General features: G+C 31.6%; 103 protein-coding genes (1 of these 103 running past the window's edge). 33 read left to right on the top strand and 70 right to left on the bottom strand.

Annotation, left to right across the window (positions count from 1 at the left end; genetic code table 11):
- The 4 genes from ACOSP6_RS14020 to ACOSP6_RS14005 all read left to right on the top strand — a co-directional run.
- Positions 1 to 36: the 3' end of a FecR family protein gene (locus ACOSP6_RS14020; protein ID WP_422094528.1), read on the top strand. The gene continues 873 nt to the left of window position 1, outside the view; only the last 36 of its 909 coding nucleotides appear in the window; the start codon falls outside the window, past its left edge; the stop codon is at positions 34 to 36.
- A gap of 46 nt (positions 37 to 82) precedes the next feature.
- The gene (locus ACOSP6_RS14015; RefSeq protein ID WP_422094529.1) at positions 83 to 2,542 is read left to right on the top strand and encodes a carboxypeptidase-like regulatory domain-containing protein; all 2,460 of its coding nucleotides are present in this window, start codon (positions 83 to 85) and stop codon (positions 2,540 to 2,542) included.
- 17 nt (positions 2,543 to 2,559) lie between these two features.
- Positions 2,560 to 3,324, top strand: a complete 765-nt coding sequence (locus ACOSP6_RS14010) for a membrane metalloprotease (protein WP_422094530.1) — start codon at positions 2,560 to 2,562, stop codon at positions 3,322 to 3,324.
- A 98-nt stretch (positions 3,325 to 3,422) separates the two neighbouring features.
- Positions 3,423 to 3,869: a hypothetical protein gene (locus tag ACOSP6_RS14005; RefSeq protein ID WP_422094531.1), complete on the top strand. Its 447-nt coding sequence runs from the start codon at positions 3,423 to 3,425 to the stop codon at positions 3,867 to 3,869.
- A gap of 90 nt (positions 3,870 to 3,959) precedes the next feature.
- Here ACOSP6_RS14005 and ACOSP6_RS14000 read toward each other — a convergent pair whose 3' ends face one another.
- From ACOSP6_RS14000 to ACOSP6_RS13815, 38 genes are all read right to left on the bottom strand, one after another.
- Complete coding sequence (locus tag ACOSP6_RS14000; RefSeq protein WP_422094532.1) at positions 3,960 to 5,312, bottom strand: ATP-binding protein; 1,353 nt, start codon at positions 5,310 to 5,312, stop codon at positions 3,960 to 3,962.
- 7 nt (positions 5,313 to 5,319) lie between these two features.
- Positions 5,320 to 6,138, bottom strand: coding sequence for a peptidoglycan-binding protein (locus ACOSP6_RS13995; RefSeq protein WP_422094533.1), 819 nt, complete (start codon positions 6,136 to 6,138; stop codon positions 5,320 to 5,322).
- 107 nt (positions 6,139 to 6,245) lie between these two features.
- Positions 6,246 to 6,944, bottom strand: a complete 699-nt coding sequence (locus tag ACOSP6_RS13990; protein WP_422094534.1) for a hypothetical protein — start codon at positions 6,942 to 6,944, stop codon at positions 6,246 to 6,248.
- Entirely contained in the window at positions 6,937 to 11,253 is a 4,317-nt protein-coding gene (locus tag ACOSP6_RS13985; RefSeq protein WP_422094535.1) for an eCIS core domain-containing protein, read from the bottom strand. Before ACOSP6_RS13985 ends, ACOSP6_RS13990 begins: the two co-directional genes overlap by 8 nt.
- A 51-nt stretch (positions 11,254 to 11,304) precedes the next feature.
- On the bottom strand, positions 11,305 to 11,925 hold the full coding sequence (locus ACOSP6_RS13980) for a hypothetical protein (RefSeq protein WP_422094536.1): 621 nt from the start codon (positions 11,923 to 11,925) through the stop codon (positions 11,305 to 11,307).
- A 12-nt stretch (positions 11,926 to 11,937) separates the two neighbouring features.
- A complete protein-coding gene (locus tag ACOSP6_RS13975) occupies positions 11,938 to 15,948 on the bottom strand; it encodes a hypothetical protein (protein ID WP_422094537.1) in 4,011 nt (1,336 codons plus the stop codon).
- Positions 15,949 to 16,029: 81 nt separating this feature from the next.
- The gene (locus ACOSP6_RS13970) at positions 16,030 to 16,599 is read right to left on the bottom strand and encodes a hypothetical protein (protein ID WP_422094538.1); all 570 of its coding nucleotides are present in this window, start codon (positions 16,597 to 16,599) and stop codon (positions 16,030 to 16,032) included.
- Positions 16,600 to 16,635: 36 nt separating this feature from the next.
- Positions 16,636 to 17,766, bottom strand: coding sequence for an eCIS core domain-containing protein (locus ACOSP6_RS13965; RefSeq protein WP_422094539.1), 1,131 nt, complete (start codon positions 17,764 to 17,766; stop codon positions 16,636 to 16,638).
- Between the two features lie 3 nt (positions 17,767 to 17,769).
- Positions 17,770 to 18,228, bottom strand: a complete 459-nt coding sequence (locus ACOSP6_RS13960) for a hypothetical protein (protein ID WP_422094540.1) — start codon at positions 18,226 to 18,228, stop codon at positions 17,770 to 17,772.
- Between the two features lie 43 nt (positions 18,229 to 18,271).
- Entirely contained in the window at positions 18,272 to 20,347 is a 2,076-nt protein-coding gene (locus ACOSP6_RS13955; protein ID WP_422094541.1) for a contractile injection system tape measure protein, read from the bottom strand.
- Between the two features lie 19 nt (positions 20,348 to 20,366).
- Positions 20,367 to 25,508 (bottom strand): hypothetical protein, encoded by a 5,142-nt coding sequence (locus tag ACOSP6_RS13950; protein ID WP_422094542.1) that lies wholly within the window; start codon positions 25,506 to 25,508, stop codon positions 20,367 to 20,369.
- A gap of 50 nt (positions 25,509 to 25,558) precedes the next feature.
- Positions 25,559 to 28,282, bottom strand: a complete 2,724-nt coding sequence (locus tag ACOSP6_RS13945) for a hypothetical protein (RefSeq protein ID WP_422094543.1) — start codon at positions 28,280 to 28,282, stop codon at positions 25,559 to 25,561.
- Complete coding sequence (locus ACOSP6_RS13940) at positions 28,270 to 31,461, bottom strand: baseplate J/gp47 family protein (protein ID WP_422094544.1); 3,192 nt, start codon at positions 31,459 to 31,461, stop codon at positions 28,270 to 28,272. The genes ACOSP6_RS13945 and ACOSP6_RS13940 overlap by 13 nt, the downstream gene beginning before the upstream one ends.
- Positions 31,462 to 31,469: 8 nt before the next feature.
- Positions 31,470 to 31,883: a GPW/gp25 family protein gene (locus ACOSP6_RS13935; protein WP_422094545.1), complete on the bottom strand. Its 414-nt coding sequence runs from the start codon at positions 31,881 to 31,883 to the stop codon at positions 31,470 to 31,472.
- Between the two features lie 4 nt (positions 31,884 to 31,887).
- Positions 31,888 to 32,178 carry a PAAR domain-containing protein gene (locus ACOSP6_RS13930; RefSeq protein ID WP_132795304.1) on the bottom strand — a complete coding sequence of 97 codons (291 nt, stop codon included), beginning with the start codon at positions 32,176 to 32,178 and terminating at the stop codon, positions 31,888 to 31,890.
- A gap of 68 nt (positions 32,179 to 32,246) precedes the next feature.
- Entirely contained in the window at positions 32,247 to 33,992 is a 1,746-nt protein-coding gene (gene vgrG, locus ACOSP6_RS13925) for a type VI secretion system tip protein VgrG (protein ID WP_422094546.1), read from the bottom strand.
- On the bottom strand, positions 33,993 to 34,679 hold the full coding sequence (locus ACOSP6_RS13920) for a CIS tube protein (protein WP_422094547.1): 687 nt from the start codon (positions 34,677 to 34,679) through the stop codon (positions 33,993 to 33,995).
- A complete protein-coding gene (locus ACOSP6_RS13915; protein WP_422094548.1) occupies positions 34,679 to 34,840 on the bottom strand; it encodes a DUF5908 family protein in 162 nt (53 codons plus the stop codon). Before ACOSP6_RS13915 ends, ACOSP6_RS13920 begins: the two co-directional genes overlap by 1 nt.
- Before the next feature lies 1 nt (position 34,841).
- Entirely contained in the window at positions 34,842 to 35,282 is a 441-nt protein-coding gene (locus ACOSP6_RS13910; protein WP_422094549.1) for a phage tail protein, read from the bottom strand.
- Positions 35,282 to 35,725, bottom strand: coding sequence for a phage tail protein (locus ACOSP6_RS13905; protein ID WP_422094550.1), 444 nt, complete (start codon positions 35,723 to 35,725; stop codon positions 35,282 to 35,284). The genes ACOSP6_RS13910 and ACOSP6_RS13905 overlap by 1 nt, the downstream gene beginning before the upstream one ends.
- A 44-nt stretch (positions 35,726 to 35,769) precedes the next feature.
- Positions 35,770 to 37,728, bottom strand: coding sequence for a phage tail sheath family protein (locus ACOSP6_RS13900; RefSeq protein WP_422095731.1), 1,959 nt, complete (start codon positions 37,726 to 37,728; stop codon positions 35,770 to 35,772).
- Positions 37,729 to 37,746: 18 nt separating this feature from the next.
- Positions 37,747 to 38,808: a hypothetical protein gene (locus tag ACOSP6_RS13895; RefSeq protein WP_422094552.1), complete on the bottom strand. Its 1,062-nt coding sequence runs from the start codon at positions 38,806 to 38,808 to the stop codon at positions 37,747 to 37,749.
- A 4-nt stretch (positions 38,809 to 38,812) separates the two neighbouring features.
- Positions 38,813 to 39,457: a DUF4255 domain-containing protein gene (locus tag ACOSP6_RS13890; protein ID WP_422094553.1), complete on the bottom strand. Its 645-nt coding sequence runs from the start codon at positions 39,455 to 39,457 to the stop codon at positions 38,813 to 38,815.
- 203 nt (positions 39,458 to 39,660) lie between these two features.
- Positions 39,661 to 39,927 carry a hypothetical protein gene (locus ACOSP6_RS13885; RefSeq protein WP_422094554.1) on the bottom strand — a complete coding sequence of 89 codons (267 nt, stop codon included), beginning with the start codon at positions 39,925 to 39,927 and terminating at the stop codon, positions 39,661 to 39,663.
- A 109-nt stretch (positions 39,928 to 40,036) separates the two neighbouring features.
- On the bottom strand, positions 40,037 to 40,399 hold the full coding sequence (locus tag ACOSP6_RS13880; RefSeq protein WP_422094555.1) for a hypothetical protein: 363 nt from the start codon (positions 40,397 to 40,399) through the stop codon (positions 40,037 to 40,039).
- A gap of 39 nt (positions 40,400 to 40,438) precedes the next feature.
- A complete protein-coding gene (locus tag ACOSP6_RS13875; RefSeq protein ID WP_422094556.1) occupies positions 40,439 to 40,765 on the bottom strand; it encodes an NHLP leader peptide family RiPP precursor in 327 nt (108 codons plus the stop codon).
- Positions 40,766 to 40,805: 40 nt separating this feature from the next.
- A complete protein-coding gene (locus tag ACOSP6_RS13870; protein WP_422094557.1) occupies positions 40,806 to 41,153 on the bottom strand; it encodes an NHLP leader peptide family RiPP precursor in 348 nt (115 codons plus the stop codon).
- A 54-nt stretch (positions 41,154 to 41,207) separates the two neighbouring features.
- On the bottom strand, positions 41,208 to 41,537 hold the full coding sequence (locus ACOSP6_RS13865; RefSeq protein WP_422094558.1) for an NHLP leader peptide family RiPP precursor: 330 nt from the start codon (positions 41,535 to 41,537) through the stop codon (positions 41,208 to 41,210).
- A 59-nt stretch (positions 41,538 to 41,596) separates the two neighbouring features.
- Positions 41,597 to 43,612, bottom strand: coding sequence for an adenylate/guanylate cyclase domain-containing protein (locus ACOSP6_RS13860; RefSeq protein WP_422094559.1), 2,016 nt, complete (start codon positions 43,610 to 43,612; stop codon positions 41,597 to 41,599).
- 18 nt (positions 43,613 to 43,630) lie between these two features.
- Complete coding sequence (locus ACOSP6_RS13855) at positions 43,631 to 43,972, bottom strand: NHLP leader peptide family RiPP precursor (protein WP_422094560.1); 342 nt, start codon at positions 43,970 to 43,972, stop codon at positions 43,631 to 43,633.
- Between the two features lie 107 nt (positions 43,973 to 44,079).
- Complete coding sequence (locus ACOSP6_RS13850) at positions 44,080 to 46,233, bottom strand: adenylate/guanylate cyclase domain-containing protein (RefSeq protein WP_422094561.1); 2,154 nt, start codon at positions 46,231 to 46,233, stop codon at positions 44,080 to 44,082.
- Positions 46,230 to 47,366: a DUF7005 family protein gene (locus tag ACOSP6_RS13845; protein ID WP_422094562.1), complete on the bottom strand. Its 1,137-nt coding sequence runs from the start codon at positions 47,364 to 47,366 to the stop codon at positions 46,230 to 46,232. The genes ACOSP6_RS13850 and ACOSP6_RS13845 overlap by 4 nt, the downstream gene beginning before the upstream one ends.
- On the bottom strand, positions 47,367 to 50,273 hold the full coding sequence (locus ACOSP6_RS13840; protein ID WP_422094563.1) for an NHLP bacteriocin export ABC transporter permease/ATPase subunit: 2,907 nt from the start codon (positions 50,271 to 50,273) through the stop codon (positions 47,367 to 47,369).
- 8 nt (positions 50,274 to 50,281) lie between these two features.
- Positions 50,282 to 52,471, bottom strand: coding sequence for an NHLP family bacteriocin export ABC transporter peptidase/permease/ATPase subunit (locus ACOSP6_RS13835; protein WP_422094564.1), 2,190 nt, complete (start codon positions 52,469 to 52,471; stop codon positions 50,282 to 50,284).
- 13 nt (positions 52,472 to 52,484) lie between these two features.
- Positions 52,485 to 53,750 carry an NHLP bacteriocin system secretion protein gene (locus tag ACOSP6_RS13830; RefSeq protein WP_422094565.1) on the bottom strand — a complete coding sequence of 422 codons (1,266 nt, stop codon included), beginning with the start codon at positions 53,748 to 53,750 and terminating at the stop codon, positions 52,485 to 52,487.
- A 12-nt stretch (positions 53,751 to 53,762) separates the two neighbouring features.
- A complete protein-coding gene (locus ACOSP6_RS13825; protein ID WP_422094566.1) occupies positions 53,763 to 55,316 on the bottom strand; it encodes a TolC family protein in 1,554 nt (517 codons plus the stop codon).
- A 12-nt stretch (positions 55,317 to 55,328) separates the two neighbouring features.
- Positions 55,329 to 55,847, bottom strand: coding sequence for a cyclic nucleotide-binding domain-containing protein (locus tag ACOSP6_RS13820; RefSeq protein WP_422094567.1), 519 nt, complete (start codon positions 55,845 to 55,847; stop codon positions 55,329 to 55,331).
- Positions 55,848 to 56,257: 410 nt separating this feature from the next.
- Positions 56,258 to 56,905: a helix-turn-helix domain-containing protein gene (locus ACOSP6_RS13815; protein ID WP_422094568.1), complete on the bottom strand. Its 648-nt coding sequence runs from the start codon at positions 56,903 to 56,905 to the stop codon at positions 56,258 to 56,260.
- A 296-nt stretch (positions 56,906 to 57,201) separates the two neighbouring features.
- Here ACOSP6_RS13815 and ACOSP6_RS13810 point away from each other — a divergent pair, with 296 nt between their 5' ends.
- From ACOSP6_RS13810 to ACOSP6_RS13755, 12 genes are all read left to right on the top strand, one after another.
- On the top strand, positions 57,202 to 59,421 hold the full coding sequence (locus ACOSP6_RS13810; protein WP_422094569.1) for a lantibiotic dehydratase family protein: 2,220 nt from the start codon (positions 57,202 to 57,204) through the stop codon (positions 59,419 to 59,421).
- Entirely contained in the window at positions 59,421 to 60,266 is an 846-nt protein-coding gene (locus tag ACOSP6_RS13805) for a thiopeptide-type bacteriocin biosynthesis protein (RefSeq protein WP_422094570.1), read from the top strand. The genes ACOSP6_RS13810 and ACOSP6_RS13805 overlap by 1 nt, the downstream gene beginning before the upstream one ends.
- Positions 60,259 to 61,989: a tetratricopeptide repeat protein gene (locus tag ACOSP6_RS13800; RefSeq protein ID WP_422094571.1), complete on the top strand. Its 1,731-nt coding sequence runs from the start codon at positions 60,259 to 60,261 to the stop codon at positions 61,987 to 61,989. Before ACOSP6_RS13805 ends, ACOSP6_RS13800 begins: the two co-directional genes overlap by 8 nt.
- A gap of 126 nt (positions 61,990 to 62,115) precedes the next feature.
- The gene (locus tag ACOSP6_RS13795; RefSeq protein ID WP_422094572.1) at positions 62,116 to 62,283 is read left to right on the top strand and encodes a hypothetical protein; all 168 of its coding nucleotides are present in this window, start codon (positions 62,116 to 62,118) and stop codon (positions 62,281 to 62,283) included.
- 141 nt (positions 62,284 to 62,424) lie between these two features.
- Positions 62,425 to 64,524, top strand: a complete 2,100-nt coding sequence (locus tag ACOSP6_RS13790; RefSeq protein WP_422094573.1) for a prolyl oligopeptidase family serine peptidase — start codon at positions 62,425 to 62,427, stop codon at positions 64,522 to 64,524.
- Positions 64,525 to 64,626: 102 nt separating this feature from the next.
- Positions 64,627 to 65,526 carry a DMT family transporter gene (locus ACOSP6_RS13785; protein WP_422094574.1) on the top strand — a complete coding sequence of 300 codons (900 nt, stop codon included), beginning with the start codon at positions 64,627 to 64,629 and terminating at the stop codon, positions 65,524 to 65,526.
- A 30-nt stretch (positions 65,527 to 65,556) separates the two neighbouring features.
- Positions 65,557 to 66,423, top strand: a complete 867-nt coding sequence (locus tag ACOSP6_RS13780; protein ID WP_422094575.1) for a YicC/YloC family endoribonuclease — start codon at positions 65,557 to 65,559, stop codon at positions 66,421 to 66,423.
- A complete protein-coding gene (gene gmk / locus ACOSP6_RS13775; RefSeq protein WP_422094576.1) occupies positions 66,423 to 67,010 on the top strand; it encodes a guanylate kinase in 588 nt (195 codons plus the stop codon). Before ACOSP6_RS13780 ends, gmk begins: the two co-directional genes overlap by 1 nt.
- Before the next feature lie 45 nt (positions 67,011 to 67,055).
- Positions 67,056 to 67,640 (top strand): nicotinate (nicotinamide) nucleotide adenylyltransferase, encoded by a 585-nt coding sequence (gene nadD, locus ACOSP6_RS13770; protein WP_422094577.1) that lies wholly within the window; start codon positions 67,056 to 67,058, stop codon positions 67,638 to 67,640.
- Positions 67,641 to 67,687: 47 nt separating this feature from the next.
- Complete coding sequence (locus ACOSP6_RS13765) at positions 67,688 to 68,554, top strand: M23 family metallopeptidase (RefSeq protein WP_422094578.1); 867 nt, start codon at positions 67,688 to 67,690, stop codon at positions 68,552 to 68,554.
- Between the two features lie 60 nt (positions 68,555 to 68,614).
- Positions 68,615 to 70,111, top strand: coding sequence for a GH3 auxin-responsive promoter family protein (locus ACOSP6_RS13760; RefSeq protein ID WP_422094579.1), 1,497 nt, complete (start codon positions 68,615 to 68,617; stop codon positions 70,109 to 70,111).
- A 141-nt stretch (positions 70,112 to 70,252) separates the two neighbouring features.
- Positions 70,253 to 70,639 carry a hypothetical protein gene (locus tag ACOSP6_RS13755; protein ID WP_422094580.1) on the top strand — a complete coding sequence of 129 codons (387 nt, stop codon included), beginning with the start codon at positions 70,253 to 70,255 and terminating at the stop codon, positions 70,637 to 70,639.
- A 20-nt stretch (positions 70,640 to 70,659) separates the two neighbouring features.
- On the opposite strand, the gene ACOSP6_RS13750 is transcribed toward ACOSP6_RS13755, so the two are convergent.
- From ACOSP6_RS13750 to ACOSP6_RS13725, 6 genes are all read right to left on the bottom strand, one after another.
- Positions 70,660 to 71,901: an RNA polymerase sigma factor gene (locus tag ACOSP6_RS13750; RefSeq protein ID WP_422094581.1), complete on the bottom strand. Its 1,242-nt coding sequence runs from the start codon at positions 71,899 to 71,901 to the stop codon at positions 70,660 to 70,662.
- Positions 71,901 to 72,248 carry a YciI family protein gene (locus ACOSP6_RS13745; protein WP_422094582.1) on the bottom strand — a complete coding sequence of 116 codons (348 nt, stop codon included), beginning with the start codon at positions 72,246 to 72,248 and terminating at the stop codon, positions 71,901 to 71,903. Before ACOSP6_RS13745 ends, ACOSP6_RS13750 begins: the two co-directional genes overlap by 1 nt.
- 86 nt (positions 72,249 to 72,334) lie before the next feature.
- On the bottom strand, positions 72,335 to 73,927 hold the full coding sequence (locus ACOSP6_RS13740; protein ID WP_422094583.1) for a S41 family peptidase: 1,593 nt from the start codon (positions 73,925 to 73,927) through the stop codon (positions 72,335 to 72,337).
- Positions 73,914 to 74,348: a deoxycytidylate deaminase gene (locus ACOSP6_RS13735; RefSeq protein WP_422094584.1), complete on the bottom strand. Its 435-nt coding sequence runs from the start codon at positions 74,346 to 74,348 to the stop codon at positions 73,914 to 73,916. Before ACOSP6_RS13735 ends, ACOSP6_RS13740 begins: the two co-directional genes overlap by 14 nt.
- A 45-nt stretch (positions 74,349 to 74,393) precedes the next feature.
- Entirely contained in the window at positions 74,394 to 74,975 is a 582-nt protein-coding gene (locus ACOSP6_RS13730; RefSeq protein WP_422094585.1) for a HupE/UreJ family protein, read from the bottom strand.
- Positions 74,976 to 74,983: 8 nt separating this feature from the next.
- Complete coding sequence (locus ACOSP6_RS13725) at positions 74,984 to 75,445, bottom strand: Lrp/AsnC ligand binding domain-containing protein (protein ID WP_422094586.1); 462 nt, start codon at positions 75,443 to 75,445, stop codon at positions 74,984 to 74,986.
- A gap of 137 nt (positions 75,446 to 75,582) precedes the next feature.
- On the opposite strand from ACOSP6_RS13725, the gene ACOSP6_RS13720 reads away from it, so the two are divergent.
- The 6 genes from ACOSP6_RS13720 to bioA all read left to right on the top strand — a co-directional run bounded on the left by ACOSP6_RS13720 (position 75,583) and on the right by bioA (position 81,803).
- Positions 75,583 to 76,011, top strand: a complete 429-nt coding sequence (locus ACOSP6_RS13720; protein ID WP_422094587.1) for a LexA family protein — start codon at positions 75,583 to 75,585, stop codon at positions 76,009 to 76,011.
- A 2-nt stretch (positions 76,012 to 76,013) separates the two neighbouring features.
- Entirely contained in the window at positions 76,014 to 77,141 is a 1,128-nt protein-coding gene (locus ACOSP6_RS13715; RefSeq protein ID WP_422094588.1) for an aminotransferase class I/II-fold pyridoxal phosphate-dependent enzyme, read from the top strand.
- An 8-nt stretch (positions 77,142 to 77,149) separates the two neighbouring features.
- Positions 77,150 to 77,530 carry a DUF2007 domain-containing protein gene (locus ACOSP6_RS13710; RefSeq protein ID WP_422094589.1) on the top strand — a complete coding sequence of 127 codons (381 nt, stop codon included), beginning with the start codon at positions 77,150 to 77,152 and terminating at the stop codon, positions 77,528 to 77,530.
- Positions 77,527 to 78,138 carry a dethiobiotin synthase gene (gene bioD, locus ACOSP6_RS13705; RefSeq protein ID WP_422094590.1) on the top strand — a complete coding sequence of 204 codons (612 nt, stop codon included), beginning with the start codon at positions 77,527 to 77,529 and terminating at the stop codon, positions 78,136 to 78,138. The genes ACOSP6_RS13710 and bioD overlap by 4 nt, the downstream gene beginning before the upstream one ends.
- 98 nt (positions 78,139 to 78,236) lie before the next feature.
- Positions 78,237 to 80,471 carry a T9SS type A sorting domain-containing protein gene (locus tag ACOSP6_RS13700; protein WP_422094591.1) on the top strand — a complete coding sequence of 745 codons (2,235 nt, stop codon included), beginning with the start codon at positions 78,237 to 78,239 and terminating at the stop codon, positions 80,469 to 80,471.
- A 66-nt stretch (positions 80,472 to 80,537) separates the two neighbouring features.
- Positions 80,538 to 81,803 carry an adenosylmethionine--8-amino-7-oxononanoate transaminase gene (bioA, locus tag ACOSP6_RS13695; RefSeq protein WP_422094592.1) on the top strand — a complete coding sequence of 422 codons (1,266 nt, stop codon included), beginning with the start codon at positions 80,538 to 80,540 and terminating at the stop codon, positions 81,801 to 81,803.
- Here the strand turns inward: bioA and ACOSP6_RS13690 are convergent.
- Entirely contained in the window at positions 81,789 to 82,235 is a 447-nt protein-coding gene (locus ACOSP6_RS13690; RefSeq protein WP_422094593.1) for a cytochrome c oxidase assembly factor Coa1 family protein, read from the bottom strand. The genes bioA and ACOSP6_RS13690 overlap by 15 nt on opposite strands.
- Positions 82,236 to 82,388: 153 nt before the next feature.
- Here ACOSP6_RS13690 and ACOSP6_RS13685 point away from each other — a divergent pair, with 153 nt between their 5' ends.
- The 3 genes from ACOSP6_RS13685 to ACOSP6_RS13675 all read left to right on the top strand — a co-directional run bounded on the left by ACOSP6_RS13685 (position 82,389) and on the right by ACOSP6_RS13675 (position 85,659).
- Entirely contained in the window at positions 82,389 to 83,540 is a 1,152-nt protein-coding gene (locus ACOSP6_RS13685; protein WP_422094594.1) for a beta-ketoacyl synthase N-terminal-like domain-containing protein, read from the top strand.
- A 54-nt stretch (positions 83,541 to 83,594) separates the two neighbouring features.
- Positions 83,595 to 84,692: a biotin synthase BioB gene (gene bioB / locus ACOSP6_RS13680; protein ID WP_422094595.1), complete on the top strand. Its 1,098-nt coding sequence runs from the start codon at positions 83,595 to 83,597 to the stop codon at positions 84,690 to 84,692.
- Positions 84,693 to 84,789: 97 nt separating this feature from the next.
- A complete protein-coding gene (locus tag ACOSP6_RS13675; protein WP_422094596.1) occupies positions 84,790 to 85,659 on the top strand; it encodes a cupin-like domain-containing protein in 870 nt (289 codons plus the stop codon).
- Positions 85,660 to 85,976: 317 nt separating this feature from the next.
- Here ACOSP6_RS13675 and ACOSP6_RS13670 read toward each other — a convergent pair whose 3' ends face one another.
- Both ACOSP6_RS13670 and rseP read right to left on the bottom strand, forming a co-directional pair.
- Entirely contained in the window at positions 85,977 to 86,315 is a 339-nt protein-coding gene (locus ACOSP6_RS13670) for a hypothetical protein (RefSeq protein WP_422094597.1), read from the bottom strand.
- Between the two features lie 163 nt (positions 86,316 to 86,478).
- On the bottom strand, positions 86,479 to 87,825 hold the full coding sequence (rseP, locus tag ACOSP6_RS13665; protein WP_422094598.1) for an RIP metalloprotease RseP: 1,347 nt from the start codon (positions 87,823 to 87,825) through the stop codon (positions 86,479 to 86,481).
- A gap of 150 nt (positions 87,826 to 87,975) precedes the next feature.
- On the opposite strand from rseP, the gene ACOSP6_RS13660 reads away from it, so the two are divergent.
- Positions 87,976 to 88,650, top strand: a complete 675-nt coding sequence (locus ACOSP6_RS13660) for an SCO family protein (protein WP_422094599.1) — start codon at positions 87,976 to 87,978, stop codon at positions 88,648 to 88,650.
- Here ACOSP6_RS13660 and ACOSP6_RS13655 read toward each other — a convergent pair.
- The 17 genes from ACOSP6_RS13655 to ACOSP6_RS13575 form a co-directional block, all read right to left on the bottom strand.
- Positions 88,647 to 89,003 carry an SdpI family protein gene (locus ACOSP6_RS13655; RefSeq protein WP_422094600.1) on the bottom strand — a complete coding sequence of 119 codons (357 nt, stop codon included), beginning with the start codon at positions 89,001 to 89,003 and terminating at the stop codon, positions 88,647 to 88,649. The two genes, ACOSP6_RS13660 and ACOSP6_RS13655, sit on opposite strands and share 4 nt — an antisense overlap.
- Positions 89,004 to 89,005: 2 nt before the next feature.
- On the bottom strand, positions 89,006 to 89,875 hold the full coding sequence (locus ACOSP6_RS13650) for an acyl-CoA thioesterase (RefSeq protein ID WP_422094601.1): 870 nt from the start codon (positions 89,873 to 89,875) through the stop codon (positions 89,006 to 89,008).
- Positions 89,876 to 89,907: 32 nt separating this feature from the next.
- Complete coding sequence (locus ACOSP6_RS13645; protein WP_422094602.1) at positions 89,908 to 91,107, bottom strand: GNAT family N-acetyltransferase; 1,200 nt, start codon at positions 91,105 to 91,107, stop codon at positions 89,908 to 89,910.
- A gap of 93 nt (positions 91,108 to 91,200) precedes the next feature.
- Complete coding sequence (locus tag ACOSP6_RS13640; protein WP_422094603.1) at positions 91,201 to 91,455, bottom strand: SemiSWEET family sugar transporter; 255 nt, start codon at positions 91,453 to 91,455, stop codon at positions 91,201 to 91,203.
- Positions 91,455 to 91,889: a hypothetical protein gene (locus tag ACOSP6_RS13635; RefSeq protein WP_422094604.1), complete on the bottom strand. Its 435-nt coding sequence runs from the start codon at positions 91,887 to 91,889 to the stop codon at positions 91,455 to 91,457. The genes ACOSP6_RS13640 and ACOSP6_RS13635 overlap by 1 nt, the downstream gene beginning before the upstream one ends.
- Positions 91,886 to 92,464 (bottom strand): 4'-phosphopantetheinyl transferase family protein, encoded by a 579-nt coding sequence (locus tag ACOSP6_RS13630; protein ID WP_422094605.1) that lies wholly within the window; start codon positions 92,462 to 92,464, stop codon positions 91,886 to 91,888. Before ACOSP6_RS13630 ends, ACOSP6_RS13635 begins: the two co-directional genes overlap by 4 nt.
- Positions 92,461 to 92,715, bottom strand: a complete 255-nt coding sequence (locus tag ACOSP6_RS13625; RefSeq protein WP_422094606.1) for an acyl carrier protein — start codon at positions 92,713 to 92,715, stop codon at positions 92,461 to 92,463. Before ACOSP6_RS13625 ends, ACOSP6_RS13630 begins: the two co-directional genes overlap by 4 nt.
- Before the next feature lie 7 nt (positions 92,716 to 92,722).
- Entirely contained in the window at positions 92,723 to 93,997 is a 1,275-nt protein-coding gene (locus ACOSP6_RS13620) for a beta-ketoacyl-[acyl-carrier-protein] synthase family protein (RefSeq protein ID WP_422094607.1), read from the bottom strand.
- A 16-nt stretch (positions 93,998 to 94,013) separates the two neighbouring features.
- Complete coding sequence (locus ACOSP6_RS13615; protein ID WP_422094608.1) at positions 94,014 to 94,451, bottom strand: 3-hydroxyacyl-ACP dehydratase FabZ family protein; 438 nt, start codon at positions 94,449 to 94,451, stop codon at positions 94,014 to 94,016.
- A 2-nt stretch (positions 94,452 to 94,453) separates the two neighbouring features.
- On the bottom strand, positions 94,454 to 95,254 hold the full coding sequence (locus tag ACOSP6_RS13610; RefSeq protein ID WP_422094609.1) for an SDR family oxidoreductase: 801 nt from the start codon (positions 95,252 to 95,254) through the stop codon (positions 94,454 to 94,456).
- Entirely contained in the window at positions 95,248 to 96,300 is a 1,053-nt protein-coding gene (locus ACOSP6_RS13605; RefSeq protein WP_422094610.1) for a type III polyketide synthase, read from the bottom strand. Before ACOSP6_RS13605 ends, ACOSP6_RS13610 begins: the two co-directional genes overlap by 7 nt.
- 3 nt (positions 96,301 to 96,303) lie before the next feature.
- Positions 96,304 to 97,008: a methyltransferase domain-containing protein gene (locus ACOSP6_RS13600; protein WP_422094611.1), complete on the bottom strand. Its 705-nt coding sequence runs from the start codon at positions 97,006 to 97,008 to the stop codon at positions 96,304 to 96,306.
- The gene (locus tag ACOSP6_RS13595) at positions 97,005 to 98,135 is read right to left on the bottom strand and encodes an NAD(P)/FAD-dependent oxidoreductase (RefSeq protein ID WP_422094612.1); all 1,131 of its coding nucleotides are present in this window, start codon (positions 98,133 to 98,135) and stop codon (positions 97,005 to 97,007) included. Before ACOSP6_RS13595 ends, ACOSP6_RS13600 begins: the two co-directional genes overlap by 4 nt.
- Complete coding sequence (locus tag ACOSP6_RS13590; protein WP_422094613.1) at positions 98,122 to 98,658, bottom strand: YceI family protein; 537 nt, start codon at positions 98,656 to 98,658, stop codon at positions 98,122 to 98,124. Before ACOSP6_RS13590 ends, ACOSP6_RS13595 begins: the two co-directional genes overlap by 14 nt.
- 127 nt (positions 98,659 to 98,785) lie before the next feature.
- Complete coding sequence (locus ACOSP6_RS13585) at positions 98,786 to 101,740, bottom strand: leucine--tRNA ligase (RefSeq protein WP_422094614.1); 2,955 nt, start codon at positions 101,738 to 101,740, stop codon at positions 98,786 to 98,788.
- Between the two features lie 166 nt (positions 101,741 to 101,906).
- Complete coding sequence (locus tag ACOSP6_RS13580; protein ID WP_422094615.1) at positions 101,907 to 102,326, bottom strand: hypothetical protein; 420 nt, start codon at positions 102,324 to 102,326, stop codon at positions 101,907 to 101,909.
- Between the two features lie 384 nt (positions 102,327 to 102,710).
- A complete protein-coding gene (locus tag ACOSP6_RS13575) occupies positions 102,711 to 103,889 on the bottom strand; it encodes a LytTR family transcriptional regulator DNA-binding domain-containing protein (RefSeq protein ID WP_422094616.1) in 1,179 nt (392 codons plus the stop codon).
- Positions 103,890 to 104,018: 129 nt separating this feature from the next.
- Between ACOSP6_RS13575 and ACOSP6_RS13570 the strand changes: the two genes are divergently transcribed.
- From ACOSP6_RS13570 to ACOSP6_RS13560, 3 genes are read left to right on the top strand one after another with little or no spacing between them, the layout of a single operon-like run.
- The gene (locus tag ACOSP6_RS13570) at positions 104,019 to 104,450 is read left to right on the top strand and encodes an OB-fold protein (RefSeq protein WP_422094617.1); all 432 of its coding nucleotides are present in this window, start codon (positions 104,019 to 104,021) and stop codon (positions 104,448 to 104,450) included.
- On the top strand, positions 104,443 to 104,988 hold the full coding sequence (locus tag ACOSP6_RS13565) for a YceI family protein (RefSeq protein ID WP_422094618.1): 546 nt from the start codon (positions 104,443 to 104,445) through the stop codon (positions 104,986 to 104,988). Before ACOSP6_RS13570 ends, ACOSP6_RS13565 begins: the two co-directional genes overlap by 8 nt.
- A complete protein-coding gene (locus tag ACOSP6_RS13560) occupies positions 104,981 to 105,880 on the top strand; it encodes a DUF5777 family beta-barrel protein (RefSeq protein ID WP_422094619.1) in 900 nt (299 codons plus the stop codon). Before ACOSP6_RS13565 ends, ACOSP6_RS13560 begins: the two co-directional genes overlap by 8 nt.
- A gap of 70 nt (positions 105,881 to 105,950) precedes the next feature.
- Here ACOSP6_RS13560 and ACOSP6_RS13555 read toward each other — a convergent pair whose 3' ends face one another.
- The 3 genes from ACOSP6_RS13555 to tyrS form a co-directional block, all read right to left on the bottom strand.
- The gene (locus tag ACOSP6_RS13555) at positions 105,951 to 106,493 is read right to left on the bottom strand and encodes a DUF2911 domain-containing protein (RefSeq protein ID WP_422094620.1); all 543 of its coding nucleotides are present in this window, start codon (positions 106,491 to 106,493) and stop codon (positions 105,951 to 105,953) included.
- 89 nt (positions 106,494 to 106,582) lie between these two features.
- Entirely contained in the window at positions 106,583 to 107,818 is a 1,236-nt protein-coding gene (locus ACOSP6_RS13550; protein ID WP_422094621.1) for a PDZ domain-containing protein, read from the bottom strand.
- Positions 107,819 to 108,129: 311 nt separating this feature from the next.
- A complete protein-coding gene (gene tyrS / locus ACOSP6_RS13545; RefSeq protein ID WP_422094622.1) occupies positions 108,130 to 109,434 on the bottom strand; it encodes a tyrosine--tRNA ligase in 1,305 nt (434 codons plus the stop codon).
- Between the two features lie 154 nt (positions 109,435 to 109,588).
- Here tyrS and ACOSP6_RS13540 point away from each other — a divergent pair, with 154 nt between their 5' ends.
- Positions 109,589 to 110,203 (top strand): hypothetical protein, encoded by a 615-nt coding sequence (locus tag ACOSP6_RS13540; RefSeq protein WP_422094623.1) that lies wholly within the window; start codon positions 109,589 to 109,591, stop codon positions 110,201 to 110,203.
- Between the two features lie 68 nt (positions 110,204 to 110,271).
- Positions 110,272 to 111,276 (top strand): SDR family oxidoreductase, encoded by a 1,005-nt coding sequence (locus tag ACOSP6_RS13535; protein WP_422094624.1) that lies wholly within the window; start codon positions 110,272 to 110,274, stop codon positions 111,274 to 111,276.
- A gap of 2 nt (positions 111,277 to 111,278) precedes the next feature.
- Here the strand turns inward: ACOSP6_RS13535 and ACOSP6_RS13530 are convergent, their stop codons facing one another.
- From ACOSP6_RS13530 to ACOSP6_RS13520, 3 genes are read right to left on the bottom strand one after another with little or no spacing between them, the layout of a single operon-like run.
- Positions 111,279 to 111,743 (bottom strand): DUF4296 domain-containing protein, encoded by a 465-nt coding sequence (locus ACOSP6_RS13530; protein WP_422094625.1) that lies wholly within the window; start codon positions 111,741 to 111,743, stop codon positions 111,279 to 111,281.
- Positions 111,744 to 113,084, bottom strand: coding sequence for a dihydroorotase (locus tag ACOSP6_RS13525; RefSeq protein ID WP_422094626.1), 1,341 nt, complete (start codon positions 113,082 to 113,084; stop codon positions 111,744 to 111,746).
- A 1-nt stretch (position 113,085) separates the two neighbouring features.
- Positions 113,086 to 113,805 carry a polyprenol monophosphomannose synthase gene (locus ACOSP6_RS13520; RefSeq protein ID WP_422094627.1) on the bottom strand — a complete coding sequence of 240 codons (720 nt, stop codon included), beginning with the start codon at positions 113,803 to 113,805 and terminating at the stop codon, positions 113,086 to 113,088.
- A 92-nt stretch (positions 113,806 to 113,897) separates the two neighbouring features.
- On the opposite strand from ACOSP6_RS13520, the gene ACOSP6_RS13515 reads away from it, so the two are divergent.
- On the top strand, positions 113,898 to 114,533 hold the full coding sequence (locus ACOSP6_RS13515) for a DUF4271 domain-containing protein (RefSeq protein WP_422094628.1): 636 nt from the start codon (positions 113,898 to 113,900) through the stop codon (positions 114,531 to 114,533).
- Between the two features lie 12 nt (positions 114,534 to 114,545).
- Positions 114,546 to 115,292 carry a uroporphyrinogen-III synthase gene (locus tag ACOSP6_RS13510; RefSeq protein ID WP_422094629.1) on the top strand — a complete coding sequence of 249 codons (747 nt, stop codon included), beginning with the start codon at positions 114,546 to 114,548 and terminating at the stop codon, positions 115,290 to 115,292.
- Positions 115,293 to 115,343 lie beyond the last annotated feature (51 nt).

Raw genomic sequence — 115,343 nt, 5'->3', positions numbered from 1 at the left:
CAACAAAACAATAATTTAATTGAGATTTTTAAATAGCCTTTTTTATAAGAGCATCTTTATTCTATGCATCCTACTTGTTTCTTTGGTTAAGATTCAAGCACAAGAATCAGTACCATTTAAAAAAATCATTGCTGATTTAGAAAAGAAATTTGATGTTAAATTCTCCTACACTAGTAACTCTATTGAACTTATAAAAATTGATGATACTTTTGATATAGCAGAGTATTCATCTATTGAAGAAATTATAAATTATTTTAATGACGCTACATTTTTACAAGTAACAAAAATTAGTGACCGATATGTTTCTATTGCTTTAAAGAATGATCTTATCTCTATTTGTGGGTATTTAATTGATGAAAACAACAACCCAATTTCTGATGCAAATATTCTGGTGTTTGGAAAAAACCAAGGAACTATTTCGGATGCTTCTGGTTATTTTGAACTTTCAAATTTACAGATATCAGACTTTATTGAAATACATCATTTGTCTTTCGAAAATCAGGTAAAAAATGTGAATTCTTTCTATAAAAAGAATAACGAATGTCCTCGTATAAATGTGTTTGAACAAGGTGTTTTATTAGACGACGTATTTATTAAAAACTACATCCTAAAAAGCTTAGATAAAACTTCAGACGGAACTGTTCGAATGAATACTACTAAATTTGGTGTTTTAGGTGGTCAGGTGGAACCTGATTTATTACAAACTTCACAAATTTTACCAGGAATTGAAGCAGTGGATGAATCTATTGCAAACATTAACGTAAGAAACGGCGCCAGCGATCAAAACACTCTATACTGGGATAACATCCGCATGTATCATTCCTCGCATTTTTTTGGATTGATTTCGGGGATTAATCCATTTTTAACTGAAAATATTTCAGTAATTAAAAGCGGAACAAGTGCTCAATATAACAACGGAGTTTCAAGCACATTTTTTCTTGAATCTGACTCAACTATAAAAGAGAACATTCAAGTTGGAGGCGGCGTAAATTTCATCTCGGCGGACGTATATGTAAAAGCTCCTATTTCTGATAAAATTCAACTCAATGCTTCTTACAGAAAAAGCATTAACAACATCGTTAGCACACCAACTTATGATGCTTACTTCCAAAAAACTTTTCAAAATAATGATATTGGAAGAAATGCTGAAAACACTGATTTTAGCTTTTTTGATCTTAATTTAAACACCATTATAAAACCGAACGCAAAAAACACCATTCAGTTTAATTACATTCACATTAATAATTTACTGAAAAACCGTGAAGTTGAAGGAAGTGATTTAACTGATAAAATTGATCAAAAATCAAGGGCTTTCGGAGCTATTTATAAGTATAAAGCCTCTGAAAAATTTCAATGGAGTGTTGATTTTTACCACACTTTGTATAATCTTGAATCAGACAACTATCAAAATCAACAACAGCAATTAGTTATTCAAGGAAATGAAGTAAATGAAAATGCCATAAAAACTTCTGGAGTTTATGAGTTTGATGTAAAAAATAGACTAGAATTCGGATATCAATTCACAGAGTCAGGTGTGCAAAGCACTGCTAATATTGATGATCCATTTTTTATTAGAATTCAAAAAGGCGTGGTATTAAACAATGCTGTTTTTGGTGAATATACTTTTAATGATAAAAAGTTACTCGCTAGATTTGGACTGAGATATAATCATTTTAGTAAAATCAATGAACAAACCGTAGAACCTAGAATTAATTTATCTTATCAACTTTCTGATGCGTTTACGCTTATTGGAAATTATGAGCAAAAATCGCAATATACTTCACAAGTAATTGATTTCTTAGACGACTTTTTAGGTGTGGAAAATAGACGATGGGTTATTGTTGATGAAACAATTCCGTTGATAAAAAGCATGCAAGGAACGACCGGTTTTTCATTTAATAAAAACAAATTATTAGTTGATCTTCAAGTATATTATAAACAAACTAACGGCATTCTTATTTCAGGACAAGGATTTCAAAATCAATTACGAGATAGACGATTATCTGGAGAGCAAGAATCGTACGGCATTGAATTTTTAGTAAACAAACGTTTTAGAAAACTGAACCTTTGGTCGAGTTATACGTACGGAAATAGTGAGCTTTTATATACTCAAATCCAAAACGATCCTTTCCCCTCAAGCAATACTGTTCGTCATTCTGTAACAACTGGAATTCAATATGCTTTTAATGATAGTTTTAATTTGTCAATGGTTTCCAATATAAAATCTGGGCGACCTTATACTGTTCCTGTTTCAGGAAATGAAACTACTAATAACGGAAATTTTACTGTTGTTAATTACGACACACTAAATGCTGAACAACTTGGAGCTTACAGTCGATTTGATGTCTCTGCTAGTTATTCCAAACTGTTTAGAAATAATTTGAAATTAGATTTTAAAGCAGGAATATTGAATGTTTTAAATTCAAAACAAACGCTTCACAGATATTTTATTGTTGATGAAAATGATGAAAGTAGCGCTAAACAAATAGATATTAATTCGCTAAAGATTACTCCTAACATCACATGTAGGATTACTTTTTAGCCTAAAAAAGTACAAATATGAAACGTATCATTCCCCACATACTACTTCTTCTTATTCTATTTATAACTTCTTGCTCAAGTGAATCTAATACTGTTACAGGAGCTGAAAATGAAAACAACGGTGCGGTTGGAGATTCTGCTAACGATTTACTTTCTAGTAGTATCTACACAAAATTAATTGTAGAAATTGCCTATGTAAAAGATATGCAACCTAGCGCACAAGCAATTTCAAATTTTACTTCTTTTTTAGAATCGAGACTAAATAAACCACAAGGAATTCAAATTATCCAAAAGGAAATTACGATTTCAAATAAAACAAGTTATACCATTAACGATGTAAGAAGTATTGAAAACACACATCGAAATCAATTCAATAATGAAAATGAAATAGCTGTTTTCGCTTTATTCCTAGATGGCGCTTATTCAGAAAATACTTCAAATAGTTCAGTGTTAGGAGTTGCTCATAAAAACACGTCGTTTGTAATTTTTGAAGAAACTATTCAAGACCTGAGCTCAGATCCTTTCTCTCCATCAACTTCAACTATTGAAACTACTGTTATCAATCATGAATTTGGTCATATTTTAGGATTGGTAAACGCAGGAACTCCAATGCAAGATAACCATCAAGATACTGCAAATGGTCGTCATTGTACTACAGAAAGTTGTTTAATGTATTGGCGTGTAGAAACAGCTCAGGGAGCACTAGACATGCTGTCTGGTGGAAGTATCCCAAACTTAGATTCATTTTGTCTTCAAGATTTAAAAGCCAACGGTGGTAAATAATTTTCAATCACATTTTAGAAAAAAAGAATTAGAGGTAGGGTAAGTTCTTTTTTAGGTGTCTACTTAATAGAAAGATTAATAATATAAATCATAAAATCATGAAGACACTTAAAATAATGACATTGATAGTATGTGCATTTATTTCTATACAATCTACAGCACAAGAAACTGCAACCAAAGAAGATAAAGAAGCATACTACAAAAGAAGAGCGAAGGAAGATGCTAAGTTTGAACAAAACTTTAAAGCGGAAAACAAACGTGAAGAAAAAAAGTTCTGGAAAGAACAAGAAAAATACGAGGAGGATTTAAAAGAAAGAGATAAAGAAGCATACGAAGCTTATCAGCAAGGTAAAAGAGATGCATATGAAGAGCATTATGAACATTGTCATGATCACAATCATCATAGTCACTTTTACTATAGTTATGCTTCACATTATCACCATGGATATTATGAATACCATTATCATAGGTATCCGAGAAGAAGAAGTACAATAAGTACTAACGTAAGAATAAGTACACCAAGAGTAGGTTTGCGTCTATTTTAAGGCAAGTTTTACACTTTATTTTAAATTTAAAATCAAAAAAACATCGCTATTAAATAGCGATGTTTTTTATATAAATACTCGAACGATTAATTAAATATTAATGGTTTTTCCTTCTTTAGAATATTCTCTTTTTACACCTTCTAAGATGTACTGTCTTTGGATTTCTTGTTGTTTATTCGCTAAGGTTTTTAAACATGCATAGTGAATAATATTCACAATGTTCGACCCTGTAATACTGAACTTCTTTGCCAATTCTTCGATTGTTAAAGAAGCTTCTAACTCAATTCCTTTAGGTAAGTTGTTTCTCCATAAAACAGCGCGTTCTTCATAACTAGGCGCTTCAAATTCAATTATATTATGAAAACGGCGTGTAAAAGCCGCATCGATATTGTTTTTAAAATTCGAAGCCAAAATAATCAACCCTGGATGTGCTTCAATTCTTTGCAATAGATAAGAAACTTCTTGATTTGCATATTTATCGTGTGCATCTCTTACATTCGTTCTTTTTCCGAAAATAGAATCTGCTTCGTCAAAAAATAAAATCCAATCTTTATTAATTGATTTGTCAAAAAGTTTAGAAAGATTTTTCTCTGTTTCACCAATATATTTAGAAACTACCATAGATAAATCTACCCTGTAAACATCTTTTCCTGTGTATTTTCCTAACAAACTTGCTGTCAACGTTTTTCCAGTTCCTGGTACACCACAAAATAATACTCGATATCCAGGTTTAATTTTAGAATACATTCCCCAATCGTTCAAAAGAACATCATTATATGCTAACCAGTTTTCAATTTCTCTAACTTCTGTTAGTGTTTTTGTGTTTAAAACTAGGTCCTCCCAATTTAACTTAGTTGTTATTAAACTTGCAGGAAACTCTTGACTTAATTGTGGTTTTAGCTCTTTACTTGTTAAAAATAAATGTACATATTCTCTATTCAACACTATTTTTCCACTCATAAACGGCTCTCCATAAGGAACATTTTCTAGTTCTAGAATTGAATTTTTAAATAATACACTATTGTGTAGCATTCTATCAAGTATATGAGCTCTATTTGTAGTTTCTTTTCCTGCTAGAATGTAAAGTAAGGTTTCACCTGTTGGAATAATTCCTCTATGATTCTTTCCTTTTACACCACCAAAACCAGGAAACTCTCCTCCGTTAGGAAAAAAATCGGTAATAATATCTGTGTAAAAATTTGGTGAAATATGAGGTATTAGTGCAATTAATAATACCAAAATCTCATCATAATCTAACTGATGGCTTTTAGCGAATTGTGAAAATTCAGAATCATCATTTACAATATTATTAAACACCGGAAAAGGCGGTTCTTCATTCGTAAATTCTTTTTTTAATCGATAAAAAATTAACTCTTTTAGGTAAGAAAATTTTTCATCAAAATGTGATGTTTGAATTAAGGTGGTTTGTTCTTGTTGTTTCATTGATTTTTTACACTAATGGTTCAATAGAAAAAACATCTATTTTAGATTTTAATAGGTTTCTTGTTCTCTTTAAAACAGCAACACCGTTTCTTGAACCAGCAATGTTTGTATTTCCTTCAATAGTTTCTATAACATCATCATTTACTGAAGTTATAATTCCTGTATGCGTCCAATCAAATGAGGACTTTTGTATAAGAAAAATATCTCCAGGCTTAATTAAAGATGAATCGTTTCTCAGTTTCGTATAACGTGTTAAAATACCTTTGTTTAATCCAGTCGTACCAACTGTATCGCAACTATACGTTCGTGGCATTAAGGTTCTGAAATTTTTATTTTGCGCACTTGCGGCTTGGTCAATAATTGCTTGAACAAATCCCATGCACCAATACCAAGGAGAACCGTCATTTCCGTCCATGTAAGATCTTACCCAAGGCCCGCTATTTGATTCGCCATTAATTATTAACTCATATGGATGATTTTTTAAATGATTTTCAGCAGTCTCTAAAACTAAATCTCGGAAATTTGTAGCAGTAAGTGGTTTATCAAAAGCTTCTTTTAAATTACCACAAAGCACATCAAAAGTTTCTTGAGTTACAATACCATTTTCAAATAACCCTTTTGCTTTTTGAAAATTTTTAACTGCTCTTTCAGTAGCAGGGCCAAAATCCCCATCGACTTCTGTTGCTGTTCCATTATGTGGATTTTGAATACTATACAACGTTAACCAAGACTGAATCTTTCTAGTGTCTTTTCGGTTATTATGATCTCCATTTCTTCTTTGGGTGTCTTTAATCACCAATTCTTTCTGATACCAGTTTTTTTTCATTTGTAGTAGGTTTTATTTTTTTGGGAAATTAAATTTAACGAATAAGTTTGTATAACAATCAGGATATTTATGGTTATTAAAAGGGTGAAATGACTGGGAACAATATTTTACATTTGTATACCAAAATCTGTTAAATCCAATTCTACATGAGGTAGTATTTTAGGTAAAAATTGTCTCATTAATTCAAAATATTCTGATTTTTCTTTAAATAAATAGATTAATTGCCAATAATGAAAACACTTAGACTTATAACTCAATTTTAGATATTCTTCAATACCTATTTTCATATCATAAACTTCATTAGCATTGGTATGAACTAACCAAATATTATCTATAATTATGTCTCCTTCTTTCTTCAAACAGGCTGTTAAATCCCAACAAATATCAAATGGAAAATAGTCGTTTTCGTTTTCTTCCTTTTTTGATAAAGTATAATAATAAGACTGACTTTTACAAAAGTCCACATTGAATATATCTTCACTTTTAGTAATATTAATAAAGCCACTTAAGTATTCGTGAACTACTCCCCAATCGTAGTTATTATCAAAATACTTTTCTTTTAACCATTTATCCTCCTTAAATTGTATAGTATTCTCTTCTGTATTTTGAAGTTCCCATAAGACCTCCAGTTTTGAAGTTTGTTGATAAAAAGCTATTAAACTTTCTGGTAATAAGTTTTCATTTTTGACTAGCTTACTGGGAGGTAATGCATAAGTTGCTGGTGTTTTTATATTAACGCCATGTTCAAAAGCGTAACCTACCTCTTCCAGCATTTTGAACAGAAAAAGTTCATTAATATTAATCATACTCTAAAATATTTGAATTAACAAGATTATTAAACTTAGTAAAAGCAGCCATAAAAGCATTTTGATCTTTATATAATCCAGAAACTATTGATCTTACTTGAACTATATTTTGATATCCTCCTGATGGTCTACCTTGAACTAATCTATCAAAAAAGCCTGAAAGACCTGTTCCGTTTGTACCTCCTTCATCTAATGCCTTAGAATTTAAAGCGCCTGAGTTAGAACTATTAATAGTAATTCGCACAACAGTTGAAGGTGGGGCCTGAGTGAAAGTTTTTCGTACGGTTGGAGAACCTGGAGTATTATTTTCAACATCATATGGGCCAAAACTCATAACAACCACAGTAGGAATATCCTCATAAACACCTGTGTTACTATAAGATATATCAACATTATAAAATATAACTTGATTCTCATCCCAAACAGCTTCCTTAGCAAAATGTTCTACTTGGTTTTCCATATCTCTTAAGTTCATATCTCTAGTACCAGGGAATAAATTCTCTCTTGTACCTGGTCCATGAAGCCTATGATTTAACATATGAGCTCTAACCCATGCTCCTCCTCTCCTTAATGAAACAGGAATATTAGTCCAACCCATAGGATCTTGAGTTGGAGTTGATCCTCTCGTATTTCCAGGTATTTTAGATAATGGAGCGGCTCTCATTATGTAAGCTCTTCCTTTACTATCTGTCTCAAAAGAGACTCTTGATATTGGAAGTTCAACAGTATGTTCTAGAACACCTATGATAACCAAATCTGCAGCTATATTTGTTAAATTTGTTGAGATTAAGTTATAAGCAACCCTTATTGGTTCATTACCATGACCTTGATTGTAAGCATTATCCACTGCCCTTTTATATGCTCCAATATTAGTTCCTAAAACTCTCTTCTCATTAAAAAGGTTTTCTATAGCTGTTGTTTTTTGGCTATGATTAGGGTCTGCAGGATTATCATGAATTTCTTGTCTTTTGTCATTTAAGAGAGCGTTTAATGTTTGCTTTTCACTGTAAACATTAATCTCAACCCTTTCTAAAGTCCCTTCTATTTTTAATGTATGACCACCATCAACATTAATAGGAGATGACAAACCAATTATAGTATCAAAATCTTGGTTACCAGAAGTTTCACTTACATCTTGTTCTTCAGAATTTTCAAACTTAGGTTTTCCTATTTCTGTTTGATTTCTACTACCTGTATCTATGAAATAATCCCACGTATTACCTCCATCTACAACCCTAACCGATTGAACGACAGGATGCTCCCTTTTCCATGCATTCAACATATCAGAAGCCGAAGATTCTTCCATTTTATCCTCTTCATTTACTGCTCTTCTCTCTCGAGATCTTAAATCTACAATCGATTCAGCAAGAATTCTTTGTTTTTCTGCCTCACTCATCAAAGCAATTTCTAATAGATGCCTTCCATTATCTTGCTCTCCATGCTGCACAAAAATTGCAACACTCTCAGCTTCTTCATTTCTAGTATCAATTCTTCTAATACCGTACCTGCGCTTTACTGTGTTAATTTTAGCTTCCACATCACCAATTGTTGGTTTTGGATTGGCATTTTCCATTTGTGAAAGCTCATCTAACGCTCTCATATACTTTTGCTCATCAGGAAGATTCTGTAAATCTTCTTCTCTTCTTCCTGGAGGCAACCCTTCTCCTTCACCTGTAATTTCAGGATTTTCATTTTGATCTCCAGGCGCGTTTTCACCTTGCCATTCTCCTGCTGGATTGGATTCACTATCTCCCATACTTCTTGGAGGTGGATCCGCCATTACATCGGCAGTAAACTTATCTGGATCAAATTCCACTGGTGAGAATGTTAGTTCTGGTGGTTCTTCTCCTCCAACTAACCAATCAACATCAGCTCCAATTCCTAAACTATCTCCAATTGGATATTGTACTTCTCCTAATGGGAATTCTTCTCTTCCGTCTGGTGCTGGCGACCACCAAGGACTATCTAACTCGTAAAATAACGCTCCTGAAAGCTGCAAGAACAACTGAGCCGCAGCTTCAAAATGTCCTTTTAATCGAGACTCTCCAACTTTTCCTCCTTCTGGAGATTGCTCTTCTTTATATTCAAAAGTTGGTGTAGCTTCTGCATACGCTCTTAAACCAGCTGCTGCCGTAACATTTACACCCGCTTTTACATCATGTCCAAGTATGGTAACTCCGACTCCTGCTTCTGCCTCTAAACCTAGAACAGCAAAAGCATTAATTCCTAAAGTACCTGTGATACTAAACTCTTGTAATACGTTTGGATCAGTAGAATACGTTCCTGTAAATCCAACGTTTTTAAGCACTAATGGACCAAATCCTGCATTTGCAAACATTCCAATACTCGCAAATAAGAATACTTGTCCAACCAAAGGAATTCCGTATCCTGCTCTGATTTCTACTTGAAAGATATCAACCTTTTTACCACGTTGCTCCATCAATTCGATTTCATCAGGAACAATGATTTCACCTACAATGGTTACATGACCTTCATTATCGATTCCAATTTTAGCAGTTCCCTCTAACCAAGGAGTAATGGAAGCAGTAACTTCTCCCCAACCTGCTAAAACTTGATTGTTTTTTGTTTTAGGAACTGCAGTTTGCTCCTGAGCTGGCGCATCCGCCTCTTGTTCCATAGATTCAACACCTAAAGCAGCATGCATCATTTGAGTTGATCTCACCGCATCAGTAACTAATAATGTAATTTCACCAGAGAATTTATCTGAATTCATTCGTCCAGTACCTTGAATGGTAACAGCTCCGTCATCATACTCAACGTTTAACGATGCGCTTACATTAGCAATATCTGCCGCTATACTCGCTTGACCACTTAACTTTCCGTCTGCACCACGAGCTACATTAAACTCACCCGATGCTAAACCAGCAACGTCTACGGTAGAATTTAATTCAAAAGTCATAGTAGAATCTGTAATACCTAAACTTCCTGTAGCTTCAATATATCCATCAATATTAGCAGATAAGTTATTCGCTCTAAAGTTTAGTCCACCACTTTCAAATCGGTTTTCTAATCCTTCAGCAACTTCAATAGGACTTAAGCCAAGGAAACTCATTGCTTCTAGATTTTCATTTATCTTGTGAATAATTCCTAATACATCTGGAACTACATCTTCTCCAACTCTAACACTTAAAAAACCTGTAGTATTTTGTTCTTCACCAAACCTATTCAATACTAATACTGGGAAAATTCCTGCATTACGAAGCGGATTTAAAAATTCCATACCACCTACATCTAAGGAGTTATTACTTCTCGTACTGGCAAGTTCAAATTTCTGGCTTTCTCCTTCAGCAGGTCTACCTAATTTTCTAATTTTTATAGTACCTGTAAAACGTTCTCCAATTTTAACGGCAACATCAAAATCTCTAGTACTAGATTCTTGTTCTATATAATTTAGCCAATCATCTGATAGCTGTAATCCATTGGTAATATCTTGAGGTTGTGTTGGTGCAACTAACGTTGTACTTTCTGTTTCTCCTTCTGATTTTTGAACGGTATTTGTTGGAGAAGCTCCTTGTTGAACGGTATGTGTAAGCTCGTGAGCTAATAAATGTTTCCCTGAATCACTTTCAGGATTGTATTTCCCCTCGTTAAAATAAATATCGTTTCCATTGGTAAATGCCTGAGAACCTAACTCTTGATTCATTTGTACGGCATTGTTATCGTTATGGACTCTTACTCCACTGAAATCTGCTCCGAAACCAGATTCCATTTCGTTTTGAGTGTTACTTGGTAATGGGTTTCCACCTCCTTTTGAATTGCTTAGATTATTTTCTAAAGACGAATTATTATCACCCCCCGACATTTGCAGTTGCTGAACTTCTTCATCTTCTTTCTCTTGTATGTCTTCGTCTTCTTTTTCTTGAATATCTTCTTCTGCTTGTTGCTGGATTATATCTCCGCCTAAAGAGGTTTCTGTTGATTCTTTTTTAGTTTGTACATCTTCCTCCTCTTTCTGTTGAATTTCCTCTTCTTGTTTTTGTAATATCGATTCTGACTTGAGTTGAACTCCAGGAGTAATTGGATCGACTAAAGGTTTTTGCTGAATCTCATTTTCATTTGACTCTTGTTTTTGAGCCTCGTCCTCGTTTTTCTTTTGAACTGATGGCGCAAAAAATGAAGATGTTTTATTTTCTTTTCCACCAGCTACAATTTGATCAGCTGCACGATCCGCTTCTACTTCATATTTATCTCCAGGTTTTCCTACATTCAATTTTGGTTGAATGAAAGAATTCTCTGAAGAATTTGTAGCAACGCTTGGTTTAGTATTTTGGGTTTTTGGTGAAAACATTAGTTTAATTAATTATATACCTTAGTTTTTTTGGGTTGTTGATTCTAGTTTTTATTGAAATCCAATCATTTTTAACGTAGCTTCGATTAATTTCATCTCTTCTTTCTCTTCAGATAAATATTTCCTTTGCCAATTAACAATTCCTCTATACTTTAGGTTTCTCTCAAAGTATTCTAAAAAACTTAACTCCATTTTATTTATGCCATATTCGATATCATAATAATACACATCATTACTAACATGACCATTGATCACTTTAAAACATGCGCAAGCTGTTATATCTTCATTATGAAGATCAAATGGTCTTAACTGTTTCAACTCTTCTTTATTATCATCAAAATCGAACCATAAAATATCTCTCCAAGGCTCTAGTTCATTTTCTCCTTTAAAAACTTGTTTCAAATTATAATAGTAAATATTTCCCCAGATCAAATTGCTTTCTATTGTCTTTTCCTTAAACACATCTCCTTTCAAACCCCAACACAAACTGAAACCATTTAATTTCTCATAAAAATCTTTTACCTCTTTATGAATTATTACTCTATACTTATTCTCTATTTCCTTTACACTATTTTTAGATAGTTTTTCTCCTATAGAGGTCTTAACTTCTTTTGTAAATTCATTATACTGGCAATCCCAAATGATATTTCTAATTCTTTCTTTTAAATCCAAAATCAATATAGTTTAATTAATGTCTATTTTACTTTTAACACCGTCAATAGTAATTTCTTGATCGTGTAGGTCCGTTAAATGCCTGTAATCTGCTTCGGCATATTCTGGCTTAAATACTATATTTTTCAATTCATGCCCATTATTAATCAGAAAATCTCTTTTTTGCTCATAAAATGTTTCCAAATCAGATTGACTTGATGGGCCTTGACCTTCAGTATTATAATAGTTATTAATTCTTTGAGCTCTTCCTCCTGAACCTGCTCCACTAAAACCTGGAAGACTTCTAAGCTTATTCTTTGCCTTTCCTAATATCTTATAAATAGGTAAACTTCCTGTAGAGGTCATTTCTGGTGGTGCATCAACAGGAATAGGTCCTGATGTGTTAATCTTACCTTTTGTCATATTTCCATTTCTTGCAATTTTATATTTAGCCCATTGTATCTCAATATTTGACGGAAAATCTGGATGGTCTGTATGATTGTAATCTAATGTTGTTTGATACCAAATAACATCTTCCGGTTTTCTTACTAACTTCAAAGCTTTCTTTTCTGCTTTTAGATTCGCTAATTTATTAGGTCCTTTTCTTGTAGGAACAAGATTCCATTCTTCATTACCAGGTCCATGTAAACTTTCATGAATAATATGAAAACGTACCCAATTATGTTTTACATAATCCTTTAAACCTTTTGTAGTTTCATAATTAACCAAATATCCCCATCCTGGAGGAACAGCTGACTGACCTCTAACTGGTGGACTACCTTTAGTATTTCCAGCTATCGGAGTAATTGGATCCCCAACTACTTTACTTGGACGACCATTTGTTCTAGATTTGACTTCCAATTTAGAAGCTATGTTATTAGAATTTTCAGGATCTAACCCTAAAATAATAAGATTCTCCGCTATAACTTTGAACTCTTCTCTAAGCTGATAATCAAGCTCTGTTATTCTTTTCTCTCTCGGAGCACTCTTTTTCTCTTCAAGTTGAAGATCATCGACTATTTCTTGAGCTTTTTCTAAGTGAGTACTTACTTTACCTCTCGCTGTTACTAATACTTGTTTTTCCTCTCCATCTTCTTTACCCGATATTCTAGCATCAACTTCTGTTAAAAAAGTGGATAATTTTTTCTTTTTGGAAGCCACCATTAAATTAGTTTTCCCTCCTTTTTTCTCTAAAAATAATTTATGATTTTTTCCATCTCTAGTCTTAAATTTTCTCTTTAACTTCAACCATTTAAAGATTTTCTTAACTGCCCCTTTAACCTTAGCCTTTCCTTTTTTAACTAAGTTCTTAAACGCTTTCTTCGCTTTTAGAATAATTTTATTGATAGCCTTATCAATCTTCTTACGAACTTTCTTGATGATTTTTTGAATCTTCCCTGTAAGGCCAGTAACACCTACCAATGCAGCTAAGAAGCTAATTAATACTGGTAATGCTTTTGCTAGTGCTGTTTCTATTCCTTTGGCAACAGCTTTTACATTTCCTGCCGCTAAGGCTTTTATACTATTGATAAATGCAGTAACCAATTCGAAAATTTGTGCTGCTCTTTCTACAAAGAACTTCACGATATCAATAATCATCATAGCAGCCTTTACAAAAGCACCAGCCGGACTTAATAATCCCATAATCCATTTAATTCCAGCTTCAATAACTTTGGTGATAATCATATCTCGAATGGCATCCATGACCATTTCTTTTAAGTTCGTAAACTGGTCTTTGATGTATTCCCATAAACCTGTTACTCCGTCTTTTTTAACGATTTGGAAAACCTCAACAGCTTTTTCCATTCCGTTAACTACCGGTTCTCCTAGTAATTTAACTGCTTTACTTCTAAAATAATCCCAAGTTAATCCAAGCATTTGCGTAACCAAACTGAAAATTCCTGAAAGACTAAATAGATTATCTGGCATAGTAATACCCACATTGCCTAAAGAACCTGTTAACCATTCGATTAATCCTTTAATCATGTGTTGTTTGATATTGCTGCCAAAATCAACAAAACCTTGTTTTATACCGCTAATTAAATTACCTAAGAATCCTATTGGATCGGAAATAATCGCTCCGATAGCACTTACAGCTGCAGACAATAAATTCAGTAATAAGTCTTTAATTTTAAGAATTGTTTTGATAACACCTGCTAATGCATTAAAGGCAGCTCCTATCCAACCTGCACTTACTTTTTCCTTTATCTCATCAAACTTCTCTTGAAGTACGTCAACATTTTCTTTATATGACTGTGCCAAGTCTGATGCAAGTTCTTCTTGTTTCTCATAAACGCTATCTTCTAAATCAGCATATTGATCATTAAAATCGTTATACGCATCTTCAGCAAGTTTCTTTTGAGAATCATCTAAGCTGTCAAACTTTTCTTTTGATTTTTTCTTACCATCTTCAATGGCTTGTAAAGCTCCATTTAAACCATCGGCTATAATTACAGAAATATCATCTAAAACGGTATTCATTTTAGATACGAACTTTCTTTTTTCTGATCTAAATAGTCTATCAATAGCTTCTGTATCTTCACCAAAAATCCAGTCATCAACCACTGTCCAACCATAAATTTCTCCTAAACCATCTTCTACATTTTTCTCAAACATTTTCTGAGCGCTTTCTGCTTCTTCACTGAATTTCTTATCAACATCCTCTGATAATTTCTCTAAACTATCTGTTACTTTTTGTTTAGTTTCATTGTAAATAGCTTCAAACTCAGCATAAATTTTCTCTTGCTCGGTTTTATCACTCGTTTTATTCGTAGTTTGATTAGTAAGAACTGTATTTTCCGACAACAATTTTGCTGCCTGCATTTGATCCAAACCTTCTTGACTTGTTGTTGTAGCAGTTTTTTCTGCCGCCCCTAATTGAGCCTGTTCTTTTTTTCTATACTTAACTGGCGCTAATTTAGCTTCGGTTTGTGCATTATTCTTTTCATCTAATGCGCCCGTAAATTTAGGTTCATTTGATTTAGCCAATTGCTCATCCGTTACCTCATTTTCACTCATGTAATCATCAAGAGATTGACTTTCTTTTTCCATCGAAATCTCTTGATTGGTTTTTGGTTTTGGAATTGCTGCCTGAGCATTCAATGGCTTTGGTGGCGCTCCAGGATCTGCTACTGGTAAAGGCTGAGCTTCTAAAGTTGGCTGACCACTGTCTGGAGCAGGTTTATCTGCTTCCTGTTTCATTGGCCCAGCTAGTTTATCACTTTCTGAAGTTACTTGCCCAGATATGTTTTTTTTGATTCCTTCAATTGGCTTATCATCTCTAAAGTCTTGAGCTTCATCTGAATTTCTAGGTAATTGATTTTCTAAATCATCAAGGTTTTTTTCTAGTAACTTTTTAAACGATGCAGGTGTAAAAGGCTCTCTTTTCTTTTCTTCCTCAGAAGTAGCTTCCATAGATGTCGCATGAGCCTGTTGATTGTTTTTAGTTGTTTGCGTAGCAGGTGAAGCATGTCCTGCTTCTTGCTGTTCAGTTACCTTAGTGTTCGGATCTGGGTGTTGAGATTTTTCTTCTTTTACTGCTTCAGTTGCTTTTATTTGAGCTTGAAATTCCGGATCATCTTCTGGTTTTGTAGGAGCTTTAGGTATCTTATTCTCCTTGTCTGCTTTACTCTCTTTTTTCTGATCCTTCTCCTCTTTTTTATCTTGTTCTTTATCTCCTTCTTTTAATTCTGGTGAAACTGTTTTTGCATTAGGACCAGGCGAAGCTGTTAATACTCCATTTCCTGTAGGGTTTGAATTATTTAAAGTTTCAGTTGAAATACCATTTGCATTTACACCTGAATCTTTAACTTTTGAAGCTACTTCTGTTTGAGGTTTATCTTTAACTAATGCTTCTTTCGAGTCTTTTTCTGAATCTTGTGTTACTACTTTTTGTAATTTCTGATTTGGGTTGTTATTTTGTTTTGGAGCAATAAATGGTGAGGTCTCCTTTTTCGCTTGTGTTGCTGCTTCATTTGCAGTTTCATTAGACGAATCTTTTACTCCAACATCTTCTTTGCTCGACTCAGGTTTTACAACCTTCATTTTTGGTTGGATAAAAGAAACGTTAGAGTTTTTACTCCGAGAACTATGTTTAGTATGTTGAATTTTTGGCGCAAACATAGTCTATTGTTTTTGAAGGTTTATTGTAACGGACATACCTACATCAAAATCTTGAATCTTCCCTTCAAGTTTTTCTCCGTTATTTGTTATTTTTCCTGTAAATTTTCCGTTAGTTCCTAAATAAGTTTTGTAGGGTATACTCACGCCTCTTTTGGTAACTTTTCCTGTACCTGACGCAGTAGCAATCCATTCTCCAAAGACTAATGAATATTCAGTAAAACTAATAGCTCCGGAATCTTCATGATTTATTTGGTACCTAGCATTTGGACTATCAGCATCTATCCATTTCCCCGTCAAATTATAATTTTTAACAATTGCTTTTACTACCTTGGGTTTTGGTGGTTTAACACTAGGAACTACATCAATTTCCTTTGTTCTTAAGTCTCCTGGAAGTTTAGAATGATCTATTACGACTTTCTTTTCTGTTTTTTCTTTTGAATTGTTTTTATTAACTGGTTTTTTACCAATTATACCCGCATTAAAAAGAATTGTTATAACACTACCGATAGCTGTAATTAGTCCTGTAATGGCTATAACTGATGTTGAAAATTTAGTATTTGTTGAGTCGACCATAACTACAAAGTTTATATCATTCTATCTATACTTCTTTTATCTCATTGGCTTAACGGTAATACAACAATATGAATTGGTATTTCCAACAACAGCTATAAATGTTGCTCCGATTGGAGGCATCATCGTCATCATACTTGTAAAAGTTGCGGAATAATACCCTAACATAGTCACTCTGGTAGAACCAAACGGAACGATTGACATATGAGACGAACTACAACCAGCTCCACTTAGATAATGAAAAGAAATTTTAGTTCCCTCTGGAGCATCTGTGAATCCTGAAATTTTTATTCTTGGAGTAATAGTTCCTCTTTTAGCTTTGCCTGAGCAGGTGTAGCTAGGCATTTCTTGTTTTTGAACTTTCTTCTGCACCATTCCTTTTTGTTGAATGGTATGTGTTAACTCATGCGCCAATAAATGTTTACCTTCTTTAGAATTAGGATTGTACTTTCCTTTATTAAAATAAATATCATTACCATGTGTGAACGCTTGCGCCCCTATATCGCTACTCATTTGTTCCGCTTCAGTATCGTTGTGAATATTTACATTCGAAAAATCCGCTCCGAAACCAGATTCCATTTCTTGTTTTGTTTGGCTATCTAATTTATGTCCTCCGCTTCCTCTTTTCAGCCTACTTTCAAAGGAATTATTTCCTGAATTTTGTTTTGTACTAGTTTGTTTCTTTTGAACTTCTTCATCTTCTTTTTTCTGAGCTTTCTCTTCTCCTTCGCAAGCTGCGCATTTTGCTTGTACTTCCTCCTCTTCTTTACTTTGAACTGCTTCTTCTTCCTCCATCATTTGGACTTCCTCATCCTCTTTACTCTGAACAGCTTCTTCCTCCTCCATTTTTTGAACCTCCTCTTCCTCTTTACTTTGAACCGCTTCCTCTTCTTCCATCCTCTGAACAGGTTGTTCTTCCTCAGAAGCTTCCTTTTGTTGAATTAAAGGAGTTACTTCTGATCCTAATGGTTTTTGTTGAACTTCTTCTTCATTTCCTTTTTTTTGCACATTCGTATCGGCAGCATTATTAACCACCTTATCAGCCATTTTATCTGCTTCTACCTCATACTTATCTCCAGCTTTACCCATTTTTAACTTTGGTTGAATAAATGCTTTATCTTGTTCCTTATTAGTACTCCCATACTTATGCTTTTTATCTCTTCTAAACATGACCTATTCAGTTTTTGTTGATTTAGCCTCTTCTCTTTTAGATTTCGTAATGTCTTGAATCAAACCTATAATTTGATGCCAACCATCTGTACCTCCTGCAATAACAACTGCAGTTAAAATTGTATCAACAAACTTGAAAACGATTGCTTGAATTGTAAAGGCTTCCGACGGAACTTCCATAAATGTTTCTAGTATTCTAAATCCAGCAATTGCTAATACAATACCAACGCTAAAAGAGGCCATTGTTGTTTTTTGAATATTTCCTTCTTTAGTGGCAGTTTTCGAAACGATAAAAATTTCATTAAACCTTTCTGTTAATGCCAGAATTACTGGAAATGACATAAATAGTGTGCTGAGCTCAATTTCTGATATGGATTTTAAATGAATTAATTCTAAATCAATATTATAAAGTACTATAGCTGTAATAGCTATCGGAATTAAGTAAGTTAGTTTTGTTTTCATCGGTTAAAAGCTTATTGTAATTTTAATACTCTTAGCTTGCTATTTACCAATCTGTAAATAGTAATGTTTTCATCCATGGTAGTTTACATAAACCAAAGCTCCATGGTAGTTTATCTAATAATATATCTTGTGTTTTTCTTTCAATAGTTAGCTGAGGGTTATCTTTAGTCAAATCTAATTTTCCTTGGCGCTGAATAAATTCATTTCGAATTAAATCTGGTGACGAATTTTTTAAAATCTCCCAATTATGGACTACAGAATTTAGTAAGTTTTCTGCATTTTCTTTCGTCTCCTCTGAAAGCTTTATATCTCTTTCTATAGTTTGGTGGATTGGGATGTTACACAAGAACTTTTCAAACACCAAATTACTTTCGAGTTGCTTCTCTTGTTTGGTAGCAACATAATGCAATAAGTGAATCGCTTCTGATGGATTTATAATTTGATTCTTATCATTGAGTAAATTACATGAAGTGAAAAACTGCTTTAAAAATGGGTGAATTAAAATAAGTCCTGCGTTATTTATGATATACGACTTAGGTTTGTTAAAACCTTTGAATAGTTCTTTTATATTTTTCAATGGTGTTATACTTTGGTTCTCATCAGAATTCAAATTATTTTCAGATTTTACATCAATAGTTCTAAATTCCTTATCGAATGCATTAGAACCATTTTTTAATTCATCAATATTTGAACTTTTCATGTTAGAAGTTGTTTCCGTCGATTCTTTAATTGGTAAATCTGTCTCCGATGTAAAACTTTTATCCGAACTCTCTTTGTTTATTGATTCTGATGTTGAGCTGTTAGCTTTCTCTAAAGATTTATCTTCAAATTGACTTTTATTTTCCCTAGCCGTAATTTCATCTTGATTTGGTACAGTTGAAGAATCTAGATTTTTAGGATTTTGAACAGTTTCGTCTTTTTTCAAGTTAAATGATACATTCTCTTTTTGAGAAAACTCATCATTTTCCAATGATTCACTATTAGCATTTAAATTGTCAGTTAATTCTTCAACAACTACTTTATCTTTTTCTAAAAACTTTTCCTCTTTGAGAGTTTCCTGATTTTTATCTTTCTTAGTTTTAAAATCTTCAATAGTATTTTTTAACTTTTCAGTTTCTTCTAAAAAAAGGCTCTCCGAAATTTTTTCATCTTCATTTTGAATTGTAACTGAGCGGAAGTCAGATTTATTTTTGACTGATAAATCGTTGGACTTTAATTGATTCTTTGTTTGTTTAACAACATCAAACTTTTGATTTTCAGAGAAACTAAGACGCTCTATTTTTGATATTATCTCATTCGGAATTACATTTTTTATATCAGAATGATTATTCAGAATTGCTCTTAAAAATAATTGTAAACTTGCTTTCGACTGTTCATCCTCTTGATATTCATTAGATTCAAAAAGACGTATTATATAACCTAAAAAAGTTATCAAATCTGATTGCAATGTATAATGAATAAAAGCGTTCCAAATTTCTTTTTTAGTCTCTGAAGTGTTTACTGTATAACTAATTTCTTTTATTTCGGATAACAATTGATTGAAAAATATAGGCTTGTTTACAATTCCAAGAAATAATATTTGTAATTCCGTATCTAAAAACTGATTTAATAACCTTACTTTTTGGGATGGAGTTTGTAATACTTTTAAAAACCGTGAACTGAAGCCTGAAGTTTCGGTAATTTCGTAAAGATCTTTTTGACTAAAACTAAAACTCTCCGTTTGATTATTCCACCAAGAAAAAGTACCGTTTTCTATAAAAGAGAAAAAGGTATCAGCTTTGGAATTTTGAAAAGATTTCTCTTTAATTTCAATATCATTTTCTTCTGGTTCATTGATAATTTCTGCTAACTTATTTGAGATTTGCTTTTTTAATTCTCTTTTGGAAGCTTCTGATGTAATTGAAAAATTCTGATTAGAAACATTAATATCTAACGATAACTTTGGTATTAGTTTTATAGAATCTTCAGAAGAAATTGATTCAAAAAAGGATTCAATTAGAGGAAATATTTCCTCCTTTAAAAAAGTATCAATAGTATCTTTCAATTCCTCCGCTACCTTATTGGAATTGGTATTGATGTCTACTGCGACTTTATTTATTATGTGTTCTTGAATCCTCATTTGAATCTTCTCCCAAATTTTAACCTACGGTATTTGATAATGTTTTAAGTAACTGTAATTGAATAACTTCTTGAATTAATTTCGAACTAATTGCATCAGCACATTTTTCCAAGAAACTCACTAATGTTTTATCTGGAGTGTCTACATTTATTTGTCTTTCGAAAAACTCTCGTAAATCCAAATCAATAGCATTTAAAACTCTTTGAATCTGTAATACAATTGTACTAGGATTATCTCCATCTCCTTTAACTTCTAGAGTTTCTAGACTTTGACAATGAAGAATTAAGAAATATAGTTTTACTTGAGCTCGATAATATCTTTTTAAAACCTCGTTATTTGGGTCTTCTTTTATTGCCTCAGAAGTATCATTAATTAATAATAAGAATGCCTTTTCGATTGCAGAATTATTGCTTCCTGTGGTGTACGCTGGTAAGTCTTTTAAAACCGCAGCATACATATTTTTAGTTCTATCAATAATTGTATTTCCTGTATCAACCGACTCGGTTAATAATTTTAACTCATCACGTAACATATCTCCAACGTCATCTTGACAAGTTCTTATTACGATAAAAGGTGTTTCAACAATATCTGAATATGTATTTGTTCCACAATCGCTAACTGTAGTTAAAGAAACTCTAACTGATTCACCGTCAAATTTTGATAAATCAACGGTAATAGTTCTTCGAGTAGTTTGCGGATCTCTTTCTTCTCCGTTTATATTCCAGATATATTCGTTACCGATTTCTGAAGTGTTTGTTAGCGTTAAAATTCTAGTTTCGGCATCAAAACTACTTGTAAAGTTAGCTCTTGATCTTTCTGTAACTTCAATAGTTGCAGAAACTGATGTGCCTACTAAGTTTACAGTAACTGAACCAGCACTTGTTAAACCTGAATTTGCTCCTACAAATTCCCAAACACCTCGATCTTCGTTAAACGAAATTCCATCTCCTTCTAGTATCATTCCTTCTATTTGCGGATCTACCGTAATAACATGAGCTGTTTTATCTTCTAAGCAAAAGATTGCATCTGGTACTTCAATTACGAAATCAGGATACGAAACAGTAACTTCAATACTTGCATCCGAAGAACATCCATTTTTACCTTCAACTCTAACATTAATTTTGAATGTATTTACTGAGTCTGGTTCAATTACATACTTAGGAGTAAACATTTCTGCTTCACTTGTTTGTCCTTCAGATTCCCATTTGATATTTAATGAACTTGGATCAACTCCATCCGGTAATTGAACAGTAAAGTCCCCTACATAGATTAGTTTTTCTTCTTCCCAAACAAAACCAGCTGCTCTTCCTTCAATAATTGATATTTGTTTTACCTCATGAATGATGATTCTGGCGTTTGTAGATTGCCCATCTTCCATAAATCGAAGAACTTTTTCATATTCAGTGAATAATGATGAATCAATAACCAATTCACTTCCTTCAATTGAAAGACCTGCTATTGGAGCGCCTTCAATAGTGATTTCGCCTACAACATTGGTAAATGAAATTCTTGCTGTTGGTTCAGTTTCAGCATCTAAACAATATGATGGTATAATATCTAATTCTGATGGTGTTTCACTATCAAAAATGATAGTCTCTATGGTAATTGTTTTATTACAAGGACCTAAGGATACTTCTAATGATGGTGTAATAATATTTAAATCGTTAATTGGTAAGGTGTATGTATGTGTAAACTGATTGTTTATTGGAGTTTCTTCAACCATAACTCCGTTACCTAAAAAGTCGAAGTTATATTTTACTTGATTGATAAAATTAGAGGTGATAAAAATATCATCTCCCCAGTTTAAAGTGAACACAACATTTGCTTCCGTTTTATCATCATTATATGTAATTGGTTCAACAGTAACACTTAAATCTACATCTGGATACACAATAATTTGACAATCTGTAGGTTCATCATTTACGGTAAAGTTGATTGTTTTTCCTAAATAGTTTTTATCAATTTTAGTAACATCAAGCTTTGTTTTGTTATCCACTGGGTCGATGAAAATTCCTGAATCAAAATCTTCTGGAATATCAGATTTCACAACACCATCAATTGGCAACTTATTGAACACTAGCGGATCTATTGTTGAGCCATTATCCAAACAAACATAGCTTACAGGTAAGCTTAAGAATACAGGTTCTTTAGGAACAATAAAGTTTATTGGAGCACAATCTGAACAACACATGTACGGTAATGAAAAATCTGCCACTACTGTATTTCTCAACGTTTCATTTTCACGAATTACTTCGTTCTCATCGAAATACAATCTGTTATTAGTCCCTAATACATTCGGATTGAATATTTGGAAATAGTATTGATCTTTTGGAATTAAACGGTCTTTAATCGTAATTCTCATTCCGACAGAACCATCTTTGTACATTAATGTTCCTCGAGCAGAAATTACCTCTGCTAATCCGGCCCTAGACCAAGCTCTATTTAAAAATGCTGTAAAATTTGTTACAGTATCTCCTAATGTTTTTCCTACTAATACTACATCATCGTCTAAGAACAAACGCTTTGTAAAATCTGTTGACTTAGCATCAACAAATGAAAAATTAATAGTTGAGCTTTTATCCCAAAGATTTATAACTCCTCCGTTTTTATAGCTAAATAAACCCTCTTTTTCTAATAATTCATTTTTAACAGGAAATGCAGTGTCTCTAGTCCTATCAAAAATTGTATCTATTGGTTTTTCTTCAGTTGGTTGTCTTCTAAAAATAATATCTAAAACAACATCATTAAACGTATTGGTATCAGAAGCATTTTCAGTAACATAAACCATCACAAAAGTTCCTCCTGGAATAACACCCGCTTTATGCTCTAAACCTGGATGATGCTTTACAAATTCTGAAAGTTGAATTCTTTCTAATATTTTAAGTTTTCTTTTCTCAATTTCTGCAAGTAAGGTTTCTAATTTTTTTCCTGAACAACAAACAATTGATAATTGATTGATTAATAAACCTAAAATTTGTTTTGTTGCTAATGCTAGCGTAGTTGAATTATATCTTGCCTGTAATTTTTTTACTTGCTGACATAATTTTTCGATAGTTAACTTATAGCTAACTAAAATACTATCATTAATATCTCTGATATCCAATGGAACCTTAGTATCTAAAACAAAAGCGTGTACTAAAGTTTCTGTGATATCGGTTAAAATAAAATCCGATAATTCAGGTTCTTTTGCCCAAACTTCACTCTCTCTTATTGGCGCAATTTCTTTTTCAAGCTCTACAAGAATATCACTTGAAGAACCTTCTTTATTTTTATCAAAAATATCTCCTATAATAACTCCGAGCGTATCTTGCTCTTTTGTTAAGTTTTCCTCAATGATGTTCTTATCATACGATTTGTACAACATTTCTTGATCCGATAAAAAGTTTTGATCTTCTATAAATCCATCATTAAATGCATATTCTTTACTTACAAAATCTGTTTTAAATAATGTTTCTTTCGACGTCATTACATCTCGAGACATTACTACTGCATCTCCTGCAGAATCTTTTACTGCATCTCTTACAGAAGTATATTTATCAGCTACAATATTAACTTTAGGGTCTGTTAATTTAAATGCCGAAAAGGTTTTGCTAACTTCAGAAAGAATACAATTTTGTTCTGCTTTCCATGCATTTAATAACATTTTCAAGTCTTCAAACTCACACTCATAATCGTTGATGTTAATGGTTTGAGTAGTTGCATTGATTGAAAGTGTTTTTACATCGAAACTTAACCCATAATCTTTCTTAAGCTTTTGAATCTTTGCTAACGCTTCTCCATACATTTTTCCTTGATGTCCTTCAATTCGATAGAAATCATTTTTATCGATATTATAAGCTAAAGGATTCTGAATTGGTAATGACGAATCAAGATTAGTTTTATGGTAGCTTAAATTCTGATTTGCTTTGTAGTTTGCAGTTTTTTGAAAGTTCCAATTCTGTAGTAGGTTATTAGACACATTGTAGTAAAAAGGGACAGCCTTATCACTTAAATTTGTGTGTGCCATTGAAGGCGTGATTTCTATTTCCTCAGTTTGTGTAGTTCCTATATAACTGTTGGCAATTGAAATAGCCCTGTTTAACAACAATTGAATCTTACTAAGATTATCATCTTCCGTACTTACAATTGGAGAATTATAAAATCGATGTCTTAATTCCGGGATTTCAGTTGCAGCTATTTTTCCTAACATTAAATGCTTTGGAAATGCTCCGATATTTGGACAACAATTTACATTGATATGTAATAATAATTGCTTGATTTCATTATACGTATCAATTAAATCTTTTAAGGTATCGTATCGATACTGAAAATCTAACGGAACACTTAACGGACTAAAACTGAATAATGACTTTATTTTATTAGTGATAAGAGGTAAACCAAACTTATTTAAAATTACTTCATATCCTAAGATTAAATCCGTAGCAATACTTTCGTCTTTAACAGCTGAATTATACAACCCTTTTAATGAAGAAAAAGTTTCTGTATTATTTTCATTTAGTACTACTCGTTTTGCCTCAACAACTGGCAAAGAATCATTAATCTTAAACCAATCGTGCTGCGTAAAAATATCGTCTTTAGTAGCAATTGCTTCTAAATCTTCACAACTAATTAATAAAACACGTAAGTTGTTAATTTGCTCAATTCCCTGATTATCACAATTCAGTTTATTACACAGCGCATCTTCATTTGGATATTGTTCTAAATACAATAGCACAGCCATTTTATTGATATCGGTAAACTCAACTAAATTGGTATAAGAACTATCGCTTTCAGTATACACTTCCCATAAGTTATACTGATTGTTTTGACTGTTTAAAAACTTCGGATATTTAGCATCATTGTCTTCAAACTTCTTAAAAAATTTGAATTTTTTAGACTTTAAATTCTTCTCAATTAAATCATGAAACTGAACTAAATCACCATCCGTTGTAACTCCGGCTCCTTGTGTAATTGTTAAACTATTTATTGCCGATTTATCTACCGTAAACTCAGGACTAAGGTGAAATCCGCATGCAATTCCAACACCACTTAATCCTATTCTTGACAAACGATCTTGATCATCAAAATAATCGATGAAAGCATTTAATTGCTTAGCTGTTAATACCTGATTAGTATTAAACCTGCTATACTCTGTAGTGATATCTTTTAGTTTAGTTTCCATACCGAATGTGTTTTTGCTGTGTTATAAAACACTATGTTTTTTTACGTTATTTAGTTGTTATTTGTATTCTCTTCTTTATCCTCTTCAATCATTCCAATGCTCGATTGCCCTAAGATTACTCTTCCATCTAATGCTTCGTCTTCTGCATCGCAATCTGTTAATCTACCAACAGGATATACTGTATTTAGTTCACGCATCGCAAACATTAAATTCTTCAATTCTGGTTGCGGTTGCTCTTGTGCCGAATTAGTTCTCTTGAATAAGTATTCTTTGTATGCTTTTTCAAATCGGAAAAGATCATTGTCTTCTTTAATTCCTTTTCTTGCGCCTACCCAACAAATTCTTGGAAGTATATGTGATGGTAATTCTTCTCTGATAACATCTTCCATGTACCTTCTAAAATCAGGATTCGAAAAACGATAGGTAAACCCAGGAAGAACAATACTAACCCTGTATGAATATGGATCGATCGTTCCACAATCATCACAATTATCAGCACAAATTGGTAGAAATCCTTCATCTGCATTTGTGGTAACATCTGGACGAAGCAACATATGTTCTACAAGAAAAATCCCTTCTTCTGTAAACTCATTTTTCATGAAATTAATGAGGTACAGAATTGCTTCTTTTAACTCATTTGTATCCTCATAATATTTAAACTGCTTCGCAATAATGTAGTCTGAACTACTTTCAGATTCTTCAGGATTAATTACGTCAAATGAATATTTTACTGGAATACTTGGGTTTGAAGGCGTACTTGCGTGAATCTTTAAATTCCCGATTTGCACATCATCTAAATTGCTTTTTTCAAATGCGTTTTCTACTGCTCTCTCTGTTGTTTGAACAATTTGTAATGCCGCAAAATATAATTCTTCTGTTGCTAGTGCTGTAGTCGGATAATCATCTGTAGCAGAAACTAAAATACTTCCATCATTATCTTTAATTCTCCAACGATATACAAGTTCATTATCACTGTTAATTAGATCGTAAACCTCAACATTAGAATCTGTTAAATGCCTTCTTTTTTCATTGGTAATTCCCATTAAACGAGCAATTCGTTTTTGAAAACCTGATATATTTAGCGTATCCCAAAGTTTTGCTTTTGGTTGATTGAAATAATTAAATGCTAATCCACGATGTGAACTAATTACTTTATAATCTTTTAAAAATGCTTCTTTATTTGCTAAAACTATTTCATCAGTTGCTGATCCATAAAGTGCTTTCATTAAAAAAGTATATTCACCAAAACGTTCTGCAAAACGAGCAATAAGATGATCTAAAATTGAGTTTCTTCTTTCGATATTATTATCAAACTGACTTAATAAAAGTTCGGTCAATTCATCATCATTAGATTGAGGATACTCACTTACTAAATCGTCGAAATCTTTGATGTCCTTGATAGCTTGAGTAAAGAAAGAACGTGTTTCTGTTCCTGAAACTGATAACAATGTACTTACTTCAGATAAATGCTTGAAATAGGTTGCTAAAATCTGATCAAAAAAGGTTAAGTATCCTTTTAACTGTTTTGCTTTAGCTCTTCTTGTATTTGTTACATGAATTCCTAAACCTTCTTGTCCAATTCCATAAGCATCTGGAAAATCATTTTGAATTGTTGTGTATTCTTCTGATTCTAAAGCTACCCCTTTTGGTAAATCTAAAATTAAATCTTCCTGAGAAATTTCTTGAGCAGCTATTGCATCTTCTTTAATTTGAGTTTTATACTCAGCAACTCTATCTAAATTAAGGTTAAGTGGTAAAAACCCTTTGGTAAAATTAAAGGCACTTTTAGTACATAAAACAGGCTTTTTGTCTTTATCAATGCATACCACCCATTTGTTTTCTTGTAAAATAGTATCATCACAAAAACCAACCGAAATATCCTTAATTAGTTTTACACCTTCTACATTCATGATGATTTTCATGATATCTGAAAGACGAACTTCTGTGCGAAGCTCTGCATCTTTTAACTCTTCTGTATCGATAAAACCATTTGATAAAACAGGACCTTCAAAAATTTCGTCAGTCGTATATCCTTTATCTTGCATTCCTTCCAAAGAATAGAATTGTAACGAAGGCGATAAATAATTTTCTATTTGATATAAAATATTAGCATACACCCATTCTTCATCTACTTCAGAAAAAACATCAATATTTGCACAAACTGCTATTGGTTGCGATTCAACTTGTTTTATTTCAATTAAATCTTCACATAAATTTCGGTTGCTATGATAGATCTTTTTAATCTTGTCAATAACAGCCGCTTCATTAACTTTATCTTCAAAATCCACCAATAAAGTATACAAGCCTTTTAGTTTAAAGTCTTTCTGAAATTCATCAGGAATGTTATTAAACTGAGCGTACGACAGCAAACTGTTTTTACAATCTACATATACCGTTTTGTCAAATTTTCGTAACCAACAATTTTTTACACCTTGTAAATCAATGAACAGTTTTCTATAATCTAATTCGTTTACAGGCTTCGAAGGAAAAATTTCTGAAGCTTTATAAAACTGTGTTTGGATTGCTTTTTTTGGATCTTTTGATGCTAATAAATTCTCAAGTGGAATATCGATTCGCATCCCTAAATCCGTAATCGCATAACATAACATTTCTAAGATGGTAATTCCAGGATCATGTGAGTTGAAATCGGTCCATAATTTACCTCCAAGCTGTTCTAAATAAGCAATTCCTTCTGTTCGTAAAAAATGAAAATCTAAATCGTTATTAGAACTAACATTTTTAGGAATGGTGATATGTTGATTTATAGTTGACATACTGGTTCAATGATTGTTTTGGTTCCTTTACAAGTAGTTAATACTGTACTTACTGAATGCTCTTTAGCAGATACTAAAATTGATTTCGGATCGCTTGGAACAATTTCGTAGATGTTCGCATCACCATTCATAGTTACATTTTGTAGATAATCTACGTAAGGAAGTTTCTCTATATAATCTATTAATACACTCTTGTGAAGCGCAATTCCGAAAGTGACTTCTTTTGTGTCGTCAAAAGCCCACGGAGATAAGAACTTTGTAATATCAGTTTTTAGCTGTTCTTTGTAAAAATTCTCATCATATCCATCATAGAATTTCGCTTCTAAACCAATTGCCACTTCTTCATAATTCGGGTTGATTATGTCTGCCTCTACATGAAGTGTATTTAATGCATTAACATGTGATTTGATTTTGTTTAATAAAGCCATACTAACTCGTGGCTGATAGATATCAAATACATTTTTATTTACAGTATCTGGAACTACTACTACAGTAACATTTCCTGCGGATGTAAAGCTTGTTTCTGATGTATGATTTAAGCATTTAACTTTGTAAATTTCTGGGAACTCTTGTAAAATAATATGTTCGTAATCCCAAAGTGTAATCGCTCTATTTTTATGACGTAATCGTTCGCTTATTCTTCTATAGAACTTTTCATCCGTTTCTTCTGGACTACCTCCAAACGCGTTATAAGGTTGTGAAATCCCCTTTACTTGCGGAATTCTAGTGACCATCTTTTTGATAGTTCCTGCTGGTAATCCGTCTTTTAAATGACTTACTTCGTTATTATTGTTTTCGAAACTTGCTAATACTGCTTGTGCATGAATATCTATAGCCTGACAAACAGCATCGAATGATTTGTTCATTTGTGCTTTAATCCAAACATAACCTTCAGGTAATAATGTATTGTCCGACGTAGCTTCTCTTGGAATCGTAAACTTGAAAATTCCTGACTTTAAAAAATTATCAATGTCGTTTGAAATAATACTATCTTCTAAACTCTTCCATTTATTATTACACAATACTGACCAAAGTACTTTTTCAGTATCTGTAAAACTATCAGCCAAAGGATTTTCACTTCCTTCTAACACTTGAATTAATAATGCAACACTTTGCTGGTTTACTACATCTTTTAACCCGATATACAAATGTCCTCCAGTACAGTATCTTGGAACTAATATGGTTTGAATCGTATCCTTATCAAATACGTCAATAATGTTTTTCTCTTCTTGTAAATATTTCTTTGCTGAATAATTTTCTTCACTTTGTCCAAAAGCATGTTCATGAAATAGTTGAATTCTGTTTTCAGAAATAGCTGCTTCAGACATTACTAATGATTCTTCAGCCACATAATTAACTGAGATTGATTCAACAAGTGGTGTATAAGGTTCATTAGGCAAGTTAATTGTCTTGCTTTGAGAACTTACAGCCAAAGCATATAACTTTGGATACAATTCATGTAAAAAAGATTGCTCTAAAGACAGTTGTAAAGGTCCTGCTTTATCGATTCCATAAGAATTTGCGACGTTTTGAGTAGTTATTGTTGAACTGTAAACAAACTCTGGTTTTTCTTCATCACCAATATTTTCTCTATCGAATAGATTGATGATTTCTCCGGCAGTCTCTTTAGCCTCACCAGCTGCGTGTAGTAACCTTTTCTCAACTTCGAAATGTTTGTGCCCTATTACGATAAAATATTCATCTGTAAGAGTTTTGTCTTTATCAATAAGACCAGCATAATCATTGATTGAGTTGTATTTTGAAGATTCAATGTATGCTTTGTACCATGATTTTAGATCGTCAGGAACATTTTTCCATTTAAGATTTACCGTGAACTCCGTCCATTCTTTTGAAAAAGCCTCATCGTAGTTGATAGTAAAATTGCTTCCAACGATTGGTCTAGTCGTAAAAGGAGTAAATGGTTTGTTTGATTTTAAGCTTCCATTATCGTTTTCAATAGCTACAGAAGTGATTCCTTGTACATCTGTATTTATTGTTATTTCATTTAAGGTATTTTCTGCTAAAAGCTTATAAAACTCATAGCCTGTTTCATTAGACACATCAAATTCGAAACGAACTAAAGGATGCGTTGTATTGTATTTTGTTAGCAAAAATTCTTGATTATAATTTACTAAAGCATCCGCATCATAATCTAATTGAAACGTAAATTTTACTTCCTTTTTATTCGTATTGAATTCACCGTCATTAGCATTGTCGATTAACGTTAACTCTGGTTCTATCCAGTTTTCTTGACCACTAGCAAACAATGAGATACTTTCAATTACTTCATCAACATTTACTATTTTACTACTAAAATTTTCATCGAAGTTAAACGTAATTGTAACTGTTCGTAAACCTTCCTTCAAAAATAACATCGGAGAAGCAATTGAAAAACCAAGCTTTGCATCAGGTAATTCATTCACATTTTTTGCTGTTTCAGGATAGCCAAATGGATACCAATATGGTTTACCTTCTTCTAATGGTTCTTCTAAACCATCTTTTGTCTTTACATTGTTACTAATCTTAATTTTCTTAAGATCTTCCGTATTGCTGTTATACAATGTTTTTACTTGACTAACAGTTGTTTTGTTGGCAATTAATTCTTCAGTAGTTTTATATACAAGCGGATTTCCTAAAGCGTCTTTTTTGGCATCTAAAGCCGTGCCTTCAGTTATTTGTTGGTCGGCAATTTTTTTTGCTAATTCAAAAAGCACATGCGCTTGATCTGCAATAGGTTCTCTTTTATCTACTTGTAAAATTTCTTTGTAGTAAAAATCTAAATGACGTTTGGTTAGCTGATTAAATCTTTCTTTAGATAGTTCTAATAAGTTTAAAAAACAGATGAATAATGTAAGATGCGGGGTAAGTTTAGCATCTTTAGACATTTCCGCTAAGTTCTTAGCTACAGACTCTTTTAATTTATCATATTCTCGGGTTCCTCTATATGGAATCTGCTCTGTGGTAAGTTGTTTGAAAAAGTTTTTCCAATCTCCTGCAACTACTTCATAATCTTTAGTTGAAAAGTAATTTACATTCTTTGAAAAATTGTAAGCGAATAAAATCCAATCTTCAATTGTAAAATCGTGTAATTCGAAATTCTCTGGATCAAGAGCCTGGATAAAACGTTGCTCTTGTCCTGTTCCGTTACGTGTTAATATATTTGGTATGATTTTACTCATGATTCCTTTTAATTTATATCTGTTCCTTCACCTTTATAGAAAGGGAAAACAACATTTGTTCTACTATTTGTAGCTCGTATTCTATACTCAATTTTGATGATTAACTGTCCCTCTAAAGGGTCAGTTTCAGAGATGTCTATTTTGATTACATCTATTCTAGGTTCGTGATATAGAATTGCCGTTTCAATTAGTTCTTTAGCATAGGTAATTAAAGTACGATCTAGCTTTTCGAATAATAATTCTTGAAGATTACAGCCATAGTTAGGCAACATTACACGCTCTCCTAACCGAGTATTCAATAGTATCTCTAGACTACTTTTTATATCCTCCTCTTCAGATATCATCACAACCTCATTCAAGTCTTCCGAAAACTCTGGTGGAAATCCCCAACCTATTCCTAAAAAAGCTTTTTTATTTTCCATTTGTTTATCCTATTAATACTGTGAATTCCCCTAAAACGATTGTTCCTCCGTGTGAGGTACTGTCTCCCATTCTTGCCGCGGGCATTCCTCCAATTAAAACTGTTCCAGATCCTGCAACTATTGTGTCTGGTGGACCAGTACAAGTTGCCATATCTCCAACTCTCGCTGCTGGCATTCCTCCAATTAAAACCGTTGGTTCTCCTGCTGGTAATATTGGACCTCCAACGTGAGGTACAGTTCCTGTTACCATCGGACAAACATGCATATCGGTTACTCTTGCTGCTGGATTTCCCATTTTTAGTTTTTTTGTTTTTACTGTCCTTTCGACGCCGGTGAAGAACATCGTAAACAGTCTTAATAACTCTAATTAATTTGAACTAATGATCCTTTTAAAACCGCAATAGCACTAGTAGAAACTTCTGCTCCTGCACTACCTTCTGCTTTGAATTCTGCGTTTGCTGCAATGCTTACATTGGTTCCTTCAATATTTACATCTCCAGATGCTTTAATCGCAATATCTCCAGCACTTTCCATGGAAATTCCATCACTGTTTATGACTATGACATTTGAATTATCATCTTCTATCGTGATAGCTCCTTCATCTTCATCAAGAGAAATAACTTTACCTGCTGGTGTTTCAATTGTGATAATCTTTTTATCGTCATCGAATAAAACTTTCATCTCACTTCGAGTAATAATTCCTTTTTCGTGATTATCATCAGCGGCAGTAATCGGAGAAGGTTTTGCACTACTGTGGAGCATTCCTAACACAATTGCATCGTTTGGATCTTGGTTGATAAAACCAACAATTACCTCATCACCAATTTCTGGGCGGAAATAAATTCCTCTATTTTCTCCTGCATCTGGTGAAGCAACTCTACACCAAATTCCTTCTTCTTCATTATTAATGATTGGAATTTGCACTAGAATTCTGTCTTCTCCATCAGGATCTTCTTCTAACTGAGAAACAATTCCTACTTGTAATCCTTGAATAGCTGGTAATAATCCTGAAGCTGGTTTGGCTGATATTTCAAATGTTTCCGAGAACCATTCTGTTGACAATCCGAATTGTGCATTTGCAACCCAATTTCCGTTTGTAATAACATGTTGAACACCTGTTACATAAACATTACCGTTAAAGCGATCTCCAACACCTTCTAACTTTAAAACTGTATTTGGTTTTACTGATGGTATTCCTTGAAATTTAATTCTTCCTCGAACTTTAGCTAGTTGTTGAAACAACCATTTTGCATCTGCCCAATCTTGTAATTCTGTATCGGTAACGACACCTCCATGACGTAGTTCTAAGTTTTCTAACCCAATGACATCACTTAAATCACCAGAACTTAAGTTGCCGTTTAAGCTTACACTTGGATCTTTACCTTCTACTTCTACTAGTTCTTGATCTGCGTGGTTCCAACCATATGCAGCAACTTTTGAAACTTGATGACGCGCATCAATTTCGGCATCAAAGTCTAATAAAGAACCACCGAAGGTTACTGTTTCAACTTCAGATTGACCAAAATCTGGTTTTGCTATTTTAATAGTTCCATCATCAACAAAACATAGTTTTCCATTTGCTTGAGCTCTTGAGACTAAAAAATCCCAATCAGAAGCATTGTACTGAACAAGTTCTGGATGTGTATGATTTGTGCTTTCTACATCACTAGACAATCCGTACTCACCAATAATTTCTTCAAAAATGTCACTATCTGAACTTTCATAGAAATACTTACTTTTTCTTCCTATGGTCATTTTTACAGCTTCATCTTTACATTCAATAATTAGTTGAGCAGACTTTGCTCTAATTCTAAGGTTGTGTTTAATGACAATACCTTTGAAAATAGTTTCTTCGTCAGAATGATAACCTGCTGTGATTTCTATTTCTTTGCCTGGAATTAATAAGTCTTCATTACTCAATTTAAAATCTCTCTCTGCAGGATCTCCATCAATCAAAATAATTTGTGCAGTAGGTATTCTATTGACTTCTTTTGAAACCGTAATATTTTTTACCTGATACACTTTTGAAAGTTCTTCTCCTTCAATTAAGATTTTAAAAGTGATTAAATCGGCACTTTTAGAAGTTTGTATGACTCCGGTATTATTCATTTAGGCAAACTTTTGTAATGGTGGAAAAAATAATTCCTGACCTGGTTTTAATTTTCTGAACTGAGTAATATTATTGACTTTAGCTACTTCCAAGTAATATTTAGGATCTCCATAAATACGATGACACATTAACGGCAAGGTTTCACCTGCTTTTACTTTTCTGTAATGAGTTAAATCTGGTGATTGATTATTCTCTCTTGCAACCCTTAAATCGTCATCGATTGTTCCTTTTAGCTTTAGCTTTGCATTTGCTCTAATTGGTGTTCCATCTGGAGCGAACAATCGATATTCAATAGATAAATCGACTAAAGAACCTTTAAAAAGTAACGCACCCCATTTTACCATTAAGTAATTTGGTTTGTGCTTATCACCATCATATTCAAAAACGATGCGTTTAAAAGCTTCAATTTTGTCAATGATTCCGTCAGTATAATCTGCCTCTCCATCAATAACTCCAGAACTATCAAACAATAAGTCTAGATCTATTTCTTGTGGTGCAATTTTCGCAAACTTAGGTTGCCAACCACTCGTTCCTTGTCCTTGTTCTTCCGTATATTCAGGTTTGTATGCAACCATATACTTTTCAGGATTTACGAGTGTTGTAAACTCACCATCAGCTACTTCGTCGTTAAACTTTTCGTCTTTGTAAGCTTTAATCACAAGTTTTTTTAATTCTCCTTGACTCATTATCGTTCTTTTTGTCTTTCTAGAATATCCATTACTTCTTCAACACAAGCAGCTACTATTTCATCTTTATTACCTCCTTTTGAACTTTCTGAATTAGAGTTCCCTCCGGATTTTTCATCAACATTAATTTTGATGTGTAATTCTTTGATTGTAATTGGCATGTTATACGATGTTAAAGTACTGATAGGTTAATTCGATAGTTTCAATAACTAATTTGTTCTCCTCGGCATTAAAGTCGCCTACACTCCATTTTATGGGATAAGCTCTAACAATATTCCAAGTTTGTAAAGGTTCTCCGTCCTCACCTAAAAGCTTTACTGTGACATCTACGGGTTCTATCTCAAAGTTTTCAAGTGCTTTTTTACACCATTTTATAACCTCAGAGTTTAGTAGCATTCCACGTTTCAATACAAGGTTTGGAAATTTTGAACGTACTGGGATTTTATGCTTAAATCTATTCTCTCCACCTTCAGCAATTTCCTCAGTTTCAAGGTCTACAGTGAGACCTGAAACTGATTGAAATGAAATGTCTGTATTTTGAGTGGATAGCCCTTGAAATTCAACCATAAAGCTAAACCCTACTGGTGGATAATAAATTTCCATTAGATCATTTTTAGTTTTTCATGAACAAACTCTGCCGTTTCGATAGCTATTTCGTTACCGTCTGCTTTTAAATCTGTAGGAGTAACTTTAGTGATGTATGCATTTTGACATTTCCATGTTACTGTTGCATCGCCGTTTTCGTCTAACAAGCTTATTGTTAAATCTCCTCTAAATTGCTCACCTCCTTCTTGGAAATACACTGTTTTAGCCCACTGCTCATAAAACTGCTTGCTCTTATCTGCAAAAGTTCCTCTTTTAATTGTTATGTTTGGATATTCAAACATTCCTGGTTGTTTCGACTTGTGGTATTCGCTATCTGCTCCCCCACGATACTCAATCATCTTATTTTCAAAGGTTAACCCAGAAACTTCTGTACAGTTAAACTTTGTATCTCCAAAAGTCACCTCGAACGAAAACTTTGGAAGTGGATATAATTGTGCCATGATTTCTTTATTTTATATTTTTAAATTTTACTTGACTTTTTTAATTATGCTTCTTGCATTTTATGAGAGAATTTAAGAATGATAAATTCTGCAGGACGTACTACAGCCATTCCTATTTCAATAATCATATTTCCTTCAAGAATATCTTGAGCGGTCATTGTTTCACCTAAACCTACACTTACATAAAATGCCTTTTCAGGTGTTGGTCCAGCTAAAGCTCCTGCTCTCCATTGAGCTGTTAAGAAATTGTCAATCATTGCTTTTACACGAACCCAAGTGTTTTTATCATTTGGTTCAAAAACAAATTGTTCAGTAGCTTTTTTAATAGACTCTTCTGCCATGTTAAAGAATCGTCTTACCGAAACATATCTCCATTCGTTATCATTTCCAGCTAATGTTCTTGCTCCCCAAACTAGGTTTCCTTTACCAACAAAAGTTCTAATTGCATTTACAGATTTACCTGCATTTTCATCAACATTAAGTTGTCGCTGATCTTCATGTGAAATGTTCAAACTTGGTTCAATAACATAATTTAAACTTACGTTTGCTGGTGCTTTCCATACTCCACGATCTTCATCAACTCGGGCATAAATTCCAGCCATTGCACTACTTGGAGGTAACTCTAATGGTAAATTCGAAATCTCAGCTTTTACTAGATTATATTGTGCGTCATTGCTCGATTTTAATGAATCTAGGGTTACAACTGAAGCACTACCACTAGCTGTTGGTAGGTTGTCTATTAAATCTTTTAATTCACCAGAAGCTATTAACGTTGTAATTTTATCTACTATAGAGTCTGTAGATGCGGTATGTGTACCTAGAGACCTTTGTAATGATGGATCACTCGCTGTTGAATCTGAAATTTCGTTTAAAACTTTAGTTTTAGTATCATCATCATTCAAGCGGTCAATCGCTTTGTTTAAATCCAATTGTAATGACTCAATCTCATTAGTTACCCAAGTGTCAAGAGCATTTGCTTCAGAAACAGCAGTTCCATCAGCTCTCGCCAAATCAATAACTCCGTCTAAATCATTTTTCAAATTAGTTAAGTACGAGCTAATACCGTTAATTTTTGTAATTACATTTGGAATTTCAGCCACAGAATCAGCATCCTCATTTGGTCCTACAATTCCAGAGACAGTAGTTGCTAGTGTTTGAATATCTGTTAAATAAGTTGCTAAATCTGTTGTATCAATATCATCTGAAACTGATTGAGCTTCACTTTGTAAGTTTCTAGGTGAAGAAGTACTAATAGTTACATTTGTTGTACTTTCATCATAACTATAATCTAGAATAGTTTTTAAGAAAGGGAAATAAGCTGCCCCATATTTTAAAGTATCTTTCTCTGATCCTATTTTGCTTCTTAACATATCTACATTAGGAAATGTTCCTCCTGAAGCAGCTGGGTCATAAGCTCTAGTATCAATGATTGTAAAACGATCTTGTAAATCTTTACATTGATCTAAAGCTGATTTATATAACTCATAAAATGTAGTTTCATCTGTTAATGCTGTTGCATCAGGAAAAAGTAGTAATGTTACTTCATCTACTTTTCTAACTTCTGCTAATCCTGTTCTAAAATCGGTATCAGAAGTAATCGCTGTAACCGCTGAATCTGACGAATCTAACAAACTTGAATCGCCATATCTTCCTACAGAAGTGATGTAACATGGACCTCCTCCATTAGCAAAATATAATTGCAAACTGTAATACATTAAAAAAGGAGATCTACTTGATGCATCTGGTGCTACAGCAGACACTAATCCGTCTTCAATAGTTGCTTCAATTGCTGTTTCTGGTTTTGCATAACCAAAAAATGTTTCATACTCTAACATTGAAGTAATACGAGTCGGCACTCCTTTTAAGTCTCCTTTTACTTTCTTTGTTGCTTTTTCGGTATACCCTATAAATGCAGGTATCGCTGTTTCTACTTGAGCCACCGATGGTGGAAATTTTACGATTTCTTCAACGTAAACTCCTGGTGTTTTGTAAGCTGACATAATTATTAATTTTAGTTTTTATTAAATGAATATTTCTGAATAGTAATCTTGTTCTTCTTTTGTAATACTATCTACCGTTGGGTTTGGGAAGAATAGATTACCTGATGGTTGGGGAGTAACATCGTTTTTTTCTATTTCCACTTTACCATTTTTTGTAAGTGGATGTTCTTGTTTGGTTACCATAATTTGGTTTTCAGATTTTTGTCTGTATCTCCAAAAAGTTTTCTTGTTTTCTATATAAATCTGAAATTCAATCGTGTCTTTTAACAAACATTGTTTTTCTAATTCAAAATTTCCAGTTTGTATATCTTCGGTATCTACCAATTCTGTTAAGTTGGTATTGTTATCACCCGCCACTTTTATCTGAAAAACTCCAATAACACCGCTGTTCTTAAGTCTTTGAACCGATGCATTTAAATAATCAAAAACTTCTGTTTCATCAGGAGTTAAAGCAGTAGCATTTGCAACTTTATCTTCTATATCTTCGATAACTGATTCTTCGATACTCGATATTGTAACTAATTTTGGTGTATTGGTATCGAATTCTTGCTCTTTTTCCAGATTGTATACTAGTTTTCTTGATTCTCTTTCTGTGATTAGGAAATCTTCCCACTTTTCAATTGAGGTATTCGCATCGAAAATGTTAGTTGCTGAGGAATCTATATTAGACAAATAATAGAATTGGTTGTTCTGTTTTTCTATAACATCCGAATAGTTTAAGAAAAATCTATCTTTTGCTTTTATTAAAAAAGTGAATACAACATCATCAGATAGGCTAACAACGGGACTGTATCTTTCGACAACGTCATTACCTTCTTCCGAATTGACTTGAAGCGTACTGGTTAATACTTTAATTCCTTTTGAATGATTTCTTATTAAGACTCTATGATTTTTTGCAAGAATTCTTGTTCTCTTATTTGGAATTACTTCTACAAAATCAAAGAGATTATATGCTCTTAAAGATTCTTGTTTTTCATCTTCAGATAGCTCATCATTAGCATTGCTTGCATGATATTTTTTTTCTCCTCTATCTAGAAAATACGCATGTAATAAATCGATATTAAAAAGTGTTTTATATACCATCTTATTAATTATTGATTAGAGAATTTCGGTTTAGTTCTGAGATTACAGTACCTTCTTTTGTAATTGCATCTCTTTCTATTTCTAGAAGTGTTATTTTGTATAAAACGGATGGTTTTTGCTTTCCTCCGAGAGTTCCCCATATGAAGTTGAGTTCTTCAAAAGTTGGAGTATATAGTTCTGTTATGAATTTGAAACTCGTTATATTTTCAATTCCATCTACATTTTCATAATTAGAATTTGCTTGTGTAAAAACTTTCTTTCCTTGAAAAAACTCAATAATTTTAGTTAAGCTTTTCAGTGATTCTGTGTAGGTTGATTTGTTAAGACTAAAAAGGATGAAAAGGTTTAGGTAGACTTTTGGATTTTTATACGTAACCGTATTACCACTCACGTAATCGTTACGTGTATTTTTTAAAGCGAATTCTTCCTGAAGATTTATAAGTGACAACGCTATATCAGGAAAATTACCAGGAGAGTTTCCTTCTGATTCAGCATCTGCTATATTGGCTAAATCTACTGTATTTTCATCGAGGTAATCATTTAATTCATCTGAAATGATTTGTAATATTTCATAAATCATTAGTAGTGGTAGTTTATTTGGTTCGGTAGATACTCCAAAACTACTACCAGCTATAACAATTTTTTCCAATTAAAAAACTGTTTTACTAATGTTCTTTTCCTTTAATTTTTTTAGGTGTTTTTTGAAATAAAAAAGGGGGAAATTCCCCTATTAAAATTGTGATGAAAAACGTAGCTTAATAAGCACATTATTATAAAAAAACAATCCCTAATCATTTTACTTTAAAATGAATAGGGATAAATTAAAAAATATTTTAATATTCCTCATTTAATCTATGTTTTCTGTGTATTTCTTTTTTTTATTTCGCTTTTCACAGCTTTCCATTTAGGAAAAATTCTAAAAAAATAAATAAAGAAAACTACAAATGACATTTTAAAAAAAGTATTGGATGGATAGTACTCACCTAAAATACTTGGAACATTGCCAATAACTAAAAGTACAACTGTAGCAAGCGCCATAAAAATTAACCTTTTCTTATACATATTTTCGTTATCCTGTAACTCTTTATTCGTCATTTTTTCTAAGTTTAATTCTTTCATTTTATTTGTTTTTTCTTTATTTAGAAAAGCTCTACAAAGGCTAAAATAGTTTATAATAGCAAAAGAACCTAAAAAAAATTTAGGCTCTTTATTATTATTTTCTATGAAATTAATTAGTTAAGCCTTCGTATACACCTTCAGCTACTTCAACAATCACATAAGCTACAATACCTGCTAATACAGAAGCTCCAAAATCTCCTCCTGAAACTGCTTCTAATTCATTTTCACTTAATTCTAAATCTTCTATCTCTACTCTTTTTGGAATGTTAAGATAAACTACGTTAGGATCTGTTTGATCTTCAACCTCGATAGACTTATTATCTTTTAAATTAAATGTTTTTCCTGTAAATTCTTCAATAGCTTCTTTTGGAGTGCTCATTAATTTACTTTTAAAACTATCATCTTGCCAAGCTCTTTCAATAATACCGTTGATTACGTCTTGTCCCTTTTCTAATTTCTGTGTAAAATTCATAATATTGTTATTTAATTGATTATTAATATATTTTAACTATTAGCTATTCCACCACTCTTGAATAGCATCTACTAAATCTACTACTGCATCTTTAATTGCTCCTCCACCAGCTACTGCTTCTAATTGCTCATCTGATAATTCTAAATCTTCCATATCGATTTTCTTAGGAATATTTAGGTAAATTGTAGAATCTTTTGTTTGATCTCTTACAACTAATTTTTTTCCAGCTGGAATAGTCATTGATTTTCCTGTTAAACTTTCAATTGCAGCAGCAGGGTTTTCAATTAATTGTGCTTTAAAAGTCTCGCTTTCCCAAGCTTTACTTACTACTGCACTAAGTAATTTTTTTGTTTCTGAAGTATTCATAATATTGATATTTATATTGATTTTATATTCTTGTTATTAATTAAAAAATAATGTCCTCAGGCGGTAGACATCCTTTTGGTGGAAATGGAGGATTTATAATATCATCTATAGGAAAAATAGTCATTCCGCCTGCTACTGCTTCCAATTGTTCCTCGTTCAACTCAACATCAGATATTTCTCTTTTAACAGGAATATTAATGTACATAGTTGATTCATTCGTTTGGTCTTTAACTAAAATTGTTTTCCCTTTTGGTAAATTCAATCTTACTCCTGTTTGTTTTTCAATCGTGTCAATAGGATTAGCTATCAACTCTTGTTTAAAGGCTTGATCTTCCCAAGCTTTAGTTATAATAGTCTGAAATAATTTTTGTTCTGCTGTTAACTCCATTTTCGTTTAATTAAAGTATTAATTACGGTTGATTTGTTTCCTATAAACAGGTCATTACAATGTTGGAAGAGTTGGTGTTAAAATGTCTTTAATAACATCAATAATGTCATCTACTATAGTTCCGCCAGCTACAGCCTCTAATTGCTCTTCACTTAATTGTAAATCTTCCATATTTGGTTTCGCTGGTATATTTATATATACATTCGAAGTATCTGTTTGATCGTTTACAACAACTTTTTTTCCTCCTGTTAAATCAAGCTTTTTCCCAGTTAATTTTTCGATAGCTTCAACTGGATTTTGAATTAATTCATTTTTGAAATTAGTATCCTCCCAAGCCTTCTTAATTATTGTATTAAATAATTGATTTTCTTTTGTAGATTCCATAATATATATTGTTTTTGTTTGATGTTGTAAAGATATTTTATGGAATTAGCACAAAAATGTCAATGAGACTGAGAAAACTGCAAATCGTTATTTTTTTGGATTTTTTTTGCTGATTCACATGATTTTAAAGAAACAAAATACATCTCTAGCGCTCCTTTCCCTTTAGCTTCAATTGCTCCTCGGTATTCAAAAACCAAATCTTTTTCGTCCTTAACTAGTTCATAAGTGACGCTACTAATATTTACTTTTTCAATAGCTCCGCTACTTTCCATTCGACTAGCAGTGTTTACAGTATCTCCCCAAATGTCATATTGGAACTTCTTTACTCCTACAACTCCTGCTACAATTGGACCGACATGAATTCCTACTCTCATGTCAAATGCTGGTTTGTTTTTACCTTTATTCTCCACTTTTCTTGATTTGATGAAATCTTGCATTTCTAATGCTGCAAGAATCATTTTCTTTACTGCATTCGCATCTGGTTTAGGTAAACCTCCAGCAGCCATATAGGCATCTCCAATGGTTTTTATTTTTTCGAGTTGGTATTTCCCCATTATTTGATCGAAAGCTTTAAAGCATTCGTTGATTTCCTCAACGAGTTCTTGGGGAGTTAATAATGAAGCCGTTTGGGTAAACGATTTGAAGTCTGTAAATAAAATAGCTGCTTTCTCGAAATCCTGTGCTTTTACGTAGCCGTTTTCTTTTAGTTCATCGGCAACTTCTTCTGGTAAAATATTATGTAGTAAATGTTCTGAACGATCTTTTTCTACCTGCAACCTGGCTTTCGCTTTTCTTGTAAAGTTTAGTCGACTCCATAAGGCTACTGCTATTAAAATGATAAATGCTCCTGACACCAGTAGCATATTTCTTTGCTTTTCCTTTTTCGCTACTTCTTCTTTATGTTTTAATTGAATTTTTCTTTCTTTTTCAACATTAGCTATACTATCTAAAAGCATTTCCTTTTCAAACTTCATTTTCAAAATCTTGTCTGAAGTTTGTTTTAAGTTCAAGCTATCTTTTAGAAGATGCATTTTTTCTAAAAATTGCAATGCTTCTCTATTTCTCTTCGCAGATTTATATGCATTGTATAAACACTTGCAAGCTTCTTCTTGAATAGAAATTACTTTAAGTTTGGTAGCTATTTGTAAACCTTCTTTACACTTTTGCATCGCTTCATAAAGGTTTCCTTTTTGTTCTTGAAGTGTTCCAATAGCAATTATTGCACTGCTTTCGTAAAGTGTATTATTTTGGTTTTCGGCTTTTGTTAATGATTCATTGTAAAACGATAATGCTTTCTTATAATCTTGCTTCTTATAATACAATTTCCCAAGACTAAACAAAACCTCTACTTCTCTTCTTTCATCTTTAAATTTTTGTATTAATTGAAGGGCTTTTTCAAAATTCTCTTGTGCCTGTTCATATTTTGACTCTCTTAAATACATTTCTCCTAAACCATTTAAAACCTGAATTAGTGGTTTTTCATTTGCTATAGAAGTATATAATTGTTTAGACAATTCAAAATGCGATTTTGCACTCTCATAATCTTGCAATTCCATATAAATACTCCCAATATTTTTAGTAGTTCCGGCTATTTGAGAGGTGTTATTTAACTCTTCCTGAATTTGAAGTGCTTTTTTATATTTATCAAGTGCTTTTGGATAGTTCCCTAAATAATAATATATGGCACCTTGATTATTAAAAGAGGAAGCTAGTCCTTTTTTGTTATCTATTAATTGGTAATATTTTATACTCTCATCAAAATTATCAAAAGCATCATTATATTTTCCCTGGTAATAAAAAGCTATCGCTATTTTACTAAAACAATCTCCTACTAAAGAGTTATTATTTTCTTTTTTCGAAAGTTCTAAACTCTTCGTAAAATCTTGCAATGCCTCTTTAAATATTCCCTTCTTTATTTTTTGATTCCCTTCTTTGTATAAGCTATCGGCAATAGTATTCGCAACAATAGTTTTATCCTGAGCATATATTGAATTTATGATCAAAATAAAAAAAGGAAGTACTATTTTAAAATACTTCCCATAATTGATTTTTATATGTTCTTCCCAAGTGATCACTTTAAAATTTTGATTTTATTAACCTCCACTTCCATCAGATACTGTAACTTCAGAAATTCCTGTTGAAAGAATAATTGGTGGATCAGGATTACCTCCTCCTCCAGCAACAATATCAAGTTGATCATCATCTAACTCAACATCTTCCATATTAGGTTTAGCAGGAATATTAAAATATATAATAGATTCATTTGATTGATCTTTTACTACAAAGGTTTTCCCTTCTGGGATAATTAATGTTTTTCCGGTTAATTGTTCAATAGCTTCCAAAGGTGAGCTCATCAGCTCTTCTTTAAAATTAGGGTTTTCCCATGCTTCAACAATAATCTGTTTGAATACTTTTTGCTCTTCTGTTGACTCCATTATTTTGCTTTTAGAATTACCCTCATTATACACTTTAAAGTTCTTAAAAATGGTTATGATAAAAATGACAAAAACTCTGATAAAAGTACATTGAGTACTTCGGTAATTTAAGCTTGAACATTTCCTGTTTCTAACAAAAAACTTTTACATTTTTCAATAAAAACTGAGGTAGGGCCGTCTTCCTGATTGTATTTTCTTGCCGTTAAAAAATACGTAGTGGCAGTTTTGTAATCTTCTTGTTTGTAAGAAGCTAATCCTTTAGAAAAAGCAGTATTAAAACTTATCTCTTCTTCAGTGAGTTTTTCTTTTTTACTCTTAATTACGGTGAAGATATTTACTGGAAATTGTTTTCCTTTAACGTAAATTGTATCAATTTGTCTGCAATAAAATTCATCTTTAATTTCATCGTAGGTTTGTTCACAAATCAATAAATCTATATTATAAGTTTTCGTTGCACTTTCTAGTCTTGCGGCTAGATTTACTGAATCACCTATTACAGTATATTCAAATCTTTTTTCAGATCCAATATTACCGGAAACAACATTACCTGTGCTAATTCCTAAACCAATGTGAATATTTGGTGAGAGTTTGTTTTCTTGATTAAGATTTTTAAGTATTCCTAACATTTCTAAAGCACAATTAACTGCATTTTTACTATCAGAAATGTTTGCATACGGAATTCCAAAAACAGACATGATTGCATCACCAATAAATTTATCTAAAATACCATCATATTTGTACACCAAAGAAATCATTGCTTCAAAGTAATTATTCAACAGCTTTACAATTTCTATAGCACCAATTTTCTCAGTTAACGTGGTAAAGTTTCTGATATCAGAAAATAGAATACTACACTTTGAGTATTTTCCTTTTAACGCTGACAAATTATCTCTGTTCATTACCTCATTAACCAAATGCTGAGGAATGTATCTACTTAAATTAGATTGGATTCTTTTTTCTTTCGTTAAATCGTTAAAAACTAATATTACACCTACATTATTGTTTTTAACATCCTTCATTGGAAGAATACTAATATTAAATGTGATGGACTTAGTCGCAGATATATTTAATTCAAAGTTCTCTTGATAAGATTTTTTTCCCGAAACTAAAGTTTCAATACATAACTCTTTTATTGCATTTTCGAAGAATGATATCTCATCAATTTTTTTATCAATAATTGCTGATTCTTCATTCACATCAAAAATTTTATAAAACTGGTTATTCGCTGTTTTAATTTTTAAAGAATTATCGATAGTAATAATTCCATTATCAAGGTTTTGAACTAAAATATTCAAGTAGTTTTTCATCCCTTGAATTTGATCGAACAGCTTGGCATTTTCAATGGCAATTTTAATCTGGCTTGCAAATCCTGTTAAAATATCTAAATCGTCTTGATCAAAAGCACCTTTATGTTTGTTGATTGATTGAACAACGCCTAAAACTTTGTTTTCTGAATTAAATACTGGAACACTTAAAATAGATTTCGTTACATAACCCGTTTTTTTATCAACAGCCGAATTAAACTCTGGATGACTATAAGGATCATTAACAATTAATGCCTTTCTACTTTTTGCTACGCTTGCTACAATGCCTTTTTTTGTTCGAACTACATTATTTTCAAGACCTTTTGCGAAAATAGTCCATAACTCATCAGTCTCTTCATCTACTAAAAACAACGAACTTCTATCGGCATCTGTAATCTCAGCCGCTTTATTCATGATAAGTGGAATAAGCTTATTCAAATTAAGCTCCGATGAAACCACTTGAAAAACCTCTAGCAGGGACGAAAAATTATTTTTTAAATGTTCACTAGCATAATACAATTCGCTATTTTTTATAATTAACTGAATTGCAGCAGAAAAACTCTTTAGAATTCTAACATCCTTAGGTTTAAAGTCTCCCGATTGTTTATTCAAACATTGTATTACTCCAATGGTTTCAGCTTTATCATTAAATACAGGAACACACAGAACGGACTTTGTTACAAATTCTAATTTATGATCGAACTTGTTATTGAAATTTTTATTACTCTGAACATCATTCTCTATTATTGGCTCAGCTTTATTAAAAGAATCCCAAACAATACCTGTGTTTTTAGGAACAGAAATGGTAATGTTCTCAACTCCTTGTGCAACAATACTGTCTAACGTAGATTTTTTCTCATTCAATAAAAACAAGGTGCTTCTTTCAGCATCAAGAATTGTTGAAACCTTTTCTAAGATGGTATTAACTTCAAATAATGTTTTTTCGTGTTTCTTCATTGTATCAATTCTTCTTCTAATTGTTTATGATAGTTTTTCAACAGTTCTTCTTCTCCTTGATCCATTGCCATAGTCAATAAATCAGTTTCACATAAACTTTTAATTCGACTTACATAATCATTTGTAGAGGTTAACTCTCCTAAATTTTCATCAAATTTCGCAATACTATCTATTGCTCTTACAGTTATATATTGTAGATGATTTGCAGCTGTTGCTGACAGTGCATCACTCAAATAATTTTGAAATCGTCCTCCTTCTCTATACTTTGGATAGTTTTCTAATCCTAAAAAATTAAGCATCCAGTTTTTATCAAACTTTTGAAGTGTACTGACAATTCCAGCATAATCAGCAATTAATTCGTCGTATATGTTTTTCGAAATTGAATTATAATTATTCAACGTAAACACATGCGCGCATTCATGCTCTTTTCGAATTGAAACCGATAAATCATTCCATTTATTTTCAGGAACATTTACAGTTTTTGCTTTAACGCCACTGTACGGTTTCGTGCTTAAAATGATGAGCTTATCTTTATATAACTTTGGGTTTGGTAATACATGTTTTTTGAATATACTTCCCCAATTTTCAAAAGGTGATTTGGTTTTCCAATACTCTTTTAACTCTTCAATTCGATTCCAATTATTGATTCCCTTGATAAAAATAGCTCCCATAGAATCCGACATTGGTTGAGGCTCATTCTTGTAACAAATTGCTCGAATAATTGTCTTAAAATCTTCTGGATTTGGCACCATTAAAACTGGAACTTTTCCCACTAATTGACTATTGTAAATAGTTAAATCCAATTGCTCCGGATTATTTAGTTGAATTCCCTCTAAAGGAAATTCTTTTTTTCCTCTTAAAGTTGCGTTTTTATATATCTCAGTAGAAGATATATTTTGTTCAACAGGAAAATTAAACTGAACTATATATTTTTTTAGTGTTTGAAAAACTCCAGTAATTAATGATTCTTCTTTATACTTCTCCCATGTATTAATATAAGGTTCATCTGACTTTATAAAAGATGACTTTTCTGTTTTTTCGAACTTACTCTTGGTATAATCTAAAAGTTCTTCAACAACTTTATCATCATTAATAAAGCTTTTTAAAAATTGATATTTCTTTTGGTTTTTCATTTACGCGATTTGTCTTTTCGCTAATTTTGAGAATACCCCGTCTTGCTTCATCAATTCATCGTACGAACCAAACTCTACTATTTTTCCTTTATCTAAAACATAAATTCTATCCGCATTTTTTACTGTACTTAGTCTATGCGCAATTACAATTCTTGTTGCTTGTAATTTATCTAAACTCTCAGATACAATGTTTTGCGTTTTATTATCTAATGCACTCGTAGCTTCATCCATAAATAATAATCTAGGTTTATGAACAATGGCTCTAGCAATCATTAAACGCTGTCTTTGTCCACCTGAAAAAGTTCCTGCCCCTTCACTAATTACAGTATGCATTCCCATTGGCATTTGCTTAATATCTTCTTCCATTCCTGCCATTCTAGCTGCTTCCCAGGCATCTTCTAGAGTTAATTCTGAATTTCCTACGATGTTTTTATAGATACTTCCAGACATTAATGCTCCGTTTTGAAGTACAACACCTATTTGACGTCTTACTAAATCCTTACTCATTGAATCGTAAGAATTTCCATCATAATAAATTGATCCTGCTTCTGGCTCTTCAAAACCTAAAAGTAATCTCATAATTGTTGATTTTCCTGATCCTGAAGTTCCGACAAAAGCAACCATTTCACCCGAATTGATTTTAAAAGAAAGATCATTTAAAATAAGTGGTTGATCTTCGTGATATCTAAAGGAAATTGAGTTTAATTCAATATCGCCTTCAAGCTCTCCTGGATCTAAACTTTCTTCTGCCGATTCTGGTTTTTCTTCTAGAATTGGTTTTACTCTTTCGTATAAAGTGATAATGTTAAGAGAAGTAATTAATGCCATGCTCATTTTTAAACAATCTCTTAAGAATTGATTGAATGCACTTATGAATGCCATAAAAGCTCCTACAGAAATCATTGCCCCAACATTGGCCGCATTACTTACTGAATAATAAATAAATCCAAAGAAGAACATGTTAGTTAATAAAGGATAAGAAGCGTTAAATGTTTCAACATAGTTTTGATAACTTCCCGAAGTGAAACCTAATTTTTTAAGTTTTGCAAACTTATTTGCCCATAGAGCAAAAATTCTTCTTTCCCCTCCTGTGATTCTAATTTTGGTAATTCCAGATAAAAACTCAAATAAAAATCCTTGTAACTCACCTTGCGTATCAGATATTTGCCTGTCGTACTTTAACTTCAACATACCAATACCTGTCATAAATGCTATCGCAGCAACTGCCAATCCAACACCAATCCAAGCTAAGCTAGACTCATAATAAAAAAGTAAAAATAAATTTACGAAAGAGAATGCTCCACTTAATACAGCTGTCATTACTGTATTAGAAAGTATTTGTCGAATACCATTTATACTTAATGCTCGGTTTGTTAAATCTCCAGCAGAAAACTTTTTGTAGAATGTAACAGGTAACCTTAATAGATGATCCATTACACCTGCTTGTAAATTGATACTAGATTTAGTTTCAACGCGCAATTGTAAAACTCCTTGAATTAATTGCATTCCAGCAGTTACAACTGCTAGCATAACCATTATAATTAGGACCTCCATATGCAAAGAAGTATCGGCTGTAGGTATAACATCATCAAACATTACTCCTGAAAGAACTGGAACTAGTAACCCTACTAAACTTCCAATAAAGGCAGCAATCATAAGATATTTTGAATCCTTTTTTACTCCCTGAATTGCAAACTTTCCTATTTCCTTAATAGATTTCATTGTTCCATCAAATCCATAGAAAAACATGTAACAAATTGGTTCTAACTCGTCTGCAATTTTATAATCAACTTTTTTCTCTTCGCCCGTAGCTACATCCTTAAGCACATATACTGTAGGTGATTTTTGAATTAAAGCTACTGGTGTTTTATCTTTTTTCTTAAAAGCTAAAAGATGTCCATTCTCTTCTTTCCACCAAGTTCCCCTTAAAATTATTTTTCGAACCCTAACTTTCGAAGCTTGTGCAATTGCTTGTAGTTGATTCGTAGTATTATTTTTATAAGACTCTAAATACTTTGGCGCTTCAAATTTAAAACCTATACTGTTACCAATAATTTTACATGTTTTGAATAAATTGTTATTTAGATTTGTATCGGCATCTTCATCAAGAACTTCTTTGGTTCCTGAAATGATAGATTTTAACTTCTCTAAAGTAGCCGTTAATTTATTTTGTTCAGTTTCAACTTTACTAGCTATTCTTTTGCGCTCCTGCTCTTTAGCTTCATTGAAATTAGAAATTAGTTGTGTATATAAATGATGCTGTAAATCATTCATTGCCAACATAAAATAAATTTCATCATTCAGAACTTCTATTGTAGGTTTAACCGCTACCTCTGTTCTGTTCTCATCAACTGTAATCCAAAAATTACTTGACACCGGAACTGGAAATTTAAACTCATCACTTGTTTTTAGTTTTTGAATTCCCGCATATGCGCTAATTTCTCCTTGTAATAATTCAACCCAAACTAACTTTTTAGATGGATATGCGATACTGCCTTTCTTTAAAGCTTCAACTTTAAAATTATCTAATGTTGCATGTACTCTTGGTGCTAAATTTTTATGAATTAAGTGAACTTGCTTTAAAATCCATTTATCAATCATGTTTTCAAGAAGAAAATGATCAATATTTAACAGCTTATTTTTATTGATAGCTACTAATGAAGCTCCTTTACTAACAGCTATTAGTTGAATATCTTGCTTATTTTCTTTAGAAGTGATTAAACTGAATAAAAGTTCTCCTTTCTGCGCAGTATATAAATAGTTTAAGCTACTCTTGTAAGCTCCATTTTCATCTACACTAGCGTAAAATATATCAACTTCACCAGAAGTAATCATCCAAAACCTATCGTGCTCACCTAAAACAAGTGATTCATTCGATGCTAATTTTATTTTTTTATTTTCAAACATTTCGATGATTATTTTGCGTCAATTAAACGAGCATATGCTCCTGAATTATTCATTAATTCTAAATGTGTACCTCTTTCAACTATCTTTCCGTATTCCATCACAATAATTTCATCACAATCCATGATAGTACTCAACCTGTGTGCTACAATTAAACAGGTACAACCTCTTCGTTTTATATTATCCATAACAATCTTTTCAGATTTTGGATCTAAAGCACTTGTAGCTTCGTCCATTACCAAAATGGAAGGATTTAAAGCCAAAGCTCTGGCTATTTCTAAACGCTGACGTTGTCCTCCACTAAAGTTAGAACCTCTCTCAATTACATCGCTTTCATATGCTTCGGTTCTAGATGCAATGACATCATGAATAGCAGCATCTTTGGCCGACTGGATAATACTTTTCTCAGGAATTTTGTGGTCCCAAAAAGCGATGTTTTCATGGATAGTTCCTTTAAACATTAATACCTCTTGGTCTATAACTGCAACAGATTCGTTAACTATGTGTCTTGGAATTTCTCTTCTAGGCGTATCATCAAATAAAATTTCGCCTTTCCACGGATCATAAAGCCCAGATGCTAAGCGTGCTACTGTAGATTTACCACTTCCTGAACCTCCGACTAAGGCAACTCTACTTCCTGGTTTTAACTTCAAATTAAAATCTTCAATTAAAGGATCCATAGTAGTATTGTAACCAAAAGTTACATTCTTCATTTCAAAATGACCTGTTAGTTTATTTTGAAACTTATTAGTTTGTTTTTGAGTGTTTTCTTCTTCAACAAACTCACTTGATACTTCATAATTAAGAACATCGTCTATTCTCGTCATGTCACTTTCTGTTTCCTGTAGAAGACTTCCAACAGTAACTAACTGGTTTACGGGACCAATAAAATTATTCATCAAGTAAAGAAATGCTACTAACATACCTAATGTCATTTCTCCATTCATAACTCTAGTAGCTCCAACCCCTAAAATAATTGCACTGTTTAAAGACATTAATAAAGGTGGTACTGTATTTAGTCGTGTGGTTAACCAACCTAATTCTTGCTGAGCGTTAGTAACTTTTGCTAAGTAACCTGTCCAGTTTGTAAAGAAATCATTTTCTCTTCCAGAAGCTTTTAAGGTTTCAATCATACTAATTCCCGAAGTTGTAGTTCCTAGTAACTTTCCATTTTCACTAGACAATCTTCTACTCCCATCTTTTCTGGCTCTTGAAACATATCTAAGGATAACAATATTTAAACTCGCCATAAAAATTCCTATAAACGTTAAAAGCACGTCATATGAAAACATTAACATCGCATAAAACACCACCATAATAACGTTTAACGCTGAGTTTGCTAAATCTCCACTTAGTAATTTAGCTACTTTATCGTTTAAAGAAACTCTACTTCCTATTTCTCCACTGTAACGCTGAGTAAAAAAGGCAATTGGTAAATGAAAAACATGCCATAAAAACTTACTCGAGGTGGTTAAAGCTAGTTTTGTTTCCAATCGTAATAAATAATACTGCTGAATATATACCAGTAGTGCATTTACTGCTAACATACCTCCCATAATTAATAATAGAGGCATCACAAAACCTGAAATTCCATTAATTAAATATTTGTCAATAAAAATCTTAGTGAACGATGGAATTACCAATCCTGGAATTACCAGAAATAAACTCGCTAAAATAATATAGGTTAAACTTAACTTAGAATTAGAAACTCTTGAAGCTAAAGCGCTTAATAAACCTTTTTTCTCATTTCCCTTTTCAAAATTTTCCCCAGGTTTAAGTGTTAGAACAACTCCTGTATAAGCGTCATCAAACTCTTGATGACTAACATAATACCTACCTTGAGCAGGATCACTTAAATACACTCTATCTTTTGTAAACCCTTCAATTACTAAAAAGTGATTAAAATTCCAGAAAATAATAGCTGGCATTTCTAACTCTTTAAGCTTCTCTATTGATTTTGCATATCCCTTACCCTCAAGACCATATTGTCTTGCAGCTTTTAAAATATTAGTAGCTTTTAAACCATCTCTAGAAACCCCACAAGAGATTCTTAATTTTTCTAATGGAACGAACTTTCCGTAATATCCTAATATAATACTTAAGGCAGCTGCTCCACACTCTACACCTTCCATTTGTAAAACGGTAGGTGTAGTTACTCTTTTCGGGAGCTTCTTATTTATATTTTCTTTTTTAGTAAACATAATTCAGATGGTATTAATAAAGGTCAAAGAACTTCTTAAATGCAGGCACTACTAAAGCAATAGGAGGCTCTGATTTCACAGTAATTTTTCCCATACATGAAGTTCCTTCATTAATTAAAATTTTAGGTCCTTGTGCAGAAGTCCACTTGAATCCACTATAAGCATCCTTGTCTTTTTCAAACTCTACATACACTTCAAATAATGCTCCTTGTTGTAATAAACCACGAACTAATTGGTCATTTTTAACGGTCATCATCATTCCTTTCTGTGTTATTGGAAAATCAGAAACGTATGTAACTTTTCCTTTCATAAAACCAAATTCTTGTGGCTGCACTGTTGATGGCACAACTAAAGCCTGCATTCCTTCTTTAATTTTTTTTCCATCTTGAGAAGGAATGTATAACACACCTCTTAACTTACTATCGCCTTTACTTTGGTTTTGATTTTTCAACTTGAATAAAGGAGAACCTTGACTTACAATTACTCCTATATCTGATAATATTTCAACCACTTCGCCAGAATAAGAACTTGTAATTTTTGTTTGTTTTGCATATCGCTCCTCTAAGTGTTTCAATCTTCTCTCAGTTTCAGAAATGCGTTGCTTACTTAGATTTATTTTTTGTTGTAAATCAAAGCCTAAGTTTAACTTTTGACTTGAAGTTTGAACTAATTTTGCTTTTAATTGTTCGATTGAATTTTTTGAAGCTTCAATTTGTTGTTCTGTATTAATAACTTGTGATCTTGTGATTAATCCTTTCTTATATAAACCGTTCTCAGTTTCTAATTGATTTCTTAAAAAGTCTAATCTTTTCTGATCCGATTTTATTTGTAATTCAATACTACTTCTCTGTTGTACAATTAATTCTCCTTGAAGCTTTGTATCTTCACTACCGAAAGACAGCAATCTTTGTAATTCAAATTCACGTTCTTTTAAAGACGCTTTTACTTCTTCTATTTGTTGAAATAACTCTGGTTGTTCAATTAAACCAACCACTTGTCCTTTTTCAATTTCATCTCCAATATTAATATTCAACTTAATCAATTGTCCTTGAGATGTTGAAACAACTTCATGAATTTCTCCTCCTAATAAAACTCCTACAACATTTAGTTTTGTTTTAATATTTCCGAAGAAAGACCACATAATTCCTGTAGTTAATGCTACAAATACAGTTACCAATGCTATCCATCCTTTTGGACTTGTAACTTTTATTAACTGATCAAGTTTTTCTGGTGTTGAAAGCTTCTCTAACGCCGCTTTTCTAAAAAATCCTGCTGCCATTTTATTTAGTTTTTATTTTTTTGGAATCGTGTAAAATAATTCCGTAGTAATTTTTGAGTTTGTTTTTTTAAGAAGTGTACCTGTTTGGTACCTAAGACTTACAATTGCTGAAGCGAATTGTTGATTTGCCTGCAAATATTCAAGCTGCGCAAATGTTAATCGTTCTTGAAATAAGATTAAGTTCAATAACGTAGTTAAACCGTTTTGAAATTTTTCTTTTTCGTTATCAAAGACCTGACGATAGTATCGTAAAGATTCTTCCGCTTTTTCAAGTATTGATACACTATTTTGCAAGTTATTTACTGCAATAGAAACGTTAAGAGATACGTTTCTTCTTAAATTGTCATTTGAAATTTGTTGATTTTCAAAGAGTGTTTTGTTCTTTAAGTAGTTACCGCGTGCGTTGTTATTATTTAATGCAAATTGAAAATTTAATCGAACTCCAAACCCAACACTTCTCCCGTCATTCTGCGTAAAAGTCGACAATGCATTATTCAATCCGTTACCAAAATTCAATCCTCCATAGTTCACAAATCCAGATAAGTTTAACTGAGGTTTCTTACTATTTTCCGCTAAACTTAACCTTGTTTTAATTGCCTCTTCAGTTTGCAATGAAGCCTCAATATCACTTCTGTTTTCAATTGCCAAAGAAATATAATCCTGAACATTAATATTGTTAGTATACCCTGAAGCCAAAACTTGCGGAAACTGATCATTTGGATCATTTAATGCTTTACTATCAGATTCGCTTAAACCAATAACCCTTCCTAAATTTAATTTAGCGCTATAATATTGTTGTTCAGCCGCTTTTGTTTGCCTTACTTGGTTCGCTAAATCCGCCTGAATTTGCGCAAGATCTCCTGCTGGTTTTTTATCCGCCTTTACTAGTTCTTCTGTAATCTCTAAAACCCTTTGTACTCGTAACTCATTTTCTCTAAAGATTTCTAAACTTTGGAAAGCAGCAACATACTGCCAATAAGCATCGGCTAATTGTAATATCTCAAATGAGTTCCTAAAATTCAAATTAGTTTTTTCACTCTCTAAGTCAAGCAATGATGATTCTTCTAATGCAGAAGCAACATCTGCACTTCCTCGAAGTAAAGGTTGAGTTAAAGAAAACGAACTTGATACTGTATGCTCTCCTATATTTGCTCCAACATCTCTAAAAAATCTATCCAGTTGGTAGTTATCCTTAGACATAGAATAATTAACGGACCAATCAGCAATTAATCCTATTCTAAATCGCTTTTGTAAACCTAAAGAAGTTATAAAACGATTAGCCTTTAAATCTTCAGAAAGAGCATTTGTTCTCGGATCAAAAGAATATAAATTAGAAACTGTTCTATCAGTAGTAATCCCCGATGTTAATTGATAATCAAATAAACTTTTTTGAATTTGATAATCTCCTTCTGCATTTAAAATTGACAATTGATTCGTTTGAACAATTGGACTTTTATCTAAAGTTAATTCTGCAAGATTTACAATACTACCTTTTTGTAACTCTTGAGCATTTATTAATTGTAGAAATGAAAATAATAAAATTGTGATTTGAAATCGATTCCCCATGTTCCCCTCTAATTATACTTCTGAAAATTTTTGTAAAATTTGCCCAAATCTTGACCCCCCGACTGAAACGCCATCAAGAACAGACTCATCTATAAGATCTTCTTCACTAGGGTTTCCATAGCCCAACTGACTTGTTGTTTTTCGTAATCTGTTTGACAGGAATAACGCCAAAGCATAATAGAAGTTTGCTTTAAATTCAAGATTCGACGCTAATCTGCTATTCATTAATTCTCTTGAAATTGCATATACACTTGTTTCCTCTGTAGCCATAACTGAAACAGAAGGTGGACGAGACTCTAAAAATGACATCTCCCCTACGATTTCACCAGCTCCAATTTCTGCAATAAGGTTGTCACTTTCTCCATCAGTAATTGACAATTTCCCAGATAGAACGATATATAAACTATCAATTGTCTTACCTTTTTCTATCAATCTATCACCTACTTCTAATTCTTCTTTATATCCGTTATTAATCATCCATTCGATATCGATATCATCTAGATGCCCTAATAAGAAAAGTACTCGTTTCATAATTATATTTTTTCTGTTATCTATTTATGCTAGCTAAATTAGCTTTACTCATTACTAGAAAAACGACAACAAAACTGCTATAACTGCCAAATGTATCTTTTCAAAAAAAATCACTTAAAAAACTGTAGTACAAACATTTAAAAACAACAAATCAAGAGAAAACTCTTACATATAAGTCAAAAAAAAGCGGCCTTTAAGTCAAGACCGCTAGATAGATTTCTCAATTGTCAACAATTAAAATTTAAATAAAATTAAACACCTCTGTGCCCTTACACTTTTTACTATGTTCAATACTTATCTAAATCGAGGGTTCTTTATTCATAACACGAATGAAAAAAGCTAGAAAGCAGTTAACATAATTGTATAATGAGAAATAAATAGAAATAAAAATACACCACTTCTAGCTTATATTAATACTCTTTTGATTTCAATAACTCTTTAGGATACATTCCATATTGTTGGTTAAACAATTTTGAAAAGTAATGCGTGTCGTAATATCCTACCGCATAAGAAATTTGTGACACTGTATCATATAAATAACTATCAATCAAACTCTTTGCTTTATGTAATTTTAAAATTCTGATATACTTATTCGGAGTTAGCTTGACTAAACTTTTAATTTTTCGATGTAATTGTCTTTCACTTACCGATAATTTAAAAGACAAGTCATATAGATTCAGATCTTTGTGTTTTATATTTTTATGAATTTCTTGTTCCATTTTTTGCAACCAAGAAATATCCCGTTTTGAAATTTTGTTAGTATTAAGCTCTTCTTTACACATAGATTTCACTCGTTCGTTTGAGCTATACACCTTAAAAAAAACCAAATCTTCGAATGTGGTTCCATTTGCTTTTTTCACAACCTCATCAACAATTCTCTTAATTTCTAAGCTATGCGTAAAGATTAGTTCATTCTTTGCTACTTCTTGGGCCTCTTTATTATCAGATTTATTAAACTCCTCAATTATTGATGATAATGGAGATTCTATATCTCTTAATAATTTAGATAGCATGTCAATGTTAGCCGACCCCTCTGTATTATTTAAACTCAAATTCATAATACTTTCTGTTTTTAAATTTCAAATTCCCCGTTTGAATTTTGATTGATTGATTTGTATTAATTCAAAAGTTTTTTATATGACCTTCTTTTGGTTTTAACACACTTACAAATCAACTACAGAAATTGGGTGAAAAAAAACTATCTAACTCCAGATTTATAAATCTATAACCCTAGATTTATAAATTGAAAACATACAAGTGAAAACCGCAACACATTGTATGACAGTTAATTAAACCTTTTAACTTTTTAGTTTCTAGAAAAAAGCTATTTTTGTGGCTAGTCTCAAGAAACCAAATGAAAAAAACTACAAATCCTTATACTTTTTTAAGAGATTTTTGTTTTAGAAGTCCCATTTTGTCCTTAAACTTTTATAAAGAGATTGTAAAAAAATCCTCTTTTGAGTTGGATGATTTAAAAAAGTTATGGAAAAAACCTGTTATTAAAGAAGCTATTTTTTTAGCTTCAAAGACATTGTACGATGAAATAGAAAAAAATATTTCAGTCGCTAATGATGAAAAGTTAGCTACATTAAAATTTTCCTTTTTAAAATATCTTTACAGAGCCTCTACCAGATGTACCCCTTTTGGTTTATTTTCTGGAATAGGTGTTGGAGAAATTACGGATAGAACTGCGCTAGAGTTAAATACATTTGATTCATTCAAAAGAAGAACAAGTTTTGATACCGACTTCTTGTTTAATTTAGCTGCTGCTTATTCAAAAAAAGAATCTATAAAAAAGAATACCATATACTTTCCAAACTCTTCTTTGTATCCTTTTTATAATCAGTATAGATATATTGATTATCAATCGGAAAAAAATCAAAGGAGTTATAGCATAGAAGCTGTTTATAAAAACGAGTATTTAGATGCAATAATTAAAAAAAGTGAAAATGGAGCTAATTACAATGAGTTAGTTAACTTATTAAGTTCAGATAAAATCTCTAAAGAAGAAGCATCTGATTTTATTGATTCATTGATTTATAATAAAATATTAGTCAATAGTATAGAAGTTTCTATAACTGGAGGTGATACTTTCGATACTTTAATAAGTGAACTAGAGTCTTGCAAAGACTCTAAACTTAGTCTTGAAAAGTTATATTCTTTACAAAAATCCTTGGGCGATTTAGATAAAAAAATTGGAAATAATGTTTCTAACTATAATGAAATCATTGAGATTGTAAAAGAATTAGATATTAATTATAATCCGAATTATTTATTTCAAACAGATCTAGAATTAACAACAACAACTAATGAAATAAATCAAAAAGTAGTTTATCAAATTAAAAAAGTCATTCCTTTTTTATTAAAAATTAGTAAATACCAAGAAAACAAAAATTTAACTCGTTTTAAAAATAGGTTTACTCAAAGATATGAAGACCAAGAGGTGCTACTTAATGAAGTTTTAGATGTTGAAAGCGGAATAGGTTATATCCAGAATTCATTAGTTTCTGATACCACTCCTTTTTTAAAAGATATTACCCCCACCAAAAAGAAAAAATTTATATCACAGCATGAATTAAATGATGCAGAAAAAATTATTATCAATAAGTTTTTAGCATCTCAACGAAACAAGGAAACTATTTTAGTTCTTAATGAAGAAGATTTTGACAATATAATATCGGAAAACAATTACTTACCAGATACATTATCTGCCTTTACAGAAGTTATTCAAAATGACAATGATAACTTAATCATGTTGTATAATTTAAGTGCAAGTGCAGGAAAATTGTTAGGGCGTTTCACTCATTCAAAAAGGGTTGAGGAATATGTAAAAAAAATTACAGCTATTGAACAACAAATGCATACTGATAAAATTTTAGCTGAAATTGTTCATCTTCCAGAATCTAGGGTTGGTAATATTTTAAGAAGAAACCACTTACGAGATTTTGAAATTCCTTACATCTCAAAATCAACTTTAAAGGAAGAAAATCAGCTTAATTTAAACGATTTATTAGTATCTGTAAGAAATAATAAAGTTATTCTAAGATCTAAAAAACTACAAAAAGAAATACTTCCTAAACTTACAAATGCTCATAATTATTCGCTTAATGCGCTACCTGTATATGAATTTTTGGCTGATTTAGAATTACAGAATCAAAGAGATAGTTTAGATTTTTCTTGGCCTTCCATTATTGCTGACAACAGTTTTTTACCAAGAGTTGTATATAAGAATATTATATTATCCAAGGCTAAATGGATATTACATAAAGATGCAATCCCAGAATTTTTAGAATCTAAACACGACGATACGATTTCAATTATAAAAAACTGGCAAGCAGAAAACAATGTGCCCGATTTTATTCAAATAGTTAATAATGATAATACATTATTAATTAATTTAAATCATCTTGATAGTGTTTTAATTTTAAAAGAAACACTCAGAAAAAAAGAAAAGATAACATTAGAAGAATTTTTACATACAAGCAACACATTTGTTAGCAATAGCAACAATGAATACTTTACTAATGAATGTTTATTTACTTTTTACAACCAATCTAAACTAAATAAGAGCTAATGGTACAACGGAAATTTTTATTTGGTGATCAGTGGTTGTACTATAAAATTTATTGTGGTAAAAAAACTTCCGATACAATTCTTACTGAACTAATTCAACCATTATCTAATAAACTCTTACAGGAGAATTTAATTGAAAAGTGGTTTTTTATTCGGTATCAAGATCCACAAAATCATTTAAGAGTTCGATTTTTATCTACCAATAATAATCATAACGGAAAAATTATTCAGTCAGTAAACATGCAACTCAAAGAATATTTTGAGAATGGATTTATATGGAATGTCCAGTCAGATGTATATAACAGAGAGCTTGAAAGGTATGGATATTCAACTATTAGCCTGGCGGAAGATTTTTTCTTTTTAGATAGCCAACTTTGCTTACAAGCTTTATCTAGTATCCAAAACGATGAAACGCAATTCTTGTTTTCGTTGAAATATATAGATACAATCCTTGATAGTTTTGAGTTTACTCTTGAAAGAAAATTACAATTTGCAAAAGAACTTCTTGAATCCTTTAAACAGGAATTCAATGCAGATAAACAATTAAACAAACAATTAAATATTAAATATCAGAATCTAAGACCTGCTATTCTATCTTTTTTCAACCTAAATAATGAATCCTTCAAGAGTTATTATGACTTAATTGATATCAATGGCGTTCAAAATATTGCAAATTCTATATTAAAAAAGCTACCAAAAGAAAACATTTTATTAGAAGATTTGCTATCTAGTTATATACACATGACAGTTAACAGATTATTTAGAGATAAACAACGTTTACACGAACTAGTTTGTTATAGTTGTCTCCAAAAATATTACCAATTAAAAACCAGCACAAATGAATAAAAAGTTAACCTTCCTATTCCTACTAATTATTCAGTCTATATTTACACAAAACGCTGTTATAGATTCTTTAGTAAATGAAAAATATGAGAATCTCAAAGTAAGCTTTCAAAAAATAGAATATGACTCAATCACAGAATTTAATCATGCTCAAGCTTATTTAATAAAAGCTAAAAAAGAAAATAATTTAGTTAGAATTGCTGATGGTTATTACTTTTTATCACGCATATACAACGATGAACTTTCTTTACAATATGTAGATAGTATTATTAATCTTTCGAAAAAATTAAAAAACCATCCGAAATACCCAGCAATCGCTTATGAAACTAAAGGAATAGTATTTCACCAAAAGGGAGATTTCGACAATGCTTTAAAATTTTATGTCTTAGCATTAAAACATACTCAAAACAATAACTTTCATCATGCAAGTGTTAAATTCGATATCGCTTCAATAAAATATAGATTAGGATTTCGAGAGGAGGCAAAACGATTATTTAAAAGTTACTTGAAAGAACTGGATAAATTAGACTTCCCTAATAGAGAATTTTACTATAACAGAGGGATTTATGCCTATTGTGATGCACTTATATATACCAAAAAATTAGATTCCGCTCAAATAATGATTGATGAAGGAATTAGAAGAACATTAAACAGTACAGATATTATTGTTAAAACACGATTTAAATTAAACTACGGAATTAACGCTTATTACAAAAAAGAATATGACAAGGCATTAAAAGCTCTTTTGGAGAGTTTACATAGTATTGAAAAACAAGGCGACGATTTAACAACAGCTATTAATCAATCTTACATTGGCAAAACCTATTATGAATTAGGTAAAAAGGATAGTGCTATTACTTATCTTAAAAAAGCACACTTGTTTTTACAAGAAACCAATGATGTGGCTCTTGAAATTTTGGATGGATACCAATATTTAATCAATCACTATAAAGCTGAAAAAGAATATGACAAACAGCTATTATACATTAATGCTTTGATGAAATTTGATTCTGTTTACAACTCAAAATCTCGTAGAGTTTCTCAGCAAATAACTAAAAGTTACGAAATACCTTATTTACTCTCAGAAAAGGAAAAATTAATTTCTACTCTTAAAGAAAATGAAAACAACAATAATAGTTTAAAAATTATCTTTTTAGTAATTAGTATAATTGCTTTGGCAGGAATTATTTTACTATTTCGAAGAAACTATATTCTTAAAAAGCGATTTACACTTGTAGTTGAACAAAATTCAGCTCAAGTTGCTTCAAAAAAACAAGATGTTGAAGAAATATTAGGGAAATCTGAAATTAAAATTGAAGAAAATTCATCTGAAAATAAAATTGAAATAACAGGAGTTTCAGAGGAGAATATTCAAAAAATTCTTTCCGATTTAAAAAAGTTTGAGGATAAAGAACAATTCTTGAAAAAGAAATACACCTTATCTTCTCTTGCAAAAGAACTTAAAACAAATAGTTCATATTTATCAAAAGTCATAAACTTTAAAAAAGGAACAAACTTTGCAAACTATCTAAATAATCTAAAAATTGACTATGCAATTAATAGATTAACTACCGATAAAAAATTCAGATCATATACCATAAAAGCCATTTCCGAAGAATCAGGATTTAATAGTCAACAGACTTTTTCAATTGCATTTCACAAAAAAACGAAACTACAACCTTCTTATTTCATAAAACAACTAGAAAAAAAACAACACGCTGACTAGCAGTATTTTAATGTGTTCTTTTTACGAATTCAGAGCTATAGATTTATAAATCTGTTATTATATCGTTTTTTTTGAACCTTTATATTATATAGTTTAGCCACAGAAATAAATCTAAAATAAAGTATAATGGGAAATCAAAAAAAAGAATTAAAATTAGAAAAGTTTAGAGTAACTAAAATTAAAAACTCAAGCGAGATTTTTGGCGGAAACGTGAATGGTGGACAAAATCCTGTTTGTTCAGTTTTCCAAACCACTACTAAAACTAAAGATAAAGGGAATCAATTATTACCTTAATCAAATTCAAAAAAAAGAGATTATTAATTCAACCACAATAATCTCTTTTTTTTACTTTTATAACATTAATTCCAAATAATGCTCAAAAAATTCCCCTTCCTATTAATCATCCTTTGTTTTCAATGTAAAGATTATGAAAAATTGAATCAAGAAATACTTACACCACAGATTTTCGTTGAAAAACACCATGGTAAAGAGTTAATAGATCATTTTAGATATATAGAAAACAAAAAAGATACAACTGTAATTAACTGGTATAAAAACCAAACAAGCTTTGCCAACGAAACCCTAAAGCACATAACAAATAGGCATGCAATTTTTAATTACTTAAAACAAAATAATCAAGAAGTATCTGGCGAAAAAATAACTAATCTTTCTATAGTTGGGCAATTCTATTTTTACCTAAAAACAACAGATTTGAATAAAGCTAAAAGCTTATATTTCAAAAAAAATAGTGATGGAAAGGAGAATCTATTATTCTCTCCTTCTGAATCAGAAAAATTTAAAAATCATGCAATTAACTATATCAAACCAAGTCCCACAGGATCGAAAATTATAGTTAGTCTTACCGAAAATGACAAAGAAATTTCTCAAATGATTATTGTGGATACTGCGTCCAAAACAATAGCTCCTCAGATAATACAAAATTGTTGGCCATCTGCTCTTGGTGGTGTTAGTTGGCTGCCCGATGAATCTGGCTTCTTTTACATGCATATTCCTGTAACAGATAGAAACTCTGAAGAATTTGCATTAAACACAAGTTCTGTCCTTTATAAATTAGGTACAGATCCAACTGACTTGAATATTATTTTATCGAGTAAAAAAGGAAGTAACTTTAAAATTAAAGAAGAGGACTTTCCTATTGTTCATCTAAAAGATGATAAATATATTTTTGCCGGGATATATAATGTAAGTGAATTTGTAGACTATTACTTTGCTCCAATAACAGAATTAAATAACAAGAAAATAAATTGGAAACCTCTTTACAGAAGTACAGATAAAGTAAAAGATTTTTACCTAAAGAACGATTCTATTTATTTACTATCCGCACACAATGCTTCAAATTTTAAAATATTGAAAGATCAAGTTTCAACCATTGACATTGAAAAATCTAGAATAGTTGTTCCTGAAGATCAATCTGAGGTTATTACAAGTATGGCAATTACTAAAGAAGGAATATTTTATGTAACTAATAAAAATGGTATAAGCGCTAGTATTCATAAAAAAGACTTTGAATCTCCTCTACCTCAAAAAATAAATATACCACAATCTGGAGACATTAATTTATATTCTTTAGGGGTAAACAATAACGATTTATGGATTGTTACTAAAGGATGGATAAGTGATAATGTAAGATATAAACTTGACTCTGAGAACAATACCTTTGTGGAAGAAAACATTGTCTCATCAGGAAAATCAAATCCGTCTGATTTAGTGGTTGAAGAAGTAGAAGTGAAATCACATGATGGTATTATGGTTCCACTATCAATTATTTACAAAAAAGGCATAAAGTTCAATTCAAAAAATAGAGTTATGATAACTGGATATGGAGCTTATGGTTTTTCAGACACACCATTAATGGATGATTATATTAAAGCATGGACTGAAAATAATGGCATATATGCTGTAGCACATGTGAGAGGTGGTGGAGAAAAAGGAGATACTTGGCATCTAGGAGGCATGAAAAAAACAAAGCCAAATACCTGGAAAGATTTTATTGCTTGTACTAAATATTTAATTGATAAAAAATATACTTCATCTGATAAGATTGTCGCTTGGAGTGCCAGTGCCGGTGGAGTTTTGATTGGAAGAGCCATTACCTTAAGACCTGATTTATATAAAGCTGCGATAGTTCGATCTGGAAAGTTAAACGCAACAAGATCAGAGTTTGGCCCAGCTGGACCAAATAATATTACTGAATTCGGTACCGTAAAAGATAGTTTAGAATTCAACTATCTTCTAGAAATGGATGCCTATCACCACATAAAAAAGGATGTAAAATATCCTTCAATGTTATTAATTTCAGGACTAAATGACCCAAGAACTGCTTCATATGAAACAGGAAAATTCGTAGCAAAGCTACTAGCATTTAATAAAGAAAGAAATCCAGTTTTATTAAAAGCTGATACCGAAAGTGGTCATGGATTCGATCAAACCAGCAATAAAAGAATAGAAGACTTAACAGATATTCTTTCTTTTGCTCTCTGGCAAACGGGACACCCAGACTTTCAGCCACAATAACTAGGTTCAGTTTTTATATTGAAGTATTATTTTTCTCTTAAGATATTTTAATAGAATTATTATACCGACCTTTGCCGCTAATTTGTAGAAATTCATCAAACAATGAATACCAGAGTACTCGCGTTAGCAGCGGTTTCTATCGTTACTATTATTTATGGAGTTACATTTACAGTTGCCAAAGAGGTAATGCCGCATTATGTTAAACCTTTTGGGTTTATTTTTATTCGAATTACATCTGCAATGCTACTGTTTTGGACAGCAAGTCTTTTTATTAAAAATGATAAAATTGAAAAAGGCGATTATAAAATTATCGCATTAGCTGCTTTCTTTGGTATTGCTTTTAACATGCTTACTTTTTTTAAAGGATTAAATTATACAACTCCTATCAACGCTTCGGTAATGATGGTAACATCTCCGATTTTAGTGCTAATTTTCTCTAGTATTTTAATAAAAGAAAGGCCTACAGCGATTAAAATAATTGGTGTTATAATTGGACTTATTGGAGCGGTAGTACTTATACTGTACAGCGGAAAAACTGGTGCGAACGCTAAAAATATGATGCTTGGAAATTTCTTAGTATTTGTAAACGCTGCTTCTTACGGAATGTACTTAGTTGTTGCTAAAAAAATAGTTGCAAAATATAAACCTATCACTTTTATTCGTTGGTTGTATTTATTCGGTTTTATATTCATGTTTCCTTTCGGAATATCTGAATTTACAGAAATTCAATGGGAAATTATTCCAATGTCAGGTTACTTAAGAATAGGATTTGTCGTTGTATTTGCTTCTTGTATTACGTATTTATTCAATTTATGGGCGCTTTCAAAATTGAAACCAACAACAGTAAGTGTTTTTATCTATTTACAACCCGTTGTTGCTAGTATTTATGCATTAATTGTTGGTAGCGATTATATAGATACCATTAAAATTTTTGCTACGATCCTTATTTTTATCGGTGTATACTTAGTTTCCAAACAAGCACCGGCTAGTACAAGCAAATAATGTATCTTTACGGCTTATTAAAATCAAGGTATGATTCAATCTATGACAGGATACGGGAAATCCGTATTACAATTACCCACTAAAAAAGTTACTATTGAAGTTAAATCTTTAAATAGTAAAAACTTAGATATTAACACTCGTATTCCTTCTTTTTACAAAGAAAAGGAATTAACTATTCGTAAGAAATTAGCGAACATTTTAGTAAGGGGTAAAGTAGATTTTTCTATTTATGTTGAAATGACTGCTGATGAAACTTCAACTTCTGTAAACAAAGGAGTAGTGTCGGAGTATATTAAGCAACTCCGTGACGTAGTTTATATCGATGTAAATGATCAGGTTGAACTACTAAAAATGGCGGTTAGGATGCCAGATGCTCTTAAAACAGAAAGAGAAGAGTTAGATGAAAACGAATGGTCAGAAATTGAAAAACATATTGAAGTAGCGTTAAAAGAAATTGTTCAATATAGAACTGATGAAGCGGCTTCTTTAGAAATTGATTTTAAAGAACGTATTGCTAATATTAAAACTTGTTTAGAACAAGTTAAAGAAATGGATGGTGATCGCATTGCAAATGTGAAGCAACGATTAGCTAAAGCTCTAGAAGAATTAAAGGTTGAAGTTGATGAGAACCGTTTTGAGCAAGAACTGATTTATTACTTAGAAAAACTAGATATAAACGAAGAGAAAGTTCGTTTAGCAAATCATTTGGACTACTTTTTGCAGGCACTCGAAACAAAAGACTCTAACGGAAAAAAATTAGGGTTTATCATTCAAGAAATCGGTAGAGAAATTAATACTACTGGATCAAAAGCAAATTATGCCCCAATGCAAAAGATTGTCATTCAAATGAAAGACGAATTAGAGAAAATAAAGGAACAAATATTAAACGTATTATAATGACGAAAGAATTTAAAGGTAAATTATTTGTGTTTTCAGCCCCTTCAGGATCTGGAAAAACCACTATTGTTCGTCATTTACTATCACAAGAAAAATTTGGCTTAGAATTTTCGATATCTGCTACCTCTCGTGCTCCACGTGGTGAAGAAAAAGATGGTACTGATTACTATTTTATTTCTAGAGATGAATTCATTAATAAAATTAAAAATGATGAATTTTTAGAGTGGGAAGAAGTGTATAGGGATAACTTTTACGGAACTTTAAAAACAGAAGTCGAGCGCATTTGGGCTAAAGGCAAACACGTAATTTTTGATATTGATGTTGCTGGAGGTTTACGAATAAAGAAAAAGTTCCCGGAAGAAACGCTCGCCGTTTTTGTAAAACCACCAAGTGTAGATGAATTAAAAATTCGTTTAAAGAAAAGAAAAACAGAGAGTGAAGATAAAATCAACATGAGAATTGCTAAAGCTTCTGTAGAGTTAGCAACTGCCCCTCAATTTGACAAGATCATTAAAAACTACGAACTAGACGTCGCTTTAAAAGAAGCTGAAGAATTAGTAGGAGGTTTTATCGGACTTGAGAATTAAGCCAATAGCTTTTATAAAAGTTCCAGTATTGTAAAAATCTTGAAAATGAAAAACATCGGGTTATATTTCGGAACATTCAATCCAATCCATATAGGTCATTTAATCATTGCTAATCATATGGTTGAAAATTCCGACTTAGATGAAATTTGGATGGTAATTACTCCTCACAATCCTTTTAAAAAGAAGAGTTCACTTTTAGATAATCACCATCGTTTTGAAATGGTATATCGAGCTACGGAAAATTTTGATAAAATTTCACCCTCAGATATCGAATTTAAGTTGCCTCAACCTAATTATACAGTACATACACTTGCTCATATTTCTGAGAAATACCCTTCTTATAAATTCAACCTGATTATGGGAGAGGACAATTTAAAAAGTCTTCATAAATGGAAGAATTACGAAACAATTTTAGAACATCATGACGTGTATGTCTATCCGAGAATCTCTGAAGGTAAAGTCGAAACACAATTTGACAATCATCCAAAAATTCATAGGGTAAATGCTCCAATTATTGAAATTTCATCAACGATGGTTCGTAACTCTATAAAAGAAGGAAAAAACATAAAACCACTTTTATCTTCAACGGTTTGGGAATATATCGACGAAATGAACTTTTATAAAAAATAGTCTTCCTATTTTTTCGTTGTATATTTGATATTCCAAACATAGTATTCGTGGCAAAAAACAAGAAAAAACCTAGTAAGCTAAAGCAAAAACTAACCGATAAATATCGTTTAGTTGTTTTAAATGAGGACACCTTTCAAGAACGATTTTCTTTGAAACTTTCTCGTTTAAATGTATTTGTTGTAGGTGGTGTTTTCTCAATTTTTATCATCACACTTACCGTATTCCTAATTGCTTTTACCTCCTTAAAAGAATATATCCCGGGATATTCATCAACTCAATTAAAGAAAAAAGCTACACAACTGACGTATGAAGCCGATTCATTAAAAATGAAAATAGCTGTTTTAGAAAAATTCACGAAAGCTTTAAGACCTGTTCTTACTGGCGAAATTGAGCCTGACGCTATCGATTCTATTAGAAACGAGTCTAAAAAAGCAGTAATTGACTACAAAAAGTTATCAGCAACAGAACAAAACTTACAATTCAGAGAACAGATAGAAAGTAAAGATCGATATGCTCTTTCAGCAGGTGCTGCAGATAAAGCAAAGATTATATTCTTTGCACCTATAACAGGAAGTGTTTCTCAATCGTTTAATGCGGCTAATAAACACTTCGCCATTGATATTGTGGCTAAAACAGGAACTCCTGTGAAAGCTGTTGCTGATGGTACCGTAATTTTATCTGGTTGGACCGCAGAAACTGGTTTTACAATTACTGTTCAGCATACTAATAATTTTGTTTCTGTATATAAACATAATGGTGAACTGTTAAAACAGCAAGGCGATTTTGTAAAATCAGGTGAGGTAATTGCAAGTGTAGGTTCTACTGGTGAGTTAACAACTGGACCGCATTTACACTTCGAATTATGGAATAACGGATACCCTACGAATCCAACAAATTATATTGACTTTCAGTAACTGTTATAAGTCAGAAGTATAAAAACTTTCAACTTCTAACTCCAAACAAAAATAAATTATATGTCTTTAAAATCTTTTTTAGCGATTCCTTTTGCAAAACGCGCAGTAAAAAGTGTTAAAAAATGGGCCAACAAACCGCTAAAAACACAAGAAAAAGTATTTCAGTATTTGGTTTCTGAAGGATGTAAAACTGCTTTTGGTAAAGATCATGATTTTGTGTCTATTAATTCTTATGAGGATTTCAAAAAGCGTGTTCCAGTAAATGATTATGAAGGGTTGCGTTCGTACGTAGACAGGATTGTTGAAGGAGAAGAAAACGTGCTATGGAAAGGAAAACCAATTTACTTTGCTAAGACCTCAGGAACTACTTCTGGAGCTAAATATATACCGATTACTAAAGAATCTATGCCTACGCATATTAAATCGGCTCGAAATGCTTTGTTATTTTATATTAACGAAACAAAAGACGCGTCATTTGTAAATGGCAAAATGATTTTTCTACAAGGAAGTCCAGTTCTAAATGATAAAAATGGAATTAAATTAGGACGATTAAGTGGAATTGTTGCGCATTACGTTCCGAATTATTTACTAAAGAACAGGTTACCTAGTTGGGAAACCAACTGTATTGAAGATTGGGATACAAAAGTTGATAAAATTGTTGAGGAAACCTTGCCAGAAGATATGACCGTAATTAGTGGAATTCCTTCTTGGGTTCAAATGTATTTTGAAAAACTGATTGAGAAAACTGGTAAAACTGTTTCTGAACTGTTTCCTAATTTTAATTTCTTTATTTATGGTGGTGTTAATTTCGAACCGTATAAAAATAAATTCGAAGCACTAATTGGTAAAAAAATAGATTATATCGAATTGTATCCGGCATCAGAAGGGTTTATAGCATTTCAAGATTCTCAAAAAGAAAAAGGAATGTTATTACAGTTAGATTCTGGAATCTTCTACGAGTTCATTCCTACGACGGAGTTCTTTGATGAAAATCCAACACGTATTTCTTTAAAAGATGTTCAACTTGGAGTGAATTATGTTATCATTCTAAATACTACTGCTGGACTCTGGGGATATAATATTGGTGATACGGTTGAGTTTACTTCTTTAAAACCATATCGTATAAAAGTTACTGGCAGAATTAAGCATTTTATTTCTGCTTTTGGAGAACATGTAATTGGTAAAGAAGTAGAAAAAGCTTTGAACGATGCCATCAAAGGAACTGGTGTAAATGTTAGCGAGTTTACAGTGGCTCCTCAAGTAAATCCTGAAAGTGGATTACCATATCACGAATGGTTTATTGAATTTGAAAATGAACCTGAAAACCTTGATGAAATGGCAGCTAAAATGGATGCTTCTATGCAAGCTCAAAATATTTATTATCAAGATTTAATTGAAGGAAAAGTGTTACGCCCTTTAGTTATTCGAAAGGTAAAAAAAGGAGGATTTCATGAGTATATGAAATCGATTGGTAAGTTTGGCGGACAAAATAAAATTCCACAGTTATCAGATAATCGTAAAATTGCCGATGTGTTGGAGGGGTTTTTACTACATTAACTAAATCAAACGATATACTGCCTCAATAAGTATTACAGTTTGCTAAAACAGTATGTTCATTATTACTTGCTATCTATATTTTAGCTGGAAAATCACGTTGAAAAAAATATCTTTCTATTGTACTTGATAAAAATTAATACTATGAAATATAATATTTTAACTTTATTATTCTTTGCTACTCTATCTGTAATTAGCCAGAAGAAAACTATTAACAAATCAGATATATACGGCTGCTGGACAGACTCTTTTGAAGAATATAGTAATGAATCTAATTTTAAAGTCTTTAGACCTTGCAATTATGACAAAATTCCACCTGCACGATTTCGCTATAGATTTGAAATAAAGAAAAATGGTGAATTTCAATGGCTAGAAATGGCCGAAAACGATGGGCATTATATGAGGAAAGGTACTTGGACATATGATTCAAAATCAAAAACTCTTTCGGTTTTTAATAAAAAGAAAAATAAAGTCAAAGATTTGGTTATGATTAATATGATCAAAGGGATGTTAACTTTAGAAAAAAACTAGGAACAAATTCGTTTTAGGTCTTAAAAACTGGAGAAACTAGATTTCTTCCTCTCCAAATACTCTTTTTCTAATTGGTTGGTTACTTTTTCTAAAGCTATATCGATGAATTCAATCGCTTTTGCAATATCATTCATTTGATAATAATAATCCGATTTTGCGGCATAATATAAATAAGCTCTTTGTTCTAAATCTTGCGGATTAACTTTATCGAAGTAAAAACTAGCTTTTACATAATTATTCATTTGTAAACAAACTACAGCCATAGTTAACAAATGAGTTGGCATTGGTTGTAATTCGTATAAGGACTCATACCAAAATAAAATCTGTTCCCAATTAGTATCATTAAATGTTTCTGCTTTTAAATGCTCCGCTATTATTGCAGCTTCATAATGATAACTGGAAAACTCATTCTTTTCAACGGCTTTATTCATCATTGTATTTCCTAACTGAATTAAAGGAAAATACCACTTAGAACGATCTTGATTTTTTAAATCTAACACTTCATTTTCGGTGGTTACTTTTGCATCTAGCCTAGCTGAATGAAAACACATTAACGCAAACAATGCATAAGATGCTGAAATCGATGTATGTTTATTTTTAATAACCAACTTACATAATCGCATCGCCTCACCGCAAAGTTCTTTTCTAACTAATTGTTCTTTAGTGTTTGAATGAAATCCTTCATTAAAAATAAGATATAAAACCTCTAAAACACTTTCTATTCTTTTTGGTAATTCTAACCCTTGCGGGATTGAAAATGAAATATTTGATTGTTGAATTGCTTTCCTTGCTCTAACTAATCTTTTTTTTACGGTTTCTTCTTTTAATAAAAGTGCCGAAGCAATTTCCTTTCCGCTAAATCCAGAAACTGTTTTAAGCGCAAAAGCAATTCTATCTTTAGGATTTAATTTTGGGTGGCATGCCGTAAAAATCATTCGCAGTTGCGCATCTTCTATTTCAGAATCCAGAAAAAGTTCGTTAATCGCAACAGCGTCTATTCCTTTAGAAAATTCAGGTAATTTTTTCTTTTCAGATTGTAGTTTTCTAAAAATATCTAACACTCTGTTTTTAGAAGCTTTAATAAGCCAAGCTTCTGGATTATCTGGAAGTTGATTTCGCCAACTTAGTGTAGCTTTTATAAAAGTATCTTGCACTGCATCTTCAATAACTTCAAGATTTGAAAGTCCGAAAACACGAGTTAAAACAGCAACCATCTTTCCGCTATGGTGACGGAAAAGATGGTCTATAAGTTGATGTTGCATTAGTTTTCAAATACCATTACTTCGCGGATTTCAACCGTTCCTCCTAAATCATAATCAGGAAAATCTTGAGCGATTTCTTCAACAGCATCAAAATCTTTAGCTTCCACAATGTAATAGCCACCAACAATTTCTTTTACTTCAGCAGAGTTAATATCGGAAACTGTTCGATCTTTACCAACAATTCTGCGAATATCGGCAGTTAAAGCATTTCCACCTCTAACAATACCTTGTTGCTCCATTTTCTGACTCCAAGAAAACCATTTGCCCATTCTACCTTGAATTTCCTCAGGAGATAGTCCTAAATCGCCATAATCCGCACCGATAAAAATCATCATAAATTCTTTCATAATTTTTAAGATTTAAAGTTATTTACCTATAAGACGTTTTAGAAACTACAATAGGAGACAAACTTTTTAAAAGTTTTTTATACCACTTATTCTTTCTCCAGCTCCAATACCTTTAAAATCATATTATCGTCTAAATGATTCATACGATATAGTCCTTGGTCATTAAATAACTCTCTTGCAATCGTGGTTTTTAAAAATTTACGTAGTTTTTCTTTAGTTAACGCAGAAGGTTGTATATCCTTTATTTTATTGAAGAACATATCTGAGACTTCGTTATTAGCATCAAAACTTTTTATAAACTCATCTATACGGATGTTTGCTAATTTTGTTCGGTTATTATCTACATACTTAAATGCAAAATCATTTAAATACGCATAGTAATAAGGAGTAATATAAGATGAGGTATCAATAGGAACAAAAACATCTGGAATAATACCTCCTCCTCCGTACACAACTTTTCCTTTGGGAGTTGTATATTTTAAACTGTCTACAATTTTAATACTATCTCTATTTAATAACTCACCATTTCTATACCTGTTTTCAACTTCATCACCATAACTTAGTCCAGAGGTATTTGCATCTGCTAACAAATTATCATCTACATTCTTATTTTTCTTATATGGCTTTTGAATAGATCTCCCTGTAGGTGTATAATAACGAGCTGTTGTTAATCTTACTGCCGAACCATCTCCTAAATCCATTTCTTCTTGTACCAATCCTTTTCCGAAAGAACGTCTTCCTACAATAATACCTTTGTCATTATCTTGTAAAGCTCCTGCAACAATTTCAGAAGCAGACGCTGAGTTTTCATCAATAAGAACATACAATCCTCCTTGCTCAAACTCACCTTTCTCGGTTGCATAAGATTCTGTAATTTCTCCCCCATTATTTTTAGTAAAAACTATGAGTTTGTCATCTTCTAAAAATTCATCGACAATACTATTTGCTATATCAATAAAACCACCACCATTCCCTCTTAAGTCAAGAATTAAATCTTTCATTCCTAATCCTTTGAGATCAGTTAATGACTCTTTAAATTCTTTGTATGTATTTCTGGCAAAACGATCTAGTTTTATATAACCAATACTATCATTCAGCATATAAGCTATATCCACACTTTTTATGTTTACCTTTCCTCTTTCAACAATAACGTCAAAAAGGCTATCATTTGATTTTCTATATACCTGAAGCTTCACTTCAGTATCTGGCGCTCCTTTTAATTTTGATAAAACTTGCTCATTACGAATTCCTTTTCCGTGTAAAGTATCTGAATCGGCAATTAAAATTCTGTCTCCAGCTTTGATTCCCTTTTTAATACTTGGTCCGCCTTTCATCGGATGAACAACAGTAATACTGTCATCAATTATTCTAAACTGAACACCTATACCTACAAAATTACCTTGCATGTTTTCAGTTACTGCCTGTAAGTTCTCTTTTGGAATATAGACCGAATGCGGATCCAATTTAGTTAACATTTGAGCAATTGCACCATCCAAAAGCTCGTCTGTATTTACATTATCAACATAGTCTTTTTGGATAAAATTGATTAAGCGCTTTATTTTTTGCTCTTTTAAAGATGTCTTACTTAATGCTGATGACTGCCCAGTAAAAAAAGCACCAATTAACACTCCAAACGCCATTGCAATGGCAAAAAATATAGGTAAATTATTCTTGTTCATCGGGTAAATAAATAAGTTCAACTCCTGCCTTTTCTAAAAACTCAAGACCACTTTTATCTTTATACTCATTCGAATACACAACTCGTTTTATACCTGATTGATGAATAAGTTTACTACATTGTTGGCAAGGAGATAATGTAATGTATAAAGTTGCCCCTTTACATGATTGAGTTGATGATGCTACTTTTAATATTGCATTTGCCTCAGCATGTAGCACGTACCATTTTGTGTAACCTTCTTCATCTTCACAAACATTTTCAAATCCGGTTGGCGTACCATTATAACCGTCAGAAATAATCATTCTGTCCTTTACAATAAGTGCTCCAACTTGTTTACGTTTACAGTATGATAACTTTGCCCATTCTTTTGCCATTTTTAAGTAGGCTTGAGCATATGTTAATTCTTTTGTTGTTAAAGACATAGATTAGCTAAAATACGGAGAAATTACAGTTAAAGAAGTTAATATTTACCAAAAAACACGATTGACCATCATTTGACATGCAAATCCGATCACAATTGAAGATGCTACCAAAATCCAATCGCGCCTATTCACTCCAAATACAGATTGCACCAACCCTCCTATTAATAGAATTAATCCAACGATAATAATTTGTGCCACTTCAACTCCTAAAGCAAACTCTAGAAGCGGAACTAATTTATCTTGAGACCTTCCAATCATTGCTTTAAAATAATTCGAAAAACCTAATCCGTGAATCAAACCAAAGAATAATGCAAAAAATAAATTTTGATTTTCTTTTCCAACAGAAGCTTTTCTTGCTGTTAAAACGTTCATTAATCCCGTAATAAATATTGTTAACGGAATTAAAAACTCCACCAAATCTGCTCTAACCTTTAAAATATTATAAGCGGATAATCCTAGTGTGATAGAATGACCAATGGTAAACAAAGTAATTAACCAAACTACTTTTTTCCACTGTTTGAATTGATATACAACTGCTAAAACAATTAAAAATAAAATATGATCATAGGCTTTAATGTCTAATACATGAAATAAGCCCATTTTAAAATATAATATAAAATCGTTCATAAAAAGGTTTAAATTTTTATTTGTCTGTCTATTTGTTGATCCAAAGATATGAATGTTTCTGTTCTTGAAACTCCTTTTATGCTTTGGATATCTTTATTTAACAAATGCATTAAATCCTCATTGTTTTTACACATAATTTTAATGAAAATAGCATAATTCCCGGTAGTATAATGACTCTCAACAACTTCTGGAATATCTTTCAATCTTTTAATAGCGGAAGAATACAAACTTGCGGAATCTAAAAACACACCGACAAAAGCAGTTGTTGTATAGCCTAAAGCTTTCGGATTCAACACCATTTTATAACCGTCGATTAAACTCGATTCGTCTAATTTTCGTAATCTTTGATGAATAGCAGCTCCAGAAATTCCAACTTCTCTAGCGATACTTAAAATGGGGGTACGTGCGTCTTTTACCAATCTTTTAATGATGATTTTATCAATACCATCAATTTTTAATTTTTTTGACATAGGGAAAAGGTAAGTATTGGGTTCTATCTTTTTAGAGTAGCACAATATAGTTAAAAAATAAAAGAGAATGGTTAACTTTACACGGATGTTCTTATTCATTATTTTGAAATTAACATTGACTTTATTCTTTATCCAGTATGAGTTTAACATTAACTATTTTTAGTCCAAAAGATGTAGAAAGCGAAGGCGCTTTATTTGTAGATACCGGCATATCTGCTGGATTTCCCTCACCTACCGAGGATTTTAGTGAATCTAAACTTTCCTTAGATGAGGAATTAATTAGGAATAAGGACGCAACTTTTTTCGCCCGTGTTAGTGGACAATCAATGATTGGTGCGGGTTTAGATGATAAAGACTTGTTAGTTATTGATAGAAGTATTCCTCCAGTGAATAATAAGATTGCCGTTTGTTTTTTAGATGGGGAATTTACGGTTAAAAGATTACGTGTTGATGGAAGCGAAGTTTGGTTGCAGCCTGAAAACCCCGATTACCCGATTATTAAAATAACGGAAGAAAACAATTTTGTAATCTGGGGAATTGTAACAAACGTTATCAAGCGCGTGTAACTATGAAATTTCCGAATAAATTACTTCACAAACTCAATCAAAGAATTGAGTCTAATTCGTTACGCAGTTTAGACTCTTCATCTGATTTAATCGATTTTTATTCGAATGATTATCTTGGTTTTGCTCAATCTGAAGAAATATTCAAACGAACACACGAGTTACTTCTCAAAGAAAATATAAAAATAAATGGAGCAACTGGTTCTCGTTTAATTTCAGGGAATCATTACTTATATCAAACAACTGAGGAATATATTGCTCAGTTTCATAAAATAGAAAAAGCTTTATTATTTAACTCAGGATATGATGCAAACGTAGGTTTTTTCTCCTGTGTTCCTCAACGAGGTGATGTTATTTTTTATGATGAATTAATTCATGCTTCTATACGAGACGGAATTCAACTTTCAAATGCAAAAGCATACAAATTCAAGCATAATGATGTTATTCATTTACAAGAGCTTCTGAATCGATTTGATTATGATAATGCATACATCATAACAGAATCTGTTTTCTCAATGGATGGTGATTCTGCAAATCTGATTGACTTTGTTAAAATATCAAATAAAGAAAATACCTTTTTAATTGTTGACGAAGCACATGCATTAGGTGTTTTTGGGAAAAATGGTGCTGGACTTGTTCAAGAATTAAACTTAGAAGATAAAGTTTTTGCTCGAATCACGACTTACGGAAAAGCTTTAGGTTGTCATGGAGCCGCCATTTTAGGAAGTAAAAACCTTTATGATTTTTTAGTTAATTTTTCTAGAAGTTTTATTTACACTACAGGATTATCTCCTCATTCAGTTGCAACAATTAAAGTTGCTTATGAACATTTAACTCCAGATAATATAATTTTACTTAAAGAAAAAATTACTCACTTCAAATCAGAATTGAAGCGTTTAGATTTAGACCATAAATTCATTTCAAGTTCTTCCGCCATACATTGTTGTGTCATTTCGGGCACTGAAAAAACAAAAGATATTTCTAAAAATCTTCAGCAGAAAGGATTTAATGTAAAACCTATTCTTTCACCAACAGTTCCTGAAGGTCAAGAGCGATTGCGTATATGTTTACACAGCTTTAATTCTAACGAAGAAATTACTAAAATCTTATCGCTTCTCACTACCTTTGTTTAAAATTTAAAATGAGGGAAGATTACACAATTTTGACCGTATTTGAATATTCTACGGAAGCTCAAGTCATAAAATCTAAATTAGACTCTGAAGGAATTAGTACCATGTTAATGGATGAAAAAACAATTGACTCTGATCCTCTGTTAAGTCAAGCCATTGGGGGAGTAAAACTTTTAGTTGCTAGTAAAGATTTGGAGAGAGCTTCAAACATTTACGCCGATATTAGAACTTATGAAAAGGATGAAAACGGCGATGAAATTCATTGTCCAAATTGTAATTCTCATAGAATTCTAGTAGCGGAGGCTCAACGTAAAAGTTTCTTTTATATGCTCTTCCCATTTTTTGAATCAAGGAAATTAATTTGTAACGATTGCCAAACAATCTTTAAATGAAAAAATATTTTATAACTGGAATCTCTACTGAAGTAGGAAAAACAGTAGCTTCAGCTATAATTACTGAAGCTTTAGAAGCTGATTACTGGAAGCCAGTACAATCTGGTGATTTAGAATATTCTGATACACATAAAGTAAAAAATTTAATTAGTAATAATACTTCGGTATTCCATGAAAATAGTTACGCTCTAAATACACCAATGAGTCCACATGCATCTGCAGAAATTGATGGAATTACTATTGACGTCGATAAAATTAAAGAGCCTGCAACTAAAAATCATTTAGTTATCGAAGGTGCTGGAGGATTATTAGTTCCTTTAAATAATGAGCAGACCATTTTCGATTTAATTAAACCAGATTATAAAATTATTGTAGTTTCTAGACATTACTTAGGTAGCATAAATCACACCTTACTTACTTTGAATTTATTAAAGTCGAGAGGATTTGATGTTTCTTTGATTTACAGTGGAAATGAACACAAAACTACAGAGGAAATTATTGAGAAAATGAGTGGTGTAGACGTTCTTGGAAGAATTGAGGAAGAACCTTACTTTGACCAAAACGTTATTAAAGAATATGCCGAAAAATTTAGAGATAATTTGTCTTAAATATCTTACACATAAATATTTTACTTTGATTCTTAACATAATTTAGAACATTAACATTTTACAAAAGGAAATTTAATTAATTTTGCTGCAAAAAAATTATGAAGAAGTTTATAGTACTTTCGTTTTTATTTGTGTCCTTTAATTGTTTTTCTCAGTGTCCAACAAGTACTTTATATTTTTATAAACAGTCTGATATCGACTTATTCAAAAACAACTACCCTAGTTGCAGTAATATTGAATACAACCTAACTATTAATAATAATACAAATGAAATTCAAAATCTAAATGGTTTAGCAAACATCATATCAATCCAAGGTGACTTAAATATTTCTGGAATTGATAATTCGATAGATATTAGTGGTCTAGAAAACTTGAACTCGGTTAGCGGTAATGTAAGAATAACCAATAGTGATAATCTGTCAGGATTGAATAATCTTAAATCGTTGACTTCAATAGGGGGAAAACTAGAACTTTCCAGTAATCAATCACAGGTAATACAAGGTTTACCAAAGTTAAATTCAATTCAAGGTGACCTAATTATAAGAGAAAACAATAGTCTAAATTTAATAGGTTTTGAAGAATTATCAACTGTTCAAAATAGTTTCTTAATCGAAAGAAACCCCTTACTCACAGAAGTTAATGGTTTCCAAAAATTATTATCTATTAATTCAAACTACACTATTGAAACTAATGAATCTTTAACTGCACTAAAGGGATTCAATCAGTTAACAATAATAAAAGGAAATCTTATACTAAGGGAAAATAAAAATTTAATCAATCAAACTGCTTTTAATAGTCTCGAGCAAATCAATGGATATTTACATTTTAGATATTGTGGAGTAAAAAAAACATTTGGATTTGAAAATTTAAAAAACATTCAAGGCGAGCTTTATTTTTCTAATAATATTGAAGAAATAAAAGGGTTTAATTCTTTGATCTCTATTGGTGGAAACCTAACTTTTAATGAGAATAACGATTTATTACTAGTTGATGGGTTTCAAAATCTCGAAACTATAAATGGTTATTTGGCCTTCTATGGAAATGAAAAATTAGTTTCTGTTTTAGGTTTCAATAAGTTAAAAGCTATAAATGGAAATTTAACTCTTAATTACAATACAAAATTAGAAGAACTTGCCGAATTTGAAAGTTTACAAACAATAAAAGGAGCTATTTCGATATTTATTAGTTCCATAAAATCACTTAACAGTTTTAATAAAGTGAACAATGGCGTTTCAAATATCACATTTAGAGATAATCCTTTATTGATTTCATCAAATACTTTTAATGAACTACCTGAATTATCTGGAGGAGTTTTCTTCACTAACAACAAAAGCCTATTAACTATTTCTGGTTTCCAGAATCTTATCACCATCAACGATAAGCTATCCTTTGAAAAGAATGAATCACTTAAAACTATAAATGGTTTTATCAAGCTTGAAAATATTGGCTCAAATCTTATTTTTTCGGACAACTCAATAGGTAGTTTTAAATCTTTTGATAATCTTAGATCTATTGGGGGTGTATTAGATTTCTCTCGAAATGGAGCAATTGTATCTCTTGATGGTTTCAATAAATTAGAAACAATTGGCTCAGATTTAAACATGTACCAATTCAGTATTTCAGATTTAACTGGTTTCAATAACTTAGTTGAGTTCAACTCATTGAATATATCAACTTCCTCAATAGAAAATTTCTCAGGCTTTAGTAATACCGAAGTAATAAAGGGTAACTTCACAGTTTACAATTCTAGTATAAACACTTTTAATAGTTTTCAAAAACTAAAATCGATACTCTATAATTTCAGTTTCACTTTCAATAGCGGAATTAAGGCGTTAAACGGATTTCAAGAACTAAAATCTATAAGTTTTGACATGTCAATTAACTACAATTCTCAATTAAATGATGTTAGTTCTTTAAACTCTTTAAATGATGTTGGGAGGTATATTCAGTTTGTAGGTAATTCAAATTTAAAGGATTGTAGTATAAACATAGTATGTAGTCATTTAAACAATAATGAAATCATAGTTATAAACAACAACGATCAAGGGTGTAATAGTAAGGAAGAAGCTTTTAGTAATTGTAAATCTTTAGGAATAGAAGATGTTTTAATATCTAAAATAAATGTATTTCCCAACCCAACAAAAGAGGTAATTAATATAAGTTACAAGGGTATCATACCTGAAAAAATTGAACTTATAGATATAAATGGGAAGAATGTTAATTTATTAAAAGACAAAAATCAAATAAATATCAAACATTTAAATAAGGGAGTATATATTCTTCGTTTTTATATTGATAATAATATGGTTACTAAAAAAATTATTCTTTATTAGTTGTTCCTTATATAAAAATAATAGTCTTTTTAATTTTGTATAAGAAAAATATTAATAGGAGCAGTCATGACACTACAAGAACGCGATAAGAAACACATTTGGCATCCCTTAAAACAACATCAAACACATCCAAATAGTTTAGGAATTGTAAAAGCGAAAGGTTGTATTCTTACTGATGAAAACGGAAACGAATATATCGACGCTATATCGTCTTGGTACACTTGCATGTTTGGTCATTGTAATGATTATATAAATAATCGAGTTTACGAGCAAATGCAGCAACTAGATCAAATAATGTTTAGTGATTTTACGCATCCCGCTGCTGTAGAATTATCTGAAAAATTAATCTCAATTTTACCTGAAAATCAGGCTAAAATATTTTTCAATGATAATGGTTCAACCGCTGTTGAGTCTGCTATAAAAATGGCTCTTCAATATTATTTTAATTTAGAAGATCAACGCACCACTTTTATCGCATTTGAAAATGGATTTCATGGAGATACATTCGGAGCAATGTCTGCTTCAGGCTTATCTGTTTACAACGGTCCATTCGAAGATTTCTTGATTAATATTCATCGCATTCCTGTGCCAGATGGAACTAATCAAGAAGAAATCTTACAGAAATTAAACGATATAACGAGCAATCATAAAGTAGCCGCATTTGTTTACGAACCTATTGTTCAAGGTGCAGCCGGAATGAAAATTCACGATATTGATGGGTTAAATGAAATTATCGGATTTTGTAAATCTAAAAATGTGTTGACTATTGCAGACGAAGTAATGACTGGTTTTGGAAAAACTGGTAAAAATTTTGCTTCGGAACACATGGAGAATAAACCAGATATTATCTGCTTAAGTAAAGCATTAACTGGTGGATTAGTTCCTATGGCAATAACGTCTTGTACTCAAGAAATCTATGATGCCTTTTTAAGTAACGATATTTCAAAAGGATATTTTCACTGTCACACCTATTCTGCAAATCCAATTGGTTGCGCGGCTGCCATTGCAAGTATTGACTTATTAACTTCAACAGAAATTCAGAATAGCATTCAAAGAATTTCCCAGAAACATAAAACCTTTGGTGCTACTATAACGAATCATCCTAAAGTGAAGTCTACAAGAAATATAGGGGTAATTTTTGCTTTAGATTTAGATACAAATATGGAAAGGTATGGTACTTTAAGAGATCTACTTTTATCGTCATTTATGAAAGAAGGAGTCTTTTTAAGACCTCTAGGAAACACCATTTACATTCAAACTCCATACGTCATTTCAGATACGCAACTAGAGAAAATATATAATACAATCGTTAAAGTCTTAGATACTCTCTAAGACTTTTTCTTTATCCAATAGATTAATTCGTTCGTTTGTTTCTTTAATGATAACGTACAAATCTTCATAAATCCACTTTTTATCTTTTCGAATTCCTTTTACAATTAAAGTACCTTCTCCATTATCTCCTTTAATTGGAATTGAAAAATCCACTTCTCCATCTGAATCAGAAATAGAAATATTACCATTTGGAAAACCATCAGACTCAATATCCTCTCCTATTAATTGAATTACACGCTCATTCTTTTCAGCTCTTTCAATAGCCTCTTCAATTGGTGATACTCCACCTAAACCATTAACAACACTTAACACAGTGGCTCCAAAACCAACAATAATTATAATTAGAAAAATTAAACAACCTGAACAACAACCAACTGGTAACGCCCATGGCCAATTCCTTCCTAACCAACTTTTTTGATTTTCAGTATTCATTTGATTTGATAATAATTAATACTTCTATTTATGCGAATATAAGACGCATTAAACACTTACTTGTTTCAATAAAACAGAAAATATAATTCATCTATCTGTTTTGAGTGATTCAGTTTAAAGATTTAACCTTAATTTTGCTGAAATTTTTCTGTTTTGAAACCAATATCTATATCAGCCATTGCATCCATATCTCCCCTAGGAAAAACTTCTGACGAGGTTTGGAATAGTTATTTAGATAATGATCATAGAATTTCGAAGAGAGATTTTAAAAACTTTACCGAATGGACCGCTTCTATTTCGGAAGAAGATAAAAAACATATTGATGAAATTCGAAATTCAGATAATAAGTATAAAAGTTTAGATGATACTGTATTATTGGCTATTTATGCTTCAAGAAAAGCGATTTACGCTGCAAATTGGAAAGTGGGTGATAATTTTGGAATTAATATTGGCTCTTCCAGAGGAGCAACTTCACTTTTTGAAAAGTATCATGAGGAATTTCTGGAAACGGGAACCTCATCTACATTAAGTTCGCCAACAACAACTTTAGGAAATATTTCTTCATGGATTGCGCATGACTTAAAAAGTTCAGGACCTGAAATTTCGCATTCTATAACTTGTTCAACAGCATTACATTCTTTGTTAAATGGAGTCGCTTGGATTCAAGCTGGAATGTGTGATAAATTCTTAGTTGGAGGAAGTGAAGCTCCACTTACCGATTTTACCATTGCTCAAATGAAAGCTTTAAAAGTTTATTCAAAAGAAACTGAAGGATATCCATGTAAAGCTTTTGATCTCAATAAAACTAAAAACACCATGGTTCTTGGAGAAGGAGCTGCTGTAGTTTGTTTAGAAAATGAAATTTCTGAAAGAACCATTGCTAAAATTGAAGGTGTCGGTTATGCTACTGAAGTTTTAAAGCACAATACATCTGTAACCGCAGATGCAGAATGTTTTCAGAAATCAATGAAAATGGCATGTGACAATATAGACTTAAACGAAATCGATGCCATTGTCATGCACGCACCTGGTACTATAAAAGGTGATTCATCTGAAGTAAATGCTATTGAAAAAGTCTTCGGAAATCATCATCCGTTTTTAACCACTAATAAGTGGAAAATCGGACATACTTTTGGAGCTTCTGGGTTATTAAATTTAGAACTCGGACTTTTAATGTTACAACATCAAAAAGCTATTGAAGTTCCATTTGCAGAGAAACAAACACAACCAAAACAACTAAATAAAATACTGGTAAATGCCGTAGGGTTTGGAGGTAATGCAGTATCAGTTTTAATTTCAAAATAATATAATAATACAATTACTTTTCCTACTTTTGGTAATGCAAACAATGACGACTATATGAGTGAGACTAGACACAATTGGACTAAAGAAGAAATTTTAGAGATTTATAATAAACCGATGATGGAGCTGTTATATGATGCAGCTACAATTCACCGTAAACACCACGATCCAAATACGGTTCAAGTATCAACTTTATTATCTATAAAAACAGGAGGATGTCCTGAAGACTGTGGATATTGTCCGCAAGCAGCAAGATATCATACCGATGTTGAAGGAAATGATTTAATGAGTGTAAACCAAGTTAAAGCACAAGCATTACGCGCAAAAGCTTCTGGAAGCTCGAGAGTTTGTATGGGAGCAGCTTGGAGAAATGTAAAAGACGGACCAGAATTTGATCAAGTATTAGAAATGGTTCGTACAATTAACAAACTTGATATGGAAGTTTGTTGTACACTAGGAATGATAACAGAAAACCAAGCACATCGTTTAGCTGAGGCTGGTTTATATGCATACAATCATAATTTAGACTCTTCAGAAGAATATTATAAAGAAGTAATTTCAACAAGAGGTTTTGAAGATCGTTTAGAAACTATCGATAACGTTCGTAAAACGAATGTAACAGTTTGTTCTGGAGGAATTATTGGTATGGGAGAAGCTATTGAAGATAGAGCTGGAATGCTAGTCGCTTTATCAACTTTAAACCCACAACCAGAATCTGTTCCAATTAACGCTTTAGTTGCTGTTGATGGAACTCCATTAGAAGATCAAAAACCAGTTTCTATTTGGGAAATGGTAAGAATGGTAGCAACGACTAGAATCGTAATGCCTGAAACACAGGTTCGTTTATCGGCTGGTAGAACTCAAATGACTCAGGAAGGACAAGCAATGTGTTTCTTCGCAGGAGCAAACTCGATATTTGCTGGAGATAAGTTATTAACTACTCCGAATCCTGATGTAAATGAAGATATGAAGTTATTCGAGTTACTTGGTTTAAATCCTCAAAAACCATTTATCAAAAAAATGCAGCCTAAAACTGTTGAGGCAGAAGATTCTCAATATCAAGATTTAGGTGAAAAGCCAAAATGGACGAGACCAGGTCATAAAATTGATAGAAACGAACAAAAAAAGCAAGAAGCTAAAGAGGTTAAAGCATAAGCATAGATTGTGTAAATTGATGAATTTAATTTATCAATTTCGTTTAAAAAAGATTTCGTAACGTTTTATTAACTTTGCGTTTATCAAATTTTTATTCATGGGGTTACAGTTGGAACAGATAGATAGAGTCGAGACTATTACAAAAGAAGACTTTATCAAAAATTACTTTAAGCCACAAAAACCAGTGGTAATAGAACGTTTTATTGAAGATTGGCCAGCTTACAATAAGTGGTCTTTGGATTATATGAAAGAAGTTGCCGGTGATAAAACTGTTCCGCTTTATGACGATAGACCCGTGGATTATAAAGATGGTTTTAATGAACCACATGCTACCATGAAAATGAGTGAGTATGTTGATTTATTAAAACGTGAACCTACTAAATTTAGAATTTTCTTATGGAATGTTTTAAAGGAGGTTCCTGTACTTCAGAAAGATTTTAAGTTTCCTGATTTTGGTTTACGATTAATGAAAGGACTTCCAATGTTATTCTTTGGAGGAAGAGATTCTTATACTTTCATGCATTATGATATTGATTTAGCCAATATTTTTCACTTCCATTTTGAAGGAAAAAAGAAATGTGTTCTATTTGATCAAAAACAAAATAAATATCTATACAAAATACCTCATTCTTTAATTACTAGAGAGGATATAGATTTCAATAATCCTGATTTCGAAAAATGGCCAGCTCTTAAACATGCGAAAGGTCATGTTGCAGAATTAGAGCATGGAAACGTTTTATATATGCCAGAGGGTTATTGGCATTATATGCGTTATGTAACGCCAGGTTTTTCGATGAGTTTACGAGCTATAGCAAGAAACCCTAAAAATCTTGGAAAAGCTATTTATAATGTATTTATTATGCGCTCCATCGATAACTTAATGCGAAGAATAAAAGGTCAAAAATGGATTGACTGGAAAAACGAACAAGCTATTACACGCACAAATAAAGCAAACGGTATTTCTTAACAGAAAAATAAAATAAAGGGGAATTTTCCCCTTATTTTTTTAACGCTAACTAAGTTTTTAATCTTTACTTTTAATATTCTAACCAAAAAAGAAAAGAAAGATGAAAACATGTCCACACTGTGGCTCTGAAAACAGAGTTCGCAAAAGGAGGAGGGGATTTGTAAAATACATTTATTTCATAAAATTTTACAACTGCCTTGATTGCCGAAAACATTATTACTGGGTTAGTTTGTTTAACTTCCCTTTAAAAGTAAAAGCTACTTCTTAAAGAAGTAGCTTTTACTTTTATATTCATTTTGTTTATCTCTTTAATTATTTTAAAGCCTTCTTATTAAACATAAAATCAACAATACAATACTTAGTGGCAAGAATATAACCCAGTTGATAAATATTAAAACACCACCTAACTCAAAGATTAAATCTTCTATAACATCAATAAAATTATTAGATTTTTTGTATTGACTAATCTCCCATATCAACCATAAAACCCCAATAGTAATAGGAGCATATAAATCTCCAATCAACAAGCTTAAATACAAAGTTAAGACGAAACTTAAAGATAAATGACCCACCTGATTTGTTAACCATCCATAAGGGTTATCTTTAAAATCATTTGGCTCTGAAAGAAGGTTAAATATTTTGGTAATCAAATTCATAGTAATAAGTTAGATTATAAGGCTCCTCCAAAATAATGAATTTTTCTTTACATAAATAGACCAATATCAATAATGATAATATTGATTACAATTTTACTTATGAGAGCGTTTTTTACTCTCTATAAGTTTATTGAATTTATAATAGTTATGGAAAACAGTTAGCCTATTTAAATAGCTTCACTACATCATTACCGTTGGCAAATATCAATAATGCTAATAGTAAGAAGAATCCTACGATTTGAGCATATTCTAAAAATTTATCACTTGGCTTCTTACCTGTAATCATTTCCCACAATGTAAACACAACATGTCCACCATCTAATGCTGGAATTGGCAACAAGTTCATGAAACCTAACATGATTGATAAAAATGCTGTGATACTCCAAAAACTGTAAGCACTCCATTCTGATGGGAAAATGCTTCCTATAGAAATGAAACCACCTAAACCTTTATAAGCACCTGTGCTTGGATTAAATATCTTCTTTAATTGCTTTACATAGTTTGTTAAGGTTGTCCAAGACTTGTTTAATCCGGCAGGAATAGATTCCATAAAAGTATACTTCTTATCAGCCAAAGTATAGTATCCTAATTTTTCTAAATCTCCTAATGAAAGCATTCCTAAACCAACTCCTAATTTACCTTCTTTATTAACTGTAACAGGAATTATTTTGGTATCCTCTCCCCTTTTTACGGTAATAGTAGTTTCTTGATTTTTATATTTCTCTAAAATAGTCTTAGCTTCATCAAAATACTTTATGTTTTCTCCAGCAATTGCAGTTACAATATCTTTTGATTTTAACTCAGATTTTTTATTGGGAGAATCATCTGAAACACCTGCAATTACGAAAGGATAACGTGGTAAAATAAAACTTCCTGCATCTTTATCTCTATCAACTAATTTCGAAATAAAATCAACCGGAATTTCTTTTGCAATTTGCTCTCCATTTCTTTCTATTACAAAGTTATTTCCATTAATAAACTCAACCGGAATTTCATTGAACTTTTTGATTTCCTTGCCATCAACAGAAATAATCTTATCTCCTGTTTCCAATCCTAAAGTTTGTGCTAATTCATCTTGCGCCCAAATACCATCTTTAACATTTTCATTAGGTAAATATTTTTCACCATAGCCCCACATTAAAGCAATGTAAATTAAAATACCTAAAACGAAGTTTACAATTACACCTCCCAGCATAATGATTAAACGTTGCCATGCTGGTTTCGATCGAAATTCCCATGGCTTAGGTTCTTCTTTCATTTGCTCTGTATCCATACTTTCGTCAATCATACCAGCAATTTTAACATATCCTCCTAAAGGAATCCATCCAATTCCGTAAACTGTTTCTCCGATTTTCTTTTTAAATAATGAGAACTTATAATCGAAAAATAGATAGAATTTTTCAACCTTAGTTTTAAATAATTTAGCGGGAATAAAATGTCCTAATTCGTGTAAAACAATTAGTAACGATAAACTTAAAATGAATTGTGATGCCTTTATTAAAATTTCCATAAATGGTATTTAGTGTCTTTTTTGAATTCAGCAAATGTACGTTTTTATAGAGAGTTGTAAAAATGCAGTCTTGACACTTATTTCTGTTTTAACAAAGATTTTAGGAAACAGTCTTTTTTAGCCGTATTTTTGCAGTAGAATTTTGCCGAAATGAACATACAATTTTTCAAAAAATCCAAGTACACTTTTCTTTTTCTAATTTTATTTACAATTATTGCATTACCTGCTTATTATTTTTTAGTAAAAGTTGATCAAAAATTACCTATTTACAACCCAGCAGATGTTAATCCTAAATTGGTAGATAGTTCTATAAGAATGTTTACTAAAAATCATACAGTTGCAGATTTCGAATTAATCAATCAGCATGGAAAAAAGGTTACCCAAAAAGATTATGAAGGTAAAATTTATGTGGCAGACTTCTTTTTTGTTACCTGTAAAGGAATTTGTATTCCAATGTCTAATAACATGCTTGAGTTACAAGAACGATTTAAAGATGATAAAGACATTATGTTCTTATCACATTCTGTAACTCCTGAATTAGATAGCGTTCCAGTACTTAAAGCATACGCTGAACGAAAAGGAATTATAGATGGAAAATGGAATGTTACCACTGGTGATAAAAAACACATTTATGAACTAGCTAGAAAGAGTTATTTCGCTGTTTTAGACGAAGGTGATGGTGGCGCTCAAGATTTTATTCATACCGAAAACTTTATCCTAATCGATAAAGACAAAAGAATTCGAGGAATGTACGATGGCACTAAGTTTGAAAATATGCAGAAAATTATTGACGATATTTTACTTCTGAAAGAGGAGTATAACTAGCGTTTCGACTTTTTCAATTTCTTTCCTTCTTTATCGAAATGTTTATTAAGTTCTTGCTCTGTTTTAATTACACAAACTCCCAATGTTAAAACCATAATTGCAATAGGTTGCCATGAAGTTTCTTCAGCTATAAAAGACAAACCTAAAGCGGCAGCAAAAGAAATTGCAGAATACTGTAATAAATGCTTGTTAAAAAATCCATTTGCGAAATCCCAAACTTCTTGATTTGCCATTGATCTTGGTGTTCTATACCCATAAAAATTATTTATCTTTTTAGGTGGATAGAAGTAAAAAATAATACTTAACAAAAACACTAATCCGTTAACAGATAGTACATAATAAATTGGACTCATACTTATTTATCTTTATGTGGTCGCATTAAACCTTCTTGTGCTACTGAAGCTACTAGTTTACCATCTCTTGTATAAATATTTCCACAAGCAAACCCTCTCGCTCCAAATGTATTCGGACTTTCTACTGAGAATAACATCCAATCAGAAAAGTCAAAATCTCTATAAAACCACATCGAATGATCTAAACTTGCCATCTGCGTATTCCCAAAATGAGCTTTACTAGCATTTGGATATAGACAAGCGGTTAAAATATTATAATCGGAAATATAGGTTAGAATTTGCTGCTTCAGTTGCAAACTCAAATCTTCACTTTCTCCTTTTAATTTGAACCAAACATCTACAATTGGTGGTAAATCTTTTTTCTCAAAAGGGTTTACAACTTGAACAGGTTTGAAACTAATAGGACGCTCAATACTTAAAAACTCCTTCATCTTTTTTGGAAGAAATTCACCGAATTGATGTAACATATCTTTCCAACTTAACAAATCTTCAGGTTTCGTTAAGTCTTTCTTTATTGGCATTTGATGTTCATATCCATCTTCTTCTTTATGAAATGAACATGCTAAAATGAAAATTGTCTTATTGTTTTGATGCGCTGTTACTCTTCTCGTAGAAAAACTTCCTCCATCTCTAATAGTTTGCACATTATATATAATCGGAAGTTCCAAATCTCCTGCTTCTAAAAAATAAGAATGAAGCGAATGTAACACCCTACTATTTCCAATAGTTCTATAAGCTGCATTTAAAGATTGTGCTAATACTTGTCCTCCAAAAACATTTGGGCTTCCAATATCTCTGCTAACTCCACTAAAATTATTATTTCCTTCATCAGTAAGTCTCAGGATATTCAGTAGGTCTTTTGTGTTTTTCATCAATAGATTTTTACAAAATAAAAGTACTCTTTTTAGTTTTGAGCAACAAGTGTTTTAACTTTAAAAGGTAGTTTTTGATTAAAAGGAGTGGGTTGAATTTTATTAATAAAAAAACTTAATATTTTATTTGGAATATGATTTTTATGTCTAAAATAAATTGTTAAATCCTGAGGTTCAGCACCAACTGAGCTTTTTATTTCACTCGCTGTTCTTCCGAAGTTAATTTGATGTAATTTGTTTTCAATGGCAATTTGTATATAGTCGTATAACATGCGCTGATAAATAGCATACTCTCGATTATACTCGTAATTAATACCTACGAAATGTGCATCTAATTTTTTTCCCGTAATCATTCCGGATAAAAAGCCTACTAATTTACCTTTTAAGGCATATCCTCTAATGACATAGTTGTCTCCTAAACTTTGTTTTAAATCTTTGTACGAAGCAATATTAAACGAACCCAAGTTAAATTCTGCTTTTGAAGAAACATTATGATAAAGCTTTTCCATTTCGGGTAAAAAAGAGCTTAGATTATGTTCATCAATATCAATAATTTCGAGAGGGAAACTTCGCTCCATTGCTTTTTTTGCTTTCACTCGAAACTTAGTTTTCATAGCGGCCAAATAATCGGTAAAATCATGCCAATCTGTATCAATTTGCATGAGCATATTAGGCTCTACACTAAACGAATGATAATTATACTCTAGCAATTCATCTGTCATAAAAAGTGATTCATGAATAAAATCTTTTAACATAAAACCACTGATTTTATAGTCGAATTGTTTCTCGTCATTCACCAACTTAACAACAGACTTGGCCAATTCTTTTATTACCTTTTGTTTATTCTGATTGTTCTTAATAAAAATTCCATGTTCGCCACTTACAAAAGTGTTACCGCAAGTAAGGATTTTAAAAGGTTTTCTTTTGGTAATTATCCCCAATTTTCTACCTATTTTTTGAATCTTTTCTGCAAACCCTTTTAAATCATTTTGAACATTCTCAAGAAGAAAATCAACCACTTGAATAGTTGCAAAGGCTATCGGCTCTTTGTTTTCGTTGAATAAAACAACGTAGCAAAAATCTATTTCTGGATGATTTTTTGCAATTGCCGACAAGTAATTAGGATTAAAATATAAATTATTTGTACAACCCAGTTCGTTCCAAATAGTATTTGGAACATCTTCTATGGACACATAATAGTTCGCATTTTGTACTCTTTTACAAAAATTCAATTAAGGGCTAAATTAAAATAGGGTTGAAAATTACTAAAAAGTTTACGAAACTTTAGTTATCCTTTTCTTAATGTTTACAAGTCAAATAAATAGTTATTTATACTTTAACCTCATAACGATAAGAGCTAAGGCACTAATTCCGGTAATTGTATTCGCTAAAATAATCGGCATACTATTCAAGTAAATACCATAAATCAACCAGCAAACAATTCCTGTAAAAAACACCAAATACATGGTTAGTGATAATCCTTCTACTGATTTTGTTCTCCAGGTTTTATATACTTGTGGTAAGAAAGAAGCCGTTGTAAAAAAAGCTGCTAAATACCCTAAAACTTCTTGAAACTCCATTATAAATTTTTCTCGCCAAAAATACTCTTATATATCTTAGCTACCAACATATTTCCAAGAGGAAAATAAAGAGCGAAAAATAGTGTCATCCCTAGGCTGAAATTTCTAATATTAAAAAGCTTATCTAAAATATTATTGGGGTAGGCATAAGAAGTTTGTAGAGCGTAACCTGCAAACTCTAATAGTCCCATGGCTATTAAACCATAAGCATATTGCATATGAAAAGGTAAACCTCTTAAAAGCAATGATATAGGAACCATGTAAAAAATATAGCATGTAATTACTTGCCACCAATATGTAAACTTTGCGATTTCTACTGCTTGCCCAAAGTTGTTCATTCCCATTCCCCAAATAAAATAAACGATTACATAGGTTAAGATTAATTTTTTATCTTCCGATAATTTGTATTTCGCATACGCTAAGAATTCTTTCATTTCGTTGATTTTAAAATAGATATAGCTCCAAAATTACCATGATGAGAAAGCGAAAAAACAATGTCACTTTCAATCTTATTTATTGTTAATTTAGGAATACCTACTGTGTTTTTTTGTATTGAAATCTTTTCGCTTTCAACAGCGAGCCTTTTAGACATTATTTGCTTGAGTTGGTTATATACTTCTAACTGCTGATTGATTGTAGATACACTTTCTATATGAAAACAGTAGTTTTCTGTTCCAGACTTAGAAATAGTTGAATAAATATAATTACTATTTACCGTTGTTTTTATAGGAAATTTAAAATCATCAATAGTAACATGACCGAAATGAAGATCGTGCATAGTACATGATAATTTTTTAGGATCAAAAAAACGTTTTTGGTGATATCTTACGTAACATTTGTAAGCACTTTCTTTCATAGACCATAAGCGCCACACTACTGAAAATGGATCTGAAGCATTAGTAATTAACCGCTGCTCATGCATAGTAAATACTTTATCCAAGAACCGCTTCCGCTGCCAATTGACTTGCTCTTTGGTTATTTTAATATCTACGATATCATTACCTATCATTTTTCTGAAAGCTTACTTTGTATAATTGACAGCGCATTTTTTACATCTAACATCTTTTCCATAGCATCATTATCTATTTCAATATCAAATTCATCTTCCACATCTAAAACAACATCTACCAAATTTGCAGAGTTGATCTTAAGATCGTTAATAAAATCTGTTTCTTCTGTTAAATTTTCAAATGCATTTTCATCTTGAATATAAGGCTTTACTATATTCTTTAATCTAGGTATTAGCTCTTGGTTTGTCATATTAAAATTAAGGACTATATTTTTTAAAAATTACACATGCATTAACATCTCCAAAGCCAAAACTAGCTTTAGCAACAATATTAATTTCTTTATCAATTTGTACTTTCGGAATTTTATCTTCGTCGATGATGTCTAAAATTTCTGGATGTACATCTTCACAGTTAATAGAAGGAAAGATAAAACCTCGATGCAATTGAAGAACTGCAGAAACACTTTCTATACTTCCTGCTGCTGCTAAACAATGACCAATCATAGATTTTAACGAGTTTATATAGGGAAAGTCTTTTCCTTTACGTTGTAATGCTTCAGACCAATTTTGAACTTCAAAAGTATCTTTAATAGTAGCCGTTAAATGCCCATTAATTACATCAATATCTTCTGGATGAATTCCACTATTTATTACAGCATTCTGTATGCAACGTTGCACTGCAACTCCATTCGGAGCAGTCATTGTTCCACCATTTCGTTGCCCTCCAGAATTAATTTCTCCTCCTAATATCTCGGCATAAATCGTAGCATTTCTTTCTAAAGCACTTTCCAATGATTCTAAAACCAATGCACCTGCACCTCCACCCGGAACAAAACCTGAGGCGGACTGACTCATAGGACGAGAACCTTTTTCAGGTGTATCGTTATGCTTATAGGTTAGAACTCTCATTGCATCGAATCCACCCCAAACATAAACACCATCATCACTACAACTTCCGACTAACATTCTTTTTGCTTTTCCTGAAACAATTCTATCATATCCCATTAAAACAGCTTCAGTTCCTGTAGTGCACGCCGAAGAATTTGTTGTTACTTGATTTCCCAAACCTAAAATCCCCCCTAAATATGCTGTTATTCCACTAGCCATTGTTTGCACAACCGCCGTACTTCCCAGTCTTTTTACTTTTTTATCATCAACTTTATAAATTGCTTCTCTAAACTTTTCAACTCCAGAAGTTCCTGTCCCGAAAATCATTCCGCTGTCAAAGTCTAATTCACTTTCTTCGTCAATACTAAAACCAGCATCTCTCCATGCGTCCATTCCTGCTATACATCCATATAAAATACCAGAACTATTGAAACCCCTTAATTGTAAAGGTGTTAAATATTGAAGTTTCTTTTCTTCTGTTATTTCTGGTATTCCTCCAATGCAACATGAAAAATTTAAATCTTTTAATTTTTGATGAAAACGAATACCAGAAACGCCATTTTTAATGGCCTTTGTAAAGGAAGGAATATCTACACCGTTTGGCGCAACTACTCCTAAACCGGTAATAACAACTCTTGTATTCATTTTGACTTGATTCAATTTATTTTAACATCATACCAGCGATAGTACCTCTGCAAATCAATTCGCCTTTTGTATTTAGCATTTTTACCTTACACTTCAGTTTGTTAAATCTAAAATATTCTTTCTCTGAAATAACGGTTACTTCTTCCTCAGGATAAACAGGAATAAAAAAATCAACCGTATGCGATGTTAGTGCTATTTTTAGTTTTTCAACTTTATTATTTTCTTCTTTTAATAGGTAAATCCCCAAACATACTACACCAATTTGCGCCATTACCTCTGTTAGAATTACACCAGGTGTTACTGGATTATCTTTAAAATGACCACGATAATAAAATTCATCTTTTTTAAATGTGTAACTACCCGTGATTCCTTCTTTTGAGATTGATGTTAGTTGATCAACAAATAAAAAAGGTGATTGATAAGGTAATAGTTTTATTATTTCTTTTTCCGTCATTTCTAAGAAATATGTTCTCCACCATCAACAGGAATAATACTTCCATTAATCCATGCGGCTTCATCTTTACTTAATAAATATACAACATCTGCAACGTCTTTTGGTGTTGTTAATCTTTTAAAAGGATTGGTTGCTAATTTATGTTCTCTAATTACATCACTTCCGGGAATTCTTTGGAAAGAATCAGTATTGGTTACTCCTGCTTGAATACAATTCGCTTTAATTCCATATGGAGCAAATTCTAAAGCTATATTTCTTGTAATGGCTTCTAGAGCTACTTTCGCCGCAGAAACAGCGGCGTAATTTTTCCATACTTTTTTATTTCCTTGACTAGTAAAGCTAATGATTCGAGTATCTTCTGCAAACAACTTGGCTTCAAACAAACTTTTCGTCCAATCGTACAAGCTAATGGCCATTGCATTTAATGTTAAACTAAAATCATCGTTTTTCAGAACTGGATTATTTTCTTCGGAAACCATTGGTTTTAAATTTCCTTTAGCAATGCTATGAACCAAAACCTTGACCTTGCCTCTATTTTCTAGTAAAGCTTTTAACTCTTCAATTACTTCATTTCTTTTCTCAGTATTGAGCGCATCTATATTAAAAGATAAAAATTGAATTCCTTCTTGTTGTATTTCTAAAAACTCTTCCGTGATTGCAACTAATTCAGCCTTTCTGTTTCTATGTACAATACAGATATTCAAACCATGTGCAGCTAGTTTTTTTGCTGTCGCTAATCCTAATCCAGTAGAGCCGCCTAAAATTAAAGCCCATTCATTTTTATTTGCAAATTCTTTTACCATTCTAATAAAACTCTTTGTGCAGAAAATCCAGGTCCAAAACTCAAAACTAACCCTTTATCTCCTTTTGGTAAGGATCTATTCATAAATCGTTCTAAAACATATAAAACCGTTGCACTAGACATGTTTCCGTAAAGTTTAAGAACCTCTTTCGTGTCATCGATATTCTTTCCTAAACCACCAAATAAAGCTTCTACAGTTTGCACTATTTTTTTTCCTCCAGGATGAAATACTAAATGATCAATATCTTTAATTGTAAGACCATTCTTTTCTAAAAACGGATGAATGATTTTTGGAAAATGATTCGATATGGTTTCTGGCACTGATTTATCTAATACCATTTGTAATCCTGTGTTTTTTAATTTGAATCCCATCATATGCGTTGCATCATAAAAATGATACATGGATTCATCTAGAATTTTAGGTCCGTTTTCATTTTCATACGATGATAAAATTACTGCGGATGCTCCGTCTCCAAAAATAGCTGCACTAACAATGTTAACCATAGAAAAATCCTCTAACTGAAAAGTATCCGTGGGAGATTCAACAGCAATTACAGCAGCTCTTTTATTAGGGTTTGCTTGTAAAAAATTCTTCGCATAAATCATTCCTGAAACTCCTGCAGCACATCCCATTTCAGTTACTGGTAAACGCACAATATCTTGTTTCATTTGCAAGCTATTAATCAGAAAAGCATCTAAAGAAGGAATCATAATTCCAGTGCAACTTACAGTGATAATATAATCTATCTCGTTAGCCTTTAAATTTGCTTTATCTAAAGCTTTAATAAGTGCTTTCTCTGCTAATTTTGTGCACTCAACAGCATATATATTGTTCTTTTCTTCAAAAGAAGTATTCAAAAAGACATCTTCTGCATTCATTATAGAATATCTTCTATCAACACCTGCATTTTCAAAAATTTTAATGGCTTTTCTCTGAAAACGTTCTTCTTGACCAGACAACCATAACTTCATATACGGTATAATCTCTTGTGTTGTTCGGGTATATTTCGGGAGTTGCTTGGCAACCGCTGTTATTTTTACGCTCATGTATTAATTATACTTTATAATCCATTGATATCTAAATGCCCACCTCCACACAATACTACTTTTACCTTTTAATTGTTTCGCAAAATTTTTCAATTCTTGCTTTTTAAATCCCTTTAATATTGAAATCAGCCCATCGTTTTTTACCATTTTATTTTTGATAAACAGCGTAATGATTTTAAATAAATAATACGCCAATTTGTGTCGATGTAAATCGTTAATTACAACACCTATTTTCGCTTGATTTTGAAGTACTTCTAGAATATTTTCTATTTCTTCATTGGTAAAATGATGTAAAAACAATGTTGATAATGCAATGTCATAGGATTGTTCTTTAAATTCTTCACTTAAAACATCTTGTTCAAGATAGGTAATCTCAGGATACTTCTTTGATAATTGCATTGCATATTCTAACGTAAATTTATTTGCATCAATACCTAATAGCTGAAATGTATATCCTTTTTTTCGTCCGTACTTAGCAATAATTCTCAGTAAATCTCCATTACCACAACCTAAATCTACAATAGTTATCGGTTGATCTTTTGGTTGGTTTTTTAACAACTGTTTCACTCCGTTTAACGTTAGTGAATTCCCACCCAATAGCACATTGATTTTTGCGATTTGATCTAAGGTTTTGATAAGTACGTCTCCTGTCATATCAAAATCGTCCATGATTTCTTTTGAATTACTTCTGTATTTGGTGGATATCATTGTAGTGGTTTCAAGTATTTTCCGTGTGTCTTTTTTATAATTAAAGGTAATAACCATGGAAAGATTCGTAATCCTAAGGTAATGATTTCAGCGAAGAAATACATTTGAAATACTACTGATAATCGTCTTCCCATTTTTAACCGTCTTTCAAAAGTTTTTTTCCATTTTTGTTTATATGCCTCTTCCAATTTTTGTCTAGAGGTAATTTTCTCATCAAAAAAATGTACTATAAGTTCAGAAGCTATTTTTGCTGAATGAATTGCCATAGCCATTCCATTTCCGCAAAGCGGATGTATCATTCCTGCTGTATCTCCACATAATAAAATATGACTTTCAACTGGCTTTTTCTTAGCAAAAGAGATTTGACTGATGGTAAGTGGCTTTGAAAACATCAACTCTGAATGTTTCAAAATCTTTTTCAATAAATTGTTTTTGTATAGAACATTGACTTGAAAATCATCAATGTTTTTATACCTTTTAAAAACATCATAACTGGCAATGTAGCAAATATTGATATGATTATTCTCTACTTTGGATACTCCACAATATCCTCCTTTAAAATTATATAACGATACTTTATCTTCCGGAAACTCTCCTTTATAATGTGCTTTTACCGCTAAAAAAGGAGACTTTTTTTGTATGAATGGTCGCTGTAAAGTAATATCTAAATTTGAACGCTTTCCATAAGCTCCAATAACTATTGCCGCTGAATAACTATTATTGCTTTTTGTTGTAACTGTAAATAATTCATTGTTAAATTTAATCTGATTGACATAGTCGTGAATAATTTCAACTCCCTTTTTCTTGGCCAATTCTGCTAATTCGTAATCTAATGTGTACCTACTGATACCAAATCCACCTAGTGGAAGCTTGGTTTTAATTGTGGTTGTACTCGACACTGACATTGTAAAATCAGTAATTTTTTTAGATTGGAATTGAAATGGATCAAAGTCTAAAGATTGTAAATAAGGTAATACTTCATTTGATATATATTCTCCGCAAACTTTATGTTTTGGGTAAGTGTTTTTTTCTATCAAAACTACAGACACTCCTTTTTTTGAAAGATGTATGGCACTGACTAAACCTGCCAAACCTCCTCCGACAATAATGACCTTATTTTGCGCCAAAGTAGTTTACTTTAGCGATTACCGATTTAGATAAAATCAAACTCCCTTTCCCTACCTTGTAATCTAATCTGTTTAAGGTGAAATCTGAAGTGATTTCTAGGTGATTTGATTTTTCGGTAACTTGTATTGGAATTATCACTTTTTTGGTAGTTCCTTTTATCGTTAAGTTTCCAGTTACATTGTATGTATTGTTATCAACATACTCTATTTTGGATGATTTTAGTGTAATGTTTGGGTGCTTGGCCGTATTGAAATATTTCTCTTCTGCTAGACTTTTATTTCGAGTCTCATTATCGGTATCAAGAGATGAAACTTCTATTATTGCGTTGATATAACTATTGGCTAAGTCGTTTTTATCAAAACTTACTTCAAAGTTGATTTTTTCAAATTTACAATCTACATAAAATCCTAGATTTTTGATTTTAAAATCAACTGTAGTTTTTGAGTCCTCCTGAATATACTTTTGAGCTTGTAATCCTATTGTACAGAAAGCAAGAAGTATTATGACCTTTATTTTTTTCATTAATTAGTATTTATAAGGTCAACATAAGGTACTAAAAAAACACCAAACAATTAAACATGCATAAAGTTAACATGTCAAATCATTTGGTGTTGTACAAATATAATTTGGTCTTAGCTGATTTAGCTAATTACCCTACAATATTGATAATCTTACCAGGAACAATAATTACTTTCTTTGGCTCTCTTCCTTGTAATTGTTGTTGCGTTCTTTCATGAGCCATAACTACCTTCTCAATTTCTTCTTTACTCATGTCTAATGGTAAATTTAGTTTGAAACGCATTTTACCATTAAATGAAACTGGATATTCTTTCTCTGATTCTACTAAATACTTCTCCTCAAACTTAGGGAAAGGCGCAGTTGAGATAGATGCTGCATTTCCTAATGTACTCCACAATTCTTCTGTAATGTGCGGAGCATATGGAGAAATTAAAATTAATAACTGCTCTAAAATTGCTTTGTTATTGCACTTTTGAGCTGTTAATTCATTCACCGCAATCATAAATGTAGAAACTGATGTATTGAACGAGAAGTTCTCGATATCTTCTTCTACTTTCTTAATTGTTTTATGTAATGTTTTTAAGTTCTCCTTAGTTGGTTCTCCTTCAGTAACCTCAAAAGTTTCTCCGTTATAGAATAACTTCCATAACTTCTTTAAGAAAGAATATACACCAGAAATACCTGAGGTTTTCCAAGGTTTAAATTGCTCTAATGGACCTAAGAACATTTCAAATAAACGTAAACTGTCTGCTCCAAATTCCGCACAAATATTATCCGGGTTTACAACGTTGAATTTAGATTTAGACATTTTTTCAACCTCTCGTGAAACTTTAAATGTTCCGTTATCCTCTGCTATAAATTGTGCTTCTTTAAATTCAGATCTCCAATTTCTTATTCCTTCAATATCAAGTTCATCTGATGAATTAACGTAAGAAACATCTACATGGATTTTTCTAAATTTAACTTCCAAATAATCATCAGAAGACAAACCTTTATTCTTAAAATAAGATAAATGCTCATTCCATCTAGAGTTTGTAGAATCTAGGTTTTCAAAAAACTCCGAAGAAACATAAATATTTAAACTTTTGTCATTATAAATTGCCTCATAAACAAAAGCAGAAGTTCCTAAAATCATTCCTTGGTTGATTAACTTCTTTGCGAATTCATCTACAGGTAAAAATCCTCTATCGAATAAGAATTTTTGCCAAAAACGTGCATATAATAAATGTCCAGTTGCATGTTCAGAACCACCGATATATAAATCAACTTCTTTCCAATACTCAACCGCTTCTTTACTCACGAACTCTCCATTATTTGAAGCATCCATGTAACGATTAAAATACCAAGAACTTCCTGCCCAACCTGGCATTGTGTTTAATTCTAGTGGGAAAATAGTTTCATTATCAATTTTATCATTTTCAACTACAGAATTCGTTGTTGTGTCCCAAGCCCAAACATCAGCGTTTCCTAATGGTGGTTTTCCATCTTCTGTAGGTAAATACTTCTCTACTTCGGGTAACACAATTGGTAAATGTTCTGAAGCAATCATTTGTGGCATTCCGTCTTTGTAATAAACTGGGAATGGTTCTCCCCAATAACGTTGACGACTAAATACAGCGTCACGTAAACGATAGTTTATCTTTCCGTAACCAAAACCACGTTGTTCCATTTCATAAATAACAGTTTTCATCGCTTTTTTGTACGATAAACCGTTCAAGAAATCAGAGTTTGCGATTACTGTTTTTTCTTTATCAGCAAAAGCTTCTTCAGAAATATCAACACCTTCGAAAATATTTGGAATTTCTAATCCGAAATGATTTGCGAAATCATAATCACGTTGATCTCCACAAGGAACCGCCATCACAGCTCCCGTTCCATAGCTTGCTAACACATAATCCCCAATCCAAATTGGAACTTGTTTTCCTGAGAAAGGGTGAATTGCATAAGCTCCTGTAAAGACACCAGAGATTGTTTTTACATCCGCCATTCTATCACGTTCTGAACGTTTTGCTGTAGCTTCAACATAAGCTTCTACCGCTTCTTTTTGATCAGCAGTTGTAATTTTTGCAACTAACTCATGTTCTGGAGCTAATGTCATAAAACTTACTCCGTAAATAGTATCAGGACGTGTTGTGAATACATCAATTTTGTATGGCTTCTCGACTCCGCCCGAAGTGACATTACTTTGGACTTTCGACTTTAAACTTTGGACTTCAAAAGACACCATTGCTCCCTGAGATCTTCCGATCCAGTTCGTTTGAATATCTTTTAAAGGCTGTGGCCAATCAATGCCATTTAATCCATCTAATAATCGCTGCGCATACGCAGAAATTCGCATAGACCATTGTGTCATTTTTTTACGAACAACAGGATGACCTCCACGTTCTGAAACTCCGTTTACAATTTCATCATTTGCTAAAACTGTTCCTAAAGCTGGACACCAGTTTACCTCCGTATCTGATAAAAAAGTTAAACGATATTGTAATAAAACTTCTTGTTGTTTAGTTGAAGAAAAGCTTTTCCATTCATCAGCAGTAAACATCTGCACATCTTCATCACAAACTGCATTTACATTTGAATTTCCTTCTGCTTCAAATTTTTCAACTAAGGTGCTAACATCTTCAGCTTTATCTGTGTCTTTATTATACCATGAGTTGAACAATTGAATAAAAATCCACTGTGTCCATTTATAATACTCTGGATTTGAAGTACGAACTTCACGAGACCAATCAAATGAAAAACCAATTTGATCTAATTGTCTACGATATGTTTTAATATTTGTTTCTGTAGTAATCGCAGGATGTTGACCTGTTTGAATTGCATATTGTTCTGCTGGTAATCCAAAACTATCATATCCTTGAGGGTGCAATACATTAAATCCTTTATGACGTTTGTAACGAGCGTAAATATCACTAGCAATATAACCTAATGGGTGACCAACATGCAATCCTGCTCCTGATGGATAAGGAAACATATCTAACACATAATACTTGGGTTTATCTGAATCGTTACTAGCTTTAAAAGTTTGGTTTTTTGCCCAATACTCTTGCCATTTCTTTTCTATTTCTTGATGATTGTATTGCATCTTTAAAAATTATTCTTGTTACTCCAATTAATAACATCTTATTAAAGGCGCAAATTTACAGTTATTTCAGGATTAAAAAAGCCAAACTCAATAATTGATTTATAAATAAAAAAGGATGATACCGAGCAAAGTATCATCCCTTTAGAGCAAAAATTGTTTACTTGGTTCAATTTAAACAATCCTCATAATTTGAATCTTTTCTGTATAACGCGCCATCGATTTCATCACCTAGCATCTCAATAATGTTATTATTGCAACTGATTCTTAATTCGTAAATTGATTCATTACCAAAATTCAAATCAATTTTTAATTTTGAATCTACTATACTGTAATTAAACTTCTCCGGAATCGGTTCATTAAACTTACCATCTGTTCCATAAAAAGTTAATAATTGTCCATTTTTAAATGTATGCATTACAGTGTCTTCAAAATCTTTTAAAAGCCACTCTCCATTTTCTAAGATTTTCACCTTTTCCTCAATTGTTAACTCTTGAGGTATGTCATCTTCGGATTTACTACATCCAATTACAAGGACAATTGATAGTAACGTAATTGTTTTTAAAATTTGCATTTTAAAGTTTTTCATATTTATTTGGTTTTTAATAACACTCCAAACTTCTTAATAACTTCTATGTTTCTCTATAATAAACTAAGTGAAGTGCATAAAAAAAGGGTTAAAGCGGAAAAAAACCGCTTGAAATATTTAACGTTGCTTTGCATAACTTGCAGCTTTTGCGCAATCTAACAATAGTAAATAACTGTTTTTTACTAATCTACTTAATCGGTTTAATAGTTTCTTTGTCATTATTCTCAAGTTTTATGTTATAGTAATGATTTGATAAATATTTTTATCACTACAAATAACTATAACAACAGTGGTTTGAGAATTATAAACCTTTATGAAACATTAAAATAAACTGTTAAAGAGGAAAAAATGAGGTTAAAAAACGACAGATTTAGAAGTAAAACACTACATATTAAGCCACTGTTTAAACTCTGCTGCCTTATTTTTACTAATAATAATTTCTTCGTTTACTTTAGAATTTAAAACAATTTTAAGTTGACTTTTTCCGTATTTAATAATCTTATCGATTGCAGAAATGCTAATAATATATTGACGGTTTGCCCTAAAGAATAATGTAGGATCGAAGTTGGAATACATATCGTCTAAACTTGCATTTGATGTAGACTTTTTCCCATCAAAATTTACAACATAGGTTATTGTGTTTTCCGTGTATACATAAGCAATTTCATTAATTAATACTGGAACCAGCTCATTACGCATGTATGTAAGTATTCTTTTTCTGCTAAACTCATTTGTTTCATTAGCTATTTCATTTACGGCTTCTTTCGGTGATTCCTCTTTATTTAATTCATTCTTATCTTCAAGTTTTTTAAATTCTTCCTCCATCTTCTTTCTTTCTTCTACAATTTCCTTTTCTTTCCTCTCTTTATAATTTACCAAATCCGTGTTTAATTTAGATAAATTAATTACTTCTGATTCAAGTGAGGTATACTTTAGCTCTAGGTGTTTTTCATATCTACTACCTATAATTCGAACAGCTAACGAAGAAAGTCCTATCACCAAAATTCCCATGAGTAAAAAAATCATATAGAAATTTCGTTTTAGTTGTTGTAACTGTTTATCTATGCTACTCACATTTACATTCGCTGCTACTAATAAATCGGTACTTTTTACTGCTGCAGTATGAATCACCTCAGCATTTTCATCTCTTGTTGATTTATTTGCCACAAGAATATCGTACAAATCATCAGAGTTATTTTTTTCTTTCAATGATTCCAAAAGTTCGGCGTTTGAACTTTCTATTTCACCTAACTTAGTTTTATCTGGATAGCATATTTTTTTACCAGACCAATCTAAAACACTAATAAACCAAGCATTCGTATTAGTTCCTGCAATCGTTTCTTGTAGATTTTTTAAAACGGCATCTTTATCTGCATTATTCTCCAATTGAAAATTAATAATACTTGCAATTTCATTAGCCTCTCTTTTACTTGTTTCTACCTGTACTTCAATTAATTGATTCGCGCTTGCTTTAATAAAATAGCTGGCACTAAATATGGAGATTACTAAAAAAACTAAGGTAATTGATAAAACGGTAAATAAGTATAAAGAATCTTTTCTCATTGGATAAAACTACGAATATTTAAACCAGATTTTTTTCCTTTTCACTATTTTTATTTTCGCTTTCACTTAAAATTATACATTAAGTATAGAAATAAATAGTTTATTTTGAGTCAGAGTAAATATAACACTATGAATAAAAAGTATAATTTTTTTCTTAGATGTGTGTTTGTTTTTTCTCTCATTTGTATCAATTACTGTATCGTAGGTTGTTCGGATCAAAATGAAGTTAAAGGAGTAACACCAAAATACATAGTATCTTCGGATATTCTTTTAAAGGATTTTATTACAAATGAGAATATAGCCGATAAAAAATACGTTGATGAAGTTATAGAAGTATTTGGTAAGATTAAAGAAATAACTTCTTTAAATAATAGAAAAACCATTATTTTACAAACAAATACCGATTCGGGAATTATTTGTGATGTAAACAATAGTCAACAAGAATTATTAAAAGACTTAAAGAAAAATCAACTCGTACATATAAAAGGAATTTGTAAAGGATATTTAAAAGATGTAATTCTTTTAAACTGTTTTATAGACATAACTAATCAACATGAATAAACGACAACTTTTACTGCTCTTATTATTTTTGAAATTGAGCACCTTATTTGGCCAGCAATTTATTGCTAGACAAGGGCAAGTTACTTTTTTCTCTTATGCCACTGTCGAAGATATAGAAGCCAAGAATAATCAAGTTTTAAGTATTCTTGATTTTGAGAAAAAAGAAATTGCCGCCAGTATGTTAATGCGTGCCTTTGTTTTTAAAAAAGATTTAATGCACGAACATTTCAATGAAAGTTATATTGAATCTGATTTGTATCCAAAAGCAACTTTTGAAGGATTTTTATTAGAAGGTTTGGAAAACGCTGGTCCGCAGGTACAATTTATAAAAGGTAAAGTTACCATTCATGGTATTACGAAAGAAATAGAAATAAAAACTAATATTCAAAAAACAGCTAATAGTTATACAATATCAGGAGAGTTTAATTTAACTGTTAAAGATTTTAATATTAAAATCCCACCTATATTATCAAACAACATCGCAAAAGTTGTACTTGTAAAGTTTAATTTCCAATATGAACCATATGAAAATGAATAAATTAGTATATACAATAGCAGTTATTGCTTTTCTTCCTTTTTCAAGTAAAGCACAAGGTTTATTGGATAAACTGAATAAAGAATTTCCAGATAAACCTATTTATGAAATGTCAACCTTTAAAACTACTAGACTTGGCTTAGGACATTCGGTTGAAACAAGGAAAAAAGGAGCACTAGAGATTTCTTGGTATAATAGATATTGGAACAGACCAAGTGGAGAAACACAATTTTTTCTAGCAGATGAAGTAAATATGCGTTTCGGTTTAGATTATGCTTTCTCAGATAATTTTGCACTCGGAATAGGATACAGCACATGGGATGAAATTACCGATGGATATCTCAAGTATAAATTTCTTAGGCAAACAAAAAACAATAAAGGAAATCCATTTAGTATGGTTGCTTTACAAACAGTATCTATGACAAAAAACGATATATCTACTGGTTTGTACGGTGGAAATTCCAACGAAAACAACTACAGTTTCACTACAAAGATTTTAATCGCCAGAAAGTTCAATCCGAAGTTGTCTGCTCAGGTAAGTCCTTTCTTTATTTCGAGGATTAATAACTCAATGAATGTTGAAGATCCAAAAAATCAATACGGACTAGGTTTTGGCGCGAGGTACAAAGTCGGTGGACATGTTTCAATTGTTTCTGAATATTATTCAGTTTTTAACCCTCTAAATTCAATTAAAACATATAATCCGTTTATGATTGGTGTAAATTGGGAATTAAGTCATTTAATGTTGCAATTTCACATGACAAATGCTCGAACTTTTGCCGAAGATGCATTTATTACACAAACAACCAATAATTTTAATTTCCATGATGGAAATTTCCATTTTGGATTTAACGCTACTTTTGTATTGCACACCAGCAAAAATAAACTGAAATAAATTAAATTGATTTATAAAAAAAGCCTGAGTAAATACTCAGGCTTTTTCATATAAGTAAGATTACTAATTATTATCCTTTTACTGGAAGAGAAACTACAACATCTCCCCATCCCATATACATAGTTGCTTCACCATCTTTACCTTCAAAAACTATAGTAAAAGCCTCTACAGTGCTTTTACCTTTTGAAACTTTTGCAGTAGCTCTTGCCACATCTTCGCTTTCGTTATAAAAATAAGCTCCCCAAACATTCTTAGCCGTACTTAAAATTACAGTCCATTCTTTTTCTCCTGGAATTGTAAATAATGTATAAGTTCCTGCTTTTACCGATTTATCACCAAAAGTAACATCTTTATAAAATGTAATTTCTGCCGCTTCGTTTGCACCAGTTCTCCAAACCTTTCCATTTGGAGCTAACTTATCTAATGATCTTCCTTTTAATTGAGGACGACTATAAACAACTTTTACTAATTTATCCGAAACTCTATAACTAGCAGGAAATGCAGCAGCGTCCATTGGACTTTTATCTAATCCTGGAAATTTTTGTGCAACAGCATCGTTAGAGAATACTAATGCAACCGCAAATACTACTATTGATAAAATTGATTTTTTCATGATTGATTGTTTTTTAATTATAATTTTAAGGAATTGGTCTCTAAAATTAAACAACCTTACTTTTAATTAGTATTAATTTTTTGTGAAAATTATTCATCAAACAGTTTTTCCTTTGTCACACCAAATTCCTTAACAATATTATTGTGTTTTATCTTAATTTTTAACGTATCTGGTGAAGTTTCTAAATTATAATAATCGCATAAATCCTTTTCTCCATTTACTGGTTTACCGTTTAACTCAATTATCTCAGCATTTACCGGAATATTAAGCTTTGACGCAGGTGAATTTTCGGTAACACTTTTAACAATTAGTTTCTGTTCCTTAGTTTTATATTTCATTCCAAAACCTCTTGATTTATATATAAAACTCTGAATACTATCATAAGGCTCTAGAATCAGTTTTTTATCACTCCAACTTATCGTTGTTTTGTATTTTTTAAAGAAACCTAAACCAAGTAAGTTAAGGGCAGTAGGCGAAACTTTAACTGGAAAATTACCAATTGAGAAATCTGTTTTTTTGAAGAAAATACTATCCGCTAAAACAATTTTCTCAGTATCAGCATTTTTGTTTTGTCCTCCTAAACCTTCGGAAGATCTACCAAAAATCTTCTTTTCCTTAAAACTTAAAGAATCCTTTCGATACTCTTTTTCTTTTAATGAAAGTGTTCCACTACTTCCTAAATCAACAATAACTCTTTTTGAACCTTTATTCTTTGAAAATTGAATTGATGCATAGGCATGAAAACTCGTTTTATTAATTCTAATAGGTATTTCTACCTTATTATTACCGATGGTTAAATCCTCAAGTTTTTTTGAAACAATAATCTTTTGATTTTCAAAATCAATTTGCCAATTTAAGTGCTTCATTGTCCCGTTTCCGATTAAACCATACACATTTTCCGAACAATTAAACCCGAAATCCATTTCTTTAAAATTAAGATTCTTAAAGGTTAGTTCTCCTATTTTAATGGAATCTACCTTTTTAATATTTGAAAAGAAAAAATTACCTGTTGACCCTATTCCGATGCCTTTTCCATTAGATTCTAAATCAAATTCACCCGAATGTCTCTTAAAAATAAAGTTTGCCGCACCACTATCAAGAATAAAAGGATACTTCTCTTCACTACCTTCAACGTTCACATCTATCAAAATATGTCCAGAACTAGCATAATAGAACGGAATCACTGTTGTTTTACCTTGATTAAAAATAAGCTCTCCTTCGCTAAGCTTTTTTTGTTGTTTAGTTATATAAAAAAAAGCAACAATTGCTAAAACAATTAGAGTAGTAAATAAAATCGCTACTGCAGTTAAAATCTTTTTGATCATAATTTGGTTGTATATCTACTTATTAAGTTCAATAAATCCTGTTTTTGTTACGATTAAGAATTTTATTTTTATTTATTCTAAATAAAATATTTATATTTGCGGAGAATTTTACACGAGATGATTGTATTTTATACACCTAAGAAAGAAACAGTTACTAAATTACATAGTTTAAACGCATGTGATAGCGCTTGTTCCGCTTCTTGTTTAAAACCAAAAAGTAAGTGTTGTAATAAGTACAAGAAAAAAGGCATCAACTGTAAGCGATGCCCTTTAACTTTTGATGTAAAAATAGCTTCATAAGCTATTTCAAACTATTGTACTTTTAATAAAAAGTAATTCTTTTTTCCTCTTTGTAATAAAACGTATTTATCTGCAATTAAATCTGAATTCGTAATAGTGTAGTCTTCTTTTACCTTTCCTTTATTTACAGAAATTGAGTTCTCTTTCAAAGCTCTTCTCGCATCTCCGTTAGATTTTAAGAATTGTGTTTTTGCCGATAATGCAGCAATCATATCCAAACCAGCTTCAAACTCAGCTTTATCCACAATCGCTTGCGGAACTCCATCGAATACATCTAAAAATGTAGCTTCATCTAAGCTTTTTAAATCATCGGCTGTTGATTTACCAAACAAAATGTTAGATGCAGCAATTGCTTTATCTAATTCCTCTTTTGAATGAACAAATGTAGTAACCTCTTCCGCTAACTTCTTTTGTAAAACTCTAGCGTGCGGAGCTTCTCTATGCTCCTCGATTAAAGCATCAATTGTTTCTTTATCTAAGAAAGTGAATATTTTAATATATTTCTCCGCGTCTTCATCAGAAGTGTTTAACCAAAACTGATAAAATTTATATACCGAAGTTTTATCAGCATCTAACCAAACATTTCCTCCTTCGGACTTTCCAAATTTAGAACCGTCTGCTTTTGTAATTAATGGACAAGTCATCGCGAAAGCTTTTGCTTCTCCCCCAGGATTCATTCTACGCACTAATTCTGTTCCTGTGGTAATATTTCCCCACTGATCAGAACCTCCCATTTGTAACATACAATTGTGCGTTTTATGTAAATGGTAAAAGTCGTATCCTTGGATTAATTGGTATGTGAACTCAGTAAAAGACATTCCACTTCCTGATTCTCCAGAAATTCTTTTCTTCACAGAATCTTTAGCCATCATGTAGTTTACAGTAATTCTTTTTCCAACATCTCTTGCAAATTCAATAAAAGAAAAGTCTTTCATCCAATCGTAATTGTTGACCAAAACAGGAGCATTAGCTTCTTTACTATCAAAGTTTAAGAAACGAGCTAAGGTATTTTTAATTCCCTCAACATTCTTCGCTAACGTTTCTTCATTAAGTAAATTTCTTTCATCAGACTTACCTGAAGGATCACCAATCATTCCTGTTGCTCCACCTACCAAAGCAATTGGTTTATGACCAGATTTTTCAAGGTGTACTAATAAAATAATTGGAACTAAACTACCAATATGTAATGAATCTGAAGTAGGATCAAAACCAATATAGGCACTAGTCATTTCTTTTTCTAACTGTTCTTCGGTTCCTGGCATAATATCATGAACCATTCCTCTCCATCTAAGTTCTTCTACTAAATTTTTAGCCATTTTAAATTTACTTAATGTGAATGAATCGCAAATATACTAATTGGATAACTTTAATATAATTCTTCATCAAGAAATAAATCAAAAAAGAGCTTTGCATGTGACTTCTTTAGAATTTAATTGTCTAAAAGAGTAATAACAAATAAAATTTAAACCGATGAAAAATTATTTAAAATTCCCTATAGTATTCGTAATGATTACCAGTTTATTTGTACTAACAAGTTGTGGAAGTGAAGATGAACTACCAGGAGAAACACCAACTGATCCACCTGCAGCCGTAACTACCTATTCAGCTAAACTGCTTGCGGCTCCTTTAGGAGATGAAAGTTCTTCTACGTTTATGACTTTTTATAATAATACAATACATAAAATTAGTGATGCATCTAATACAGGAAGTTCTTGGGATTTTGGTTACTATTATGGAGCTACCAATAAAGCATCTTTTGCTTCTGTAAAAAATTATCCTTCAGATGTTTTTAATTTAACGGCTATTTCAGATGCTAACAAAAAAGAGTGTTTCTTTAAAAAATCTACCAATTTCTCAGTTTCTGACTTCGATGCAATTACGTTAGAATCAGAATTAAATAGTATTGTTAAACCTACATCTCAAACAGTTACTCAAATAGCTGTAAATGATATTATTGAGTTTCAAGATGAGTATGGTAATAAAGGATTAATTAAAATTACCAATATTGTTGAAGGAGATGGACAAAATGGGCAAATTCAATTTGATGTTAAGATTCAAATTAACAACGTACCTGTTATTCAATAAATAAAAGTGATATTAAAAAAACTAAAGGTTGCCTCAAAGCAACCTTTTTTTATACCTATTTTTGACATATGATTTTAGTTACTGGAGGAACCGGATTAGTTGGTGCGCATTTGTTATATCATCTCTCTCTAAATAATGAAGGTATAATTGCCATTTATAGAACCAAAGAAAAATTAGAGGCTGTAAAAAAGGTGTTTTCTTATTATGATAACAACTTTAATAATCTATTCTCGAAAATACAATGGATTGAAGCTGATATTACCGAAATTCCCTCTTTGAAGAATGTTTTTCAAAACGCTATTTCAAAGGTATATCATTGTGCTGCTTTAGTTTCTTTCGACCCGAAAGATTACTATAAAATGAGAAAAACTAATATTGAAGGGACTGCCAATATGGTTAATTTTTCTATTGATCATAATGTTGAAAAATTTTGTTTTGTTAGTTCAATTGCGGCTATTGGAGATGCCGTAAATGGTGAGTCAGTTAACGAAGAAAATGAATGGATTGATAATGGAGATAAACATGGTTATGCTATCACCAAATATGGAGCTGAGATGGAAGTATGGCGAGGAAGTCAAGAAGGATTAAATGTAGTAATTGTAAATCCAGGTGTAATTTTAGGAAGCGGTTTTTTTTCTGAAGGATCAGGGAAATTATTTAGCCAAGTGAGTGATGGGTTTAAATTTTATACGGAAGGCATTACCGGCTTTGTTTCTGTTAAAGATGTGGTTAAAGCCATGATAAAATTAACTGAATCTTCCACGATAAATGAACGTTTTATTTTAGTTTCAGAGAATAAATCATTTAAAGAAGTACTGTTTAGTATTGCTGACAATTTAAATGTAAAAAAACCATCAATAAAAGCAACTCCTTTTATGACCGGGGTCTTTTGGAGAATAGATTGGTTACTTACCAAACTTATTGGTAAAAAACCATTAATGACAAAGAATTCTGCTCGATCATCTCATAATAAAGAGTATTATGATGCTCAAAAAATTAAAAACACATTAAACTTTACTTTTCAAAAAATTGATGTAGCTATTAGAGAAGTTTGTTCAGATTTTTCAAAGTAAAATTACTCTTCTGTTTCGTTTGTTTTTTGAGGCTTTTGAGTGCGTTTCTTTTGCACGTCATTAATTAGGGAATCAATTTCTAATTTAACTTCTTTCTTTTTATCTTTTTTAATAGAATCTGAAGCGTTAATTTCTTTTTGAATTACGACTCCTTGGTCTTGTAAGTTCTGCTTTACTTGCTTTAAAAGCTTGTCATAACTATCAATAATAGAAGTATAATATTTATTACTACTTTCAAATCTGGTACTGTCAATTTTATACTTCTCATAAATAAAGTGCATATAATTAACATCTTTTCGATTAAACTTATTCTTTGTTTGTCTTGCTGCCGCAGCTATGTGCATATCGGTAAGAAGTAAAACCATAGAATCTTTTGGAATAAGATCTTTCGGTTTTTCGTAAATAGTATTACCCGTACAAGATCCAAAAAGGATAAGTGTAGCTATAAAAAATTTAAAACTCCTCATTTATCTATCGAACAATAATCGTTTACCTTTAGTTTCTTCGTTAAAAGTCCCATTATCGTACATCAAAACACCATTTACAAATGTATGGGTTATTTTAGATGAAAATGATTCACCCTCAAATGGAGACCATCCGCATTTGTATAATACATTATCTTTAGAAACCTCCCATGATGATGCAGGATCTACCAAAACGATATCCGCATAAAAACCTTCTTTTATAAAACCTCTTTTCGAAACTTGAAAAAGTTTAGCAGGATTATGTGCCATTTTCTCAACTACTTTTTCTACTGAAATTACACCTTCTTTTACTTTCTCAAAAAGTGCTATAACTGCATGTTGAACTAAAGGTCCTCCGCTTGGAGCTTTTGTGTAAACATTTGCCTTTTCTTCTAAAGTATGCGGTGCATGATCTGTAGCAATTACATCGATTCTATCATCTAATAATGCTTCCCATAAGGCTGCTCGATCATTGGCCGTTTTAACAGCAGGATTCCACTTGATGTGTGTTCCTTTTTTATCGTAATCAGCATCAGAAAACCATAAATGGTGAATACAAACTTCTGCTGTAATTTGTTTTTCTTCTAATGGAATATCATTTCTGAATAATTCCATTTCTTTTGCCGTCGATAAATGGAAAACGTGTAAACGTGCTCCGGTTTTCTTAGCTAATTCAATTGCTTTTGAAGAAGATAAATAACATGCCTCTTCGCTTCTTATAATTGGATGGTATTTAATTGGAATATCTTCTCCATATTCTTCCTTAAATTTTGCGGTATTGTCACGAATAGTCTTTTCGTCTTCACAATGAACAGAAATAATCATTTTTGTAGAAGAGAATATTTTTTCCAAAACCTCTTCATTATCAACTAACATATTTCCTGTAGAAGAACCTAAAAACAATTTAATTCCTGCTACATTCTTTGGATTTGTTTTTAATAACTCTTCGAGGTTATCATTGGTTCCACCAAACATAAACGAATAGTTCGCGTAAGAAGTTTTACTAGCTATATCAAATTTATCTTCTAACAACTCTTGTGTAGTCGCTTGAGGAACAGTATTCGGCATTTCAATGAATGATGTAATTCCTCCTGCTATAGCTGCTTTACTTTCTGCCGCTATATTTGCTTTATGAGTTAATCCAGGTTCTCTAAAATGAACTTGATCATCAATCATACCTGGAATTAAATATTTCCCCTTGGCATCAATTACAATGTCTTCCGCAGAAGGTTTGATGTCGGTTGCTATTTTAGCAATAAATTCATCTTTAATTAATACATCTCCGTTAAAAACGGTATTCTCATTTACAATGTTTGCGTTTTTAATTAAATACGATTTGCTCATGTTATTTTGGTAATCCTTTTAATCTCATTTTTATAACTCCGAATAATGCTTCGTACACTATTCCTCCACTCATTTTTGACTCTCCTAAAGTTCTATCAGTAAAAATTACAGACACTTCTTTAATCGAAAAACCATGTTTCCATGCTTTATATTTCATTTCAATTTGAAATGCGTAACCAACAAATTTAATCTTATCTAACTGAATTGTTTCTAGTACTTTTCTACTCCAACATACAAATCCTGCCGTGGTATCATTTACGGGAATTCCTGTAATAAAACGCACATACTTTGAAGCAAAATAAGACAATAACACACGATGCATTGGCCAATTTACAACGTTAACTCCTACTGAATATCGTGAACCTACAGAAACATCTCCTCCTTCTTGTGCACAAGCATTGTATAATCGAATTAAATCGTTAGGATTGTGTGAGAAATCTGCATCCATTTCAATAATGTATTCATAATCTCTATCAAGAGCCCATTTAAAACCATGTATATAGGCAGTTCCCAATCCGTTTTTACCAGTCCTTTTTTCTAAGTGTAATTGATTTGGAAATTCTGTTTGAAGCTTTTCTACAATACTTGCCGTTCCATCAGGCGAATTGTCATCAACAATTAAAACATCAAAGTCTTTCTCCTGATCGAACGTTGCTCGAATAATTGCTTCAATGTTTTCTTTTTCGTTGTAGGTTGGAATAATGACTAAAGTGTCAGACATTAATTTGAATTTCGTTAAAAATAAGGACAAAGATAAACTAATTTATTGCTAATTTTGTGTTAATTGAATTATTCTCTGAGTACACGACGTTCATGGAAGTTATTAGCCGAAATTTAGTATCAAATGATTGGATTACACTAGTTTTTATTATTGCTCTCGTTTTAATAGCTTTGATGAAACTCTATAAACCTCAACTCTTATTAGGGTATACTATTGCCCTGTTTTCACAGGGGTTTATTGAAAATAGAGCCGAAAAAAAACCTTCTATTTTCGCCACATTTCATGTTTTAATTTTTGCTTTCTCGACAATAATTTTCTCAATTACTTTGTATTTTGTTTTAGAGGATTTCTTACTCATAAAAGCTTTTAATTTTGTCAACGTTTTTATTGGTTTAACTACTTTTTTAATTGTAAAGTTTTTATTCATAAAACTAATAGCAAAAACTTTAGATATTGAAGAAGAGACAAGGTATTTTATATTTTCACAATCAGGATACATGTATAATATTAGTATTTGGTTATTCCCAGTATTAATTTTATTCAATTATTGGTATTCTAATATTCGTTTTTTACTTTTTTTCATTTGTTTATTGTTGATTTTTAGGGGTTTTTTAATCATAAGGAATAACAAAAAGCTGATTTTTAATAACTTCTTTTATTTTATTTTGTACTTTTGCAGCCTCGAATTAGCTCCTTTGCTAATTATATATAAAACAACAACGACGTAAAGAGAAAGTTTTATGAAAGTGAAAACCATTTTAGTGTCTCAACCAGCACCAAAAACAGAAACTTCACCTTACTTTGATTTAGCTGAAAAGCAAAAAGTAAAAGTTGATTTTAGGTCTTTTATTCATGTTGAAGGAATTCCAACAAAAGAAGTTAGAGCACAGAAAATTGATCTAAATAATTTTACAGCAATTATCTTAACTAGTAGAAATGCCGTAGATCATTTTTTTAGAATCGCACAAGAAATGCGTTTTACAGTTCCAGATGACATGAAATACTTCTGTCAGTCGGAAGCTGTCGCTTACTATTTGCAAAAGTATGTAGTTTATAGAAAGCGTAAGATTTATGTAGGGACACGTACTTTCCCTGAGTTAACTAAATTGATCAAGAAACATAAAGACGAAAAGTTTTTACTACCAAGCTCAGATAAATTAAAACCATTAATTCCAGAAGAATTAGATAAATTAGGTGTGAATTGGAAAAGAGCTGACTTGTATAGAACTGTTGTTAGCGATTTATCTGACTTAGAAGACGTTTTTTATGATGTATTAGTTTTCTTTAGTCCATCAGGAATTGAAAGTTTATTTGAAAACTTCCCAGATTTTAAACAAAACAATACAAGAATAGCAGTGTTTGGAAACTCAACAATAAAAGCTGTTGAAGCCCGTGGATTACGTGTAGATATTGCTGCTCCAACACCAGAAACTCCGTCTATGACGATGGCATTAGAAAAATATATAAAAGAAGTAAACAAAAAATAGTTTCTTCTTCTTAAAAACAAAAACCTCACGAATTCGTGAGGTTTTTGTTTT

This window comes from Tenacibaculum sp. MEBiC06402, from assembly GCF_049239625.1.
Taxonomy (GTDB): domain Bacteria; phylum Bacteroidota; class Bacteroidia; order Flavobacteriales; family Flavobacteriaceae; genus Polaribacter.
Note: the sequence above shows the minus strand (reverse complement) of the source record. Positions and strands in the feature narration are given on the sequence as shown.

Coding starts and splice junctions, on each gene's coding strand:
- ACOSP6_RS14010 (WP_422094530.1), top strand. CDS start 2,560: ATGAAACGTATCATTCCCCACATACTACTTCTTCTTATTCTATTTATA.
- ACOSP6_RS14005 (WP_422094531.1), top strand. CDS start 3,423: ATGAAGACACTTAAAATAATGACATTGATAGTATGTGCATTTATTTCT.
- ACOSP6_RS14000 (WP_422094532.1), bottom strand. CDS start 5,312: ATGAAACAACAAGAACAAACCACCTTAATTCAAACATCACATTTTGAT.
- ACOSP6_RS13995 (WP_422094533.1), bottom strand. CDS start 6,138: ATGAAAAAAAACTGGTATCAGAAAGAATTGGTGATTAAAGACACCCAA.
- ACOSP6_RS13990 (WP_422094534.1), bottom strand. CDS start 6,944: ATGATTAATATTAATGAACTTTTTCTGTTCAAAATGCTGGAAGAGGTA.
- ACOSP6_RS13985 (WP_422094535.1), bottom strand. CDS start 11,253: ATGTTTTCACCAAAAACCCAAAATACTAAACCAAGCGTTGCTACAAAT.
- ACOSP6_RS13975 (WP_422094537.1), bottom strand. CDS start 15,948: ATGAAGGTTGTAAAACCTGAGTCGAGCAAAGAAGATGTTGGAGTAAAA.
- ACOSP6_RS13970 (WP_422094538.1), bottom strand. CDS start 16,599: ATGGTCGACTCAACAAATACTAAATTTTCAACATCAGTTATAGCCATT.
- ACOSP6_RS13965 (WP_422094539.1), bottom strand. CDS start 17,766: ATGTTTAGAAGAGATAAAAAGCATAAGTATGGGAGTACTAATAAGGAA.
- ACOSP6_RS13960 (WP_422094540.1), bottom strand. CDS start 18,228: ATGAAAACAAAACTAACTTACTTAATTCCGATAGCTATTACAGCTATA.
- ACOSP6_RS13955 (WP_422094541.1), bottom strand. CDS start 20,347: ATGAGGATTCAAGAACACATAATAAATAAAGTCGCAGTAGACATCAAT.
- ACOSP6_RS13950 (WP_422094542.1), bottom strand. CDS start 25,508: ATGGAAACTAAACTAAAAGATATCACTACAGAGTATAGCAGGTTTAAT.
- ACOSP6_RS13945 (WP_422094543.1), bottom strand. CDS start 28,282: ATGTCAACTATAAATCAACATATCACCATTCCTAAAAATGTTAGTTCT.
- ACOSP6_RS13940 (WP_422094544.1), bottom strand. CDS start 31,461: ATGAGTAAAATCATACCAAATATATTAACACGTAACGGAACAGGACAA.
- ACOSP6_RS13935 (WP_422094545.1), bottom strand. CDS start 31,883: ATGGAAAATAAAAAAGCTTTTTTAGGAATAGGTTGGGGATTTCCACCA.
- ACOSP6_RS13930 (WP_132795304.1), bottom strand. CDS start 32,178: ATGGGAAATCCAGCAGCAAGAGTAACCGATATGCATGTTTGTCCGATG.
- vgrG (WP_422094546.1), bottom strand. CDS start 33,992: ATGAATAATACCGGAGTCATACAAACTTCTAAAAGTGCCGATTTAATC.
- ACOSP6_RS13920 (WP_422094547.1), bottom strand. CDS start 34,679: ATGAGTCAAGGAGAATTAAAAAAACTTGTGATTAAAGCTTACAAAGAC.
- ACOSP6_RS13915 (WP_422094548.1), bottom strand. CDS start 34,840: ATGCCAATTACAATCAAAGAATTACACATCAAAATTAATGTTGATGAA.
- ACOSP6_RS13910 (WP_422094549.1), bottom strand. CDS start 35,282: ATGGAAATTTATTATCCACCAGTAGGGTTTAGCTTTATGGTTGAATTT.
- ACOSP6_RS13905 (WP_422094550.1), bottom strand. CDS start 35,725: ATGGCACAATTATATCCACTTCCAAAGTTTTCGTTCGAGGTGACTTTT.
- ACOSP6_RS13895 (WP_422094552.1), bottom strand. CDS start 38,808: ATGGTATATAAAACACTTTTTAATATCGATTTATTACATGCGTATTTT.
- ACOSP6_RS13885 (WP_422094554.1), bottom strand. CDS start 39,927: ATGAAAGAATTAAACTTAGAAAAAATGACGAATAAAGAGTTACAGGAT.
- ACOSP6_RS13880 (WP_422094555.1), bottom strand. CDS start 40,399: ATGAATTTTACACAGAAATTAGAAAAGGGACAAGACGTAATCAACGGT.
- ACOSP6_RS13875 (WP_422094556.1), bottom strand. CDS start 40,765: ATGAATACTTCAGAAACAAAAAAATTACTTAGTGCAGTAGTAAGTAAA.
- ACOSP6_RS13870 (WP_422094557.1), bottom strand. CDS start 41,153: ATGGAGTTAACAGCAGAACAAAAATTATTTCAGACTATTATAACTAAA.
- ACOSP6_RS13865 (WP_422094558.1), bottom strand. CDS start 41,537: ATGGAATCTACAAAAGAAAATCAATTATTTAATACAATAATTAAGAAG.
- ACOSP6_RS13855 (WP_422094560.1), bottom strand. CDS start 43,972: ATGGAGTCAACAGAAGAGCAAAAAGTATTCAAACAGATTATTGTTGAA.
- ACOSP6_RS13850 (WP_422094561.1), bottom strand. CDS start 46,233: ATGAAGAAACACGAAAAAACATTATTTGAAGTTAATACCATCTTAGAA.
- ACOSP6_RS13845 (WP_422094562.1), bottom strand. CDS start 47,366: ATGAAAAACCAAAAGAAATATCAATTTTTAAAAAGCTTTATTAATGAT.
- ACOSP6_RS13840 (WP_422094563.1), bottom strand. CDS start 50,273: ATGTTTGAAAATAAAAAAATAAAATTAGCATCGAATGAATCACTTGTT.
- ACOSP6_RS13835 (WP_422094564.1), bottom strand. CDS start 52,471: ATGTTTACTAAAAAAGAAAATATAAATAAGAAGCTCCCGAAAAGAGTA.
- ACOSP6_RS13830 (WP_422094565.1), bottom strand. CDS start 53,750: ATGGCAGCAGGATTTTTTAGAAAAGCGGCGTTAGAGAAGCTTTCAACA.
- ACOSP6_RS13825 (WP_422094566.1), bottom strand. CDS start 55,316: ATGGGGAATCGATTTCAAATCACAATTTTATTATTTTCATTTCTACAA.
- ACOSP6_RS13820 (WP_422094567.1), bottom strand. CDS start 55,847: ATGAAACGAGTACTTTTCTTATTAGGGCATCTAGATGATATCGATATC.
- ACOSP6_RS13815 (WP_422094568.1), bottom strand. CDS start 56,905: ATGAATTTGAGTTTAAATAATACAGAGGGGTCGGCTAACATTGACATG.
- ACOSP6_RS13810 (WP_422094569.1), top strand. CDS start 57,202: ATGAAAAAAACTACAAATCCTTATACTTTTTTAAGAGATTTTTGTTTT.
- ACOSP6_RS13805 (WP_422094570.1), top strand. CDS start 59,421: ATGGTACAACGGAAATTTTTATTTGGTGATCAGTGGTTGTACTATAAA.
- ACOSP6_RS13800 (WP_422094571.1), top strand. CDS start 60,259: ATGAATAAAAAGTTAACCTTCCTATTCCTACTAATTATTCAGTCTATA.
- ACOSP6_RS13795 (WP_422094572.1), top strand. CDS start 62,116: ATGGGAAATCAAAAAAAAGAATTAAAATTAGAAAAGTTTAGAGTAACT.
- ACOSP6_RS13785 (WP_422094574.1), top strand. CDS start 64,627: ATGAATACCAGAGTACTCGCGTTAGCAGCGGTTTCTATCGTTACTATT.
- ACOSP6_RS13780 (WP_422094575.1), top strand. CDS start 65,557: ATGATTCAATCTATGACAGGATACGGGAAATCCGTATTACAATTACCC.
- gmk (WP_422094576.1), top strand. CDS start 66,423: ATGACGAAAGAATTTAAAGGTAAATTATTTGTGTTTTCAGCCCCTTCA.
- nadD (WP_422094577.1), top strand. CDS start 67,056: ATGAAAAACATCGGGTTATATTTCGGAACATTCAATCCAATCCATATA.
- ACOSP6_RS13760 (WP_422094579.1), top strand. CDS start 68,615: ATGTCTTTAAAATCTTTTTTAGCGATTCCTTTTGCAAAACGCGCAGTA.
- ACOSP6_RS13755 (WP_422094580.1), top strand. CDS start 70,253: ATGAAATATAATATTTTAACTTTATTATTCTTTGCTACTCTATCTGTA.
- ACOSP6_RS13750 (WP_422094581.1), bottom strand. CDS start 71,901: ATGCAACATCAACTTATAGACCATCTTTTCCGTCACCATAGCGGAAAG.
- ACOSP6_RS13745 (WP_422094582.1), bottom strand. CDS start 72,248: ATGAAAGAATTTATGATGATTTTTATCGGTGCGGATTATGGCGATTTA.
- ACOSP6_RS13740 (WP_422094583.1), bottom strand. CDS start 73,927: ATGAACAAGAATAATTTACCTATATTTTTTGCCATTGCAATGGCGTTT.
- ACOSP6_RS13735 (WP_422094584.1), bottom strand. CDS start 74,348: ATGTCTTTAACAACAAAAGAATTAACATATGCTCAAGCCTACTTAAAA.
- ACOSP6_RS13730 (WP_422094585.1), bottom strand. CDS start 74,975: ATGAACGATTTTATATTATATTTTAAAATGGGCTTATTTCATGTATTA.
- ACOSP6_RS13725 (WP_422094586.1), bottom strand. CDS start 75,445: ATGTCAAAAAAATTAAAAATTGATGGTATTGATAAAATCATCATTAAA.
- ACOSP6_RS13720 (WP_422094587.1), top strand. CDS start 75,583: ATGAGTTTAACATTAACTATTTTTAGTCCAAAAGATGTAGAAAGCGAA.
- ACOSP6_RS13715 (WP_422094588.1), top strand. CDS start 76,014: ATGAAATTTCCGAATAAATTACTTCACAAACTCAATCAAAGAATTGAG.
- ACOSP6_RS13710 (WP_422094589.1), top strand. CDS start 77,150: ATGAGGGAAGATTACACAATTTTGACCGTATTTGAATATTCTACGGAA.
- bioD (WP_422094590.1), top strand. CDS start 77,527: ATGAAAAAATATTTTATAACTGGAATCTCTACTGAAGTAGGAAAAACA.
- ACOSP6_RS13700 (WP_422094591.1), top strand. CDS start 78,237: ATGAAGAAGTTTATAGTACTTTCGTTTTTATTTGTGTCCTTTAATTGT.
- bioA (WP_422094592.1), top strand. CDS start 80,538: ATGACACTACAAGAACGCGATAAGAAACACATTTGGCATCCCTTAAAA.
- ACOSP6_RS13690 (WP_422094593.1), bottom strand. CDS start 82,235: ATGAATACTGAAAATCAAAAAAGTTGGTTAGGAAGGAATTGGCCATGG.
- bioB (WP_422094595.1), top strand. CDS start 83,595: ATGAGTGAGACTAGACACAATTGGACTAAAGAAGAAATTTTAGAGATT.
- ACOSP6_RS13675 (WP_422094596.1), top strand. CDS start 84,790: ATGGGGTTACAGTTGGAACAGATAGATAGAGTCGAGACTATTACAAAA.
- ACOSP6_RS13670 (WP_422094597.1), bottom strand. CDS start 86,315: ATGAATTTGATTACCAAAATATTTAACCTTCTTTCAGAGCCAAATGAT.
- rseP (WP_422094598.1), bottom strand. CDS start 87,825: ATGGAAATTTTAATAAAGGCATCACAATTCATTTTAAGTTTATCGTTA.
- ACOSP6_RS13660 (WP_422094599.1), top strand. CDS start 87,976: ATGAACATACAATTTTTCAAAAAATCCAAGTACACTTTTCTTTTTCTA.
- ACOSP6_RS13655 (WP_422094600.1), bottom strand. CDS start 89,003: ATGAGTCCAATTTATTATGTACTATCTGTTAACGGATTAGTGTTTTTG.
- ACOSP6_RS13650 (WP_422094601.1), bottom strand. CDS start 89,875: ATGAAAAACACAAAAGACCTACTGAATATCCTGAGACTTACTGATGAA.
- ACOSP6_RS13640 (WP_422094603.1), bottom strand. CDS start 91,455: ATGGAGTTTCAAGAAGTTTTAGGGTATTTAGCAGCTTTTTTTACAACG.
- ACOSP6_RS13635 (WP_422094604.1), bottom strand. CDS start 91,889: ATGAAAGAATTCTTAGCGTATGCGAAATACAAATTATCGGAAGATAAA.
- ACOSP6_RS13630 (WP_422094605.1), bottom strand. CDS start 92,464: ATGATAGGTAATGATATCGTAGATATTAAAATAACCAAAGAGCAAGTC.
- ACOSP6_RS13625 (WP_422094606.1), bottom strand. CDS start 92,715: ATGACAAACCAAGAGCTAATACCTAGATTAAAGAATATAGTAAAGCCT.
- ACOSP6_RS13620 (WP_422094607.1), bottom strand. CDS start 93,997: ATGAATACAAGAGTTGTTATTACCGGTTTAGGAGTAGTTGCGCCAAAC.
- ACOSP6_RS13615 (WP_422094608.1), bottom strand. CDS start 94,451: ATGACGGAAAAAGAAATAATAAAACTATTACCTTATCAATCACCTTTT.
- ACOSP6_RS13610 (WP_422094609.1), bottom strand. CDS start 95,254: ATGGTAAAAGAATTTGCAAATAAAAATGAATGGGCTTTAATTTTAGGC.
- ACOSP6_RS13605 (WP_422094610.1), bottom strand. CDS start 96,300: ATGAGCGTAAAAATAACAGCGGTTGCCAAGCAACTCCCGAAATATACC.
- ACOSP6_RS13600 (WP_422094611.1), bottom strand. CDS start 97,008: ATGATATCCACCAAATACAGAAGTAATTCAAAAGAAATCATGGACGAT.
- ACOSP6_RS13590 (WP_422094613.1), bottom strand. CDS start 98,658: ATGAAAAAAATAAAGGTCATAATACTTCTTGCTTTCTGTACAATAGGA.
- ACOSP6_RS13585 (WP_422094614.1), bottom strand. CDS start 101,740: ATGCAATACAATCATCAAGAAATAGAAAAGAAATGGCAAGAGTATTGG.
- ACOSP6_RS13580 (WP_422094615.1), bottom strand. CDS start 102,326: ATGAAAAACTTTAAAATGCAAATTTTAAAAACAATTACGTTACTATCA.
- ACOSP6_RS13575 (WP_422094616.1), bottom strand. CDS start 103,889: ATGAGAAAAGATTCTTTATACTTATTTACCGTTTTATCAATTACCTTA.
- ACOSP6_RS13570 (WP_422094617.1), top strand. CDS start 104,019: ATGAATAAAAAGTATAATTTTTTTCTTAGATGTGTGTTTGTTTTTTCT.
- ACOSP6_RS13565 (WP_422094618.1), top strand. CDS start 104,443: ATGAATAAACGACAACTTTTACTGCTCTTATTATTTTTGAAATTGAGC.
- ACOSP6_RS13560 (WP_422094619.1), top strand. CDS start 104,981: ATGAATAAATTAGTATATACAATAGCAGTTATTGCTTTTCTTCCTTTT.
- ACOSP6_RS13555 (WP_422094620.1), bottom strand. CDS start 106,493: ATGAAAAAATCAATTTTATCAATAGTAGTATTTGCGGTTGCATTAGTA.
- ACOSP6_RS13550 (WP_422094621.1), bottom strand. CDS start 107,818: ATGATCAAAAAGATTTTAACTGCAGTAGCGATTTTATTTACTACTCTA.
- tyrS (WP_422094622.1), bottom strand. CDS start 109,434: ATGGCTAAAAATTTAGTAGAAGAACTTAGATGGAGAGGAATGGTTCAT.
- ACOSP6_RS13540 (WP_422094623.1), top strand. CDS start 109,589: ATGAAAAATTATTTAAAATTCCCTATAGTATTCGTAATGATTACCAGT.
- ACOSP6_RS13535 (WP_422094624.1), top strand. CDS start 110,272: ATGATTTTAGTTACTGGAGGAACCGGATTAGTTGGTGCGCATTTGTTA.
- ACOSP6_RS13530 (WP_422094625.1), bottom strand. CDS start 111,743: ATGAGGAGTTTTAAATTTTTTATAGCTACACTTATCCTTTTTGGATCT.
- ACOSP6_RS13525 (WP_422094626.1), bottom strand. CDS start 113,084: ATGAGCAAATCGTATTTAATTAAAAACGCAAACATTGTAAATGAGAAT.
- ACOSP6_RS13520 (WP_422094627.1), bottom strand. CDS start 113,805: ATGTCTGACACTTTAGTCATTATTCCAACCTACAACGAAAAAGAAAAC.
- ACOSP6_RS13515 (WP_422094628.1), top strand. CDS start 113,898: ATGGAAGTTATTAGCCGAAATTTAGTATCAAATGATTGGATTACACTA.
- ACOSP6_RS13510 (WP_422094629.1), top strand. CDS start 114,546: ATGAAAGTGAAAACCATTTTAGTGTCTCAACCAGCACCAAAAACAGAA.